We start from the raw sequence: 107,658 nt of genomic DNA, 5'->3' as shown, positions 1-107,658 counted from the left end.
CAACCAGGTCCTGGCGCAGATCGAGTTGTGGACCAAGGGCGAGGACTACGGAAACAAGGTCTACATCCTGCCCAAGCACCTGGATGAAAAGGTTGCTCGTCTGCACCTGGATCGGATCGGGGTCAAGCTGTCGTCGCTCTCGGCCGAGCAGGCCGAGTATATCGGCGTAACGCCCGAGGGACCGTTCAAGCCCGAGCATTACCGCTATTGATACTCGTGCGTTAGCGCATCACGATAGGCCCCGGAATTTCCGGGGCCTTTTCATTTGGGGGGATACGCAATGCGTGTGATCGTTTACGGCGTAGGGGCAATTGGCGGGGCCGTTGCAGCCGCGCTTTGCGACAATGGGGTTGGTGTGGTTGGCATTGCCCGCGGCAGGATGCTTGAGGCCATCCGCGAGCGCGGGTTGCACTTGCGCAGCCCTGTCCATGACAAGGTTCACCGGTTCGAATGTGTCGCGAAACCGGCGGAAATCTCTTTCCGTGGCGATGACCTGATCTTGATGTGCATGAAGACGCAAGACACGCTCCCGGCACTGGAGGCGCTGCGGGCCGCGGGTGTGACGACGCAAGCGATCTTTTGCCTGCAAAACGGCGTTGCCAATGAACGCATGGCGCTGCGGCTTTTCCCTAATGTGCATGGCGTGACGGTGATGCTTCCCGGCAGCTATCTTGACCCCGGCGAGGTGGCCGCCTTTTGCGAGCCGAAATTCGGCCTGTTCGATATCGGGCGTTTTCCCAACGGCACCGATGCCCACGACAAGCGCTTGGCGAAGGCTTTCGATGGCAGCATGATCGCGCCTTTCCTGCACGAAGACGTCATGGCCAGCAAATACGGCAAGCTGGTCTTGAACCTTCAGAACGGTCTGACCGCGGCGTTCGGCAAGGATGCCGAGCTTGACGACCTTTACCAGGCCGCCAAGACCGAAGCGGTGGCGGCGCTTGAGGCACATGGGATCACCTGGCAGGACGTAAGCGCAAGCGCCGATCCGCGGCGGGATGATCTAATGCGCATGGGCAAGATCGAGGGGCTGAAAACCGTCGGTGGCTCAACCGCGCAAAGCCTGGCGCGTGGAGGTAGCGTGGAAATCGACTATTTGTCCGGCGAAATATCCCTTTTGGGGCGGCTTGCCGGTATCACGACGCCGGTGAATGACGCGGTCACGGCGCTGGTGGCGGAAATGGCGCGTGAGGGGCGCGCCCCGGGCAGCGCAGATCCGGAGGTGATACGGCGCATGCTGGCGGGTTGAAGCCACACGGCAAATTTTCCCTTTCTGCACGACGCAACAGGCGCTAACTTTGTTTTCAAAGTCATAAAAACCCTTTTTTTCAAAGGCCCCAGGGGCCGCAATGTGGGAGAGTGATATGGGAAAACGTGATGATCTGATCGAAAGGTATGCCGACGATCTGCGCAAGAAATGCGGGATGGAACCTGACATGGATCTGCTGACCAAGGTGACGATCGGATGCGGGCCGGCAATCTACGATGACGATGCCTCGACCGTTGCGGCCACCCAGGAGGGAGAGCTTGAGACTGTCAAAAACAACTTTCTTATCAAGAAGTTGGGTCTTTCGGACAGCCCCGCGCTGATGGAGGCGATCAACAGCGTGATCGACACGTATGGCCGTTCGGAGCGCAACAAGTACCGCGCCGTCGTGTATTACATGCTGACCAAGCATTTCGGCAAGGAATCGGTTTACGGCTAAGCCCGGAAGCGACTGTGGATTTGCGCCCGCCACCGGCGGGCGTTTTCGTTTTTCACTGTATTTTCAATAGTTTTCCTTTGCCCGCGCGTAGAACGATGCGTTAGGAAAAGACATCCGGGCAGGATGGCCGGACCCTTATTCCAAGATCACGTGTGGTGCGTAGGGAGCACGTGGGGTGGCGGAGGGTTCCGGGGGTTGCCCGGGGCCCTCCGTTCTAATTCCGTATATTTATGGCGCGTTTAAATGTGCAAACCTTGTGCGGTTTGTGCCGGAAACCGCGCGGTTTTCACACGAATGGAAGGGCAGTCAACCGGGCGTGCTTTCACGGCGCGCTGCTCAGGTGGCGGGCGCGAAAATCAGGTCGGCGTGATCGGCCAGGTAGATGCGCAGCCAGGGCGTGAACCGCTCAGGGTTCCGGGCGACCTCTTGTGCCAGTACGTCGACGGCAACCCAGCGGGTTTCCATCACCTCGGCCGGGTTGGCGCGGATCGGCAGGCCGGGGGTGGCGCGGGCCAGGAACAGCTCGACCACCTCATGTTCAATCAAACCGTTACCAACATCGGCGCGGTATTCGACTTGCCCGCGATGCTCGCAGGTCAGGCCGGTAATACCCAGTTCTTCTTGCAGGCGGCGGTTGGCGCAAGTGGCGGCATCTTCGTCCCAATCGGGGTGGGTGCAGCAGGTATTCGCCCACAGGCCCGGCGTGTGATACTTGCCCAACGCGCGGCGCTGGATCAGCACGCGGTTCCCATCCATCACGAATACGGACACGGCCTTGTGCCGCAGCCCGCGCTTGTGCGCGTCCAGCTTTTCGACCGGGGTCAAATCTCCGTTCACCCAGGCCGGGATCATGGTCGTCATACGTACTCCGCCCGAACAAGCCTTGTCAGATGGGCTAAGTTCTTAACGCCAATCTTCAGGTGCGCCAAGGGCCGGGCCTTGACCAGTTCCTTGTTCATGTATGCCTCGAAGGTCAAGCGTTGCACGTCGACATCATGACACAGGCTGACAAAGCGTTCGCGCCGCTCGTCGGATTTGTAATAGGCGTCCTGCAGCGCGCCCAACACCTTGAAGACCGATTTATGCTCTTTCATGAACAGTTTGCGGGCCAGTTGCAGATCACGGATCAGGCCCGATTTCAGCTTGGCCTCGGCCGCGGTGGCGGCGACGCGCCCGCCCATCATGGCGTAGTAAATCCCCTCACCCGAGGACGGCGCGACAACGCCGGCCGCATCACCGGCCAGCACCACGTCGCGGCCATTGTCCCAGCGATCAAGCGGTTTGAGCGGGATGGGCGCACCCTCGCGGCGGATGGTGGGGCAGTCGGCCAGGCCGCTGGCTGCGCGCAGGTCGGCGGTGGCCTTTTTCAGGTCAACGTCTTTCACCAATGACCCCATGCCGATGCTGGCGGATTTTCCGTGCGGAAAGACCCAGCCATAGAAATCGGGGCTGATGCGCCCATCATAGATCACGTCGCAGCGGTCGGGGTGATAATCGCCGCGCGGTCCCGGTGCCTCGATGATCTCGTGGTAGGCGATGACGTAAGGGATGCGGTCGCCGCCCGGCACTTCGGTGCGGGCCACGTTCGACCGCGCGCCATCGGCGCCGATGACCATGCGGGTAGTCAGCGTCACCTCGTCACCTGATGCCTTGTCGCGATAGATGACATGGGTGCCGGATGTGTCGCGCTCGATCCGCAGGTAGGTGCCGGTGTGGCGCTCGGCCCCGGCCTCGGCCGCACGGGTGCGCAGGTATTCATCGAAACCGTCGCGATCGACCATGCCGACAAAACCGTTTTCGATGGGAATATCGACCCGTCGCCCGGTGGGCGAGATCATGCGTGCGGTGCGGATTTTCGCCACCAGCTGGTTTTGCGGGATGCGGAAATCACGGATAAGGCGGGGCGGGATGGCGCCGCCGCAGGGTTTTATGCGGCCTGCCCTGTCGATCAGCGCAACTGTGCGGCCTTGCAGGGCCAGATCTTCGGCGGCTGTGGCGCCCGAAGGCCCCCCGCCCACAACGACAACGTCATACATGGTGTCCTTACTCTCCCGGTATCATGTCGGCGATGGGTGCCGGCCTGGGTTGCGTGTTGAGCGACAGCGCCAGAATGGCAGCGATCAGGAAAACCCCGCCCTCGGCGGCGAAGACGGTGCCATAGGCCAACGCGTCAGAGGGCGTGAGGCTGCGCATGATGTCGGCGGCGGCAGTTCCGAGAAACGAGCCGGCGCCAAAGGCAATGGCCTGCGCGGCGCCGAACAGGCCCATGCGGATGCCTTCGCGGTTTTCATCGCCTTCGCGGGCCAGGCCCATCATCGCGCCGATGGCGGCGACAGCAAAGGCACCATTGGCCAGGCCAAGGATGAAGATGTTGGGTGCAACGGGCCAAGTGGCCGCGTGCATCCCGCCCCAGGCCAGCGCCAAAAGCGACGCTCCCGACAAAAGGCACCCGCCCACGATCCAGACCCGGACGGGCACGACGAGCCAGCGCGCCAGCGCCGTGCCGGACAGCAGAACAGCCACCATGCCGACCAGCGCGCCGGCGTGGTGCATCCCGCCCAGCGCGGTGCTTTCGCCCACGGTCATGCCAAACACGTGCCCGGCAAAGGGTTCGAGGATAAGATCCTGAAGATTATAGGCCAGCATCGAGGCGAAGACGAATATGGTGAAGGCCCGCACGCGGGTATCGGCCCACATTTCGGCGGCGGCGGCGCGAAAGGCCAGTTTGCGGGTTTTGCCGGATTTCTGAGGGGCGGGCGTGCGTTCTTGCCGCCATGTGCCGATCAGCGTCAGTGTCAGCGCCACGCCGGCCACACCGGCGGTGACGGCCAGCAGCCGCGCGGGGCTGTAAGGATCAAGCAACTGCCCGGCGGTTATGCCGGTGGCGGCAAGGCCGAAGATCATCATGATCCATACCGCGCTGCCGGCGGCGGCCTGCCGCCCCTGCGCCACGCGGGCGGCCAGCAGCGCCAGCAAGTTGGTGCCCGCCGCCCCGATGCCCAGCCCGATCAGAAGAAAGGCGGGAATGGCCGTTGCGATGCCAAGGGCGGTCGATTGCGCCATGAGACCAACGGCAAAGGCGGCCAGCATCGCGCCGGCGCCCAGCGTGGCGACGCCCCCGATGATCCAGGGTGTGCGCCGCCCGCCTGAGTCGGCCCCGTGGCCGAAATGCGGGCGCAGGAATTGCGTGCCATAGTAGAGCGAGACAAGCAGCCCCGGCAGAATCGCGGGCAATGCCAGCTCTACCACCATCACGCGGTTCATCGTGGCCGTCGTCAGCACCACGATCATGCCCAGCGCCATCTGAACCAGGCCAAGGCGGATGATCGAAACCCAGCTGAGCGTCATTCTACATCGCCCCCAATCCGCGCAGGGCGAAGGCGGCGACCATCATCCCCGTGATATACATCAGGACGCCGGTGCCGTTGTACCAAGGCGCCTTTGCGCGCGGGTCGCGCAGCATGACCGACATTGCCCAGACCTGCCCCAGCCCCAGTGCCAGAACGGCCGCCGCGTGCGCGGGCCTGTCCCATTGGGCCAGAAGCATCACCACGCCGGCCTGCGGCACCAGCATCACGGCGCAGGCAACCTTGGCCGCCAGTTCGGGCCCCAGCGTAACCGGGAGCGAGTTGACGCCCATCTGACGGTCGCCCTCCAACGCCTTGAAGTCATTCAACGTCATGATGCCGTGTGCGCCGATGCCGTACAGCAGCGCGACCCAGATGATCGGCCAATCGGGGCGGCCTGCCGCCAGAACCGCGGCGCCGGTGAACCACGGCAAGGTTTCATAACTCAGCCCTACCAGGCCCGGCCCCAGCCAGCCCGAGCGTTTCAGGCGCACGGGTTCGGCCGAATAGGCCCATGCCGCCAGAACACCGACAACCGTGGCGGCAAAACCCCACGGCCCCAGGGTCGCGCCCACGAGCAACGACAACGCCGACATGGCAAGGGCGATCCACAGGCCCCAACGGCCGGGGATACGCCCCGACGGGATCGGGCGGTCGGGTTCGTTGATGGTGTCCACATGCCGGTCGCACCAGTCATTGGCGGCCTGGCTCATCCCGCAGACAATCGGTCCGGCCAGGATGATGCCCAGCACCACCAGCGCGGGCTTTTCCAAGGGCGACACACCCGACGATACCGTGCCGCACAGATAGGCCCACATCGGCGGAAACCAGGTGATCGGCTTGATCAGCCGCAACATCGCCGCCGGTTCGGGGATCGTGCGAGAGTGTAAATCTGTCGTAACGCTCATGTGTCTAGCTTGCCTGACACTTCGAGTCGTTGCAAGAAAACTCGTCATCCAGCGGCCGGATGGGCCTTACAGGGGTAGTGCGTTAATTTTAAAGGAAAAACAGGCTTCGTCAGCGGCTTAGCTGTCACTGTCCTTGTGCAGCAGGCCGTATTTGCGCAGCTTGACATACAGGCTTTGCCGCGACAGCCCCAGCATCTCGGCGGCGGCCGCGCGGTTGTTGCGCGTCAGGTCAACCGCGGCCTCGATACACAGTTTTTCGATCACTTCCGAGGTTTCGGCCACGATATCCTTGAGCGAGGCAGAGCCCACAAGCTCGATCACGCTGGAATGGGCTGTTTCATCGCCACCGATCACGGGCGGGCCGCCGCGCAATGCCTCGGTCCGGCTGACATCGCGAATGATAAAGGCCATGGCTGGTTTATCGCGGCCATTCAGATGCGCCACCGACATTTCCACCGATATCTTGCCGCCGAAATCGTTGGTCAGACGCGTGGAATAGCTGCGCATGTGCCCCGAACGCATGGCGTTTTCAAGCATAACGCTCAGGTCGATCTGTCCACGGGCCAGGAAATCGGCAAGGCTGCGCCCGCGCAGTTCGCCGACCTGTGCAGAGTTGGTCAGCTCGAGGAACGATTCGTTCGCGTCTTCGATCATGCCCTTGAGATCGGTAAACACGAAGCCGTCGGTGCTGCCGCGATACAAGGCCGAAAGATTCGAAGTCAGGCGGTCATCCAGCGCCAACCCGTCGGTTGCCGCTTCGATTCGGCAAATCAGTATGCGCTCACCGGCGGCGCGAAACATTGCAGGGTGCACATGCAGCTTGTACCGGCTGCGCCGCGCCTGCACCGTCAGGTCTTCGGTCGCATCGGACATGGCCAGCGCAATCAACGCATCGACGAATTCGCCCCGGCGACGGTCCTTGAATTCTTGCGAAAACGGGGCGCCTGTCAGCTCGTCCCGGGTGGCACCCAGCAGCGATGCGGCCGGCGCGTTCAAATCCTTGATACGCCCGTCACTGACAGACACGAACACGACCGCATCGCGCGTATTGGCCAGCAACATGCGATAGCGGGCGTCGTATTCGCGCCGCTCTTCGTAGCCGCGTTCAAGGGCGACCTGTGCCTGCACCAATTGCCGATGCGTTTCTGCGATCACGCGCAGATCGCGGCCAAGAAACAGCAGCGAGCCGTCCTTTTGCAGCGGATGTACCGAGTAGCGCACAGGCAACGAGCCGCCCGCGTCGATATGGTTGACCTCGATCGCACGGGGCGGGTTTTCGCCATCCGCAAGCCGGGTCAGCAGGGTGTCGATTTTGGGTGCGCTGTCGGGGCCCAGCAAATCGCGGAGCGAACGCCCCTCCCAATCGCTGGTCACGCCGGACATAGGCGAGGACGGATCAATCAATACCGATTGGATATGCCCCGTGTCGGACACGATCAGGGCAACGTCGGACTCGGCCGCGAGCACGGAATTCAAAAGGTCGGGTTCGATCATTGGAATCGACCCTCCTTTCCAAACAGGCGTGCTATCCGAGACCATTACTCCGCCACTTTCAGTTCCGCATGCACCGCCGGTCGATAACACAGACCGATTGCCGCCTTTATATCCCTTGTGACCAAGTCGACGCCTGTCACCTCAAGGATATTATCGGCATAGTCCATGACAGGTCCACCAAGAACAATTGGCGGAACCACGCATGCCTCGTTCCTGATCTGTTTAACCAGATGACTCACAGGTTCAAGCACTTCCAGAGTCGAACAGGTAAATACAACGAGGTCAAACCCCCCCTGGTTGAGCGAAGCCACGACAGTTTCGCGTGAATCGTCCATCATCACGCTGACCGAACAGCCCGCGCGCCGCATCTGGTCAGACAGCAGCGCCGAGCCGAGCACATGACCATAGTCACCACAGATGACCAGCAGCACCCCAAGGCGCCTTTCGCGGCTGGAGGGCAGCGCCCATTCCGCGCTTATCCTTTTGACGAGGCTGTAAAGTCTGGCCCCGGACAGGCTGACTTGCCAGAAAGGCACGGCGTCGTCTTGCCAGCCCTGCCCCACAAGCATCGTTGCCTCGGGAATACAATAATCCATCAGGTCGGCACTGCCAAGATTCCGCTCTTTCAGATCGGTCAGAACCTGGTCGGGATCGAAGGGATTCGGACTGGCCGACCATGACGCGAGGTCATGCGCGGCGTCTGACAACCTGGCGCGCGTTTCGGCCGACGGATAGCTTCGCAATGATGTCAGGACAGATCTGGCCAATGCATCGACGTGGCGGCTGGCGGCCCCTAACGGGCGTTTCCGGGATAAATCAACGACCATTGCGGCGCTCCTCGCTTTTACCGGCATCCGGCTGGAAAGACGCACCGGATGATGATGGTAAGCGTCCATAAATAGTGTCATGCATCGTTGACTGTTTGTCAAAGAATATAGACACCCATCAGGCGCATTTCGTCACTAGCGATTTTGGTATTATATTTTTAGTGTTTTGCGGCAATGCTTTAGCATATTTCATTCCTGACCTTTCGTGCGCGAAAAGGCATCAGATCTCCAATCTACTATGTGTAACTTTTAATTGACACTTTGGCTGCCACGCCGCTACGCTCGGATCATGGCAAGGAGGGAATCGGCCATGTCCACGCATCATGCCAGTGCAACACCATCCACCGGGCTTTACACCCCTGAACAACGCGCGCGGCGCGATGCGACGGTGTGGACGCTGGTGCAAGGTATCCTGGCACCGTTGCAATTCCTGGTGTTCCTCGTCTCGCTGGCGCTGGTGTTGCGCTACCTTTGGACCGGGGATGGATACTGGGCAGCGACCCTGTCGATCATCGTCAAGACAGGCGTACTTTACACGATCATGGTGACCGGCGCGATCTGGGAAAAGATCGTGTTCGGGCAGTACCTGTTCGCGCCTGCCTTTTTCTGGGAAGACGTCGTCAGTTTCGGCGTCATCGCCCTGCACAGTATTTACGTGTGGGCGGTCTGGACCGGCAGTTTCGGCCCGGTCGAACAGATGGTGATCGCGCTGGCAGCCTACCTTGCCTACGTCATCAACGCCGGGCAGTTCCTGTGGAAACTGCGCATGGCCCGGCTGCAGGCAGAAGGGCAGCAGGCATGAAAGATGTCACCGAAACAGGCCGGGGGTGCCGCAACGCGCCCATCCTCAAGGAACGCGGCCAACGCGAGGTTTTCTGCGGGTTGACCTCGATCATCTGGCTGCACCGCAAGATGCAGGATGCGTTTTTCCTGGTCGTGGGTTCGCGCACCTGCGCGCACCTGCTGCAATCGGCCGCGGGCGTGATGATCTTTGCCGAACCCCGATTCGGCACCGCGATCCTGGAAGAAACCGACCTGGCTGGCATGGCCGACGCGCAGGATGAACTTGCGCGCGAGGTGGGCCGCCTGCTGGAGCGCCGCCCCGATATTCGGCAGCTTTTCCTTGTCGGTTCTTGCCCGTCAGAGGTTATCAAACTTGACTTGGAAAAGGCGGCAGAAAAGTTGTCGGCACGGCACGGGCCGCATGTGCGGGTGATCAATTTCTCGGGTTCGGGGATCGAAACCACCTTTACCGAGGGCGAGGACGCCTGCCTTGCGGCGATGGTCCCCACGCTACCCGAAACGGAAGAGCGCCAGTTGATGCTGGTCGGCGCGCTGCCAGACGTGGTGCAGGACCAGGCGCTTGACCTGCTGGGCCGCATGGGCATCGGGCCTATAACCGTGCTGCCATCGGCGCGGGCGGATGATCCGGTGGACGTCGGCCCCAACACGGTTTTCGCGCTGACCCAACCGTTCCTTGGCGAGACACACGCGGCACTGACGCGCCGTGGCGCAAACCACATTCCTGCCCCCTTTCCGTTCGGCGAGCAGGGCACGACCGCCTGGCTGCGCGCCGTGGCCGATGAATTCGGCATCTCGGACGAGACATTCGCCCAGGTCACAGACGCGCCCCGCGCCCGTGCGCGCCGTGCCGTGGCGCAGGCCGCCGAGGTGTTGGAGGACAAGTCGGTGTTTTTCTTCCCCGACAGCCAGCTTGAAATTCCGCTGGCCCGGTTCCTGACCCGTGAATGCGGGATGCAAGCGGTCGAGGTTGGCGCGCCCTTCATTCACAAGGACTTGGTCGGCCCCGATATGGATTTGATGGCCGAGGGCCCGGTTTTTGCCGAAGGCCAGGATGTTGACCTGCAACTGGACCGCGCCCGCGCCGCCCGCCCCGATTTGACGGTTTGCGGCCTTGGCCTGGCCAATCCGCTCGAGGCCGAGGGCCTGACAACAAAGTGGGCGATCGAGCTGGTCTTTACCCCGGTGCATTTCTACGAGCAGGCCGGCGATCTGGCCGGGCTTTTCTCGCGGCCGCTGCGCCGCCGTGCGCTGCTTCGGACGGAGGCCGCGGAATGATGGTGTATCGCCCAGATGGCCAACAAGGTGCGTCCGCAACGGGCTGCGCCAATAGCTTTCCCGCACGGCCTGCCAATTTGCATGAGGTGCCCTCATGAAATTGACAGTATGGACATATGAGGGGCCCCCGCATGTGGGCGCGATGCGCGTCGCCACGGCGATGAAAGACCTGCATTACGTCTTGCACGCGCCGCAGGGCGACACCTATGCCGACCTGCTGTTTACCATGATCGAGCGGCGCAACCATCGCCCGCCCGTCACCTACACCACCTTCCAGGCGCGTGACCTGGGCGCCGATACCGCCAACCTGTTCAAGACCGCGGCGCGCGATGCATATGAAAGGTTCACACCCCAGGCGATCATCGTCGGCGCGTCCTGCACTGCCGAGCTGATTCAGGACGATCCGGGCGGCATGGCCGAAACGATGGGCTTGCCGGTGCCTGTCATTCCACTGGAATTGCCCAGCTACCAGCGCAAGGAAAATTTCGGCGCAGATGAAACATTCTACCAGATCGTCAAATCGCTCGCGACGCCTTTGCAAAAGACCGCGCATGTCACCGCCAACCTGATCGGGCCGACGGCGCTTGGGTTTCGCCATCGCGACGATATCACCGAGTTGACTTCGCTGCTGGCAGATATGGGCATCGGCGTGAATGTCGTGGCCCCCTATGGCGCCACGCCGGCCGATATTGCCCGGATGGGTGCCGCGCATTTCAACGTGCTGATGTATCCCGAAACCGCCGAGACCGCCGCCCGCTGGATGGAGCGCGAGCTGGATCTGCCCTATACGAAAACCGTGCCCATCGGCGTGGGCGCGATACGCGATTTCGTGGCCGAGGTGGCCGCGTTCACCGGCCGTTCCGCCACGCTGGACGACAGCCGCCTGCGCCTGCCGTGGTATTCCGCGTCGGTCGATTCCACCTACCTGACGGGAAAGCGGGTGTTCCTGTTCGGCGATGGCACCCACGTGGCCGCCGCCGCCCGCCTCGCCCGTGACGAGATGGGGTTCGAGGTGGTGGGCATGGGCTGCTACAACCGCGAACAGGCGCGCAACATCCGAAAGCTGGCAAAAGATTACGGCGTCGAGGCGCTGATTACCGACGATTACCTTGAAGTCGAACAGGCGATCGAGGCTCTGGCACCCGAGATGATCCTGGGCACCCAGATGGAGCGGCATATCGGCAAGCGCCTGGGCATTCCCTGCGCCGTGATCAGCGCGCCCGTGCATGTGCAGGATTTCCCGGCGCGCTATTCGCCCCAGATGGGGATAGAGGGCGCGAACGTGATCTTCGATACCTGGGTGCACCCGCTGGTCATGGGGCTGGAAGAGCACCTGCTGCACATGTTTCGCGACGATTTCGAGTTTCACGACGACGCCGGCGCCAGCCATCACGGCCACAAGGCCAAGCTGCGCGAGATGAACGCAACGCCCACCCCAGAGCCCGAGGCGGCCGACCAGCCCCGGATGGAAACCGGCGTCGCGGTCGTATGGCTGCCCACAGCCGAAAAAGAGCTGAAGAAAATTCCGTTCTTCGTGCGCGGCAAGGCACGGCGCAACACCGAAAACTTCGCCGCCGAACGTGGCGTATCCGAGATCAGCGTTGAAACACTCTACGAGGCCAAGGCCCATTATGCGCGGTGATGATGTGACAGCGGGCATCAGGCCCTACAACATCGTGATTATCACGCTGGACGCCCACGCGGCCGGGCCGGTGGCGCGTGCCGGGGTGAACCTGGTGCAGGATTTCCCGGGCCTGAGCGTCAGCGTGCACGCCGCCGCGGAATGGGCCGAAACTCCCGACGCCCTGGCCGAGACCAAGGCCCGCATCGCCGAGGCCGACATGATCGTGGCGAACCTGCTGTTCCTTGAAGAGCATATTCGCCCCATTATCGACGATCTGCACGCGGTTCGAGACCGGCTGGACGGGATGATCGGCGTAATCGCCGATGCCGAAATCATCAAGCTGACCAAGCTGGGGCGGCTGGACATGTCGCAACCCGCCAGCGGTATGATGAAGCTGATGAAAAAGCTGCGCGGCGGGTCGAAACCCAACAGCGACAGCGGCGAAAAGCGCATGAAACAGCTGCGCCGCCTGCCCCGTATCCTGCGGATGATCCCCGGCAAGGCGCAGGATCTGCGCAGTTGGTTCCTGGTCATGCAATACTGGCTCGGCGGGTCCGACGACAATATCGAGCAGATGGTGCGCTATCTGTTGGGCAAATATGCTGCCACGCGCCCCGAATGGCTAGGTGCGCAGGCCGCCGAGCCGCAGGAATACCCCGAGGTGGCGCTTTACCACCCCGATCTGGCTGACCGCATCACCACCGAGCCCGCCGACATCAAGGGCCCGGACAAGCCCGTGGGCACCGTGGGCCTGCTTATGATGCGGTCCTACATCTTGTCGTCGGATACGGCGCATTACGACGCGGTCATCCGCGCGTTGGAAGCGCGCGGCCTGCGCGTGCTGCCGGCCTTTTCAGGCGGGTTGGACGGCCGCCCGGCAATTGCCGAATTCTTTGCCAACCAAGAAGGTGGCGCACATATCGACGTGCTGCTGTCGCTCACCGGGTTCAGCCTGGTCGGCGGGCCTGCCTATAACGACAGCGTCGGCGCGGTCGAGGTGCTGAAGGCACTGGATATTCCCTACGTCACCGCGCATCCACTGGAGTTTCAGACGCTGGGCCAATGGTCGACCAGCGAACAGGGCCTGGGGCCGATCGAAACCACCATGCTGATCGCCTTGCCCGAGCTGGATGGCGCGACCAACCCCACGGTTTTCGGTGGACGCCACGGGGCCGAAGGCTGCACCGGATGCCAATATGCCTGCCCCTGCGCCGGCACCGACCGGGCAATGGCCCCCTGCCGTGAGCGCATCGACAGCCTGGCCGAAAAGGTGGTGCGACTGGCACAACTGCGCCGCCGCAAGCTGGCCGAGAAAAAGGTGGCCATCGTTTTGTTCGGCTTTCCACCCAACGCAGGCGCGGTGGGCACGGCGGCCTATCTCAACGTGTTCGAAAGCCTGCACAACACCATGCTGCGCATGGCCGAGCATGGCTATGACATCGAAGTGCCCGAAACGGTCGAGGCGCTGCGCGCCGCAGTGCTTGAGGGCAACGCCCGCCAATACGGGCAAGAGGCCAACGTGGCCGCCCATGTCAGCGCCGATCACATCGTCGCCAACACCCCGCCGTTGAAGGCGGTCGAGGCCGTCTGGGGCCCGGCGCCGGGCAAGGTGCAATCAGACGGGCGCGGCGTGTTCGTGCTGGGCCAGCATTTCGGCAACGTGTTCGTGGGCGTGCAGCCAACCTTTGGCTACGAAGGCGACCCGATGCGCCTGTTGTTCGAGCGCGGGTTCGCGCCCACCCATGCTTTCGTGCAGTTCTACCTTTGGCTCAAGAACACGTTCCAGGCCGACGCGGTGCTGCATTTCGGTATGCATGGCGCGCTGGAGTTCATGCCGGGCAAGCAATCTGGCATGGGTGCGCGCGACTGGCCCGACCGGCTGATCGGCGAAATGCCGAACGTGTATCTTTATGCCTCGAACAACCCGTCCGAAGCCGCGCTTGCCAAGCGGCGCGCGGGCGCCATCACCGTCACGCACATGACGCCGCCGCTGGCGGCCTCGGGCCTGTACAAGGGCCTGTCAGAGTTGAAAGACAGCCTAACGCGCTGGCGTGGCATGGACCAGAGCGACGCGCGCGACGACCTGGAAGCACTGATCGCCGAACAGGCCGAGGCGGTCGACATGGGCGGCATCGACCCCGCCCAGATGTGGCTGAAGCTGCTGGAAACCGAGGATGCGCTGATCCCCGACGGGCTGCACATCCTGGGCAAGACGCTGACGGAAACCGAGCGCGCGGCCTATGCCGACGTGATGGAAGATGCCGATGCCGAAACCCGCGCGCGGGTGCTTTCGATCCTGGAGGAAGACCACGAAATCCCCGCGCTTTTGCGGGCGCTGGACGCGCGGTTCATTCCGCCCGTGCATGGTGGCGACCTGATCCGCAGCGCCGACGTGCTGCCCACGGGGCGCAACATCCATGCCTTTGACCCGTTCCGCATGCCCAGCGCATATGCCTGCCGCGAAGGCGCGAAACAGGCGCAACTTCTGCTGGATGCGCACCCGGAAATGCCGCGCTCGGTCGCGCTGGTTCTGTGGGGGTCGGACAATATCAAGTCCGATGGCGGGCCGATCGGGCAGGCGCTGGCGCTGCTGGGTGCCCGGCCGCGCTTCGATGCCTTTGGCCGCCTGTCGGGCGCAGACCTGATCCCGCTGTCCGAACTGGGCCGCCCGCGCATTGACGTGGTGATTACTCTGTCGGGCATCTTTCGCGATCTGCTGCCGCTGCAAACGCGCCTGTTGGCCGATGCCGCCTTGCAGGCCGCGCAGGCCGATGAGCCGCCAGAGATGAATTTTATCCGCGCGCATACGCTGGATTACATGGAAAAGATGGGCACCGACCTGGAAACCGCCGCGCTGCGCGTGTTTTCCAACGCCGAGGGCGCATATGGATCGAACGTGAACGCGCTGGTCGACAGCAGCGCCTTTGGCGACGAAGACGAACTGGCCGACGCCTACGAAGCACGCAAGAGCTTTGCCTATGGTGTGAATGGCAAGGCGAGCGCCAACCCGGTTCTGCTGCAACAGGCGCTGAAAGATGTCGACGTGGCCTATCAGAACCTTGAATCGGTCGAGCTGGGCGTCACGACGGTCGATCATTATTTCGACACGTTGGGCGGCATCTCCCGCGCTGTCAAACGCGCCAAGGGCACCGAGGCTGCCGTCTATATCGGCGACCAGACGCGTGGCGCGGCCAAGGTCCGCACACTGGCCGACCAGGTGGCGCTGGAAACCCGGTCGCGCAGCCTGAACCCTAAGTGGTTCGAAGGAATGCTGAAGCACGGCGCCGAAGGCGTGCGCCAGATCGAGGCGCAGGTAACCAACACGATGGGTTGGTCGGCCACAACCGGAAAGGTGGAGCCTTGGGTTTACCAGCGGCTTAGCGAAACCTTCGTGCTGGACCCCGAGATGCGCGCGCGGCTGGCCGAGCTGAACTCTGTCGCATCCAGTCGCATGGCCAACCGCCTGCTTGAAGCAAGCGACCGCAGCTACTGGCAGCCCGATGCCGAAACCCTGGCCGCGCTGCAGGACGCGGCCGATGCCCTGGAAGACAGGGTGGAAGGGGTGGCAGCGGAATGAGGACGTGTTTTGCAAACGCTTTCGCCTGCGGCACGCGGGGAAATGGGAGCCAGCCCCGTTGGGCCCTCGGCCTCAGCCCCCGGAATTTACCTGGCAAGATGAAGATGCGGGCGCAACCCGTGTCACAAAGGAGGCCCTTATGAGCCCATTGGACGCAAAAAACCCGCCCGCAGCCCGCGCCAACATGCGCGAAGCCGCGGGGTTGGAAGCGCGGCGGGTGGAAAGCCCCCCGGTACTGAAAGGCCAGGATGGCGAAGGCTCGGTCCAGGTGCATCAGGACGAAACCATGAAGATCGAGGGCGCCAAGGTTTTCTCGGTCTATGGCAAGGGTGGAATTGGCAAATCGACCACCAGTTCGAACCTGTCGGCCGCGTTTTCGCAATTGGGCAAGCGCGTTCTGCAGATCGGTTGCGACCCTAAGCACGACAGCACCTTTACCCTGACAGGCCAGTTGCAACCCACGGTGATCGACATCCTGAAAGAGGTCGATTTCCACGCCGAGGAGCTGCGCCCCGAGGATTTCGTGACCGAAGGCTGGAACGGCGTGAAATGCGTCGAGGCTGGTGGACCGCCCGCCGGGACGGGGTGTGGCGGTTACGTGGTCGGGCAGACGGTGAAGCTGCTGAAGCAGCACCACCTTTTAGAAGATACCGACGTGGTGATATTCGACGTGCTGGGCGACGTGGTGTGCGGCGGCTTTGCCGCGCCGCTGCAACACGCCGATCGCGCGGTAATCGTGACGGCCAATGATTTCGACTCGATTTACGCCATGAACCGCATCATCGCGGCGGTGCAGGCCAAGTCGGCCAATTACAAGGTACGGCTGGCCGGTTGCGTGGCCAATCGCTCCAAGGACACCGACGAGGTGGACCGGTTCTGCCGCGAGGTGGGCTTTAACCGTATCGCGCATATGCCCGACTACGACGCCATCCGCCGCAGCCGCCTTAAGAAGAAAACGCTGTTCGAGATGCCCGACGAAGAGGACATCGTGTTGGCGCGGGCCGAATACATCCGGCTGGCCGAGCAGCTTTATTCCGGAACCGACCCGTTGAGCCCGGCACCGATGGAAGACCGTGAAATCTTTGAGCTTCTGGGGTTCGATTGATGTCTGACGCCACCAACACCCCCAGCTATAACGCCACGCGCGCGCGGGTCGAAACCTATTTCGACAAGACCGCAACCAAGGTTTGGGACCGCCTGACCAGCGATGCCCCCGTCAGCCGTATCCGTGAAACGGTGCGCCGAGGCCGTGACAACATGCGCGCCCGGATGCTGGCCTGCCTACCTGATGACCTGTCGGGGGCCCGCGTGCTGGATGCGGGCTGTGGCACCGGGATGATGACGCAAGACCTGGCCGCGCGCGGAGCTGAGGTGGTGGCGGTGGATATCTCGCCGCAGCTTGTGGGAATTGCCCAGGCGCGCATGCCCGAGGCGATGCGCCCGCGCGTCACGTTCCGCGCCGGTGACATGCTGGATGCCGCACATGGCCGGTTCGACGCGGTGATGGCGATGGACAGCCTGATCTATTACCGCGCCGATGACATTCGCGCTGCCCTGGCGACGCTTGGCAAGCGCACCGGCGGGCCCGTGGTGTTCACGGTCGCGCCGCGCACGCCCCTGCTGATGGGCATGTGGTATGCGGGCAAGGTTTTCCCCCGGTCTGATCGTTCCCCGGTGATGATCCCGCATGCACCCAAGCGGTTGGCGCATGTCACCCGCGACATCGGGCGGCTGCGCGACGCGGGGCGTGTCTCGGTCGGGTTTTACATTTCCCAGGCGCTGGAGTTCACCGCATGAGCAAGGGCGCGCAGGTTCTGAAACAGTTCAGCATGAACATGCTGCCGTTTTCGGATGCTGCCAGCGACGCGCTGCCCCTGCGCCAGTTGCTGCGCCTGTCGCTGTTCCAGGTGTCGGTCGGCATGGCCGGCGTGATGCTTTTGGGCACGCTGAACCGGGTGATGATCGTCGAGCTGTCGGTGCCCGCGATGATCGTTGCGATCATGATCGCCCTGCCGGTTCTGTCGGCGCCGTTCCGGGCGCTTTTGGGCTTCAAATCCGATCACCACCGCAGCGCGATCGGGTGGAAGCGTATTCCCTATCTCTGGTTCGGATCCTTGTGGCAATTCGGCGGCTTGGCGGTGATGCCCTCGGCCCTGTTGGTGCTGGGGGGCAATACCGTGCATCATGTGCCCTTCGCCGGTGAAGTTCTTGCCGGATTGGCGTTTCTGATGACCGGGCTGGGCATGCACATGACCCAGACGGCCGGGCTGGCGCTGGCCGCCGACCGCGCAACGGATGAAACCCGCCCGCGCGTGGTGGCTTTGCTTTACGTGAGTTACCTGCTGGGGATGGCCCTGTCGGCCATCGTGATCGGCTGGCTGTTGCGCGATTTCAACGAGATCCTTCTGATCAAGGTGGTGCAGGGCGCGGCCGTTGTAACCATCACGCTGAACGTGATCGCGCTGTGGAAACAGGAACGCGTGCGCCCCATGAGCCGCGAAGCGCGCGAGGCGCCCACCCCGTCCTTCCGCGATGCCTGGGCCGATCTGGCGCGTGGCGGGCAGGCGGGCCGCCTGCTGGCGGTTGTGTTCATCGGCACGATGGCCTTCAACATGCAAGACGTGCTGCTTGAGCCCTATGGCGGCGAAATCCTCGGGCTTTCGGTCAGCGCCACCACGTTCTTGACAGCCGCCTGGGCCGCCGGGGCGCTGCTGGCCTTTGGCCTGGCGGGGCGCGGGCTGGCGCGGGGGCGCGATGCCTATCGCATGGCAGGCAGCGGGCTGCTGGTGGGGCTTATCGCCTTTTCGGCGGTGATCTTCGCCGCGCCGCTGGATTCGGGTACATTGTTTTTCGCGGGGGCCGCGTTGATCGGGTTCGGCGGCGGGTTGTTCAGTGTTGCAACGCTGACCGCCGCCATGACCATGCCGGCACAGGGCCTGGCCGGTCGTGGCCTGGCGTTGGGCGCCTGGGGCGCGGCGCAGGCCACAGCCGCAGGCCTTTCGATCGCCATCGGCGGCACGCTGCGCGACGCGGTCAACGCCCAGGCCATGTCGGGCGATTGGGGCACGCCGCTGATGTCACCGGCCACCGGGTATTCCTTTGTCTATCACACCGAGATCGCCCTGATTTTCGTCACCCTCATCGCGCTGGGGCCGCTCGTGCGGTTCCGGGGCCGCACGATTCACCAAAGCGGAAAGGCCGGGCGTATCGGGCTTGCCGACTTTCCCACCTGAACCGACCGAAAGGACAGGAAAATGTCTAACGCATTCTTTGCAAATTTCGACCTGGCCAGCCTGACATTGTGGCTGTTCTGGATCTTTTTCGCCGGGCTTATCTACTACCTCCAGACCGAGAATATGCGCGAGGGGTTTCCCCTTGTCGATGAAGACGGCAACGAGGCGGCCAACCAGGGCCTGTTTCCGGTGCCCAAGGACAAGACATTCGTTCTGCCCAACAACCAGGGTGAGCTGACCGTGCCCTCGGGCCAGCCGGGCGACCGCACCGATGTGCATGACAAGCTGGCGCGCACCGCTGGGGCCAACGGCTTTCCTTTCGTGCCCACGGGCAACCCGTTGGCCGACGGCATTGGCCCGGCATCCTGGGTGAGCCGCAAAGACGTGCCCGAACTGGACGCGCACGGCAAGCCAAAGATCATCCCGATGGCGTCGTCTGATCATTTTCATGTTTCCGCCGGGCGCGACCCGCGCGGGCTGCCGGTGCAAGCCGGCGATGGCAAGCTGGTAGGCCGGATCACCGACATGTGGATCGACGAACCCGAACAACTGGTGCGTTACCTGGAAATCGAGCTGGACGAAGGCGGCAAGCGCCTGGTGCCGATGACGCTGGCCAAGATCAAGTCGAACCGCGTCAGGATACACGCGATCTATGCCGAGCATTTCGCGGGCGTGCCGGAAACCGCGTCCACCACGCAGGTGACCAAGCTCGAGGAAGACAAGATCAGCGCCTATTACGCCGGCGGCAAGCTCTACGCCGACGATGCGCGGCTTGAACCGCAACTTTAAGCCATACGAACGACACGCTCGCCGGAGGACACAGCCATGAGCCACGATGATTTTGCAATCGAACCCGTCAAGGGCCTGCCGGAACGCCCGCCCGAGGGCGAACAGGTTCTTTGGCAGGGCCGCCCCGACTGGTGGGCGCTGTCGAAAGACGCGTTGAACGTCTGGTGGATCATGGGTTATTTTGGTGTTCTGGCGGCATGGCGTTTCGTGTCGCTGATCGACCAGCGCCCGTTGATGGAGACCGTCGCGCTCAGTGTGCCGTTCCTCATCGCGGGGCTGATCGTCTGTTCCCTGCTGGTGATCGTGGGTTACGTGCAGGCACGCACCACCGTCTACACGGTCACCAACCGGCGCGTGGCAATGCGGATCGGCGCGGCGCTGACCGTGACGCTGAACCTGCCGTATAATCAGCTCATCAATGCTTCGGTCCAGATGCGGCGGCGGGGCGTGGGCACCATCGCCTTCGAGGTGCCGGAGGATGTCAAGCTGGGCTATCTGACCTGCTGGCCCCATGTGCGGCCCTGGCGTGTTCCCGCGCAACCTGCGCTGCGCTGTATCCCCGATGCCGAACGTATTGCCGCGATGATTTCGGATGCCGCCGAGGCGCGCATCGCCACCCCGCAAGTGACACGCAAGACCACGGCCGGGGCCACAGCCCCCGTTGCGGCCGAATAAGGGGCTAACCGATGCAATACCAATCTGCCCATTCCAGCCATCGCCCGAGCGAGCCCGAGAAGATCCCCCCGGTTCTGCTGCGCGGCGTGGCCTTTCTGATCGTGGCATCAATGACCATCGTCACGTCGGCAACCATCAGCGGCCGGCCCGCCACCTCGACCCCGCCGGTCAGCAAAACGGTGGCCGAAACGGCGTTCGTTCTCGATGCCGAGATGTCAGGGGCGGTGCGCATCACCACCCCCGACGGCACCTTGATCGCCGACCTGGCGCCCGAGGCGGGCGGCTTTATCTCGGGCGTGGCGCGGGTGATCGAGTTCAATCGCCGCAAGGCCGGTTTGCCACTGAACGCGCCCGTGCGACTGACGCGCGGCGAAAACGGCCGGATGGCCATTCATGACCCCCTGACGGGGTGGAGCGCCGACCTGATGGGGTTCGGTGCCGACAACGCCAGGGCCTTCGCCAGGCTGCTGGACTGATCCAAGGGAGGACACACAAAATGGGTCTGCTGACAAAAGAAATCGAACGCGTGCCCTGCACCGTCGAGATAAGCCACAAGTTCGAAAGCCTGCACGCGCATGTGCGGTTCAATGACGGCTCGGTCGTCTACCCCGGTGACGAGGTTCGCGTGCAGGGCCCCGAGATCATGGCCCCTTTCGGTGAGATCGTGACCGAGGATCGCGAGGCCATCATTCTGCGCGCCAGCAAGCTGGAGCAGCTCTGGACCCGCCTGACCGGCGATTTCGAGGTCATGGAACTGTGCGAGTTCTCATTCTCCGAGGAGGTGACGCTATGAATGCGCCCGTGAAACATTCCGCCGACGCCGCAACCGTCGAAGAGGGCCTGGCCATCCAGGAAGAGCAGGCAAGGTTCGACGACGATTTCGCAACCGAAACGGCGATGTCCAACACGCTGCTGACGCCACGGTTTTACACCACGGATTTCGACGAGCTGGACGCGATCGACGTATCACCGGTGCGCGAAGACTGGGACAAGCTGATCGCGCAGATGGTAAGCGACCCCAACAAGGGGCATTTCAAGAAAAACGAGGATTGGGACCACGTTGACTGGGACGGGATGGACCCGGCGTTGAAAAAGGAATTCATCGACTTCCTCATCAGCTCCTGCACGGCCGAGTTCTCTGGCTGCGTTCTGTACAAGGAAATGAAACGGCGCGGCAACAACGACGACATCGTGCAACTGTTCCAGCTCATGGCGCGCGACGAGGCGCGTCACGCGGGGTTCATCAACGATGCGCTGCGCGAGGCCGGGCTGCGGGTGAACCTGGGGTTCCTGACCCAATCCAAGAAATACACCTATTTCCGGCCAAAGTTCATCTACTACGCCACCTACCTGTCGGAAAAGATCGGCTATGCCCGCTATATCACGATCTTTCGGCATCTCGAGGCCAACCCCGAGCACCGGTTTCACCCGATTTTCAAGTGGTTCGAGGAATGGTGCAACGACGAGTTCAGCCACGGCGAGGCCTTTGCCCTTCTGATGAAGACCGACCCCAGGCTGACAAGCGGCAAGAACGTTTTCTGGATCAAGTTCTTCCTGACCGCAGTTTACGCCACGATGTACGTGCGCGACCATCAGCGCCCCGCCTTTCACAAGGCGCTGGGGGTGGACCCGGACTGGTACGCGCACGAGGTGTTCACAAAGACCTCCGAACTGACCAAACAGATATTTCCGATCACGCTGAATATCGATCATCCGCGCTGGCAAAGAACGCTGGAAGCGCTGCACCGGGCCAATGTCCAGATTGCACGGGCCAAGACGCGCGGCGGCCTGGGCGGCAAGTTGAGCCAGATGGCAGGCTCGGCCAGGGCGGCATGGTGTTTCGCATCGCTTTACACGATACCGGCGAAAAAGCATCGCGTTCCCGCGAGCACACGGTTGGAGCCGGTCTATTGAGTGGGTTCGGCGCCTGCGGCGCCGACCGGGGGGGGGGGCGCGCCCCCCCAGACCCCCGGGGGTATTTTCAGCAAGAGGAAAATAGCGGCATGAGCCTGGCCGATCCCTGGATAGCAGCCCTGACGGCCTTGTTCCTGTGGTGGTTTTCCACGGGCGCGATCCTGCTGGTGGTGCGACTGGCCGACCGGGTTGGCGGACGAGCCGGGCTGGGGGTGACACTGGGCGGGTTGCCCGTTCTGGGGCTGGGCCTTTGGGGATACGCGGCGACGCTGCAAGGCACGGGGCCTGCATCGGCCTATCACGGGTTCCTGGCGGCGCTGGCGATCTGGGGCTGGATCGAGCTGGCCTTCCTGACCGGCATAGTGACGGGGCCGAACCTGCGCCCCTGCCCCAAGGATCTGCCCGAGTGGGAGCGATTCATCAGGGCCTGGGGCACCGTGGCCTATCACGAGATGGCGCTGCTGGCCGCCTTGTTGCTGTTGTGGTGGCAGGGCGACGGGGCGGCCAACATCTTTGGCTTCTGGACCTTTGTGATACTTTATTTCGCGCGGATCTCGGCCAAGTTGAACCTGTATTTCGGGGTGCCGCGCATCAATACCGAGTTCATACCCGGCGCCTTGCAGCACTTGCCAAGCCATTTCCGCGTGCGGCGGGCGAACTGGCTGTTTCCGGTGTCGATCACGGGGCTGTCTTTCGCGGTCGCGTGCTGGCTGGAGCGGCTATGGGCGGTAACCGCGCCGGGCGAAATGGTTGGTTTTGCCTTGCTGGGCGCGATCAGCGCGCTGGCATTGCTGGAACATTGGCTGATGGTGGTGCCGCTGCCCGATGCCAAGCTGTGGCGCTGGATGTTGCCCGCGTCCAAGGAAACAAAAGGAAACGTGGAGGGACATCATGGATTTTGACGCCATGTTCGCAGCGCAGTTGGAAGCGCTGAAAGAAGAAGGCAATTACCGCATCTTTGCCGAACTTGAACGCGAGTGCGGTGAGTTCCCGCGCGCGCGCAGCCATGATGACGGTGCCCCGGACAAGGTGACGGTATGGTGCTCGAACGATTACCTTGGGATGGGCCAGAACGCGGTTGTGCGCCAGGCGATGAAGGATGCGGTGGATGCATGCGGCACCGGCGCGGGCGGCACGCGCAACATTTCAGGCACGGCGCGCCACCACGTGGCGCTTGAGGGCGAATTGGCCGAGCTGCACGGGAAAGAGGCGGCCCTGCTGTTCACCAGCGGTTACGTGTCGAACTGGGCCGCGTTGAGCACCCTGGGAAGCCGCCTGCCTGACGCGGTGATCCTGTCGGACGCGTTGAACCATGCCAGCATGATCGAAGGGATGCGCCATGCGCGCTGTCAAAAGGTGATCTGGAAACATAACGACCCAGAAGACCTGGATCGCAAACTCGCCGCCCTGCCCGCCAACGCACCCAAGATCGTGGCCTTTGAATCGGTCTATTCGATGGATGGCGACATTTGCCCGATGGAGGAGATCATCGAGGTGGCCGAGAAACACGGCGCGATGACATATCTTGACGAGGTGCACGCCGTGGGCCTTTACGGCCCGCGCGGTGGCGGCATTTCCGAGAAACGCGGGCTGGCGCATCGTATCGACCTGATAGAAGGCACGCTGGGCAAGGCATTTGGCTGCGTGGGCGGATATATCTCGGGCTCGGCGGCGTTGTGCGATTTCATTCGCTCATTTGCCAGCGGGTTCATTTTTACCACGGCCCTGCCGCCCGCCGTGGCCGCGGCGGCGCAAGCGTCGATCGCGCATCTCAAGGTTTCGGACACCGAACGCCGGCAGCAGCGGCGGCAGGTGGCGCGGCTCCGGGCCGAGTTGGACAAGCGAGGCATTCCGCACCTGGACAACGCCAGCCACATCATCCCGGTGATGATCAAGGACCCGGTGAAATGCCGGCAGCTGGCCGATATCCTCATGCGCGACTACGGAATCTATGTTCAGCCGATCAATTACCCCACCGTGCCTAAGGGCACCGAGCGGCTGCGCTTTACCCCCGGGCCCTTGCATACCGACGCCGATATCAATCACCTTGTCGAAGCGTTAAGCGTGTTGTGGAAACAATGCGCCATCGCGCACGCGGTGGCCTGACCGGTTGACAGCGCGCCCGGCGCGCTAGGTCTACCACTAAGAAGATAAATCAGCGGAGAGAGACCCATGAAAACCGTTCTGAGCACCTTGACCTTCGTGGCGCTGTCGTCGGCCGCATATGCGGGCGGCCATGCTTCGGGCGATGCCGAGGCGGGCGAGAAAGAGTTCCGCAAATGCAAGGCATGCCACATGATCCAGGACGCCGAGGGCGAAAACATCGTGCGCGGTGGCCGGACCGGACCGAACCTTTGGGGTGTCGTCGGGCGCACAGCCGGCACTTATGACGATTTCCGGTATTCCAGCTCCATGGCAGACGCGGGCGAAGCGGGGCTGGTCTGGGATGAAGAAACCTTCGTGGCCTATGTGCAGGATCCGACAGGGTATCTGCGCGAGTACCTTGATGACAACGGAGCCCGCGGCAAGATGAGCTATCGGCTGCGCGACGCAGGCGATGCGGCCGATATCTGGGCCTACCTCGCCAGCGTATCGCCCGAACCCGAGATGGACGACGCTGAACAAACCAACTGACCTTATCGTCGTTGCGATGTGGAAAGGCGCACCCGTCCGGGTGCGCCTTTTTCAATCTGGGTGGTCCGTGACTTGCAAAGTGGTTGCCAAGGACGAGACAGTTCCGGGCCATTATTCATGCCCATCGGTGCAGCTGTTTTCCTGTCGGTTCCAAGCCGCCGCGCTAGATCACGCTGGTCAAGTTCACAACGCTGGCTGTGGCCGGGCGCAGGATGGCACGCGCCGTGGCCGCGATGCTATCGGCAGTCAGGCCCGCATCGGCATACATGGCGCCGGGGCTTGCCTGGTGAATGACATGGTCGGGCAGCGTCAGCGTGCGCACCGACAAGCCGCCACGATCCAGCAAGCCGCTGGCCGACAGATCATGCAGCACCATCGCGCCAAAGCCACCCTGAACACCTTGTTCCACGGTAATCAGGGCACGGTGGTCGCGGGCCAGCCGACCCAACAGCTCACGATCAAGCGGCTTGGCAAACCGCGCATCGGCCAGCGTCACGCTAATGCCATCGCCCTCCAACGCGGCGGCCGCGCGGCGGCACTCGCCCAGATGGCCACCAAGCGACAGGATGGCCAGGTCAGTGCCCTCGGCCAACACCCGGCCCTTGCCGATTTCCAGCACCTCGCCCCGCTCGGGCAGCGCGACACCTTCGCCAGCGCCGCGGGGATAGCGAAAGGCGATCGGCCCCACGTCGAATTCGGCAGCGGTCGCGACCATATGCATCAACTCGGCTTCGTCACCCGCCGCCATCACGGTAAAGCCCGGCAGGTTGCACAGGAACGCCAGGTCGTAGGCGCCGGCATGGGTGGCGCCGTCGGCCCCGACCAGCCCCGCCCGGTCGATGGCGAAGCGCACAGGCAGCCCCTGAAGGGCAACGTCGTGCACGACCTGATCATAACCGCGTTGCAAGAACGTGGAATAGATCGCCGCAAAGGGGCGCAACCCGCTGGCCGCCATGCCAGCGGCAAATGTCACCGCGTGCTGTTCCGCAATGCCCACGTCATGCACGCGGGCGGGGAACCGGCCGGCCATCTTGTCGAGGCCGGTCCCCCCGGGCATGGCCGCCGTGACCGCCACGATACGCGGGTCACGCGCGGCAGCCTCGGTCAACGCCTGGCCGAATACCGCCGTATAGCTGGGCGCGCCCGGCGCCGATTTGGCCTGCGTGCCGGTGATGGGGTCGAACTTGGATACGCCGTGATACTTGCACGCGGCGCTTTCGGCAGGGGCATAGCCCTTGCCCTTGACCGTGCAGACATGAATGAGGGTAGGGCGCGTGGCGCGCGCGCGCGCCGCGCGCAGTACCGGCAACAGCTGGCCCAGATCATGGCCATCTATCGGCCCGATATAGTCGAAGCCCAGTTCCTCGAACAAGGTGCCCTGCCCTGCCATGCCGCCGGTCACAAGCTGCCGGGCGCGTCGGGCACCTTCGCGCATCGGTTGGGGCAGCGCGGCCTCGACCCCCTCGGCCAGGCTGCGCATCCTTGCCAGCGGCTCGTTCGCGTAAAGACCGCTCAGATATGACGACATCGCACCAACCGGGGGCGCGATGCTCATCTCGTTGTCATTGAGAATGACGAACATCCGCCGCCCCGCGGCACCCGCGTTGTTCAAGGCCTCGTAGGCCATGCCGGCCGAGATTGCCCCGTCACCTATCACGGCGATGGCGTCACCCGTCGGCTGACCCATATCGCGACCCAGGGTAAACCCCAGGGCGGCAGAGATCGAGGTGCTGGAATGGGCCGCGCCGAACGGGTCATACTCGCTTTCGTCACGCTTGGTGAAACCCGACAGCCCGTCTTTCTGACGCAGGGTGCGGATACGGTCGCGCCGGCCGGTCAGGATCTTGTGGGGATAGCACTGGTGGCCCACATCCCAGATCAGCTTGTCCATAGGGGTGTTGAAAATCGCGTGGATCGCCACGGTCAACTCGACCACACCCAGGCTTGACCCCAGATGCCCGCCCGTTTCGCTGACGGCCGAGATCAGCTCGGCCCGCAGTTCGTCCGACAGTCGTTTCAACTGGGCATCGCCGAGCGCGCGCAGGTCAGCCGGGCCAGCGACCTTGTCGAGGGTGGGTGTATCGGGACGGGTCATCACGTGACTCCTTATCTTGGAAAACCAAGGCACCGCATCCGAGTGTGTCCCGGATGCGGCGCCAGGCTCCTGTCGCCAACAGGAAGGGACCCGGGGTTTCCCCCGATGTCCGGCCCCCGGGACACAATCGGGAACCGAACGAGGCGAGGACAGCGTGCTGCCCTATTGCGTGGCCGGGGCGTAATCCGGCGCGCCGGTCGTGGCCAGTTCTGGCCAGTCGGCAATGACGTTCAGGCCCTGGAGCGGTTGCTGGTAACCCTTGTGGCAGGTCTTGCAGGCGGCCTTGGGCGCGTCGGCAAAGACCGGGCCCAGGCGGTGCTCGGGGTAGACGTCTTTCAACGGCACGAGGTAGTCGTTGTTCATCTCTTGCACCATCGCGATGCCAAGGCTGGCGGTCGACCATTGCGGCGTCACTTGCGCGGGGTCATAAAAGGCCCGGCTGTTGTGACAGAACACGCAATTCACACCCAGCGAGTTGCTGAAGTAATTCATCAGCGAATAGGTTCGCTCGGTGTTCTGCCAGGTCGGCACATCCGGGTCGGTCACGTCTTCGGAAACGCGACTTTCCAGGTTGTGCACACCGATACGCTCGTACTCCAGCAGGTAGGATTCCAGCGCATCCGATGGCAGCGAGGTCGATTGCGATTGCACCGTCACCCTGTTTTGAACCGCTGACCAACCGGCCGTGGCGCTTGTGAGCGGGCCAAGACGGAACCAGATGTCACTGGGCACGTTTTCGCCGCGATGGCAGGTGTAACAGGTCACGCCCACCTCTTTGTTAGCGTTGACGTGACCATCCCAGTTCTCGTTGATATTCTGGGTCATCTCGATCATGCGGCGCGACACGACCTTGGTATAAAGGTCGTCGCTGCCATATTCCTCGAGCTCGACGTCACCGTGACAATAGGCACAGCCCTCGTCCGGCGCGACCCATTCGGTCATGGCCAGCATCAGGCGGTTGAAATTATCCTCGGTCAAGTCACCCAGCACCTGGACATTTTCGTAAATGTCACGGGCCAGCGGCTCATCGCCCTGGGGAAGGAACGGCTGGTTTTCGAACACCGCCTCGATCGCCGGGTCGGGGGTCGCAAGGTCGGCCTCGAACTCGGGAACCGACATGCCGGTGCCGCGCGGGCCGGTTTGCAGGCTGTCGGTGGCAAAGGGTTGCCCCCAACTGACCAGCAGCGCCGCGACCACGACCGCCCCGCCCACGCCCCCGACAAGAATGCCGGGGCCGTAGATGTTGGTGGGGTGCTCGGAATTCCACTTGGAAAACCACTTGGGAAACATGACTCAGCCCTCCTGTCCGATGAAGGATTCGTAGGAGCGGAAATCCTCGTAGCCATACGAACCGTCATACATGGGGGCGAAATGGTGCTCTTGCGCCCAGATGAACCAATTATCCACCACGGTTCCGGTCAACAGGATGCCGATACCGCCCGTGATGGGGGTGAGAACCGCAAACCACCACGCCCAGCGATGGATTCCTTCCATCGTGGCATTGAAGCCCATGGTCCAGCGCCAGAACAAGGCGGCGCGTTCGGTAGCCGTGCCCCGGTCGTAGATCTGTTCCAGTTCACGGTCGCCACCGAAGCGGGTAACGGCCAGGATGGTGGCGCCATGCATGGCGAAAAGCAGCACAGAACCGTAAAGGAACACGATCGAAAGACAGTGGAACGGGTTGTAATAGAGGTTGCCGTACCGGATCGAGAACGCAGTCGTCCAATCGAGGTGCGGGAAGATGCCATAGGGCACGGCCTCGGACCATGATCCCATAAGGATCGGGCGGAACAGGCCCAGTACAAGGAACAGCCAGATCGCCGACCCGAACGCCCAGAATACGTGCTTGCCCATCTTCTGCTCGGCCGCCAGTTGCCACGACCGCAACCACCACAGCATCACCGAGACCAGCAGGAAGAAGCTGGAGATGATATACCAACCGCCATCGTTCAGCGGTGGAATACGCAGCCCGTATTCGGGGCTGGGCGGCTCAAGCGCCAGCCAGAATAGCTGCCGGATGAATTCGGGGATCGAGTAATCGACCTGCGCCAGCATGTTCATGCCGACGATGACAAACCAGACCAACCCCGACGCAATCGACGCAACGCCGACCATGCCGATATTGATCGGTCCCAGCTGCGCGTTGCCGAACCACCCCAGAAGGGAGGAAAAGAACGGCGTGCCGGCGCGGTCTTCCATCAGGGTGCCGAGGTCGTCGGTGCCCCATTCGGGCTGTCCGCGCACCTGCACCTGCGTGAATATGTTTTGATATTCGGCCATTGTTACATTCCCACCTGAGAGGGCCAGATCGGCAGCTCAAGCCACCAGTTCCACCATTCGGGCCAGCCAGCCGTCCAGACGGGGCCGGAAATGATGATGCAAACCGCGCTGAAGAACACGGCGTTGATCGCCAGCAGGAACCCAAGGCGGTGAATGCCCAGCGTGCCGACCGAGTAGCCGATGAAGTCGCGGAAAAACGTGTCCTCGTGGTCGGGCGTCTTGGCGATTTCGCCCTTCTCGGGGTTCGCCGCCGACAGGATCAGGCCGCCATGCAGCGCCAGCGCCAGCGTGGTGGTGAAAAACAGCGTCACCGCCAGCATGTGTGCCGGGTTGTAGTGAAAGTGCAGATAGGCGTAGCCGGTGTTGCTGACCCAATCCAGGTGGCTGAAGATGCCATAAGGAAACCCGTGCCCCCACGCTCCCATCAAAAGCGGGCGAAAGATGACCAGCGTCACGTAAGCCAGGATCGCAAAGCTGAAGGCGAAGGGCACGTGATACCCTATCCCGAGCTTTCGGCAGATCTCGACCTCGCGCAGGGCCCAACTGATGAAGGATGCGGTGGCGCAGATCGTGATGAACTGCCACAGCCCGCCCTCGTTCAGCGGTGCGATGCCCAGCCCGTAAGACAGGTCAGGCGGCGCGATATTGATAAGCCAGGGGTTCCACGTGCCCTGCTGGGCAGCCCCCCAGAAAATGAGGATTGTGCCAAGAATGGCGAAAAAGGCGGTCGTGACCCCGAAGAAGCCCACGTAAAAGGGCCCCACCCAGAAGTCGAACAGATCGCCGCCGATCAGCGTCCCTCCGCGGACGCGATACTTTTTTTCGAAGCTGAGCAGCGCCATCTTCCTAAGTCTCCGCGTTTGGCGGCGCGGCCTGTCCAGACCTTAGCCGTCGTTATTGCCTTGGTTCGCTGCGGGCGGACGCGCCGCCCGCAGCGGTCATGGATGGGCATTCATGCCCCGCGATCACTCGCTTGCTGCGGCGCGCGATGCGGCGGCGTTTTCGAACCAGTTGATGCCGTTTGACAGCACCACCAGGTGAATCATCACCGCCAGCAGGAACAGGAAAACGCCCTGCGCGACGAACACCCGACGGGGGTCGAAAACCAGCCAGATCTTGTAGAACTTTGCCATTTCTCTGCTCCCCTCAGAACCACGGTGCCCAGATGTAGGTTGCCAGGTGGGCAACCACTGCAACCGCCGTGAACAGCCAGAGGCCGCTCATATAGACGGAATGCAGCTCTTGGGCTTGCTCGTCGGTAAGACCTGTGAAGGACAGGTCGGTATTATCAGCCATGAACTTTCCTCCGGAACGTTATGCTGACGCCGTGAACCCCTCACGGCAGGGTCCATCCAGGTGCCTTTCGACACCCTTCAGGCCTGTCCATCCCTAAGGAATGGTCAGTCTCGGGTTCGGCCTTGTCAGACCGAGAATACGATGGGCGTGATGCGATCGGCCTCGGCCCAGGCGCGGGCCAGCGGGCCCCGCGTGATCAAGGTTCTTTCGCGCGCCACGGCCCGCACCCACGATATCGTCGCGAACGGAATCGCCACGACAAAGAACAGGGCAAAAAACACCCGGAATTCCGCGCTGCGGCGCGAGATGCACCGGCTGGGCCGGGTCGGCAGTTTCGAGGTCACATCGGTCATGTGGCGTCCTCCCTTTGGTTATTTCGTTTCAGCCGTGGCGCGTTGTGGCGCCAAAGCCTTGATTGTTTCGATCACCACGCGCTCGTCGCCCTGCTGCAACGCGCGCTCTTCGGCGGCATCGCGCAGTTGCTTGGCGGCGGAAATGCGGGTCAGAACCGGGTGGCTGGCCACGATGCGGTCCAGCTCGGCCTGCGCGTCGGCATCCCAGGGGAAATCGCGGCGCAGCTTGGTGGGCGTGGCAGGCGCCTCGTCCATCTGGCTGCCCAGCGGCAGGATGTGGAACAGCGCATCGAACAGGCCATTGCACACTTCTTGCAATACGTAGGTGGCCCCGGCGTAACCCATGAATGGTGTGCCGGTATGCCGCCGGATCGCCGCGCCGGGAAAGCTGGCCGGAATGAACGCGGGTTGCGGCCCGTGCCCGGCCTTCATCTCGGCGAGGTACATTTTCTCGTTGATCGACCCCATCACGATAAGCGGGCGCTTTTGGTGCATCAGCGCGCGCACTTCCTCGTTATTGGTCTTGGCCCCGGCTGTCCGCGCCACGGCAAAGGCACAGGGCAAGCCCAGATCGCTTTCCATGTAATGCCGGATACCGCGGGCGTATGTTTCATTCGCCACGATGGCAAAGCTGGCGGTTGCAAAGAAATCCTGCGTCACGCTGCGCCACAGATCCCACACGGGTTTGATGGTCGAATGTTTTTCGCGGGCGATGAACGGTTCCGGGTCAAGCCCCAGCAAGTCTCCCAGCTTGCGCAGAAAGCGCGTTGTGCTGTCTATGCCGATGGGTGCCTGTAGATAGGGTTTGCCCAGAACCTCGGCCAAACCACGACCAAACTCACGATACATGCAGATATTCACATCGGCATTCACGAGGTTACGCATTTCGGCCAAGTGGCTGCCCAGCGGCATTACCATGTTGACCTCTGCGCCGATCCCCTCAACCAGGCGGCGGATCTCGGCCAGGTCGGAGGGCATGTTGAACGTTCCGTACATCGGCCCGAGGATATTGACGCGGGGGGCGGCGCCCTCTTCACGCTTCTTCTCGGGCGGCATGCGACCCTTGGTCATGCCGAATTCGGTAAAGATCCAGGTCATCGCGCGGTCCGCGCTTTGCCACTGATCCTCGTCGATGGTGCGTGGCAGAAACCGTTGGATATTCGTGCCCTGCGGCGTGACACCACCACCAATCATTTCCGCGATCGAGCCCGTGACAACCACCGCGGGCAAGGCCGGGTCCAGCACCTTCCATGCGCGTTCCATTGCCTCTTCTGTGCCTTTGCCCATTTCCTCTTCGGCGAGGCCGGTCACGACGATGGGCAATTCATGCGGCGGCAGCGCATCGGTGTAATGCAGCACCGATGTCACCGGCAGGTTTTCACAGCCTACGGGTCCGTCGATGACCACCTGCAATCCCTTGACGGCGGTAAAGGCGTAAACGGCGCCCCAGTAACCACCCGCGCGATCATGATCCTGAACAAGCATCAGATCATCTCCTGCGCTTTGGCGGCACGGGCCAGCTTGTCGAGCTTCTTTTGATGCTGGGCGCGGAAATCGGGGCGCAGGTTGGGCGACCCTTCCCAGATACCGGCGGTATCGCCGCTGCCCACCCCGTCAAAGAACTCGGCCATGTGGTCCATGCGGTCCTTGTTGGCCATCGCGGCGTTGATCACCTCGGCCAGGCTGCCGGCACCCGCAGGCCCCATCAGGGGACGGGCCGAGATAAGGTTGGTGAAATACAGCGCCGGGATTGTCAGTTCCTTCGCCTTTTGCACCACGGGCGTTGTGCCGATGGCGAGGTTCGGCTTGATCGCCTCCATCGCGGCGCAATCATCTTCGAGCGAGGCGCGGAATTTCACCTTCACCCCCCGATCGGCCAGCCAGGCGGCATCGTCTTGGTTCCAAGGCGTTTTCGGGCAGGCGGTGCCGACGTAAGGAACATCAGCGCCGCTTTCGATCAGCAACCGGGCCACCAGCAATTCGCTGCCCTCGTATCCTGACAGGGTGATGGTGCCGTTGATCGGGGCCTTGTCCAGCGCCTCGCGGGTCGCGGGAACAAACGCGTTCTGCGCGGCGGCAACCTGCGCGACAGAGAGGCCAAAGGCATCACCAATGGCCGCCAGCCAATCATGAGTGCCCGAAACCCCGACCGGGGCCGAGCCGACAACCGGGCGGCCCGCAGCCTGGAATTCACGCACCGAGGCGGTGTAAAACGGATGGATCGCCGCCACTACCCCGCCATCCAACGCGGCATAGAGCTCGCGCCATTCGCGGCAGGGTACGACCGGCCCGGTCGCCAGCCCCATGGGTGCCAGCATCGCGCCGATCATCATGGGGTCGGCCGGGAACATCTCGCCCAGCAGGGTGACGGTGGGCCGGTCTTCGGTCCCGCCATCGGGGCGCGGCACGGGGCCGGCCTCGGCCTCTTCCCGGGCGTATTTCAGCATCGCACCGGCCAGCACATCCTTGGCCTCGGCATGGGTCGGTACGCCAAAGCCCGGCACGTCGATGCCGACGATGCGCACACCGTTGATCTCATTCGGCAGCAGGCGCAGCGGCACGCCACTGGCGGTGGGCACGCACAAGTTGGTGACAACCACCGCGTCATAGCGCTCGGGGTCGGCCAGCTCGTGCACGCTGTCGCGGATATCCTCGAACAGCTTGCCGGTGACCAGCGTTTCGGAGTTGAACGGCACGTATCCCACGGAACGCCGCGCACCGTAGAAGTGGCTGACAAAGGTCAGGCCGTAGACGCAGCAGGCCGATCCCGACAGGACGGTAGCAACCCGTTTCATCCGAAGGCCAACCCGCAACGACCCAAAGGCCGGGCACATGGATTGCGGCTTGTCATGGGGGCCGGTGGGATAATCGGCGGCGAACTTGTCGAGCAACTCCGACTGTCCGGCATCGCGCGCGGCCTGTTGCATGGTCGTGCCCGCATGACAGCCCAGCCCCGGGTCGCCTTCCAGCAGCGGTGCGCTGTCGTCGGGCGCGGTGCCAAGGGTCACCTCGGTTTCGTGGGCGGTATCATATGTCTCTTCGCGGCTCATCACTTGCCTTTCGGCGCCGGGTGCGGCGCCCGTTCCAGTTGCTTCAGGGCCTTGTCCCAGCGGGCGAGCTCATCCAGGTCAAACATCGTCGTAGACCACTTCCAGGGATTTCATCGGCGCAGCGTTCTTGCCGCGCATGTCCGTGTCGGTCGCCGGTTCCAGCACCACGCCCTCGCCGGTGTCAGACCCGTCGAACAGGTCCAGCAACCCGTCCTGGTCCAGCGGCGTCGGACGCACCGGCGGCGCGACGGCCACGTTCTCGCCAAGCTCGGCGAACAGCGCACCCCAAGGCGAGGCGTCGGTGCCGACGATCTGGTAATTGGCGGATTTCTTGCGCAGGTCATCATCCTGCGGGATGCTGGCGAGGATCGGGATGTCGACCGCCTTGGCAAAGGCCTGCGCCTCGCCCGAATGGTCGTCCTTGTTCACCACCAGACCCGCGACGCCGACATTGCCGCCAAGTTTGCGGAAATACTCGACCGCGCTGCAGACGTTGTTCGCGACGTAAAGCGATTGCAGGTCGTTTGACGCGACCAGGATCACCTTCTGCGCCATATCGCGCGCGATTGGCAGGCCAAAGCCGCCACAGACGACGTCGCCCAGGAAATCGAGCAGGACGTAGTCGAAATCCCAGTCATGGAAGCCCAGCTTTTCCAGCAGTTCGAAACCGTGGATGATACCGCGCCCACCGCAGCCGCGACCGACCTCGGGGCCGCCCAGCTCCATCGCGAAGACGCCGCCGCGCTTGAAACAGACATCGCCAATGGCGACCTCTTCACCGGCCAGCTTTTTCTTGGTGCTGGTTTCGATGATCGTCGGGCAGGCCTTGCCGCCGAACAGCAGGCTGGTCGTGTCTGATTTCGGGTCGCAGCCGATCAGCAGCACGCGCTTGCCCTGTTCGGCCATCATGTGTGACAGGTTCGCCAGCGTGAAGGATTTGCCGATACCGCCCTTGCCGTAAATCGCGATGATCTGGGTCTTGCTGGTGGGTTCGGCAGCAGGGATTTCCATCCCCTCCTCGGCAGCTTCGTCTTTCAGGCGCTGGTCATAGCCTTTCAGGTTTGGCACGTCGCGCGTATCCGCGCGCTTGTCGACGTCGTCCTTCATGCGGCTTGCTCCCAATTGAGTATCATTTTCAGGCAATTCGGGTCTTCGAATGCCGTGGTGTAGGCGGTGGGCGCCTCGCTGGCCGGCGCCTCGTGGGTGATCAGGCCACCCAGCGACAGCGCGCCGCTTTCCACCAGCGCGCGGGTGGCGGCGAGGTCGGCCCTGTCCCACTCGGCGGCAACGCGGAACCGCGCCTCTTTCATGAAAGCGGGCGGAAAGGCGAATTGCAGCGGCTCGGTGTAGAAACCGGCCAGCACGATTTCCCCGCCCTTGGCGATGCGGCCCACGAGATCGTTCAGCAGGCCGCCGTTACCGCTGGCGTCGTAGATTGCGTTGTAATCGCGGCGGCTGTCGGTGTCGGGGTGGATCACCTGGTAACCTTCGGCGCCCGTGGCACGGTCGGGGTTGATCTCCCACACGGTGGGCGCAGGGGCACCGGCGGCGATGGTCAGCCGCGCCAGCAAACGGCCCAGTACGCCGTGACCCACGATCAGGTCGGGCACGGTCTTGTCCATTCCGGCCAGCGCATGGCGCGCGGTGGCGGCCAGGGCCAACAACGCGCCCTGCGCCCCCAGCCCCGAATCTATGCGGGTCACCCGGTCGGCATCGGTGACCAGCATCTTGGCTGCGCCCCCGAACAGGCCGAACGCGCCTTCATAGCAATTGGCACCCGGCACGAAGACCCAGTCACCGGGGCGAAACCCGGTGTCGGCCCCGGCCTCGATCACCTCGCCGGCGGCTTCGTAACCGGGGACAAGCGGGTACCCCATGCCGGGAAAGGGCGGCATCTGGCCCGACCAGAACAGCTTTTCGGTGCCGGTTGAGATTCCCGAATGAGCGATACGAACCACAAGGTCGTTTGGCCCCGGCTGCGTCAATGGCAGCACCTCGACCCTCAGATCCCTTGGTCCGTTCAGGAGGACGACGGATGTTTGCATGGTCTCCTCCAAGCATTGGGTTGCAGCGATTTTCCCGTGGAAGACTCGGCTGCGCCTGTTTCAATATAGTGTCAGTTTAACTTTACACTATCGTCTGTCAATATTTATTGACGTTCCCGCAAGAGAAAGCGTCAATCTTCTTTGACACACGTCACAACAGACGTGACGAAAGGGCGTGACGCGCGGGGAATCTGGATGTCGGAGAATCCCGCTTCGCGGCACAGCTCGGCGATTCGCGCCGCCGAGCGCGTGCGCCCGGTACCCATCGCCAGGGTGTAAAAGGCAAAATAGACGTCGGTGACCGAATCGGGCCGCGCCCCACCCGACATCGGCTCTGACACGATCAGGCGACCACCCGGGGGCAGCGCGGCATGAACCTTGGCCAGAAGGGCGCGCACTGTGGTATCTTCATGATCGTAAAGCACCCTGATCAAGCTGATGGCATCGGCACCTGTCGGCAGCGCGTCATCACGAAATGACGCAGGGCGCAGCATGACGCGCCCCGCCACGCCCAACCGATCCAGACGCGCGCGGGCGCCATCTAGCACGGTTGGCAGATCAACCAGCGTCATCGTCAGGCCGGGATAGGCCCGCCCCACCGCCGATAGAAAGGCACCCGTACCACCCCCCACATCCATCAGATGCGAAACGCCGCGCAAGGGGACCATGGCCAACGTATCCTGCGCGACCAACGCCTGGCTGTCAGCCATAAGGTCGGAATAGGCCTGCGTAACCTCGGGGTCGACCGCGCCGGACGCGCCGAACACGTATGGCCAGAATGCCGCCAGCTCGGTCTCCCGCTGGCCTTGCAAAAGGGTCACCGGGTCGGCCATGTCACGGTAGAACGCGCCATGATGTTCGATCATCTGGCGCAGGCCCGGCACGCCCAGCAGCGCCGCACCTTTGCGTGCCAAGGCAAAGCGGCCGTCACGGCGGCGTTTGAGCAGCCCCATCGCCGCTCCGGCCTGGCACAAGATCTGCATCCTGTCCTCGGACAGGTCCGCGGCATGAGCCAGGGTTGCTACCCGCGCGGGGCCGGCCGTCAGGTGATCGAGCACTTCAAGCTTTACCAGCGCGGTCAACGCTTGCGATTCGACAAAGCCCTGCACGATATGGAAAATTGCCGCTCCATCACGACGGACCAGCCCGCGCGTCAACGGAAAACGCGCTGCCCAGGTTTGAAACCCCGGTCGCGCGATCAACCGCGCGAGCGCCCCGCGCAGCCGTGGGGCAGATCGGGGCGCGGCGCCGTCGGCCATCGGTTATACCTGTTTCACTTTGCGACGGGTGTGATGACGGGGATAAGGCGCTCGGCTTGCATACGCACCATCTGCGCCAATGCCGCCTCGCCCGGGCATGACGGGATCGAGGCGATGGCCCCGGACAGTATGTCGGTCAGGCGCTTGATCGCCCCCTCGACCCCCAATTCGGACACCGCATTTGGGCGCCGGTGCAGATCATCCTGCCCGGCAGGCTTGCCCAGCGTGTCGGAGTCGTACAGCGCGTCGCGCAAATCGTCGGCCACCTGGAACGCTTCACCGATGCGGGCACCCAGTTCCTCCCAGTCGTCGGGCTCTTGCCCAGCGGCAATGGCGCCCATCTGCGTGGCAGCCACGAACAGCGCCCCGGTTTTCGACCGATGATAGGCACGCAGATCGACCTGTGGTTCGCTTTCCCAGCCTTGCCCGGCACAGATGCCATTGGGCATACCCGTTCGCTGCGCCAGCGTAAGCACCAGCCGCGCGCTGCGCCCGGCATCAAGATGGGCCACGCGGGCCAGCACCTCGAACGCCAGAACGATCAGGCTGTCACCGGCCAGCACCGCCAGCGGTTGGCCGTAGGCGCGATGCACAGATGGCTTGCCGCGCCGCGTTTCGGCATCATCGAAACAGGGCAGGTCATCATGGACAAGCGATGCGCAGTGGATCAGTTCCAACGCGGCGGCGGCGGCATCGGTGATCTGCGGTCGGTCATCGCCACAGGCCATCGCAACCGATGTCAGGATGGTCGGCCGAATACGGGCACCACCCGGTGTGGTCGCATATCTGAGCGCCTCGGCCAGTTGCCGCGGCGCGACCCCGCCCTGCCCGGTCGCCACCGCCTGCATCACGGCATTGTCGATGCGTTCGCTCAGTCCCATGGCGTCCCTCGTAATGTCAGGAATTTTTCCTCTATGTGTAAATCAAACTGGACAGTTTTGAATCGCGAGTCAAGAATTGTCTCCATGTTCGATACCGGCACAAACCTGGCTGATCGGCCCCGCACCATCGTGGTGGGCGCGGGAATCGGCGGGCTGGCCTGTGCGCTGCGGCTGGCCCATGCGGGCCATGCGGTGACAGTGCTTGACCGCCACAACCATCCCGGCGGCAAGATGCGACAGGTGGACAGCCCCGCAGGGCCGGTCGATGCCGGGCCAACGGTGCTGACCATGCGCCCGGTGTTCGACAGCCTGTTTGCCGATGTAGGCGCGCGGCTGGAAGATCACGTGACACTGACAAGGCAGAACGTGCTGGCACGCCATTTCTGGCCCGATGGGAGCGACTTGACCCTGTGGAACAACCGTGGCCGGAACCTCGACGCGATAGACGGTTTCGCCGGGCCGCGCGCGGCAGATGAATTTCGCCGGTTCTGCGCCGATATGGAACGGCTTTATGCAGCGTTCGACGCGCCCATGATGCGCGCACCCGACCCTTCGGTGGGACGGCTGACAGGCCGGGTTCTGCTTGACCCGGGCCTGATCTGGGCCATGGCGCCGCTCGCCACCATGCGCACCGACCTACGCAGGCGATTTTCCGACATGCGCCTGGCACAGCTTTTCGCCCGCTATGCCACCTATGTAGGCGGGCATCCGGGGCTGACACCCGCGCTCTTGTCGCTGATCTGGCGCGCCGAGGAGCAGGGCGTTTGGGCCGTTGACGGCGGTATGCAAGCGCTTGCCCGCGCAATTGCCGACCTGGCCGCAACCCGTGGGGCCGTGTTACGCCTTGGCACGGATGTATCGCGGATCGAAACCGGGAATGGCCGCGTCACCGGCGTGACGCTGATCAACGGCGAGCGCTTGGCCGCCGACACGGTGGTATTCAACGGCGACCCGCGGGCGCTGGCGACCTGCGCGCTTGGCACCGGCGTGGCACAGGTGGCCACCCAAACCCTGACCACCCGGCGCAGCCTGTCGGCCCGCGTCTGGGCCTTTGCCGCAACGCCTGAGGGGCCTGACCTGGCCCATCACAACGTCTTTTTCGCCGCCGACCCCGACGAAGAGTTCGCCAGTATCGCGGCAGGACAAATGCCCACCGATCCCACGATCTATGTCTGCGCCCAGGATCGCGGACAGGGTCAACCGCCGCCGCTGGTCGAGCGGTTCGAAATCATACTCAACGCTGCACCCCTGACCGATGCCCAACGCCCCGACAAGGAAGCCCAGACATGCCACCAAAGGACATTCCCCACGCTCGCCCGGTTCGGGCTGACGTTCCGGGCCGAACCGGGGCCCGAGGCGCTGACCACGCCATCGGACTGGAACCGGCTGTTTCCGGCCAGCGCGGGCTCGCTTTACGGGCAATCCCCGCACGGGATGACGGCGTCGCTGAAACGCCCACGGGCACGCACGACGATTGCCGGGCTGTACCTGGTGGGCGGCGGGACGCATCCGGGCGCAGGGGTGCCGATGGCAACGCTCTCAGGCCAGCATGCGGCCGCGGCGATATTGAAGGACCGAACTTTGACCTAGACGTGCCGCCCAACGGCTATGCCTGGTGGTATGTTGATGCGATCAGCGATTGCGGCAGCCGTGCGCTATCGGTTATCGGGTTCATCGGCTCGGTGTTTTCGCCCTGGTACGCCTGGTCAGGCCGACGCGACCCCGAGAACCATTGCTGTATCAACGTGGCCACCTATGGCCCAGGCGGGCGGTTCACCATGACCGACCGGGGGCGTTCGGCGCTGCGCAAGACGGGTGGCGCACTGACAGTGGGGCCCTCTGCGATGCGCTGGCAGGATGGCAAGCTGCTGATCGAGGTAAACGAATGGGGCGCGCTGCCCATGGTCACCCCCGTGCGCGGCACGATCGAGGTCGTGCCCGAAGCGGTGACATCGGTCGAACTGCCGCTGACATCCGATGGCGCCCATGTCTGGCGCCCCTTCGCACCGGTGGCGCGGGTGAGTGTCGCGCTCGAAGCGAAGGGGTGGCAATGGCAGGGCCACGCCTATTTCGATGCCAATTTCGGCACCCGCGCGCTGGAACAGGATTTCGCGTTCTGGACATGGGGCCGCTTTCCTGAGGCCGACGGGGCAACCTGCTTTTACGATGCGACCCGGCTGGATGGCACACGCCTGGCGCAGGCTGTGCATTTCGACCGCGCGGGCAATGCCGGCGCTATCACGCCTCCGCCGCTGCACCCGATGAAACGCAGCATGTGGGCCGTGCGGCGCGAAACGCGGGGCGATGCAGGATGCCAGCCGCGACAGGTGATGAACATGCTGGATGCGCCATTTTATTCCCGCTCGATGGTGCGCACGGTGCTTGGGGGCGTCGAAAGCGTGGGCGTGCACGAAGCGCTGGATCTGCGCCGCTTTCGCTCGCCCCTGCTTAAGCCGATGCTGGCCTTTCGCGTTCCGCGCCGGGCCAGGTGGTCTTTTCCGTCCTAGCGCGCGAATCCCCGATCAGCGTTCCAGTTTCGGCGGGTTCGCGGCGGTCTCGGGGTTGCGGCGCAATACCGAAAGGTTCAGCGCGCCCGCCACCGAGACCCAGCCCAGATAGGGCAGGAACAAAAGCCCTGCGATCCAGTCGGCCTGCCAAAGCGCCAGCATCGTCACCGCAACGCTAAGCCACAAAAGCGACAGAACCAACATACCGCCTCGGATATTCCGCAACCCGAAAAACACCGGCGTCCAAAGCCCGTTCAGCGCAATCTGCAACGACCACAGCACCAGGGCGAGCGTCCCCTGCCCGCTGATCGCGGCGCGCGCGCCAGCGGCGGCCATGCATATGTAAATCGTCGTCCAGGCAACAGGGAACAGCCAGTTGGGCGGGGTCCAGCGGGGCTTGTCCAGCGACCGATACCACGGGCCCGGCGGAAAGATCGCACCGGTCGCACCCGCCGCAAGGCAGGCACCAAGAAAAATAACGAAGTACAGCCAGACCATCTATGTCAGGTAGAACGGGCTGCCGCCGCTTGCAAGGATGCTTTTTGCGCGCGGTCCTGCGCCTCGAGCTGTCCCAGAAGCGTCACCACCCTGTCCGACCAATCGGCCTGACGCGGGGCCGGGCATGCAGCGGCGTCGACCAGGAACGCCACTTCCGGCAACGGACGGGCATAGATGGTCGCCGGGCGCGGCATAACCAGCGTGACACCGGCGCGCACCATGGACAGGCCCAACCAACCGAGTTTGCGGCCCCGCCCGGTCCGCGCGCGGGTCGTGACTGAATCGAACCCGCGCGCGCGTACCCGGCCCCCGATCCCGGCATATATGTGGCGCGCCGCATAGATGCCCGGGCGGCAATCGGCAGGCAGCGCGGCAATCCCCGATTCCGAGCGCGCGTAAAGCGCATCGGCTTGGCGCAGCAGGCGGCGCACCACGGCGCGCAGCGCCTCGGACGGGTGAGGATCGGCCAGGAAGGCATCAGGCGCAAGCCCTGCGTCCTGCAACCAGTCGGTGGGCAGGTAAAGCCGGCCCTCGGCCGCGTCCTCGCCCACGTCGCGCGCGATATTGGTCAATTGCATCGCAACGCCCAGGTCACAGGCGCGGGCCAGCGCATGCTCGCAGCGCACGCGCATCAGCACGCACATCATCGCGCCCACCGCGCTGGCCACGCGCGCGCTATAGGCGTGCAGATCGGACAGCGAGGCATAGCGCCGTTCCATCGCGTCCCAGGCGAGCCCCTCCAACAGGGCCTCGGGCAAGGCGCGCGGCATGTCGTACTCTTCGATCAGCGCGGTAAAGGCGCGATCAGGCGCGGCATTACGGGGCCGCCCGGCATAGGCCAGGTCCAACCGTTCGCGCAGCGCCAGGACCGAGGCCGCCTTGTCTGCTTTCAGGTCCACCTCGTCATCGGCAAGGCGGCAAAAGGCATAAAGCGCCAGCGCCGGGTCGCGCACGCGGGCTGGCAACAACCGGCTTGCGGCGTGAAACGAAAGCGATCCGTGGCGGATCGCCTCGCGGCAATGCTCAAGGTCGCCACCGTCCATCATGCGCGCACCGGGTCGGGCACGAGTTGCGCCAACACCTCAGCCGACGAGATCACGCCCGGCAGCCCCGCGCCCGGATGCGTGCCCGCGCCCACAAGGTAGAGGCCCTTGGCCTCTTCGCTGACGTTGTGGGGCCGGAAATACGCGCTTTGCAGAATCCGCGGCTCGATCGAAAAGCCCGCGCCGTGGGGCGACAGGTATCGGTCGCGGAAGGTATCGGGTGTGAACACTTCCGAGGCTGACAGGTGATCGCCCAGCCCCGGCAACAGCTGCTCCTCCAACACCGCCTGCACCTTTTGGCGATAGGGCTCTGCCATCGTGGCCCAATCGACCGGGTTGTCATGGCCCAGGTGCGGCACCGGCGACAGAACGTAGAACGTGTCGTCGCCCTCGGGCGCGACGGTTGAATCGACAACGCTGGGGCGATGCACGTAAAGGCTCATGTCATCGGCAAGCTTCCCCTTGATAAAGATATCCTCGACCAGGCCGCGATAGCGAGCGCTGTTGAGGATCGTGTGATGGCCCACATCGCCCCATTTTCCGCGCGTGCCACGCGTGCCGAAATACCAGACGAACAGCCCCATCGACCACCGGGCGCGGTTCAGCTTGCGCTGCGACCAGCGGCGCTTGCGGTGGTTGCGCAGCAGGGTGTCATAGGTGTGGCCGGCATCGGCGTTCGACACCACCACATCGGCCCGCAGGATTTCACCCCCCGACAGGCGCACGCCGCGCGCGGCACCGTCTTTCAGCAATATCTCGTCGACATCGGTGTGTAGACGCACATGCCCGCCCTGATCCTCGATCACGCGGGCCATGGCATCGGCAATCGCCTGTACACCGCCCATGGCGTAGTGCACGCCGAACTGCTTTTCCAGGTGGCTGACAAGGATGTACATCGAGGTCACGTTGAACGGATCACCCCCGATGAACAGCGGATGAAACGAAAACGCCATGCGCAGGCGCTCATCCTTGAACCGTTTTGCCGCATGGGCATAAACGCTGCGGTCAGCGCGCAACATGGCAAAGCGAGGCAGCACCTTGATCAGGTCGCCAAACCTGTGCATCGACCGGCGGCCCAGGTTCTCGAACCCGAACCAGTATCGCGCTTCGCTGTCTTTCAGGAACTTGTCATAACCCGCCACGTCCCCGGGCGACAGGCGGGCCACCTCGGCGCGCATCTTGTCGGTGTCGGGGCACGCCGTGAAGGTCGAGCCATCGGGCCAACGGATTTCGTAGAAAGGGTCAACCGGGCGCAGGTCGACATCGGCATCGAAATCGCGCCCGCAGTCCGCCCAAAGCTCTCGCAACACCTGCGGCACCGTCACGATGGTAGGGCCCAGGTCAAAACGGTGCCCGTTCTGCATCATCGACGAACCGCGCCCACCGGTGCGATCCAGCCGGTCGAGCACCGTCACGCGATACCCCTTCGCACCAAGCCGCATGGCTGCCGAAAGCCCACCCAGCCCGGCACCGATCACCACGGCATGTGGCGCTCTTTCCTTGCCGGCCTGCACCGGAAGCGAGGTATCAATGCGTGTCATGGCGGCCTCTCAGGTCATTATGTCTAGTTTAGTTTACATTCTTTCTGTCGTGCCTTCCATATCAAATCATTATGTGTCACCTTGAATTGACACTTTTCTGGGGATTGCCCATGCAAACAGTCACCCTCAGCCTTTTCCGCTTTGATAGCGTGGCGGCACGGCTTTGGGCCTTTGGCATGATGGCGGCGGGGCGATTCGCCCTGCCCCGCGTTCCGGGCCTGAAATTCTGGAAACTGTGCGGTACTGGCACGGGCGAAGGGTTCACCCCCCGGCCCAACACGCATGTCTATGCCATCCTTTGCGTCTGGCCGGACGCCGAAACCGCGCGCAACCAGTTGGAGCGCGCCCGCATCTTTCGCCGCTACCGTGCCCATGCATCCGAGGCCTGGACAGTGTTCCTCGCCCCGACATCGGTGCGCGGGCAATGGGCGGGCGTCACGCCGTTCCAGGCGCAAACACCACCCGAAACCGGCCTTCTGGCCGCCATGACCCGCGCCACTGTGCGGCCCCGCCGGGCGTTTCGCTTCTGGTCGCGGGTGCCCGACATTTCCAGCGTTATCGGCGCCGACCCGAACGTGATCTTCAAGATCGGGATCGGCGAGGTGCCGCTACTGCACCAGGTGACATTCTCGATCTGGCCAGATGCCGACAGCATGGCCGCCTTTGCCCGCGACCGTAACGGCCCCCACGCCAAGGCCATTCGCGCGGTTCGCGATGAAAACTGGTTCCGCGAGGAACTTTACGCCCGCTTTCGCGTGACCGGCGAACGCGGGACATGGGGCGGGGTCAGCCCCCTCGCCCATAACCAAGGACACGCATGACACACCCTTTTCCATTCTCTGCCATTGTCGGCCAGGATGACATGAAACTGGCCATGATCCTTACCGCGATCGACCCAAAACTGGGCGGTGTGCTGGTGTTCGGCGACCGGGGCACCGGCAAATCCACCGCCGTGCGGGCGCTGGCCGCCCTGCTGCCGCCGATCCAAGCGGTGCACGGCTGCCCCGTCAACGCTGCCAACCCTGCTGATGTGCCCGATTGGGCCGGGTTAGAGACACATGAAATGGCCGAGCGCCCCACCCCCGTCGTCGACCTTCCTCTTGGCGTAACCGAGGATCGCGTGACCGGCGCGCTAGATATAGAACGCGCCCTGACGCAGGGGGAAAAAGCGTTTCAGCCCGGCCTTCTGGCGCAAGCCAATCGCGGATATCTTTACATAGACGAGGTCAACCTGCTGGAAGATCACATTGTTGACCTGCTGCTGGACGTGGCCCAATCGGGCGAGAATGTCGTTGAGCGCGAGGGGCTATCCATACGCCACCCCGCGCGGTTCGTGCTGGTCGGTTCAGGCAACCCCGAAGAGGGAGAACTGCGCCCGCAACTGCTTGACCGCTTCGGCCTGTCGGTCGAAGTGCGCAGCCCCAACAACATCGACGACCGGATCGAGGTGATAAAACGCCGCGACGCCTATGAAACCGACGCCGCGAAGTTCCTCCGAAAATGGGGCAAAGAGGATACCAGGCTGCGCGACCGTATCCTGACAGCACGGGGGTTTTTGGGCGACATAGAGACTAGGAATCCCGCGCTGCGCGACTGCGCCGAGCTGTGCATGGCGCTTGGCGCAGATGGGCTACGCGGTGAACTTACTTTGCTGCGCGCCGGCCGCGCGCTGGCGGCATTCGACGGCGCAAAGAGCCTGGGCCGGGCACAGCTGCGCCGGGTAGCGCCTCTGGCCCTATCACACCGCCTGCGCCGCGATCCTCTGGACGAGGCCGGCAGCGCAACCCGCGTCGCCCGCACGGTGACCGAGGTTCTGGGATGACAGCCCCCCGCTGGGACGCCGCGCAGCTTGCGCTGGCATTGCTGTCAATCGACCCCGTCGGGCTGGGCGGTATCGTGGTGCGCGCTCGCGTCGGCCCAGTTCGAGATGCTTTTTTGGCTGAGTTAGGCTCGATTCATCTGCCTTGTCGCCGCATCCACCCCGATATTTCTGACGAGGCATTGTTTGGCGGGCTTGACCTGTCAGCCACGCTAACAGCGCAAAAGGTCGTCTTTTCACGCGGGTTGATGTACGAACCTGCGGCAATCGTGCTGACAATGGCAGAGCGCACCGCACCCACCCTGGCCGCTAAACTGGCCCAGGCCATTGACGATATCCCGCATTTCACCCTTGTCGCGCTGGACGAGGGCACCGACGCTGACGAGCGGTGCCCGCCCGCCTTGTCCGAGCGCACGGCATTTCGCGCTGACCTGGACGGCATCGGCCGGATGCAGACCCCACCGTCCGATCTGCCCGACCCGGCCGTCGCCCGTGCTCTCTATCCCCGCGTCCCAGCGACAAGCCAGGCGATCGAGGCTTTGACAGCCCTTGCCGCCCGCTATGGCGTCGACAGCCTTCGGGCGCCGCTCTTCGCCCTGCGCGCCGCACGCGCTCATGCAGCGCTTTTCGGGCGTGTTAGTCTCGTATCCGATGACATCGCTGCCGCTGCCGGGCTGGTTTATGGGCACCGCGCGACACAGATGCCCACCGACGAGGACGAGCCACAAGACGACCCACCCCCACCCCCCGATCAGGATGAGGCCGACAGCCCCCAGGGGCAGGACGACGATATACTGGATATCCCGCCCGAAATGCTGATCGAGGCGGTGCGCGCGATGCTGCCCGAGGGCATGTTGGAAACCCTTGTTCCCGCGGGAACGGCCCGCGGCGCCCGCGGGTCGGGCGCGGGCGCCCGGCGCAAGGGCAATCGGCGCGGGCGGCCCCTGCCCTCGCGCCCGGGGCGCCTGGATGGTCGCGCCAGGATAGACCTGGTTGCAACCTTGCGCGCGGCAGCGCCATGGCAACCTCTGCGGCGCAAGCTGTCGGCGCGCAAACATAGGTTACTGATCCACCCGAGCGACATCCACGTGAAGCGCTACGAAGACCGCTCTGACCGGTTGCTGATTTTTACCGTCGATGCCTCGGGATCGGCCGCGCTGGCACGGTTGGCCGAGGCCAAGGGCGCGGTCGAATTGCTGTTGGCGCAGGCCTATGCGCGGCGCGACCACGTGGCGTTGATCGCCTTTCGCGGCGACGGGGCCCAGCTTTTGCTGCCGCCCACAAGATCACTTGTGCAAACGAAACGCCGCCTTGCCGCCCTGCCCGGCGGCGGCGGCACGCCCTTGGCCGCAGGCTTGCAGGCCGCGGGCGAGCTGGCCGACCACGCGCGCGGGCATGGGTTATCGCCAGCCATCGCCGTGTTGACCGATGGGCGCGCCAATATCGCGCTGGATGGCCGGGCCGACCGGGTGCGGGCGGCCGAGGATGCGGTGCGGTTGGGGCGGTGGCTGCGTGGTAGCGGGGTGCCGGGGGTTGTGCTGGATATGGGCAACCGGCCGGCACGGCAACTGGCCGAGTTGGCGGCGCAGATGGGCGCGCGCTACCTGCCCATGCCGCGCGCCGATGCCGGGCGGCTGAGCGCCGCGGTGGGCGCGGCATTGGACGGGTAGAGATGGACTGGCCCCGCGACCTGGCCGGATGGCCGAACAGAGACTATTCCAGCCGAATAGCGGCGCGTCCGCACCGCTGGCACGTGCAGCGGATGGGCCGGGGGCCGGTGGTTTTGTTGATCCACGGGGCTGGTGGGGCGACGCATAGCTGGCGAGATGTGATGCCGGTGCTGGCTCCGCACGCGCATGTTGTCGCGCTGGACCTGCCCGGGCAGGGCTTTACCCAGGCGGGGACAAGGGCCCGCTCGGGGTTGGAGCCTACGGCGGCGGACATTGCTGCGCTATGCGCCGACCAGGGATGGGATCCCATTGGTATCGTTGGACATTCTGCCGGGGTGGCGGTTGCGCTGCGGCTGTCGCAAATGCTGCACGCGACCCCCGCCGTGGTGGGGATCAACCCCGCGCTGGACAAGTTCGAAGGCGTTGCCGGATGGCTGTTTCCAGTGCTGGCCAAGGCGCTGGCGCTGAACCCGTTGACGCCATTCCTGTTTACGATTGGGGGCGCATCGGGGCGGCGGGCGCGGCAGCTTATCGAGGGAACGGGCTCACACCTGGCTGACGAGGGGTACAGGCTCTATTCCCGCCTTATGAGCAACAGATCACATATTTCCGGCACCTTGCAGATGATGGCAAGCTGGGAACTGGACGGGCTGATCGCCGAGTTGCCAAAGGTTAACGCCCATACGCTGTTCCTGGCCGCGACGGGCGACCGCGCGGTGCCCGTTTCCGTGGCCGAGCGCGCCGCCGCGCGGATGCCGGATGCGAAGGTAGAAATATTGAATGATCTTGGTCACTTGGCCCATGAGGAGGCACCGGAGATGGTGGCCCGGCGCATTTTGGCTTTCCTGGGGTTGGACAAGACAGCGCGGGCCAGGCAGGTGCCATGACCCGTGCCGGAATTATATTTACAGGTCGCATAAATATGCGTGTTCTGCGCGGTTTCGGCGGGATTTCGCGCGGTCTTTCGTAAATGTTTCCCTGCGGCGGCGCGCGGTGGCCCCCCCCCGTGCCGTCACGGTTTCGATGGTCGGGCGGGGCCGATCGTGACGCGATGGAGCGGCCAGCTCAACGCCCCTTGATCTGGATCGAGAAGCTGCGCCGGGCGCCCTGTGGCGGCCGGGGAAACGGGCCCGCGCCCCGCACCAGGTGAACAGCCGCCCGGTCGAGCGCGGAAGACCCGGAACTGCGCGCCAGCGAAACGGCGGTAAGCCCGCCATTCACCCCGATGGTAAAGGCTACGACGGCAGCCCCACGGGCGTCGACACTTGGCTTGCCGGCACGGGACAGTTTGCGCATGACCAAACCGGGATAGTTGCTGGCCGCGGCGTTGCCCGCGGCCTGCTGTTGCCCGCCAGTGCCGTTTTGACGCCTCGTCGCCTTTTCCGTGCCTGTCGCCGCACCCGCGCGTGCGTTTTGATCTGCGTTGCCCGGTCGGGCGGCGGGTTTGGTCACCTGTTCCGGTTTTCGGGCCGGTTTCGCGGCGGGGGCGGGCCTTTGGGCCTTTTCCACCGCGGCGCTGCGCAGCCTGGGCCGGATGGACCGGGCAACCGCCGCGGAATCGGGCTCCGCCCCCTTGATCGGTTGTTTAGCCTGGCTTGCGGCATAGGCTTGGGGTTGGTGGGCCGGAACAGCCTGCCGGGCAGATGGCGCGACCGCCGCCAGCATTTGCGGCGCGTCGGGCGCGGCGCGCTCGGCCTTGGCGGGCGGGCGAGCTGAAACGGTATCGGCCTGTTCGGCACTTGGGGTGGCGGCGGCTTTCTCGGGCGGTGTCCTGGTGGCTTGTTCCGCCGCGATCCTGTCTGGCGCCTCGGCCCGGGTTGCCTTTGCCTTGTCGGGGCGCGCCGGTGACAGTCGCCCGGCCGCCATGTCGGCGAAAGCGTTGCCCAGGCGCATCTCGGCCCCGCCATCCCCGCCCTCGGCCTGCATCGACTCCTGCGGGACCAGTGCCAGGGCAAGGGCGCCGTGGGCGATGATCGCCACGGATAGGGCCGCGATCTTGGCCATGCCGGCGTTGCGCATCATTGCAGCCCCCGTTCGGTGACCAGAACCACCGATCCGGCCCCGGCCTCGCGCAAGGCGCGTGCCACGCCAACCAGCTTTTGTGCCGGTAGCGCGCGGTCAGGCACGATGCGCACACGCGCGCGGGCCTCTTCGGGCAGGTCGGCCAGAAACGCCGCGGCGCTGACGATTTCGGTGCCACGGCGTGTCATGCGCCCATCGGCATGGAGCACCAGCGCATCTGCCGGGGCGGCGCGGTCGATCTTGGCTGTGCTGACCAGCCGCAGATCCTTGTCGAGCGGCGCAGCCAGTGTGCCCGCCACGAGAAAGAAGATGAGCATCAGGAAAACGATGTTGATAAGGGCGATTGTCGGCTCGCGTTCGGGCCGGGCGCGGCGTGGTGTCATGTGGCCTCCAACACGGTTACGCGGATCGCGGGGAGCGCACGCAGCGCCACCAGCAGATCGGTAAGGCGCTGCGCCGTTACGTCTGGACGGGCCGCCACGAGGACGGGCAACGGGGTATCGCCGTCACGATGGCCATCAAGCGCCTTCGGCAGGCCCTCGATCGCGGCGGTGGCCCCGTTCAACCGCAGCGATGTGGGCGCCAGTGTCAGGAAAACCGGGCGCGCGGCAGACGCCGGGCCACCCGCGCCGGCCGCCGCCAGCTCAACCTCGGCAAAGCGCGTGAAGCTCGAAGACAACATGAAGAAAAGCAGCAGAAGGAAAATGACATCAATCAGCGATGTCATCGACAACCGCCGCCTGCGCTGCCTGCTACGCATGGCTGGGCGCAACCCCATGTGCCGTGGCCTGCCGCCCCTCGGGGGCAAGGGCCGTGCGCAGCGCCTTTTGCGCCAGCACGCGGTCGGCATCCATGCGGGCCTCGAACCAGCTTAGCATGACGGATGTCGGCATCGCCACGGCAAGCCCCACCGCCGTGGTCAGCAGCGCCACCCAGATACCGCCCGCAAGGACCGAGGGATCAACCTGCGCGCCGGCCTGTTGCAGGGCCTGGAAGGCCGAGATCATGCCCAGCACCGTGCCAAACAGCCCCAGCAGCGGGGCAAGCTGCGCCACCGAGTCAAGGAACCGGAACCCGCTTTCCAGCCGGGCAAAACGCATCTCGGCCTCGGCCTCGAGCCGGGGGGCATCGTTCTGGCCATCGAAGGCCATCGTGATAACGGGCACAAGGTAGCTGCGCGACCGGCCCAGGTGGTCGCCCGCGGCGGCCCGATCACCGGCATCCCATGCGGCAATCGCCGCTTGCAGCGCGTCGTGGCGGCCCACGCCCGCGACACCGAATTGCCACAGCTTGTACAGAACGACCGCCAGAACCAGAACCGAAAGCCCGCATAGCAGCAAGACGACCGGGCCACCCAGGCCGACGATGCGCAACAGGGTATCGTGAAGCGTGGCGATCATCCCAGTACCTCGATATCTGTCCGGCTGCGCAGGTCGAGGCCGGCGGTGCAGGCATCGTTTGGCAGGGCGTCGCCGGAGCAGGTTTCTGCCCCGTTGATCAGCAGGCGGCCAAGCGAGGTACATTCAAGCCCCGGCAGGACGAATTGCCGAACGCGCGGGCGCGCCGATGGCAGGGCGCCGAAATCGAAAAGCGTCAGGCGGTCAACGCGGCCTTCGGTGTCAAACAGGACGGCCTCGTACACGGCCTGTTCAATGTCGGCGTCATGGCCGTTCTGGACGAGGAAGCTGATCCGGCAGGCGTCTTTGACAGCCTCAAGCGCGTTGAGTTCGATCGACACATGCGCGCCCTGTTCATCTTGCGCCAGCACGGGGCCGCAGGTCATGAGGGCCGCCAGGCAAGTGGCCACAACTTTTCGATGGTATGCGCGCATGTCGTCCGCCCTTGATTTCCCGAATGGTCATCTGGCTGGGGAGCGCGCCCTTGCTCGATGCCGTTTAGCTAGCAGGCGGGCGGGGAAGATTCAATATCTGATTATTTTGATAGGTTAAATTTGCCGGGTAGGGAAACGGCCCGGCGGCCGCGCAACGGTGCCGTGGGGCGTGGCCGTTGCGCGGCAATGTTCAAGCGGGTTGCAGGGCGTCGATGCGCTGGATTGCGCGGAACCCTTCGAAACGGGTAGCGCCCTCGTGAAGTTTGCGGGCCTTCCGGGCGCGGACATGGGCGGTGCGGAACGACTCGCCCTGGGTCCAGGCGCGGAAATGATCCTCGGTTTCCCACATGGTGTGAGAGGCGTAGAGTATGTGCCCGTCTTCCTCGGGGCCCTTGAGCATTTGGAACGACACGAAGCCGTCGGTCTCTTGCAACTGGCTTTCGCGGGACAGCCACAGGTCTTCGAACGCGGCGGCGTTTTCAAGCGTTACGGTGAATCGGTTCATGGCAAGGTACATTTGAGACTCCTTATCTCCTTGTCAGGGGTTGGCAGGGTTCGCCGCGCCGGGTGGCGCATTTGCGGGGTTTTCAGACAGTGGCCGCGTGCGGCAGGACAAAGGGCGTGCCGGGAGGCGGCGGGGCCGATACACGCAGGTTGCAGCCGTAGGCGCGTGACAGGGTTTCATCGGTCAGCACCTCGGCCGGTGTGCCGAAGGCAAGGCGCTGCCCATCGGCCAGCACCGCAACGCTGTCGGCATAAAGCGCGGTCAGGTTCAGGTCATGCATGACGGCGATCACCCCGCCACCGGCCCGTGCGAAACCGCGCGCGATTTCCATGACCTGCAACTGGTGGGCTATATCGAGGCTCGAGACCGGCTCATCCAGCAAGAGCCAGCGCGGCTGCCCGTTCTCGACCGGCGCCCAGACCTGCGCCAGCACGCGCGCCAGCATGACCCGCTGTGCCTCGCCCCCCGACAATTCCTGGAACGTCCGGTTCGCATAATGCGCCAGGCCAACCCGCGTCAGCGCCTGCATCGGCACCTCGGGCCGGTCGCCGGCGGTGCCCGATTGCAAGCCAAGGCGGACGACCTCGATCGCGGTGAAGGGAAAGGCCAATCGCGACGCCTGCGGTAGCACGGCGCGCTGGGCGGCCAGGTCCCAGGGTTTCAGCATGGCGACATCCTGCCCGTTCAGGCTGACCCGGCCCTGAAAGGGCAGCGCCGCCGTGATCGCCCCCAGCAGCGTGGACTTTCCCGACCCGTTCGGGCCGACGATGGCCGTGACCTCGCCCGGACGTGCAGTCAGGCTGACGCCGCGCAACGCCACGCGCTGGCCATAGGAAACGTGAATGTCTTGGGCAACCAGGCTCATAACTCGACCAACCCCCGACGCTTGAGCAGGATCCAAAGGAAAACGGGTGCCCCCAGAACCGCCGTGACGATGCCGATGGGCAGTTCCGCCGGGGCGATGACCACGCGGGCGATCACGTCGGCGAGGATCAGCAGGATCGCGCCCAGCAGTGCGGAATTGAGCAGGAGCGTTCGGTGATCCGGGCCGGAGGCCAGCCGCAGCAAGTGCGGCACCACGATGCCGATGAACCCGATCCCGCCCGAAACCGCCACCGCCGCACCTGTCGCACCCGCGACGGCAAGAATGGCGATGGATTTCATGCGCTGCACGTCGATGCCGATATGGGCGGCTGTCGCCTCGCCAAGGGCCAGCCCGTTCAGACCCCGGCCCAGCATCATCGCCGCGCCAATGGACAAAACGATCAGCGGCCCGGCCGACAGCACCTTGGCCCAGCTTGCACCGGCCAGGGAGCCGAGGCCCCAGAACGTAAGATCGCGCAACTGCCGGTCATCGGCGATATAGACAAGGATGCCCGACAAGGCCCCCGCAAGCGCCCCGAGGGCGATGCCCGCCAATAGCATCGTGGCAACCGATGTTCGCCCGTGGCGCGTGGACACGCGATAAAGCAGGATGGTCGAGCCCCAACCGCCCAGGAACGCGGCGAAGGGTGTCAACTGGTTGCCTGTCTGGTCGATCACCCAGGCAGGCAACAGCGCGCCCAGCACGATGGCGAGTATCGCGCCCAGCCCGGCGCCCGCCCCGACGCCCACGATGCCCGGATCGGCCAGCGGGTTGCGAAACAGCCCCTGCATTGCCGCGCCCGAAACGGCCAGCGCGGCCCCGACCAACACCCCCATCGCCAGCCGCGGAAGCCGGATATCGAGCAGGACCACGCGCTCTACCTGGCTGAGTGCCTCGCCCTGCACCAGCTTGGCCAGCATTGCCGTCAGGGTCACATCCGTGGCCCCGATTTCAAGGCTTGCGATACAGGCCAGCACCAGTGCGCCCGCCAGAACCCCGTGCAGGGTGCGCGCGCGCGACAGCCGGTCGCGCGGGGCGGTTTCAATTTCTTCGGTCACGGCTGACACGGTTCAGGCTCCCTGACCATAAAGCGCGTCGTTGAGGGTGCGAATGGCCTGCGCGGTGCGCGGGCCAAAACCCAACATCAACAACCCGTCCATGCGAACGACCGCGCGTGTCTGCGCAGCGGGCGTCAACCTGATGGCGGGCATTGCGAACAGTTCGTCATCCGCCACCCCGTGATCGCCGCCCCGGTCCATCATCAGGATCACGTCTGGCGCGGCCAGCCCGACGGCTTCGTCGGTGATTTGCTTGTATCCCTCGTATTCGGTGACGGCGTTGACGCCGCCAGCCATGCGGATCAGCGAATCGGCCGCGGTGCCGGTGCCAGAGGCATTGATCTTGCCGCCCTGCGTGGACAGCACGAAAAGCACCCGCTTTTTCCGGCTTGTCGGGCGCGCGGCATCGGCCAGAGCGTCAGCCAGCGCGGTTTCAACCTGGGCCGACAGGCGTGCCGCCCGGTCGGGCACGTCAAGCGCATCGCCGATGATTTCGATCTTGCGCAGGATTCCACGGGCGGTGAGAGCGTCGGGCACTTCGACAAAACCCACCTTGGCCTCGCGGATCACGTTCAGCGCCTCTCGCGGGCCGGCCCCTTCCTCGGCAATGATCAGCGACGGGCCGGCGGACAGCACGCCCTCGGGCGACAGCGACCGCATGTAACCCACGTCGGGCAGATCGGTAACATCGGGCGGGTAGGTCGATGTCGCATCGCGTGCCTTCAGCCGGTGCTGCTGGCCAAGCGCCACAACGATTTCCGTTACCGAGCCGCCGATTGACAGCACGTCGGGCTCGGGGTTTTGCGCGTGGGCATACCGCTCCGAGCCAAGCAACAGCAGGATCAGCGCGCCACAGGTCGCGAGACCCGTGATCAGTGTATCGGACGGTCTTGAATGACGAAACATCAGGCCGGCACCTCTTGAAGCGTGGGAAGGGTTTCGACGATCTTGCCCCATGCCGGGCGGGACTCCCGCCCCTCCTTGCCGACGCCAAAGACCTGGAAGATCAACCCGCCCTCGGCGTCGAATGCCTCGACAGAAACGGCGGGGCCGCGCTGGGTGGGCTTTTCCACCGCCCAGATCTCGGCCACCTTGTCGCGCCGCAGGTGCAGGTTAAAGCCCGGGTCCATCACATTTTGCCACGGCCCCATGGGCCGCAATTCGTGAATCGGGCCGGTGTGGATCTGGATGCAGCCGCGGTTGCCGACAAAGATCATCACCTCTATCCCGGCATCGCGCACCGCGTGCAGCATGTCATCGGCTGCGTTCGGATCAAGCCGACGCACCCATGGCGCCCCGGCGATCCGGTAGGCCCCAAGACGATTCATCTTGAGCTTGGCGCACAGGCGCAGGAACTGGTGCGTATCGGTCAGCTTGGCCCATTCTTCGCGCAGGGTATCAACCTTGTCGGGGCGCGATTTCGGGGCTTCGACGGGCTTGCGGCTTTCGACGGGTTGCGTGTCGGATTGATCATCGACGGCAAGATCGGCCACGATGGCGGCCCATGCGTCATGGTTGGACTTTTCGCGCAGGTGGATCTTGTGCACCGCATCGCCCGCCGCATCGAAAACCTGCAACGAGCGGCGCGGGCCATGCGCGTCATTCGTTTCAACCGCGAAGGCATGAACCCAGTGCGACGGGAATATGCGCAGGTCGATATTCTCGGCCAGGGTCATCGCGGCATGGTCGCCGGGATGGTACTCGGCGTATTCGCCCACTTTTTCATGCACGCAGGCATCGACGCGGGTCAGAGCCATGACCTCGCCCAGCGCCTCGGCGGCGGGAATGAGCTGGTCGGGATGCGCGGCGATTCGCGTGGTGCCCCGGCCGATTCGGGCGGCCACCAGTTGCGCCTCGGATATGCCAAGGCTGTCAGCGGCATCGCGGGCGCGCAGTTTCGGGTTTTGCGCCTGAAAGGCACGAATATCGGTAGGGGTGACAGCGGATTGCTGCGTCATGGGCGACCTCGGAGGTTGATTTGCGATCCGATGGCTGCGCCCGATTGGAACCGGTGCGTGGCTTCTTCAAAATACTTGACTAATTTACTCTGGTGCGTTTGAAGCTGCAACCCGTAGTGACAAGATTGTCGCGAAATCACCAAAACCGCCGCGCCAGCCTTCGCAAGCAACGGCCATGAACATCTGAAGGATGGCGCATATGCTTACCCACCTGTTGCGCGGCTCGACCGCGCTAGTCTGCCTGTCGCTGGCCCTGCCGGCCGCCGCGCAGGACGCCGACCCCGGTTTCCTGGGCACCCTCATACTCACCGGCGGCAAGCGCGATCTCAGCTTTGGCACCGCCTTGCCCCGCACTGTCGTGGATGAAGAAGAAATTCAGGACCGGCAGGCCAGCACGGTTGCGCAGCTGATCGACTCGGTGCCCGGTGTCACGCTGGTCAACGGCACGACGCCGCAAGGCTCGGGCATCAACATTCGCGGCTTTGGCGCGAACACGACCAACGGCTCGGACCAGAAGATTGCCGTGCAGATCGACGGCGCCAGCGTCGGCTCGGAAGAGTTGTACCGGATCGGCACGCAGCTTTTCACCGATCCGCTGCTTTACCGCGAGGTCGAAGTGCTGCGCGGGACAATCGGCAGCTTTGCCTACGGATCGGGAATCGTTGGCGGCGTGGTCAAGCTGGAAACCAAGGATGCCTCTGATTTCACGGGCGGCGTGCCGGGTTTTGGCGGCTCTCAGACGCTTGAATACAGCTCGAACGGCGATGGCTGGGTCAGTTCCACGAACCTGGGCTGGATGCCGTCAGCGGGCGCCGAATTCCTGCTCAACTATTCGCTGCGCGACCAAGGCAACCTGACCGCGGGGGATGGCACGACCATCGGCAACAGCAAGTTCCGCACGCCGTCCTACCTTGCCAAGGGCACGTTCACCTTTGGCCAGGATGACGCGCAGTCGCTGACCCTTAGCCACTCCAGAACCGTGGCTGACGACAAGGACGTGCCCTATGACCAGTTCGGCACGGATGGCGGGATGTTCGGCAATGTCGACCGGCTGACCGATACGGACCAGACCGTGCTTGAATACCGTTTCAATCCCGCCAGCGACCTGTTCGACCTGCGCGCCAACCTGTCTTACGCCGATCAGCAAATCGAATACGACTACATTCCCGGCTCATCGCCGCTGGAAGGCACGCCCACCTTTCCCTTCCTTGTCGATACGGTGAATGCCGATCAACGCTACGAGACAACCAAGCTGACCATGACCAACCGCGCGCTGTTCGAAACCGGCGCGGTTTCCCACGACATGCTGGCCGGCGTCGAGGCGCAAAGGCGCGTTCGCGCCGACAACACCGCGGCGGGGGCGCCGGGCGGCACGAATGACCGCTTTGCGCTATTCATGGTCGACGAAATGACGATGGGGCGATTCACCGTCACGCCTGCGTTGCGGTATGAAACATCCAGGATCGAGAGCGCGACCAACCTTGCCGGCCTGCCGAACATTTACGACAAGGATGCCCTGATGGGCGGCCTTGCGCTGGCCCATGACCTGGGCAACGGCCTGTCGGTCTTTGGCAGCGCGGCCTATACCGAGGGGCTGCCGATCATTGATGACCTGGGCACCAGCGCCAGCGCGCAACGGCGCATCGGCATTTCGGAGAAATCGCACACGTTCGAACTGGGCGCGGAATATACGGGCACCGATGTGTTTGCCCGCGGCGATACCTTTACCATTCGCGGCAACCTTTACCAGACCGAGCTGTGGGACATCACCAGCTACACGGTTTCAGGGTCGACAACGACCGAGCTGGACCACGTCGATTCCCATGGATTCGAGCTTGAAGCCTCGTACGGGATGGCAAACGGGTTTTATGTCGATTTTGCCGGGCACCTGGGCAATGGAACCGAGTTCAACCCCGATGGCACCAACGCGACGTGGCGCAACAGCCCGGCGGACCGGGCGCAGCTGGCATTGGGCAAGAAGTGGGATGACCGGCTGGACCTGAGCTGGGAAATCGTTCACGCCGCGGATCGCCGTGAAGCGCTTGGTGCCGGTTTGCCCGACAGCACGGTGCACAACCTGCGCGCCACATGGCGCCCCGACGAGGGTTGGCTGGATGGAACCGAGGTTCGTTTCGGACTCGAGAACATTCTTGACGAGGATTATGTCGGCCACCTGTCATCGCCCAGCCGAAAAGCGCCGGGCAGAACGGTAAAGGTGTCCTTGTCGAAATCGTTCTGAAGATGAGGGCCGGGGCGTCGCGCAGCCAGCGGCATGTCCTTGACATGGCGATGCGCGGCGCCCCTGTCACCTTTTGCGCGGGGTTTGACCTTAGGGGTCAACCCCGGCCATTGCGCAGACGATCTGCCACTCACGCTCGGTTACAGGCTGCACCGACAGGCGCGGGCTTTTGACCAGCATCATGTCGGAAAGCCGCGCATCCGCCTTGATCTGTTCAAGCGTGACGGGTTGGGCGACCGGGCGAACCGCCTTGATATCCACGCATTCCCAGCGCGGATCATCGGTGGTGCTGTCGGGGTGGGCCTCGGCGATGACCTCGACAATGCCGACGACCGCCTTTTCCTTTTGGCTGTGGTAGAAAAAGCCACGATCCCCCACTGCCATCTCGCGCATGAAATTGCGGGCCTGGTAATTGCGTACGCCATCCCATTCTTCGCCCACGTCACCCTTGGCCAGTTGGTCGGACCAGCCCCATGTTTCGGGTTCGGATTTGAAAAGCCAGTAGCGCATCAGCCGATCACCTGTTTCCACTCCAGCAATTCGACCGACTCGAACAGGCCGGCCTTGGCGTAGGGGTCGTTCCGTGCAAATTCCTGTGCCTCGGCCATGCTGTCGACCTCCATTATCAGAAGTGAGCCACACATGTTGCCCCCCTCGTCAAGCAAGGGACCGCCGAATTTCAGGGTGATCGGGACGCTGTCGGCATAGGCAAGATGCGCCTCGCGGTTGGCAAGGCGGGTTTCCAGCGCGCCGGGTTTGTCGCGTGCGATAAGGGCAATAAGCATCTATTCTTCCTTCAAGGGACGGTTGAGCAAGGTTTGCATGGCCTGCGCCACGCTGCTGTGGCCCGAGGCGATGGCGTGCACATGGGCCGAAATCGGCATGTCGAGAGACAGGCGGCTGGCCAGTTCCGTCACGGCCTCGGCGGTTTTGACACCTTCGACGGTTGTCGCGGTGTCGAAGGGCGTACCGCTGCCCAGCGCCAGACCCAGCCGATAGTTGCGGGATTTGTCGGAGGTGCAGGTCAACACGAGGTCGCCAAAGCCCGACAACCCCATCAGCGTGTCGCGCCGTGCGCCCATCTGGTCGGCAAGGCGGGTGATCTCGGCCATGCCACGGGTCATCAGGGCGGCGCGGGCGCTGTCGCCCATGCCAAGGCCGATGCAGGCGCCGGCCGCGATGGCGATAACGTTTTTCAACGCGCCGCCCAGCTCGGCGCCGGTTGTGTCGGTGGTGCGGTAAAGCCGCAGCGCGGGCGTGGTAAGCGCCTGTTGCAGGGCCTTGCCTTGGTCTGCATCGGCGCAGGCCAGCGTCAGCGCGGTGGGCAGGCCCCGCGCGATATCGGCGGCAAAGCTGGGGCCGGTAAGTATGGCGTTGGTCGTATCGGCGACAACCTCGGACAGGATCGCCGTCGGCCCACGGCCCGATGACAGTTCAACCCCCTTGCAACAGGCAACAAGCGGATGGCCCCGCAGCACGGCGGCATGGGTTTCGGCCATGCCGCGCAGGTGCTGCATGGGCACGGCCAGCAGGATCGGCGCTTGCGGCGGAACAGGGCCGAAACCGGTGATGATCTGCACGTTGTCGGGCAAGGCGACCCCGGGCAGACGCCGGGTGTTTTCACGGCTTGCCTGCATATCGGCGGCATGTTCGGAGTCGCGCGCCCATAGCATGACGGGCCCCCTGGCCGCCAGCGCCACGGCCAGCGCCGTGCCAAAGGCCCCTGCCCCAGCAACACAGATCATGCCTTGGCCCCCTTCTTTCCGCTGCCCAGCAATGGCGGGCTGCCGCGATCAAGCGGCCAACGCGGGCGGGCCGCCAGCGTCATGTCATCAACATGGCCGGAACGGAACCGTTCCAGCCCGGCATAGGCGATCATCGCCGCGTTATCGGTGCACAGCGCCAGCGGCGGCGCGGTAAAGCCGATGCCCTGTTCGGCACAAACCGTTTCCAGCGCGCCACGGATGGCCAAGTTGGCCGCCACGCCACCCGCGACGGCCAGCATGGGCTGAGCGGGCGCCTCGGCCCGGTAGAGCGCCAGCGCGCGGCGGGTTTTCTCGGCCAGCACGTCGCGCATGGCGGCCTGGAACCCGGCGCAAAGATCGGCACGGTCGGCCCGCGTCAGCCCGCCTTGTTCAGCGATGAGTCCATCGCGGGCGCGCAAAAGCGCGGTCTTGAGGCCGGAAAAGGACATATCGCAGCCCGGCCTGTCCAGCAGCGGGCGCGGAAAGCGAAAGCGGGCGGGATCGCCCTGTTTGGCCTGCAACTCGACACTGGGGCCACCGGGTTGCGGCAAGCCCAACAGGCGGGCGGTCTTGTCGAACGCCTCGCCGGGGGCGTCGTCGATGGTGCCGCCCAGCCGCGTGAAATCATCGGCGCCGCGCACGATCAGGAACTGGCAATGACCGCCCGAGACCAGCAACATCAGGTATGGGTAGGCCGCGCCATCGGTCAGCCGTGGAGTCAGCGCGTGGCCCGCCAGGTGGTTCACCCCCACCAGCGGCAGCCCCGCGCCCAGCGCGATACCCTTGGCGCACATCACGCCCGAGATCACCCCGCCGATCAGGCCCGGCCCCGCGGTGACGGCCACGGCATCGATTTCGCGCAACGACAGGCCGGCCTGGTCCAGTGCCTTTATCACGCAGCCATCCAGCCGTTCGGCATGGGCCCGGGCAGCGATTTCAGGCACCACACCGCCGAACGCGGCGTGCAGGTCATTCTGGCCCATCACCACCGATGACAGTATCTCGGGCCGTGCATCGCCCGTCTGCCGCAGCACGGCGGCGGCGGTATCGTCACAGCTGCTTTCCAGCCCGAGTATGGTGAGGGTGCGCATGGGCGTCCCGTTGCGGTTTCGACCACTGGCAGTTAACACCAAGGCATGTCTGGAACAATCCCGGGGGGCTCTATGCCCACGATACTGCTGACCCGACCGGCCGAGGGGTCGGCCCGTTTCGCCGAAGAGCTGCGCGCGCGGCTGGGCGAGGTGCCCATCGTGCAATCCCCGGTGTTGAGGATCATCGGCACCGGGGCGCAGCCCGATCTGTCGGATGACCCGGTTGTTCTGTTCACCTCGCGCAACGGCGTGACCCATTGCGGCGTGACCCCCAAGCGGGGGCAACGCGCGCTGTGCGTGGGCGACGCCACGGCGCAGATGGCACGGGCTGCCGGGTTTGACGCCGTTTCGGCCAGCGGCGATGTCGAAGACCTGCTCCGCCTGGTCACGCACGAGGCCCCGAAAAGGCCGTTGCTGCATCTGCGCGGCGAGCACAGCGCGGGCGACCTGGCAGCACGGCTGCGCAAGGCCGGGCTGCGCGTGCGCGAAACGGTGGTGTACGATCAGGTTCCGGTGGCTTTGACAGACGCAGCGCGGGCGACGCTGAACGATGATGCGCCCGTGGTCGTTCCGCTTTTTTCACCACGCAGCGCACAGGCGTTTGCCAACCAGGGTCCATGGCACGCGCCCCTGTTCATCGCGGCGATCAGCGCGGCGGCAGCACAGGCCGCACCCCGACCCAGTTTCCGGCTCGACGTGGCGGCAGAGCCAACCTTGCCCGCGATGCTTGCCGCGACATGTGGACTGTTTAACGCAGCGCAATTGCTTGAGAGGGAGTCGCCCGCACAGTAAGGTCGGGTTGGACACAAGTAGATATTGCAGAGAATCGAAAGGTGACCAGCCTGTGGCACGCAAGAAAGAATCTGACAAGTCTCAGGTCGATGACACGAAAGAGGTTGTCGATGCAGGCGTCGTCGAAGACAGCGGCAACGATACGCCCGGCACGGATGACAGTGCCGAACATGACGACACCGTACAGGCCGAAAGCGAACGCGCCGCGGGCAACACCACGGAAGATGGCGACGCACCAGGGCAACTGAGCGAACCGGACAAGAACGAAAATGGCGGACCGTGGGAAAGCGGGGCCGACGCGGCACTGGCGCCCGAGGCGGATGATACCGTTGCCCCCGATGACGACACGGCCGAGAAACCATCGGACGAGGAAGCCCCGGAAAGCGAAAGCGACCCGGCGCAACCCAACCGGGATGAAGATACCGAAGAACCCGCCGCCGACCAGGCGCCACCTGCCGCCACGGCGCCTGAACAGGTCGTGGTGCGCAAGGGCGGGTTCTTGCCTATGCTTCTGGGCGGCGTCGCGGCGGCGGCCATCGGCTTTGGTGCCGCGCGTTACGTCTTGCCCGAGGGCTGGCCCTGGCCCGGTATGCAGGATGATACGCTGGCGCAGGACGTGGCCACGCAATCGGGCCGCATCGACGAGTTGGAAACAGCGGTCGAGGGGATCGACCTGTCGGGGCTTGAAGGGCAGATCGGCGGCAATGCCGAACAGATCGCCACGGTGTCCGAGCGGCTTGACGACATCACCACCACGCTGGCCGACGTGCAATCGCGGCTGGATGCGCTGGAAAGCCGCCCCGCAGCCGAACCCGGCAGCGACAATGCATCCCAGTTTTCAAGCGAATTGCGCGCGCTGCAACAAAGCGTCGAGTCGCAGCGCGCCGAGATCGACAGCCTGCTGAACGAGGCGCAGGCCCGCGAAGAGTCGGCCCGTGCCACGGCGCAACAGGCGCTGGCCCGCGCCGCGCTGAGCCGTATCCAGACCGCACTGGACACGGGCAGCGATTACTCCGGCGCCATCGCCGACCTGCAAGAGGCCGGTATTGATGTGCCCGAAGGGTTGGCGGGCACGGCAGATGGCGTGGCCACCATGAACGAATTGTCCGCCAGCTTTCCCCCGCTCGCCCGCGACGCGCTTTCGCTATCGCGCGAGGCAAGCGGCGAGGCCGAGGGGCTGACCGGGTTCCTGAAAACGCAGCTTGGTGTCCGTTCGCTTGCGCCGAAGGAAGGTGACGACCCCGACGCGGTGCTGTCGCGCGCCGAGGCGGCCCTGCGCGAGGGGCGGCTGGACGATGCATTGACCGAGATCGCGGCTTTGCCCGAGCAGGGCCGCGCTGCCCTGTCGGATTGGGTGGCGCGCGCCGAAACACGCCAGGAGGCCGTAACAGCGGCCGAAAACCTGGCGCAATCGCTTACCGCGAACTGAGGGGGCCGTCATGCTTTGGTCAATTATCAAGATCGTCGTTTTCTTCACCCTCGTCGCGGCCCTGGCCTGGGGCGCATGGTACGTGCTGGACATGGATGGCGGTGTGACCATCCAGGCAGCCGGCGTGGAAGTCACGCTGACGCCGATCCTGTCGGTTCTGGGGCTGGTGGTCCTGGTCGTGGCGGTGTGGCTGTTTCTCAGGCTGTTCGGCCTGCTGATCGCGGTGCTGAAATTCATCAACGGTGACGACACTGCCATCAGCCGGTATTTCGACCGCTCGCGCGAGCGCAAGGGCTTCCAGGCCCTGAGCGAGGGCATGATGGCGCTGGCTAGTGGTGAGGGTCGCGTGGCAATGGCCAAGGCCGCCCGCGCCGAACGCTATCTGAACAAGCCCGAGCTGACCAACCTGCTGATCGCGCAGGCCGCCGAGATGACGGGCGACCGCCGCCGCGCCGAAGAGGTTTACAAGCGGCTGCTGGAAAAGGATGAAACCCGGTTCGTTGGCGTGCGCGGTATCATGAAACAAAAGCTGGCCGATGGTGACCGCGACACGGCGCGGCAACTGGCCACCAAGGCGCTTGAGCTGAAGCCCAGGCACGAGGAAACCCAGGACGCGCTGTTGCAGTTGCAGGCGCAGGCCGAGGATTGGGCCGGTGCGCGCGATACGCTGCGCACCAAGCTGCGCACGGGCACCATTCCGAAGGACGTGCACAAGCGACGCGACGCGGTGCTGGCGCTGTCGGGGGCCAAGGATGTGCTGGCCGAGGGCAACGACATTGCCGCACGCGAGGCCGCCATCGAGGCCAACCGCCTGTCGCCCGACCTGGTGCCGGCGGCCGTTCTGGCGGCGCGGGCTTATGTCGAGCAAGGCAAGAAGAAATACGCCGTGCGCGTGATCAAGAAGGCCTGGGCGGCGCAGCCGCATCCAGACCTGGCCGGTGCCTTTGCCGCGATCGAGCCAGATGAGACCCCGCAGGCGCGGATCAAGCGGTTCAAGCAACTGACAAAGCTGGCCCCGGACCACCGTGAAACCAAGCTGCTGGAGGCCGAATTGCTGATCGCGGCCGAGGATTTCCCCGCCGCGCGACGCGCATTGGGCGACATGGCCGAGAACGCGCCGGACGCGCGCGCGCTGACCATAATGGCGGCCATCGAACGGGGCGAAGGTGCGTCGGACGCGGTGGTCAAGGGGTGGCTGGCGCGTGCCTTGTCGGCCCCGCGCGGCCCGCAATGGGTATGCGACAACTGCCAGCATATCCATACCGATTGGGTTCCGGTTTGCGAAAACTGCCAGTCCTTCGACACGCTGAGCTGGCGCGCACCGCCCGCGTCGCAGACCTCAACGCCCAGCGGTATCGAGATGCTGCCACTGATCGTGGGCGGGATCGAGGACAAGACCACGCCAACGGCTGAAGACACCGAAAAAGAAACCGCGACCGAAATCATGGATGCCGAAGTGGTCGATACCGAGGCAGACGACGCCGAGACCTCGAAAGAAGACGAGACCGGCAGGGACAAGGTTGCGCCCTGACGGACAGGGGCGCCGCCGGGCCTGAGCAGCGGTTCAGGTTCGGGCCGGTATCCGGGTGATCCTTGCGCCCAGCGCATTCAGCCGCTCGTCGATACGCTCGTACCCGCGCTCGATCTGCTGCGCGTTGTTGATGACCGATGTGCCTTCGGCCCCCATGGCCGCGATAAGCATGGCCATACCCGCCCGGATATCCGGGCTTTCGAGGCGCGCGGCGCGCAGTTTCGTCGGGCCCGAGATTACCGCGCGGTGCGGATCGCACAGCACGATACGGGCGCCCATGCCGATCAGCTTGTCGACAAAGAACATCCGGGATTCGTACATTTTCTCGAACATCAGAACCATGCCGTCACATTGCGTAGCCGTGACGATCGCGATCGACATCGCGTCGGCGGGAAAGGCAGGCCAAGGCTGATCTTCGATCTTTGGAACATGGCCGCCGAAATCGGGCACAACGGTCTTTTCCTGCCCCTTGGGAATGATCAGGTCGTCGCCCTCGACGAGGCATTTGACGCCCAGCTTGTCGAATCCCATCAGAGTGGACCGCAGGTGTTCGACACCGGCATTTGTTATGCGCAGCTCTGAATCCGTTACAGCGGCAAGACCGACCAGCGAAGCGACCTCGATGAAATCGGTGCCGATCCGATGCTGCGCCGCGGTCAACGGGCGGCCACCATGGACAGTCATGCAGTTGGTGCCGATACCTTCGATATCGGCGCCCAGCGCGATCAGGAAGTGGGCAAGGTCCTGAACATGCGGTTCGGACGCGCAGTTCCTGAGAATGGTGGTGCCTTGGGCGGCCACCGCCGCGCTCAACGCGTTTTCGGTGGCCGTGACAGAAGGCTCGTCCATGAACACGTCGGCACCGACAAGCCGGCTTGCACGGAAGGAATACGACCCGTCGAGCGAGATTTCCGCGCCCAATTGCTGCAAGGCGAGAAAATGCGTATCGAGCCGCCGTCGGCCGATCACATCACCGCCCGGCGGTGGCAGGGTGACTTCGCCGCACCGGGCAAGCATGGGGCCGGCCAAAAGAATGGATGCGCGAATACGGCCACACAGGTCAGGGTCAAGATCCGCTGGCCGCACGTTGCGCGCCTGAATCCGCAATTCGTTCGGGCCGGTCCACTCGGTTTCGGCACCGACCGAGGCCACCAGTTCGACAAGCGCTTCGACATCGCGGATGCGCGGAACGTTGGTCAGCGTAACAGGATGTTCGGTGAGCAGGGCCGCCGCGATGATCGGAAGGGCGGCATTCTTGTTGCCCGAAGGTTCGATGCTTCCGGACAGGCGGTTGCCGCCTTCAACGATATACTCGATGCGTTCACTTGCCCGTGGTGCTGCCAAGGCCCTGCCCTTTCCTGAAACCTGGCCGCGACATTAGTGGTGTTTTCTACCGATGCAAGGCAACAACCCGAAAGGACCAGCCGCCGTCACATAACCAGCGCGGCTTACCTGGGTGAGCGTTTGGCCAGGATACGTTGAAGCGTGCGGCGATGCATGTTCAGCCGGCGCGCGGTTTCCGAAACGTTTCGGTCGCACAGCTCGTAAACCCTCTGGATATGTTCCCAGCGCACGCGGTCGGCGCTCATCGGGTTTTCGGGCGGCGGGGGCAACTGGTCACCATTTGCCAATAGGGCGTTGGTAATGTCGGTAGCGTCAGCCGGTTTGGACAGGTAATCGGTGGCGCCGATTTTCACGGCGGCCACCGCCGTGGCAATGGCGCCATAGCCCGTCAGCACGACGATCCGGGCGTCGGGGCGTTTTTCGCGCAGAACCTCGACCACGTCGAGCCCGTTGCCATCTTCCAACCGCAGGTCACAAACCGCGTAAGCGGGTGGGCGAGCCGTGGCGATAGCCTTGCCCGCTGCGACCGAGTCGGCGGTTTCCACCTCGAAGCCGCGCCGCTCCATTGCCTTGGCCAACCTTTTCAGGAACGGCTCATCGTCATCGACAAGCAGAAGGCTGCGATCATCACCAAGATCCTGACGTTGCTCGACCATGCGGCGCTCCTCTTGTTGCGCAGCCAAAGACTTAGGCTGTTCTATAGTGCCGGCAATACTGCGTCAAACCTTGGTAACGGGGATGTGGCGCCGCTTAATGCGCCTCGACAAAGCATTGCAGACGATCGGCAAGCTGTTCGGGGCTCAAGTCACGCTTGAAGAACTCGACAAACCCTTCGTCGGGGAAGGCCAGGTAAGAGAATGTCGAGTGGTCGATCAGGTAATATTCTTCGTCGCCTTCTTCAGGCTCCTGTTTCTTGTAGTAGGTACGATAGGCTTGGCTGGCGGCCTTGACCTGTTCGGGCGTGCCGGTCAGGCCCAGCATCCGGGGGTGCAGGTTGTCGGTGAAATCGGCCAGCAGTTCGGGGCTGTCACGCTCGGGATCAACCGAGATGAAAACGGGTTTAACCATGATATCGCGCTGTTCCAGGATCTCGATCGCCTCGGCGTTGCGCGCATTGTCGAGCGGGCAGACATCGGGGCAAAAGGCATAGCCGAAATACAACAGCGTCGGCTGGTCGATCACGTCCTTGTCGGTGACGGTCTGGCCGGTTTCGTCGATCAGGGTGAACGGACCGCCGATCTGAGATGTGCCGCCCGCAACGGCCGCAGTGCGGCATTGGGCGTATTTGTCACCGCCATCCGGCGCACCAGATGTCAGGAGCCACAACCCGCCAAGAAAGACAGCAGCAACGACAACCGCAGCGATTGCATATAAACGTGTCATGGGGTGTATCCTTTCAAGACGGTGCCCGGAGAGCAAAAATATATTCGCCGCGCATATTCAACAGCGTATCAGGGGACGCAATTGGACGAAAACGCGCAGATAGTCGAGAGCGACCTGACGATCCTGAAAGGACGTAACCGGGGCAACTGGATCCGGCTACGCACGATCATCCTGTTGCGCTGGGGTGCGATCACCGGGCAGCTTTCGGCGCTGATGGTCGCCAACCAGGTCTACGCTCTGGACCTGGAATATGCCTTGTGTTTGCTGGTTGTCGGCGTTTCCGTGATCGGCAACCTGGTTGCCACGTTCATCTTCCCCGAGAACAAGCGCCTTTCGGAAACCGAGAACCTGCTGATGGTCCTGTTCGACCTGTTGCAGCTATCGTTGCTATTGTACCTGACGGGCGGACTGCACAACCCGTTCTCGGTGTTGATCCTTGGGCCGGTCGTGATTTCAGCCAATGTGCTGAAAATGCGGTCGACGATGTTCGTCGGGCTGACAGCGATTTCCGCGGTATCGGTTCTGGCCACGGCCTATGTGCCCTTGCGCACGGCTGACGGTGCCTTGCTGCGCATCCCCGACCTGTTCATCTTCGGCAACTGGGTCTCGATCGTGATCGCCGTGGTGTTCCTGAGCATCTATTCGCGCCGCGTGACGGTAGAGATGCACACGATGTCAGACGCGCTGCAAGCCACGCAGATGGCCCTTTCGCGGGAGCAGCGCCTGACCGACCTGGGGGGCGTGGTTGCCGCAGCGGCGCACGAGCTGGGAACGCCGCTGGCGACGATCAAGCTGGCCAGCGCCGAGCTGGCCGAGGTGTTGGAAGACGACCCGGAACTGGCCGAGGACGCGCGGCTGATCCGCGATCAGGCCGACCGTTGCCGGGATATCCTGCGGTCGATGGGGCAGGCAGGCAAGGACGACCTTCACCTGCGCCAGGCCCCTTTGAGCGCCGTCATAGAAGAGGCCGCAGGCCCGCACATTGACCGCGGCAAGGAGTTGCTCTTCGATTTTCATCCGGCGGCAGGCGCCGACCCGGCGCACCCTGCCATCTTGCGACGGCCCGAAATCATCCACGGCTTGCGCAACCTGGTTCAGAACGCTGTCGATTTCGCACACGGGCGCGTCTGGATCGAGGGCGAGTGGACCGATGGCAACATCGTCGTGCGTATCATGGATGACGGGCGCGGATTTCCGCAACAATTGCTGGGCCGTATCGGCGACCCATTCATGCGGCGGCGGCGCAGCACGAATGACACGTCCGCGCGCCCGGAATACGAAGGGATGGGCCTGGGCCTGTTCATTGCCAAGACGCTGCTGGAACGTACCGGCGCCGAATTGAGTTTTGCCAACGGGCACGACCCGTTCCTGGCGCCATCCGAGCACCCGGAACGCTGCGGAGCGATCATCGAGGTCAGTTGGCCACGCGACCGGATTGACGTGCGCGCAGCCGATCTGCCGGTGACGGCGCGCAACGAGCTGCTGCAAATCTGAAAGCCACGTTAACACTTTGCTAACCATTTTCTGAGCAGCCTTTGAATCAAGGGCTTTGAGGCGTGCGCATGTTCAGTTCGGGCATTGATCTTTTGTTGCTGGCCGCGGCCGCCTTGGGCGGTGCGGGCGGGGTGGCCCTGTTGTGGTGGTTGACGCGCGCCAGCATGACAACTGCGGCGGGCAACGCGGCACCGCAAGCCACCGCCGTTCCGGCGGCCTTTCTTTTCTCGGGGCGCGACATGGTGGACATGGCCAATACATCGGCCTTTTTCGAAGATCGGCTTTCCAAGACCGATCTCGATGACTGGGCCGCCCTGGTGCAACAATTGTCGCTGCGATTTTCCGATGTGCCTGACGATCCCAATGACCTGGCAGAGGGCGAAACCGTGTTCCGGCCCGGTGATACCGCCGACCCCGGAAAACTGGTGATCCGTCACAACCAGGATTGCACCCGGCTTTTGATGATGGGAAACCCGCTTGACGGGATGAGCGGCAGCACCTTGCACAAGCTGCAGGGCGCTTTGGCCGAGCTGGGGCATATGCGCCTCGGGTTGGCCCACACGCCCAACCCGATTTTCGCGCAAGACAAGGACAGCCGCATGCTGTGGGCGAACCCCGCCTACCTGGCCCTGGCCAAGAGCCTTGGCTTTGACAGCACGGGCGAAGGTGCCCGGCCGCCACAATTGTTCGACGATCTTACCCCGTGCGACCAGGGCTTTGCCAACCGGCGCGTCAGCGTGGCCGAACCTGGGGGCGACGTGCAACATTGGTACGATCTTTCCACCGTCGACGCCGGGTCGCGAAAGATCACTTACTGCATGAATGTGGATGCCATCGTCAAAGCCGAGATCGCACAAAGAAATTTCGTTCAGACGCTTACGAAAACCTTCGCGCATCTTTCGATCGGGCTGGCCATCTTCAACCGCGACAGGCAGTTGGCGCTTTTCAACCCCGCGCTTGTGGACCTGACCGAACTGCCGGTTGATTTCCTGAGCGGCCGCCCCACGATCTTGTGTTTCTTTGACATGCTACGCGACAAGCAGATGATGCCCGAACCAAAGAATTATGCCAATTGGCGCGAAAGGATCGGTACGCTGGTTGCGGCGGCAAGCGACGGTCATTTCCACGAAACCTGGTCATTGCCGTCAGGCCAGACCTATCGTGTGACGGGCCGGCCCCACCCCGATGGCGCGGTCGCCTTTCTGTTCGAGGATATCAGCCACGAGGTGTCGCTCACGCGCAGCTTTCGGTCGGAACTGGCGCTGGGCAACGCGGTACTGGACCAGATGGATGCGGCGATGGCCGTGTTCACCGCCGACGGTGTGCTGGCCTTCAGCAATTCCGAGTTCCGCGCGGTCTGGGGCGTCGACCCTGACAGCGCCTTTGCCGATACCTCGATCGGGGATGCGCTGACCGTATGGCGCGGAAAATCAGACCCGGCCACGCATTGGCGCGGTGTCGAAGAGGCGCTGACCACCGGAACCGCGTTGGATGGCATAACCGTGCGCCTGAATGACGGTTCGCGCCGCATTTGCCGGGTGCGCCCGTTGATAAATGGCGCACGCATGGTGGCCTTTGCGCGCGACAGCCGCGTTGCCGTGGTCGAAACGGGTTGAGCCCGCCAAAGCCACTTGCGGGCGCGCGCAGGGTCGTTAGGTTCGGCCCATGTCCTTGCCCCGCGTTCACCACCTGACCCTGCCAGACCCCAAGCAGACCGCCGGTTTCGCCGTCAGGCTCGGCGCTTGCCTGCAACCGGGCGACGTGCTGCTGCTGGAAGGGCCGATAGGCGCCGGCAAAACCCATTTTGCGCGCGCGCTGATCCAATCGCTTTTGGCACAGCCCGAAGATGTGCCATCGCCCACCTTCACGCTGGTGCAAATCTATGACGGGCCCGATTGCGAAATATGGCATAGCGACCTTTACCGCCTGGGCCACCCCGACGAGGTGGCCGAACTGGGCCTGATCGATGCCTTTGACACTGCGATTTGTCTTGTTGAATGGCCCGACCGGCTGGGTGTTTTGGCGCCGGAACAGGCCCTTCACCTGTCTTTCGAACCCGGCGCAACCGATGATGCGCGGCGGCTGACCCTGCGCTGGACCGACCCGCGCTGGACCGACCTGATAACGGAGCTCGCCCCATGACCGACCGCGCAAGCCAGGCGCGCGCATTTCTGGATCACACACCCTGGCGCGGGTCACGGCAGGAACTACTGGCGGGCGACGCGTCGAACCGGCGATACGAGCGGGTGTTTCACCCCGACACCGGGGCCAGCGCCGTTCTCATGGATGCCGACCCGGGGAAAGGCGAGAACGTACGCCCTTTCGCTGCCATCGCGCGGCACCTGTCGGCACAGGGATTGAGCGCCCCCGATATACTGGCGGAAGACCCCGATCACGGTTTTCTATTGATCGAAGACCTGGGCGATGCGCTGTTTGCCCGTGTCACCCTGGCCGAACCGGCGCTGGAACCCACGCTTTACCAGGCCGCGACCGACGTGCTGTCGCACCTGCATCGCGCGGCGCTGCCACCCGGCCTTGCCACTTACGATTCCGCCCTGATGACGCGGTTGGCCGCACTGGCCTTTGATTGGTACCTGCGCGGCGCGGCAGAGGCCGACGAAACCGCGAAACAGGCGTTTTGCGCCGTGTTCGAGCCTGTTTTAACCCAAGTGGTCCCCGAAGTTGACGTGCTTATCCAGCGCGATTACCATGCCGAGAACCTGCTGTGGCTGCCCGAGCGCAGCGGCGTTGCACGCGTTGGCCTGCTGGATTTCCAAGATGCGATGCGCGGGCATCGGGCCTATGATCTGGTATCGCTGTTGCAAGACGCCCGCCGCGATGTTCCGCACGACATCGAAATGCGGATGATTACCCATTACGTGGCCGAGAACGACCTTGACCCGACAGCATTCGACGCGGCTTATGCCGTTCTGGGCGCCCAGCGAAACCTGCGCATCCTTGGTGTTTTCGCGCGGTTGTCGCTGCGCGATGGCAAGGCGCATTATGTCAACCTGATCCCCCGCGTGTGGGAGCACCTTCTGCACGACCTTGAACATCCGGCGCTGGCGCCCGTTGCCCCATTGGTTCTGGACATTCTGCCGGAGCCCGACGCCCCGATCCTGGAAAGGCTCAAATCGCTATGCGGAACACGCCCGACGCCGTGATGCTGTTTGCCGCCGGGTTCGGCACGCGGATGGGCGCGCTGACCCGGACCCGGCCAAAACCCCTGATCGAGGTGGCGGGCCGGCCACTGCTGGATCATGCGCTGGACCTGGTAGAACAGGCGGGTCTGTCACGCCCCGTTGTGAACACCCATTACCTGGCCGATCAGATCGCGGCCCACCTGGCCGGGCGGGGCGTGGCCATTTCGCATGAAGCACCCGACATCCTTGAAACCGGCGGCGGGTTGCGTCATGCGCTGCCAAAATTGGGCGCGGGGCCTGTTTTCACGCTGAACACCGATGCAATCTGGCGCGGCCCGAACCCGCTGAAACTTTTGGAAGAGGCATGGGATGCCCGGGCAATGGACGCGTTATTGGTCACTATTCCCGCGGAAAATGCCGTTGGGCACCCAGGCGGGGGCGACTTCATTTTAGACGGTGCCGGGCGTTTGAGCCGCGGACCGGGGCAAATCTACGCCGGGGCGCAAATCATCAAGACCGAGGCCCTGGCCGATATTCCCGATCGGGCCTTTTCGCTTAACCTTTTGTGGGACAGGATGCTGCAAGATGGGCGCATGTACGGGCTGAGCTATCCCGGCCAATGGTGCGACGTAGGCCACCCCGAGGGCATCGCCCAGGCCGAGGAGATGATTGGACAGCCAGATGTTTGAGCCGTCGGATACCCCCCGTGTCTTTGGCGTTCCGCCCGGTGTCGATTTCCCGGCTGCACTGGTGCGGCGGTTGCGCCAAGATTTCGCCGATCAACCGCCCGAGGCGCTGGCGCGCGTGCGCCTTGTGGTGAACACCGCCCGGATGGCGCGGCGCATCACCCGGCTGTTCGCCGAGGGTCCGGCCTGCCTGCTACCCCGGATCGAGCTTGTGACCGACCTGCCCGAGGCCCGGTTGCTGGCAGACATACCCCCCGCCGTGCCGCCGCTGCGGCGACGGTTGGAGATAACGCAGTTGGTGGCCGGGCTTATGGCACGCGCCCCCGACCTGGCCCCGCGCGCCTCTCTTTATGACCTGTCGGATTCACTGGCCGCGCTGATGGATGAAATGCATGGCGAGGGCGTGCCGCCGCAAACGCTGTACGAGCTTGATGTCAGCGATCATTCCGAGCATTGGGCGCGCTCGCTGAAATTCCTTCAGATCGTCGAGCATTATTTCGACCAGGCTGGCGAGGCGCCTGACACGGAAACGCGGCAACGCATGGTCATTGACGCGCTGGCGCGGCAATGGGCGGAGGCGCCGCTGGGCGATCCGGTCATCCTTGCGGGCTCAACCGGGTCGCGCGGCACAACAATGCGTCTGATGCAGGCGGTCGCGAGGCTGCCGCAAGGCGCGATCGTTCTGCCGGGTTTCGATTTCGACATGCCACTGGCGGCGTGGAAAGACCTGAACGATGCGCTGACCGCCGAGGATCATCCGCAATACAGGTTTCACGCCCTGATGCGCAATCTGGGCATAACACGTGCCGATGTCATGGCGTGGTCGGACACGCCACCGCCCAGCGCGTCGCGCAATCGGCTGATCTCGCTTGCGTTGCGGCCCGCCCCGGTGACCGATTGCTGGCTGGCCGAAGGGCCGCAACTGGGCGACCTGGCCCCGGCATTCGACGATGTCACGCTACTGGTTGCGCCATCGCAACGCGACGAGGCATTGGCCATTGCGCTGCGCCTGCGCCAGGCGGCCGAAGAGGGGCAGACCGCCGCGCTGATCACGCCGGACCGCATGCTGACACGCCAGGTGACCGCGGCGCTGGATCGGTGGGGCATATTGCCCGACGACAGCGCCGGACTGCCATTGCAACTAAGCGCGCCGGGCCGGTTCTTGCGGCATGTGGCGGCCCTGTTTCACCGAAAATCCGATGCAGCGGCGATCATTACCCTGCTGAAACATCCGCTGACGCATACCGGCAGCACGCGGGGCGATCATCTGCGCTGGACCCGTGAGCTGGAGCTTTACCTGCGGCGCAAGGGCCAGCCCTATCCGGGGCCCGCCACGCTTGCGGCATGGGCCGAATCCCGTGGCGATGCGGGGGCTGCCGCCTGGGCAGGCTGGGTCGCGAATTGCCTGACCGGGCAAAACGTGTCGGGCGAACACCCGCTAGCCGATCACCTGGCGCGCCATATTGATCTGGCCTCGCGTTTGGCTGCAGGCCCCGATGGCGAGGCCAGCGGAGGGCTTTGGGCGGAAAAACCCGGGCGCGAGGCACTGAAGGCCGTGACCGAATTGCAGGCCGAGGCCGGTGCGGGCGGCCCGATGACGGCTGCCGATTACGCGGCCCTGTTCAACGCGATCATGCAGCGGGGCGAGGTGCGCGATCGCGACGCACCGCACCCACGGATCCTGATTTGGGGCACGCTGGAGGCGCGGGTGCAAGGGGCCGACCTGCTGATCCTGGGCGGCCTGAACGAAGGCAGTTGGCCCGAGATGCCCGCACCCGACCCGTGGCTGAACCGGAAAATGCGCCACGATGCAGGCCTGTTGCTGCCCGAGCGGCGGATTGGCCTGTCGGCGCATGACTTTCAGCAAGCCGTCGCAGCGCCCGAGATATGGCTGACCCGCGCCGAACGGTCGGACGATGCGCAAACCGTGCCGTCACGATGGCTGAACCGGCTGTTGAACCTGTCCGAGGGGCTGCCCGCGCAAAACGGCCCTGCGGCATTGCGGGTCGCCAAGGAACGCGGCCAGACATGGCTTGACCGGATCGCGGCGCTGGAAGCGGTCGAACAGGTTGACCCGATGCCGCGCCCATCGCCTCGGCCACCGGTGGCAGCGCGGCCCCGCAAGCTGTCGGTCACGGAAATCAAGCGGCTGGTGCGCGACCCCTATGCCATTTACGCCCGGCATGTTCTGGGTCTGCGCCCACTCGATCCGCTGATGCGCGCCCCCGACGCGCTGCTGCGCGGGATCGTAACTCACGAGGTTCTGGAGCAGTTCGTAAAAGGCGTCGTACAGGATAACACGCCCCTGTCGACCGAAGCCATGTTGGACAAGGCAGGCACCATTCTGGCCGAACATGTCCCTTGGTCAGACATGCGGGCACTTTGGCTGGCCCGGCTGCAACGGGTGGCCGGGTGGTTTGTCGCAACGGAAGAAGCGCGGCTGGCCACCGCCCGGCCCGTGGGGTTCGAGATAAAGGCAAGCCACACGATCACCACGCCCGCCTTCACCTTGACGGCCAAGGCCGACAGGATCGACCGCGACGACAGCAGCGCCTTGCATATCTACGATTACAAGACCGGCGCCGTGCCCAGCGCCAAGGAACAGACTGCCTTCGACAAGCAATTGCTGCTTGAGGCGGCGATGGCCGCCGAAGGCGCGTTCGAGGGGTTGCCCCCCGCCGAGGTCGCACGCGCCATGTTCATCGGCCTTGGCAGCGACGCCAAGGAAGTTGCCGCCCCGCTGGATAAGAACCCGCCAGATCAGGTCTGGGCCGAGTTCGTAAAGCTGGTTTCTGCCTACCTGGAGCCTGACCAGGGCTTTTCCGCTCGCCGGGCGATGTTCAAGGAGACCGATCATTCCGACTATGATCAATTGGCGCGTTTCGGCGAGTGGGATACCACGCACGACCCCAGGCCGGAGGATCTGTCATGAGCCTTGACGACGCCACGCGGGCACAGATCTATGCCGCGCAACCGCGCAACTCGACCTGGCTGGCAGCCAATGCAGGGTCAGGCAAGACAAGGGTCTTGACCGACCGCGTGGCGCGGCTGCTACTGGAAGGGGCCGAACCGCAGCGCATCTTGTGCCTGACCTATACCAAGGCCGCCGCCAGCGAGATGCAGAACCGCCTGTTCAGGCGGCTGGGCGAATGGGCGATGCTGCCCAATGACGCGCTGCGCGATGCCCTGCGGGAACTGGGCCATGAAGGCCCCTTTGGCGACGATGTTCTGGCAACCGCGCGCACGCTGTTTGCCCGCGCGATCGAAACGCCGGGCGGGCTGAAGATTCAGACGATTCACTCGTTTTGCGCGGCGATCCTGCGGCGTTTCCCGCTTGAGGCCGAGGTCAGCCCCGGTTTCACCGAGATGGAGGACCGCGCCGCAGCCCTGATGCGCGCCGAGATCGTGCAGGAAATGGCCGATGGCGCCGAGGCGGGTGTGGTCCAGTCGCTGGCATTGCACCTGTCAGACCAGGATTTCGAGAAGGTAACCGGCGAGATTGTCGGCAAGCGGGGCGTTTTCGCCGAGAAGCCAAGTTGGAACGACATCGCGAGATTGCTGGGCCTGCCGGATGGCGCAAGCCGGGCCGATGCGCTGCGCATTGCCTTTACCGGCGAAGAACGTGACACGTCCGATGCCATTTCCGGGGTGCTGGCCGATCAATCGGTCACCTACCAGAAATTTGCCGCCGAAATCGCCGCGCTGGACCTTGAAAACCCCTCGTTCGAGGTGCTGGAAACCCTTTTTCGGTATTTCCTGTATCAAGGCGGCGACAATATCGGCAAATCGAAATCGGTGAACTTTCCGCAATCGAACCACACCAAGGTGGTCGAGGCGATGGCGCCCATCGTTGACGATGTGCACGCCTGGATGGACCGCGTCGCCGACGCGTATGATTTTCTTCTGGCATGCGACCTGGCCGACAAGACCGCCGCGCTTCATGATTTCGCCGATGCGTTTCTGCCCCGCTATGCGGCCCGCAAGCAGGCGCTGGGGTGGCTGGATTTCGACGACCTGATCCTCAAGGCGCGCGACCTGTTGACGGATGAACGCGTGGCCGCCTGGGTGTTGTATCGGCTGGATGGCGGGATTGATCATATCCTGGTGGACGAGGCGCAAGATACCAGCCCGGCGCAATGGCGCGTGATCGAGTTGCTGGCGCAGGAATTCACCGCGGGGCAGGGCGCGCGCGAAGACGTGGCGCGCACGATCTTCGTGGTGGGCGACAAGAAACAGTCGATATATTCTTTCCAGGGTGCAGACCCGCGAGAATTCGACAGGATGCAGGCGGAATTTGCCCAGCGGCTGGAAAGCACCGGCAGACCGCTGGTTCATTCCGAGCTGAGCTTTTCCTTCCGCTCGGCCGAACCGATCCTGCGGCTGGTTGATGAAACCTTTTCCGGAAAAGACAATTCGGGCTTTCCGCAAGGCAACCGCCATCGCGCCTTCAAGAACGAGATGCCTGGGCGGGTTGACCTTTGGCCGGTGATCGAGCCGGCCAAACAGGCCAGTGACGGCGCGTGGCACGACCCGGTCGACCGCATATCCGAGGACCATCACACCAAGCAGATGGCCCGCCGCGTGGCCGAGAATATCCGCGACATGCTGGAACAGGCCACCATCCCCGAAGAGATCGGCAACACCGGGCACTACAGGATGCGCCATGTGCGTGCGGGTGACATCCTGATCCTGGTGCAGCGCCGGTCGGATCTGTTTGCCGAGATCATCCGCGCATGCAAGGATCTGCGCCTGCCCATCGCGGGCGCAGACCGCCTCAAGGTCGGGGCCGAGCTGGCGGTGCGTGACCTTGCCGCGCTGATGTCGTTCCTTGACCTGGCCGAGGATGATCTTTCACTGGCGGTCGCGCTGAAATCGCCCCTGTTCGGATGGTCCGAGCAGGATCTTTTCACCCTCGCCCACGGGCGCGGCAAGGCATACCTGTGGCAGCGTCTGCGTGGCCAGGCCGAGCGCTACCCTGAAACCTTCGCCATGCTGAACGACCTGCGAAACCAGACCGATTTCCTGCGCCCCTATGACCTGATCGAACGTATCCTGACGCGCCATGACGGGCGGCGGCGCCTGCTGGCGCGCCTGGGGCCCGAGGCCGAAGACGGGATCAACGCATTCCTCGCACAGGCACTGGCCTATGAGCGGAGCGAGGTGCCCTCGCTTTCAGGGTTCCTGCAATGGATGGAAACCGACGATCTGGAAATAAAACGCCAGATGGATGCCGCTGGCGACCGGATTCGCGTGATGACGGTGCATGGCGCCAAGGGGCTTGAGGCGCCGATCGTGATCCTGCCCGACGCGGCCAAGCGCGATGTGCAGATCAAGGATGTGTTCATGACGCATCGGGGCCGTGCGGTATGGCGGGTCAGCAAACCTCTGATGCCGGCCAGCGGCAAGGACGTTCGGGATACCCTGCAAGACGCCCAAAAGGCCGAAAGGGACCGCCTGCTTTACGTCGCCATGACACGGGCCGAGAAATGGCTGATCGTCGGCGCTGCGGGTGATTTGGGCAAGGATGGAGACAGTTGGTACGACATGATCGCAGCGGGTCTGGCCCATTGCGGCCAGGTCGATCACCAGTTCCCGTTCGGCCCGGGCAAGCGGCTGGAAGCAGGCGACTGGAGCGCACCGGCCGAGGAAGATGACGCGCCCCACGCCCCCGGACCACCGGACCTGCCACCGCATTTCCACGACCTTGCGTCGCAACCGGCACATTCGGTGCAACTGCTCAGCCCGTCGGATTTGGGCGGCGCCAAGGCCCTGCCGGGCGATGCCGGCCAGGACGAAGAAGCCGCGAAACGGCACGGGCGGCAGGTACACCTGTTGCTGGAACATCTGCCCGGCCATCCACCCGACACGTGGGAACACCTGGCCCGGCGGATCTTGTCCTTGGGCGCCGACCGCGCGAAAGACACGCAATTCCGCACGGTTCTTGACGAGGTGGTGCAGATCCTTGGCAACCCGGCACTGTCCGATCTGTTCGGGCCGGGCAGCATGGCCGAAGTGCCCTTGGTGGCGACGCTGGATGACCGGCATCGCCTGAACGGCGTGGTCGACCGGCTGATCTTGACCGAAACCGGCGTGCATATAGTCGACTTCAAATCGAACGCCACCATTCCCGACACGGCAGACCAGACACCCGAGGGGCTGTTGCGGCAACTTGGGGCCTATGCGGCGGCCTTGCGCGATATCTTTCCGGGCAAGGAGGTAAGTTGCGCGATCCTTTGGACACGCCACGCGCGGCTGATGCCCGTGCCCGCTGCGCTTGCCGATGCGGCGTTGGCGCGGTTTCTGGCCGCGCAAGATGAGAACGGCGCCGCTTGATATTGGCCCCGCCCGAATTTGCCGTTATCAGGGCAGCGATACAAATCGAGGTGTGAAAGATGCGGGTTTTGGTGACAGGCGGCGCGGGCTATATCGGGTCGCACACGATTGTCGAACTTCTTGCGCAGGGCCATGACGTGTGCGTGGTCGACAATTTCGACAACTCGTCGCCGGTAGTTCTGGATCGCATACGCGAATTGACCAATCGCGAGCTGACATTCCACGAGGCCGATATTCGCGACACCCCGAAAATGACGCAGATCCTGCAAGAATTCGGGGCCGAGGCTGTCATTCATTTTGCCGGGCTGAAAGCCGTCGGTGAATCCGAAGCCGAGCCGCTGCGTTACTTCGACGTGAACAACGGGGGCACCGTGTCGTTGCTGACGGCGATGGATGCGGCGGGCTGCCGGCGGATCGTCTTTTCTTCTTCGGCCACCGTTTATGGCGAACCCCAATACCTGCCCTTTGACGAAAAGCACCCCTGCCAGCCCACCAATGTCTATGGGCGCACGAAGTATTTTGCCGAAGAGATCCTGCGCAACTGGCAGGCGGCCACGCCCGAGGCATCGGTTGTTTTGCTGCGGTATTTCAACCCGGTGGGCGCACATGCGTCGGGCCGCATCGGCGAAGACCCCCGCGACATCCCCAACAACCTGATGCCCTTCGTGGCGCAGGTGGCCGTCGGTCGTCGCGCCTCGCTGTCGGTGTTCGGCAACGATTACGATACCCATGACGGCACGGGCGTACGAGATTATATCCACGTGGTCGACCTTGCCCACGCCCATATCGCCGCGCTTGATTACGCCGCCGGGCACCAATGCACCGAGGCGTTCAACATCGGCACGGGGCAGGGGTATTCCGTGCTGGACATGGTCGCCGCCTTTTCGCGCGCCTGCGGAAGCGACATTCCCTACAAGATCGAACCGCGACGCCCCGGCGATATAGCCACGTCGCTGGCCGACCCGTCCCGCGCCAATGCCGAACTGGGGTGGCGCGCCGCGCATGACCTGGACGCGATGTGCGCCAGCACGTGGAACTGGCAATCGACCAACCCGCAGGGTTACGGCGAGGGCTGACGCCTTTCACGGCCTTGCCGGCCCGGCGCCCAGCGGCGGAACACCGTCGCGACCATCAGGCGAAAATCGACACAAACATTGCGGCGCCTGGCATAAACCAGGTCAAGCGCCGCCTTGCGCGGAACGCAGCGGCGGACATAAACCGCCTCGGTTTCCTCGGGCGTCTTGCACGTGTTCAGCAGCTCTTCCTCGGTGTGGTGATAGACCAATGTGGCCAGGCCCGTGATGCCCGGGCGCGATTTCAGCACTTGCCTGTAAAGATCGGGGCGCAGCTCGACATAGCGGCGCAGGGGCGGCCGGGGGCCGACAAAGCTGAGATCGCCGCGAAGCACGTTCCAAAGTTGCGGCAGCTCGTCGGTACGGGTACGGCGCAGGAAATGGCCAATCGGCGTGATCCGGTCGGCCTTGTCGCCACCCGATACGCCGAAATCGTTTTCGACCACCCGCATGGTGCGGAATTTCCACAGCTTGAAAGCCCGGTCAGGGGTTTTCATCCGTTCAGACACATAGAAAATTGGGCGGCCCTCGGTCAGCAGGATGACGACGATCAACCCGATGATCAGCGGTGACAGGATCGTGCCAAGAAACACGACCGCGCCCAGGTCGAATATTCGTTTCATGGGTGTCACGGGTTTTCCCCTGCAAGAAAGGCACCATCGGCCAAAAGGCGGGTGATGTCGGCCGCAAGTGGCGGGGTCAGGCGGCTGAGGCAGGCCAGGTCCAACGTTATGGTGCTGCCGGTGCGGCCCGTGTCGTTCCAAAGCAGCGCGCGTCCCGCCGCGCGCACCAGGTCGGCCATATCGATAACGCCCCGATCAGCCAGGTTCACCACGCGCGGCAACGAGGACAATGGACAGGACAGCAATGCATCGACCGCTTGCGCCAGCATGGCATGAGACAGGTAACTACGGCGCGGCCCCCCGCCATCGGCAAAGCGGTCCATCGTCACCGGGCCGCCGCGCGCGATGGCGGCAAAGGCGCTGTCGGCCCCGGCAACATTGCCGATCCGCATGGCACAAAAGGCCGGGCCTTCGGGATGTTCGCCGGCCCAATCTTGCAGCGCCTGCTCCATTGCCAGCTTGGCATGTCCATAATCGGATTGCGGGTTTGCCGCCTCTTCGGCCTGCGGGGCCGGCGCGGGCGCATAAACGGCGGCCGAAGAACAGTGAAGCACCCTTTCGGCCCCCAGTTGCAGGGCCAGGTCTTGCGCGGCCAACGCCAAGACGGTGTTGTCGGCCAAAGCGCCCTTGCCCGGCACCACGCCCCATAACGCCACGATTGCACGCGCGCGGCGTGGCCCCGGCCAGGGCTGACCGGGCGACCATTGCACATTTGCCGCCTGACCGCGCGCCTGCCAAACAGCCCGCGAATGATCTTGCCACTGATGACGAAGGCCGCGGCCCAAGCGCCCGCTGGCCCCCAGAACGATCACCGGATCAGGCTGCGCTAATCGAGTCACACATTTCTCCGGATTTGCATCATTTGTTCAATTTGTTGCTGTTTATCACCGCCGGCAAACGGTAGAAAGCCATCAAGGCACAATAAGACCGAGGTGCGACGTGGGACGACTGTCGAAATTTCTTACACTGGTACTGACTGTTTCCGTCATATCTGGTTGCACCCTGCCACGTGGGGCTGCCCTGACCAGCGAAGTGTTGAAAGAAAAAGACAAGGAAGTCGCCACCTTCGATGTCGTCCCGGTAACGCGCGCGAACGTCAACCTTTTGGCGAAGTGGCCCGTGACCGGCTGGTCGGGCAGTTATACATGGCTGAACGGCACACGCGGCCCGCAGGACAACACGATCCAGCATGGCGACACGCTGAACATCGTGATCTGGGACAGCAACGAAAACTCGCTTCTCGCGCCCGACGGCGCCAAGACAGTCAGGCTTGACGAGGTCGTCGTGTCATCGCGCGGCATGGTTTTCGTACCCTATATCGGCGACCTGAACGTAACCAACCTGACCGTGTCACAGGCCCGGGAAAAGATTCAGACCGCGTTGGAGCCCAGCGTTCCGTCGGTTCAGGTCCAGATCAACCAGACAGCGGGCAAGGCAAACTCGGTCGACCTGGTGGCAGGGGTGGCGAACCCCGGCACATACCCGTTGCCCGACCGCAACAGCACGATCCAGTCGATGCTGGCGCAAGGTGGCGGCATTTCCACCCAGCTACAAAATCCGCTGGTTCAATTGCAACGGGCCGGGCGCAATTACCAGATCCGTGCAGACCAGCTTTTCGCCACGCCTTCCGCCAATGTGGTGATGCGCGGCGGTGATCAGATCGTCGTGCAAGAGGATGATCGGTATTTCACCGCGCTGGGAGCCACGGGCACCGAACAGCTGGTGCAGTTCGAAAGGGAAAGCATCACCGTGATCGAGGCATTGTCGATCATTGGCGGCATCAACGACAATCGCGCGAACCCGCGTGGCGTGCTGATCCTGCGTGAATACCCCGAAAAGGCATTGCGCAGCGATGAAAGTGGCCCGACGTTGCCCCAAACCGTGTTTACCTTTGACCTCACAACCGCCGACGGGCTGTTTGCTGCCCGCAATTTCAACGTGAACCCCAAGGATACGCTGTTGGCGACCGAATCTTCGGTCACCGCCGCACGGACGGTTCTGGGGCTGATCGGATCGGTGTTCGGGGTGGTCAACACGGCCTCCAACGCAGGCGACTGACCGCAGAACCGGGCATTGCGGGCGTGCTTGGGCGGCGCGCAACGGGTAGGCGGCGCGGCGATTTCCGCGGTCCTTTCACCCCGCAAGGGCGAGCGACAATACCGGGTGCGGTTGCAAGATGTCACACCATCGTGCGCGGCGCGCCTGCTTGACGCGTCATGCGGGCACGCTTACCTTCGCTGGTAACAGACACATTCCAATATTGGAGATCGAGACATGACAACCGTAGCCGTCACCGACGCCACATTCGACGCCGAAGTAAAAAATTCAGACATCCCCGTCGTGGTGGATTTCTGGGCTGAATGGTGCGGCCCCTGCAAGCAGATCGGCCCGGCGCTTGAAGAGCTGTCGACCGAACTGGAAGGCAAGGTCAAGATCGCCAAGGTCGACGTTGACAGCAACCCCAACACCGCTGCCGCCATGGGTGTGCGCGGTATTCCCGCGCTGTTCATTTTCAAGAACGGCGAGATCGTTTCGAACCGTGCTGGCGCCGCGCCCAAGGCCGCGCTGCAAAGCTGGATCGAGGGCGAGCTGTAAATCACAGCTTTCAGTCATGCCTGAAAGGGGCGTCCCGCTGGCCGGCGGGGCGCCTTTCTCATATGGGCCAGCCCGCGCGTCGCATGGCGGTGGCAATCTGCGCTTCGGCCTCGGGACGGCCAGCATTGATCGACATTTCCTGCCAGAACCACCACAGGTACCCGGTGTAATCGGGTTTCGATTTATCCAGCGCGTCAAAAGCCCCGTCGATTCCCAGCGCGGGCACGTTCGCGGCGATGTGGTGAAAATCGACCTGCGCGAACAAGACCGCCGGTTTCTCAAAGAAATACCCATTGAACGCCGCGCTGCTGTTTTGCGTGGCGACATAGGAACAGGCAGGCAGGAACCGCTCCATCTGCCCGATTTCCACCGTCAGGCGCGTATGTCGCGCGGAAAGCCGGTCAAGCGTATCCAGTTCGGTTGGCGTGTATTTCTCTTTCGGGTGCAAGGTGGCAACCACCGGGCGCCTGTCCCGGGCCAGCACGCATTCCAGCATCTCCACCGGCGCCATCGATTGGAACGAGCGGTGGTCCATAAGTCGCCCCTGAAGCGGGACATAAACGAACCCGTCATCCCGCGCGGCAAGGTCGGGGAACAGGCGCCTTCGCCACCGGGCCACGAAGGTGTCGGCCTGGTTTCGCGGTACCTGCGCCGGGTCAAAGGGCGTGCGCGCGACATGCCAGTGCCAGCGCTCTGCCGCCGGCTCGATCCCCCAGAACGGGTAATGATAGGCGCGGCGAAAGGTCAGGCCCCGATCATTTGTCGGTGGCTCCATGTGGAACATGGCATAACCCCGACGCAGGGCTGATTTCGCGCGGTTTCGGGCCGAATTCGCGTGGTATTCCACGTCGAACCCCGCATCCTGCGCCACTTGGGCGATTTTCCCGATGAAATTGTGCTGTCCGGCCTCGGCGCTTTGCCGCAGCCCGGCGTCAAGATAGAACCGAAGGATACGCGGCTGCTCCATGGGGCCAAACTGCCGTCAGCTTGGCCCATGCGCAAGCACGAAGGGCCGCGTGCCGTGCGGGTTCGGCGGGATGACCACGCGGCGCGCGCCGCTTGCGGCCACCGTTGCAGCCGGGCCTGCCCTTGTTCGTCATCCCTTTGACCGCCATATAGGCCCGCAAAGGCAAAGGAGGCCCGCACATGGCAGACAGCGATTTCCCCGGCTGGCACGGCACCACGATCATCGGCGTCAGAAAGGGCGGCAAGGTCGTCGTGGCCGGTGACGGACAGGTCAGCCTGGGCCAGACCGTGATCAAGGGAACGGCCCGCAAGGTGCGGCGCCTGTCGCCCGGAGGGTTCGACGTGGTGGCCGGTTTCGCCGGGTCCACCGCAGATGCCTTTGCCCTGCTGGAGCGCCTTGAAACCAAGCTGGAAGCCACGCCCGGCCAATTGCAGCGCGCCTGCGTGGAACTGGCCAAGGACTGGCGTACCGACAAGTACCTGCAAAAACTTGAGGCCATGCTGATCGTCACCGATGGCGCCGACCTTTACGTGATCACCGGCGCCGGTGACGTGCTGGAGCCCGAATACGATATCGCGGCCATCGGATCAGGCGGCAACTTTGCATTGGCCGCCGCGCGCGGGCTGATGGAGGTCGATGGTCTGGATGCCGAGGCCATTGCCCGGCAAGCCATGGCCATCGCATCCGATATCTGCGTCTACACCAACGGCAACCTGACCGTGGAGAGTATTTCCAAATGACCGACCTGACCCCCCGCGAGATCGTATCCGAGCTTGACCGTTTCATCATCGGGCAAAAGGATGCCAAGCGTGCCGTGGCCGTTGCCCTGCGCAACCGCTGGCGGCGCAAGCAGTTGTCGGATGACCTGCGCGACGAGGTCTACCCGAAAAACATCCTGATGATCGGCCCGACCGGCGTCGGCAAGACCGAGATTTCCCGCCGCCTGGCCAAGCTGGCACGCGCGCCCTTTATCAAGGTCGAAGCAACGAAATTTACCGAGGTCGGCTATGTCGGTCGCGACGTAGAGCAGATCGTGCGTGACCTTGTCGACGCGTCGATTGCCATGACGCGCGAGCACATGCGCGACGAGGTGAAATCACGCGCGCACAAGGCGGCCGAGGATCGCGTGATTACCGCCATCGCCGGCGAGGACGCGCGCGAAGGCACGCGCGAGATGTTTCGCAAAAAACTGCTTTCCGGCGAGCTGGACGACACCGTGATAGAACTGGACGTGGCCGACACATCCAACCCGATGGGGATGATGGATATCCCCGGTCAGCCCGGCCAGACGGGCATGATGAACCTGGGCGATCTGTTCGGAAAGGCGTTTGGCCAGCGCACGGTGCGCCGCAAGTTGTCCGTGGCCGAAAGCCACGATCTGCTGATCGCGGAAGAGGCCGACAAGCTGCTGGATGAAGAGGTGGTGAAATCCACCGCGCTGGAGGCTGTCGAACAGAACGGCATCGTGTTTCTTGACGAGATCGACAAGGTTTGCGCCCGGCAGGATGCACGGGGTGGCGATGTAAGCCGCGAAGGCGTGCAGCGTGACCTGCTGCCGCTGATCGAGGGCACGACCGTTTCCACCAAGCATGGGCCGGTGAAAACCGACCATATCCTGTTCATCGCGTCGGGGGCGTTCCATATCGCCAAGCCGTCAGACCTGTTGCCGGAACTGCAGGGCCGTTTGCCCATCAGGGTAGAGCTGCGCGCACTGACGCAGGATGATTTCGTGCGCATCCTGACGGAAACCGACAACGCGCTGACCCGGCAATACACCGCGCTCATGGCAACCGAAGAGGTGACGGTAGAGTTTACCGAGGACGGGATTAACGCGCTGGCCCGCATTGCGGCGGATGTAAACCAATCGGTCGAGAATATCGGCGCAAGGCGGCTTTACACGGTGATGGAACGCGTCTTCGAAGAGCTGTCTTACACCGCGCCCGACAAGACGGGCGATAGCATGACAGTCGATGCGGATTTCGTCGAAAAGAACCTGGGCGAACTGACCCGCGATACCGACCTTAGCCGTTACGTCCTGTAACGCCTAGGGAAGGGTGCGTTCCAGGAACCGCAGCCAGTTTTCATGGCATAGCTTGGTGATCAGCGCTTCGCCGTAGCCGGCGTCGCGCATTCGCTGCACCAGGTTGGGAAGATCGGCGGCGCTTTCCAGCCCCTCGGGCATGGGCGCGCCGTCGAAATCCGAACCGAGCCCTACGTGGTCTTCGCCCGCCATCTCGATCATGCGATCGAGATGCGCGACCGCATGATCCAGCGCACCCGCGGCATCGCGCCGGCCATCGGGCCGCAGGAACACGGTGCCGAAATTCAGCCCGGCCATGCCGCCGGTTTCACCAATGGCGCGCAGTTGATCGTCGGTCAGGTTCCGGGCCGAGGGTGACACGCCATGCGCGTTGGAATGGGTGGCAACCAGCGCCCCGCCCTCGTCACCCACGTCGTAAAACCCCTTCATGGTCATATGGCTGCAATCCACCACCATGCCGCGCGACACGCATGCACGCACCAGCGCGCGGCCAGCCGGGGTAAGGCCGGGACCGGTATCGCCATCGGATGGAAAACGGAACGGCACACCATGCGCAAAATCGGTAGGCCGCGACCAGACCGGCCCGATGGAGCGCAGGCCAAGATCGAACAGGTCATCCAACCCCTCGAGATCGGGCCCGATACATTCCGCCCCTTCAAGATGCAGCACCATTGCCATCGGGTGACCCGCATCCCAGGCGCGGCGCAGCTCGGCCCCGGTCTTGCACAGCCAGACCTGGCCTGCCGCGTCCAGCTCTTGCGCAACCCGAGCCTGCCCGGCGATGATGGGCCAGGCCGCATCTCGTGCCATCTGCGCGGGCAGGGGTGTGTCATAGGGCGGATTGTCGAAAATCGCGAAATCCAGCCCCCCGTCGGTATCAAGCGCGAACATGGCGAAAAATCCACCGCCAAACCCGCCTGCCTGCGCCCGCGGCAGCGTGATATGGCCGGGGCTTTCGGCAGCAAAAGCCACCGTCGCGGGGGATTCGTCACGCCACAGGCGCAAAAGTGCGTCGTTGTGGCCGTCGAAAACGCGGATCGGTGCGGTCATGATACCCTCTTTCCATTTGTTTACGCGCGATACTGGCGCAACTTACCTAGGTTGGCCATGGTGTCTGGTGTTTGTTGCACGCTGCAATTACCCTGCCCGCAATCGGATCGAGGAAACACCCTAATGTATCGCGGCTTTGTCTTTGTTGCCGTTCTTTTCGTTGCCGCTTGCGTGGATCGTGGAGCGACAATGATCGTTCCGCATGCGCTGGAGATCGGCAAGGTACGCGACGTGCACATCGCCACGACGCGCGCGGTCGCGGAAAACGGGTGGTTCGGACGCGAACGCTCGAAACAGTTGTCTTTCACCACCCTGTCGGTTTCGGTGCCTCCGAACCGTGATCCGGGAAAATTGCAACCCGGTTTCAATAATCCCAACCCCTTGCGGGAATTTACCATAGCCGCCCGAAACGATGCCCGAACCGAAGCGGTGTTCATCGACCGTATCCAAGACGAACTGCGCAAAAGGCCCCCGAACGAGCGTGAGATAACGCTTTTCGTGCATGGCTATAACAACAGTTTCCTCGAAGGCGCCTATCGGATGGCGCAGCTTTACCACGACCTCGACCTACCGGGGGTGCCCGTGCATTATTCATGGCCCAGCGCGGCGAATCCCCTTGGCTACACCTATGATCGCGACAGCGTACTTTTTTCGCGGGACGGGCTGGAGGACGTGTTGCGCCAACTTCACCGGGCCGGATCACGCAGGATCATCCTGGTAGGTCATTCGCTGGGAACCATGCTTGTCATGGAAACGCTGCGCCAGATCGAGATTTCCGATCCGGGCTGGGCTGACAACGCGTTGGGCGGCGTGGTGCTGATATCTCCTGATCTTGATGTCGAACTGTTCGAAATGCAGGCAAGCCGTATCGCGACGCTTCCCGAACCCTTTGCGATTTTCGTAAACGCGCGCGACCGGGCCTTGGCGCTGTCGGCACGTCTGAACGGGCGCACCGAACGGTTGGGAAACTTGACTAACCCCGAGGCCCTGGCCGAACTTCCGGTAACGCTGGTCGATGTGACAGCCTTTGGCGAGGGCGGTTTGCAACATTTCACCTTGGGGAGCTCGCCCCTGTTGCTGCAAATCCTCGGACAAAGCGCCGAGCTTGACGCCACGTTCCAAGGCGACCGCGCGGGCAGGACGGGCCTGCTGCCTGGCACCGCGCTGACGGTAAAGAACGCGACGCAGTTGATCTTGTCTCCGCAGATCTTGTTGCGGAACTGATGCGGGCAGAGGCAATCCGCGCATTCTTTGCCCTGAACGCACCTTGGTTGTCGGCCGGGGTGCTTTTGATGTTCTTGTCGAGTTTCGGGCAAACCTTTTTCATCTCGCTTTTCGCGGGCGAGATACGCGCCGAATTCGGGTTGAGCCACGGGGAGTGGGGCGGGATCTATACGCTGGGCACCGCCGCTTCAGCGGCAATCATGGTGTGGGCCGGCGGATTGACCGACCGGTTTCGCGTGCGCACGCTGGCGCCCGTTGTTCTGCTTATGCTGACAGGGGCGTGTATTTGGATGGCCACCGCCCAAGCTGCGTGGATGCTGCCGGGCGTGATCATGACATTGCGGTTTTGCGGGCAGGGCATGACCAGCCATGTGGCCGTTGTGGCGATGGCCCGCTGGTTCGTGAAGATGCGGGGGCGGGCGCTGTCGATCGCATTGCTGGGCTTTGCGTTGGGCGAGGCGCTGCTGCCAATCGTCTTCGTGTCGCTTATGGAGCCGGTCGGCTGGCGAAACCTTTGGCTGGTGGCCGCCGGCATGGCCCTGGCGGGGATTCCCATTCTGTTGATGCTGCTGCGGCAGGAACGCACCCCGCAAAGCTGGGCAAAAGACAGCCAGGCACCCGGCATGGGCGGCCGGCACTGGACACGCGGTGAGGCATTCCGCCACCAGCTGTTCTGGTTCATGGTGCCCGCCTTGCTTGGGCCGTCGGCCTTCAACACGGCGTTCTTTTTCCAGCAGGTTCATTACGCCGAGATCAAGGGCTGGACGCACCTTGAGCTGGTTGCCCTGTTTCCCGCTTTCACGGCGATGAGCATTGGCGCCATGGTGCTGTCGGGCTGGGCGCTGGACAAGCTGGGCACTGCGCGGTTGATGCCGTTCTACCAGTTGCCGATGGTGGCCGGTTTCATCGCATTTGCATGGGCCGTCACCCCTGCGGGCGCGCTGTTGGGCATGTTTTTCCTGGCCGTCACCTCGGGGGCGAACTCAACTCTGATCAACGCATTCTGGGCCGAATTCTACGGAACGGCCCATATCGGCGCGATCAAGGCGATGGCCGCGGCCGTCATGGTTCTGGGTTCGGCTATCGGGCCGGGGATCACCGGGGTTCTGATCGACCTTGGCGTGGGAATCGAGGCGCAATACCTGTGCGTTGCAGCCTATTTCCTATTCGCCTCGGGGATGATGACGGTGGGCGTGCTGCGCGCGCGTACCAGCCTAGCGGTGGCGGCGTAGGTAAACGTAATAGGCGCCATCGCCCCCATGGCTGGCATGGGCGGGAACGACCTGCAACACGGCCTGCGCCAGCGGGGGCGTGCTCAACCATTGCGGCACCTGGTGTTTCAAAACACCGCGTCGAACAGGTATCGGGCCGTCACCGTCACGATCCCGGCCCTTTCCGGTGATCACCAGTGCAAGCCGGCGGCCCTTTGAATGTTGTGTCAGGATAAAGCGCATCAGGGCCGAATGAGCGCGGTCAAGGGTCATGCCGTGCAAGTCGATGCGGGCCTCGGGCGTCAGTTTGCCCTTTTTCATGCGGGTAAATGTCTTGCGATCCATCGCAACCGGCGCACGATCCATCGCATCGCGCAGGCTGGGCGCCAGATCGTGCGAGCGGCCCATGGGCTGTGCGCTTTGGCCGAGGGTGAAATCGGACATGCGGGTTTTCGGCTGTTTGGCTGGCTTTGGCTTGGGGTGCGGCGTTTCATGCGCAGTGCGTTCTGGATGCAGGCGCTGCGCCGTGTCGGCAACCTTTCGCCACAGTTCAACCTCTTCTGGGCGCAGGCGGCGACGCGTCATTGTTCTCCCTCGGGTAGCAGGGCATAGGCACGCTGGATTGGCAGCAGAACCAGCATCCGCCCCGGATCGCGCAGCCGGCCTGCCGATCGCCCGGCCTGATCGCCGGTGCCAAAAAATATGTCCGCCCGCTGCGCACCCTTGATGGCCGATCCGGTATCCTGCGCGATCATCAGGCGGCGAATTGGAGTCTCGCCTTCTTTCTCGATCCAGACAGGGGCGCCCAGCGGCACAAAGCGCGGGTCCACGGCCACCGAGCGCAACGGCGTGATCGATCGGTTCATGGCCCCAAGCGGGCCACGGTGGGCGGGCACCTCGCTGACCTCGCGGAAAAAGACGTATGACGGGTTGTGCCACAGCAGCTCTTTTCCCTGGGCAGGGTTGCGCCGCACCCAGTTCTTGATCACCTGTGCAGAAACCTGGTGGGGTTCGTAGATACCACGCCGCACCATCTCGACACCGATCGAGCGATAGTCATGCCCGTTCGAGCCGCCATAACCCACACGGATCATGCGGCCATTTGGCAGACGCACGCGCCCGGACCCCTGGATTTGCAGGAAGAAAAGCTCAACCGGGTCATCGACCCAGGCAATTTCCAAGCCACGCCCTGACAGGGCGCCGTTTTCTTCGATCTGGCGCCGGGTCAGAAAGCTTCCGGTGCGACGGACCTCGGGCGGAACGGAATAAAGCGGGTAGCGATAGCGCCCATCTCGCTGCAGGCTGCCATCCAGCTCAGGCTCGAAATACCCAGTGAACAAAGGGTCTTGGCCATCTTCGATCAGAACCGGGCGAAAGAAAAGCTCGAAAAAGGCTCGGGGATTTTCGATGTTTCCCGAAACCGCACAGAGAGATTCCCAATCGGGCTCTTTCCTGTCCAGGCAGGTGTTGCGAAAGCTATCGAGCGCCGCAGCGTGGTCGTCATCCTCCCAGCCGTTCAGGTCGCTGAAATCAAGAACGCTGTAGGTGGTTTCGGCACTGGCAGGCGTCATGAACGCAAACCCCGCCAACAAGACCCCCCACAGCGCCGACCGCATCACTCACCTGTAGCGACCAGTTGCCAATTCGGGTTGTCGCTTCCCATCTGGCGCGCAAATGTCCATGTATCGCGCTGGCGCTTGATCTCGTTGGGTTTCCCTTCAACGATTTCGCCATTGCTGTCGCGCACAACCGATGTCAGCTCACCGACGAAACGCACGCTGACCTCGGCCTCTTGGGTGGTGTCATCGAACGTCGCACTATCAAGTGCCAGCTCGCGCAGGCCAATGAAATCTGCTTCGATCGTAAGGCCTTGTTGCTCACGTGCTTCGACCACTTCGGAAAAAGCCTCATAGATATCATCAGAGAGGAATGGCTTGATCTCGTCCATCTGGCCGCGCTCGAACCCCATGAGGATCATTTCATAAGCGCCGCGCGCACCCTGAAGGAACTCGGCCACCGAAAATGACGGCTCAATCCGTTTCATCTTGGCAAGCGCCTGGGCGGTTTCGCTGCCTTCCTCGGCATGGTCGGTGATGTCGTGATCGGGCCCGCCCTCGATCACGGCAAAATCGGAGCGGCGCTTTTCACTGTCGGGGCTGCGAGAATTTTCCACGCGCGGGCGTTCATACCCCGCGCGCGTGCCCAGAACGCTTTTCAGGCGCAAGATCAGGAACACGGCAATTCCGGCAAGAACCAGAAGTTGGAGAATGGGGTTGTTCATCATATCCTCTTGGGCGGGGCATGGTAACGAGCGTGTTAGCCTCTTATGTAGGTGACGTAAGGGGCCAAGTCCACCACGCGGCCCGCCAAAAAGCAGGAGTCTCTCATGTGGTTGCTTGTGGCATTCATCGCCGTGCCAATCATAGAAATCGCCTTGTTCATCCAGGTGGGTGGTGTCATCGGCACATGGCCAACCTTGGGTATCGTCGTTCTTACCGCGATCGTGGGCAGTTTCATGATGCGCAGGCAAGGCGCGGGCGCGATGCAGGAATTGCAGACCGCCTTCAACGAGTTGCGCGATCCTGCGGAACCACTGGCTCACGGCGCTATGATCCTGGTGGCGGGTGTTCTTTTGCTGACGCCAGGCTTTTTCACCGATGCCCTGGGGCTGTCCTTTCTGATCCCCCAGGTGCGAAAGGCGGTTTTCACATTCGTCCGCAAGCGCATTCAAGTACATTCGGTGCATTTCGGCCCACATGGGCCCGGGCCGGGACGTGGCCCCCGCGATACGATGCGCCCGCACCCGGCGCGCGATGACGTGATCGATGGGGACTATCACGAGGTTGACGACCCCTCCGACCAGCCCGAACCGCCCAAGCGCCCGACACATCGGCCATCGGGCTGGACCAAGCATTGAGGCCCCCGTGCCATCCTGCTAAAGACCCCGCAAAACATAGTCCCCAGGAGAATGGAAATGGCCGAAAACGAAGTGCCTCAGGGCCAACAACAGCAACCACAGGTCAAAATGAACATCCTGACGCAGTTCACGCGTGACCTGTCGTTCGAAAACATCCTGTCGCAAAAGGGCGTACAGGGCGAGGTGCAACCCGACGTCTCGGTTCAGGTGAACCTGGATGCGAAGAAGCGCAGCACCGAAAATCAGTTCGAGGTGGTGTTGAAGCTTCAGGTGGAATCCAAGACAAAGGACAGCGATTCAAAACTGTTCCTGCTTGAATTGGAGTATGCCGGTATCTTCCATATCGAAGGCGTACCGGAAGAGCAGATGCACCCGTTCCTGCTGATCGAGTGCCCGCGCATGTTGTTCCCCTTCGTGCGCCGCATCGTATCCGATGTGACCCGCGACGGCGGGTTCCCGCCGCTGAACCTGGAAAACATAGACTTCGTCCAGCTTTACCGGAACGAAATAACGCGTCGCCAACAGGCACAACAACAGACAAACGGCCAAAGCGCCGACGCGTAACGCCTAACCCAGTTTTGACCACAAAGCGCCGTCGCCCATCGCCTGAACAAAGGCGTCATGGGCGGCGGCCTCTTCTTTTGTAAGGCGTGATGGCAGCGGGGCAGGGCGTGGCTTGGGTTTCCAGGCCGAATTCTCGGCACCGCTTCCACCGGATTGAACGACGCCCAGTGCAAAATCGGGCTGTCGCCCGCCGATCAGCTCAAGATACACCTCGGCCAGGATTTCCGAGTCAAGCAACGCGCCGTGCAGCGTGCGCGACGCGTTGTCGATGCCAAACCGCCGACACAACGCATCGAGCGATGCCGGGGAGCCCGGAAATTTCTGCCGCGCCATGCCCAGCGTATCAATCGCCCTTTCCCAGTGGAGTTCGGGCAAGCCCATCCAGCGCAATTCGGCATTGAGGAACTTCATGTCGAAGGCGGCGTTGTGAATGACAAGCCTGGAGTCGGCGACAAATTCAAAGAACGCGTGACCGATTTCCTTGAATACCGGCTTGTCGCGTAGAATAACCTCGCCATCCTTGGGCGGACGGGGATTGACCAGCAGGTCGGGGCCAATGCCGTGAATTTCGAACGCACCGTCGGGCATGTCACGTTCGGGGTTGATATATTGGTGATATGTCCGGCCCGTGGGCATGTGATTATACAGCTCGATCGCGCCGATTTCGACGATCCTGTCACCCTGGTCAGGCTCAAACCCCGTGGTTTCCGTATCCAGAACGATCTCACGCATCTTGCATCCGCTTCCTTATATCCGCGACGACATCCTGCACCTGTTTGCGCGCGTGATCCATCGTGTCGGTCACGACAACGTAATCGCCCCGCGCGCGTTTTTCGGCATCGGGCATCTGTTTTGCGCGTATCGCGTTGAACTGGGTCTCGGTCATCGTACCGCGGGCCAACACACGGTCGCGTTGCGTGTCGGCATCGACACTGACAACAGCCACGGCATCCATGCGCCTGTCTCCGCCGGTTTCGAAAAGCAGGGGGATATCGAAAACCAGTATATCCGCCTGCGCGTTCGACATGAATTCTTCACGATCCTGGCCAACGAGCGGGTGAACGATGGCTTCGATACGCTTTAATGCGGTTGGATCGGCCCCGATGATATCTTTCAGCGCCGCGCGCGACACTTCTCCGTCATGGACGGCTTCGGGAAAGGCTGCCTGCATTGGTGCCACGGCTGCACCGCCACGTGAATAAAGGCGATGAACGGCTGCATCGGCATCCCAAACTGCACAGCCTGCATCGGAAAAAAGGCGGGCGGTGGTTGACTTGCCCATACCGATCGAACCGGTCAATCCCAGGCGAAAAGTCATCGCAGAACCGCCGCCCTGGCGGCCGCATCGACCGTGGGTCGCACCCCGAACCAACGCTCGAACGCCGGAACGGCCTGGTGGAGCAACATGCCAAGCCCATCAACGGTAACACAGCCCATTTCCTCGGCCGTTTTCAATAACCGCGTTTGTAGCGGCGCATAAACCAGATCGGTTACCACGGCACCTTTCTGCAAACCATCCAGCGGCACACGCATTTCGGGTTTACCAACCATCCCGAGCGACGTGGTGTTCACGACCGTTGCAGCATCTTCCAGCATATTGCCCGCCTGGACCCAATCAACCACTTTCAACCGTTTGCCGAAATCCTGTTGCAGGCCCTCGGCCCGGATGCGGGTTCGGTTCGAGATCAGAATTTCCGGGACACCCACATCCAGAAGCGACGCGATAACGGCCCGCGCGGCGCCACCTGCGCCCAGAACAGCCGCTGGCCCTGCCTTCGGATCCCAGTCAGGGGCACCCTGGCGCAGGTTTTCGATGAACCCGTAACCATCGGTGTTATCGGCGTGAACCTTGCCATCCTTGCGAAAGATCAACGTGTTCGTCGCCCCGATCAGGATAGCCCTGTCCGTAATCAGATCGGCGATTTCCATCACCTTTTCCTTGTGCGGCACGGTGATGTTGACGCCGACAAACCCCGCCTTGGGCAGCGTGGTTATCACCTGCTTCAGATCCTCCGGTGCAACATCCATCGGAATGTAATAGCCGGGCAGGCCATGAGACTTAAGCCAGTGGCGATGCAGCTGCGGTGACTTGGAATGGGCAATCGGTGACCCGATTACCCCCGCCAGCGGAATACGCTGTTCCGTCATTTTTGTAGATCCCCCCGCAAGGTCAGATAGTTCAGGATTTCCAGAAGAGGCATCCCCAAAACGGTAAAATAGTCGCCTTCTACGCGCGAGAACAAGCGCACGCCTTCCTCTTCCAGTTTATAGGCGCCAACGCTTTCGGAAATGTCAGGCCAGTTTCGGTCAAGATAAGCGTCCAGGTAGTCGTCACTGAAGTCGCGCATCATCAAGCGAACGGTTCCAACGAAGCGCCAGATCGGTTGGCCGTCTTCGCAAATCACCCCTGCAGAAAGCAGTTGATGCCGCTTTCCGCGCAAAGCCTGTAGCTGGTCACGGGCAGCGTCGCGGCTGCGGGGTTTGCTTAGTAACTGATGTTCAAAGCTTAGTACCTGGTCGCAGCCAAGAACCAATGCACCAGGGTTTCGGTGGCTGACCTTGCGCGCCTTCAACTCGGCCAGGGCATCGGCGATGTCACGGGCGCTGGCATTTTCGGCCAACAGCGCGTCGCGCACCATGTCTTCGTCAACGCGGGCCGTTTGAACGTCAAATTCAACGCCTGCGCGCTCCAGCAACTTGCGGCGGATGGTCGAGCCTGAGGCAAGTATCATGTTTTGACCCATGTGGATAATCCGGTGGGAAACGTCAGGAGTTTCTTAAGGAAGATTCCGGGGTAAATCCACCGTAGCGGTTCACCAGTGGAAAACCCCTAATCTTGGCGTCGGTTCAAGTGATCTTGCCCACCTGTTGAACGGATAAGTCGCTACTTGTGGAATTATCGTCTATCAACAGGTCGGCTTTGAACCTTCCTAAAGTTTGTCCTATGGGTGATTATTTCTAAGATACTGTTATTAAATGTTTTTAATTATTATCCACAATCTGTCTTAGCGGTTTCAGGTTTTCTATCCCCATGTGGAAAAGACACAGAAAAGTCTGTAATCCACAGGCCATGATGCCCCCAACTAAATCATCATCTTTCTTTATATATACTTTAATATTAAGAGGGGCCGTGTTCGATGCGAGGCCCCATGTCAGACCTGCTTGCCATCCTTTATCCTTGGAACAAGGCCATTCACATTATGGCCGTCATCACCTGGATGGCGGGTATCTTCTACCTGCCACGGTTGTTCGTTTACCATGCGGAGCAGGCTGTGGTTGGCGACGCGAAAGACGAAGTCTTTCGCATCATGGAATACAAGCTGCTTCGGTATATCATGAACCCGTCGATGATCGTCGTTTGGGTGTTCGGGCTGGCGCTGGTTTTCACACCGGGAATTGTTGATTGGAGCATGGTCTGGCCCTGGGCCAAGACTGTCTCGATCCTGGGAATGACCTGGTTTCACATGTGGCTGGCCGGTAGGCGCAAGGATTTTGCAAAAGGTCAGAACCAGTTGGACGGTCGTCGCTATCGCATGATGAATGAGTTGCCCACGATCTTGATGATCGTGATTGTACTGTCCGTTGTCATCAAGTTCTGAGTTTGACTCGGGCTTCGGACAGGCGTAAGTAACCGTCTAAGCCGTCCGTCCGGACGGACGCTTTCCATTCAAGAAGTCGACACCGTGCGGGTCAGTCCGCGCCGCAGTCGTGCAAGGTATTCCCCATGTCCGAAAACCGTCTGAACCTTTCCGATCTCAAGGCGAAAAGCCCCAAAGACCTGCTATCGATGGCTGAAGAGCTGGAGATTGAAAACGCCTCGACCATGCGAAAAGGCGAGATGATGTTCCAGATTCTCCGCGAGATGGCGGATGAAGGCTGGGAAGTCGGCGGTGATGGCGTTCTCGAAGTTTTGCAGGATGGGTTCGGTTTCCTGCGCTCGCCCGAGGCGAACTATCTGCCGGGCCCCGATGATATTTATGTCTCGCCCGAGATGATCCGCCAATACGCTTTGCGCACGGGCGACTCGATCGAAGGTGTTATCAAGGCGCCCGAGGAAAACGAGCGGTATTTTGCACTGACCAGTGTGAAAACGATCAATTTCGAAGACCCCGAGAAAGCGCGCCACAAGATCGCCTTTGACAACCTGACACCGCTTTACCCGGATGAGCGGCTGACGATGGAGATCGAAGACCCGACGATAAAAGACCGGTCGGCCCGGATTATCGACCTGGTTTCGCCGATCGGCAAGGGGCAGCGGTCGTTGATCGTGGCACCGCCGAGAACGGGTAAAACCGTGTTGCTGCAGAATATCGCCAATTCGATCGAAACCAACCACCCCGAGTGTTACCTGATCGTTCTACTGATCGATGAACGCCCAGAAGAGGTGACGGATATGCAGCGCAGCGTGAAGGGTGAGGTCGTTTCCTCAACCTTTGACGAACCTGCCACGCGTCACGTTGCCGTTTCGGAAATGGTAATCGAGAAAGCCAAGCGGCTGGTCGAACATAAACGAGATGTTGTTATTCTTCTCGATTCAATCACAAGACTTGGTAGGGCATTCAATACGGTTGTACCTTCCTCGGGTAAGGTTCTGACAGGCGGTGTTGATGCGAATGCGCTGCAACGCCCCAAGAGGTTCTTTGGTGCGGCGCGTAATATTGAAGAAGGCGGCAGCCTTACAATAATCGCCACCGCGCTGATAGATACCGGCAGCCGCATGGACGAAGTGATTTTTGAAGAGTTCAAGGGCACCGGCAACAGCGAGATCGTTCTGGATCGCAAGGTGGCAGATAAACGTGTCTTCCCCGCGATTGATATTCTCAAATCCGGCACCCGGAAAGAAGAACTGCTGGTCGACAAGACGGATCTGGCGAAAACCTATGTTCTGCGCCGTATTCTGAATCCAATGGGAACCACGGATGCCATTGAATTCCTGATTTCCAAGCTCAAGCAGACCAAGACAAATTCCGATTTCTTCGACTCGATGAACACCTGACGCGCCCATTGGCGCCGAGGTTTGAATGATGGACACGATATTTGCCCTTGCCACCGCACCTGGCAAGGCCGGGGTTGCGGTGGTCCGCGTTTCCGGCCCGTCGGCCTTCGTGGCGTGTGTGCATATAGCCGGCAGTGTTCCGAAGCCTCGTCATGCAAGCCTGCGGCGACTTTCTGATCTTGATGGTGACACGCTGGACGAGGCGCTTGTGCTAGTGTTTCAGGCCGGCCACAGTTTTACCGGTGAAGATGTCGTTGAGTTTCAATGCCATGGCTCTGTTGCGATTACCTCGGCCATTCTGCGCGCGCTTGGAGAGTTGCCTGGGCTTCGCATGGCCGAACCGGGTGAGTTTACGCGCCGTGCCCTTGAAAACGGGCGCCTTGATTTGACCCAGGTTGAGGGGCTGGCCGACCTGATCGAGTCGGAAACCGAGATGCAGCGAAAGCAAGCGCAGCGCTTGTTGGAGGGTGCTATCGGTGAAAAAGCGGAAACATGGCGTCGTGATCTTATTCGCGCGGCAGCATTGCTGGAGGCGGTGATAGATTTCGCCGATGAAGACGTGCCTGAGGATGTGTCAGACGAGGTTTTGGCGCTGACAGAAAAATCACGTCTCGGCATTTCGCAGGAGTTGCGTGGTATTGACGCGGCCGAACGGGTACGCACGGGTTTCGAAGTGGCCATCGTTGGTGCCCCGAACGTCGGTAAATCGACGTTGCTGAATGCGTTGGCAGGCCGCGACGCTGCGATTACGTCGGAATATGCTGGAACAACCCGCGATGTTATAGAAGTGCGGATGGATCTTGGCGGGTTGCCGGTTACGGTTTTGGATACTGCCGGGTTGCGCGAAACCGAAGACCACGTTGAAGGCATTGGTATTGCACGGGCGCGCGAACGAGCGCAGGCGGCGGATTTGCGAATTTTCCTGACCGATGGAGAGGCGCCCGATCTTGCACCAGCGCCAGGTGACATTGTCATTCAAGCCAAGGCCGATCTACGGGGTTCGGGCGTGTCGGGTAAAACGGGGCAAGGTGTTGAACAGCTGGTGTCCGAGATAACCGACAGGTTGCAGGATCAGGCGGCCCATGCAGGACTTGCGTCGCGAGAACGGCATAGGCTTGCGCTTGCTCAAGCGATTTCCGGGCTTCAGGCTGCAGAAACTCATGTCAGAATCGGTGCGGAACAGTATGATCTCGGTGCTGAAGAACTCCGAAACGTCGTTCGCGCGCTTGAATCCCTGGTCGGGCGCATAGATGTGGAGAACTTGCTGGATGAAATCTTTGCCAGCTTTTGCCTTGGGAAGTGAGGAGTGTTTCACGTGAAACATTTTGACTTCGATGTTGTCGTTGTCGGTGGTGGCCATGCAGGGGTCGATGCCGCCCACGCGTCCGCGCGAATGGGTGCGCGCACGGCTTTGGTAACGCTCAAACGTGAATCGATTGGGGTAATGTCATGCAACCCGGCCATCGGCGGGCTTGGCAAAGGCCACCTCGTGCGCGAGATTGATGCCCTTGATGGGGTTATGGGCCGTGTCGCCGATAAGGCCGGTATTCAATTTCGTCTTTTGAACCGAAGGAAAGGGCCCGCGGTTCAGGGGCCTCGGGCGCAGTCTGACCGCAAGATCTACCGCGCGGAAATGCTTGCAGAAATGGAATCTCAGCCCAATCTCAGCATCATTGAAGGTGAGGTTACGGACTTCATCATGGATGGTGCTCGTGTCGATGGCGTTCTTCTAGCCGATGAAAGCGCCATACGCGCGAAGTCTACGGTATTGACCACGGGTACGTTCTTGCGTGGCGTTATTCATATTGGCGATCTGTCATATTCAGGCGGCCGGATGGGTGATAAGCCGTCTGTTCGCCTGGCAGAGCGGATCGACAGCTTTGGCCTTCCGCTTGGACGGTTGAAAACCGGCACGCCACCCCGCCTGGATGGGCGAACCATTGATTGGGACAAGCTGGAAAAGCAGCCCGGCGACGATGACCCGGTGATGTTTTCTTTCATGTCGAAGGCGCCGTTCGTTCGCCAAGTTTCCTGCGGTATCACCCACACGAACGAGAAAACGCACGATATAATTCGAAAGAACCTTGAGCGGTCCGCAATGTATGGCGGTCATATCGAGGGCGTTGGCCCCAGGTACTGCCCCTCGATCGAGGACAAGGTGGTGCGTTTTGCCGATAAGACATCGCATCAAATCTTTCTGGAGCCCGAAAGCCTGGATGATCACACGGTATATCCCAATGGCATTTCTACCTCACTGCCTGAAGATGTTCAGAGTGATTACGTCCGTTCCATCTATGCGCTTGAGAACGCTGTAATTCTGCAACCCGGCTATGCGATCGAGTATGATTACGTGGATCCGCGCGCGCTTGATCTGCGTCTTTCGCTTCGCGATGTGGGGGGGTTGTTTCTTGCCGGGCAGATAAACGGCACGACCGGGTATGAAGAGGCGGCGGCGCAAGGGGTGGTTGCCGGCTTGAACGCTGCCGCCGAGGCAATGGACCGTGATCCGATCACGTTTAGCCGCGCTGAAAGCTATATCGGCGTCATGGTTGATGACCTGACCACGCGGGGCGTGACCGAGCCTTACCGGATGTTTACATCGCGCGCTGAGTTCCGCCTTTCGCTGCGGGCGGATAATGCAGACCAGCGCTTGACTCCAAAGGGTTTGGCCATCGGCTGTGTGGGTGAGGGCAGGCGCCGCCTGTTCGAAGGCAAGATTGAGCGGCTTTCGTCGGCAAGAACGCGGCTGGAAGCTCAGTCATTTACGCCCCGGCAAATCGCCGAGCTTGGTTTGAAGGTTAACCAGGATGGCGCGCGCCGCAACGGGTTCGAGATTCTGGCCTTTCCGGAAATGTCGTTCGAACAGGCGACTAGACTGGACGGAACGCTTTCGGATATTGATGAAGAAACGCGTCGTCAGTTGGAGCGGGATGCTCTGTACGCGAATTACATTGAGCGTCAAAACCGAGACGTTGCCGCGATGAAGCGGGACGAACAGCAAGTTATCCCGCAATCATTCTCATTCGATGCGATCGAGGGGCTTTCAAACGAGCTTAAAGGCAAGCTTAATGCAGCTCGGCCCGGAAATTTGGCCCAGGCCGCCAGGATTGACGGTATGACGCCGGCGGCGTTGACGTTGATCTTGGCTCGATTGCGCCGCGAAAGCCGTGAGAAGACGGCGTGACGGGGCTGGTTTTTGGCAAGGATGTTTCACGTGAAACAATGGATCGCCTCCAGACGTACGTGGCATTGCTGGAAAAATGGAATCCCCGCATCAACCTCGTAGCTAAATCCACGCTCGACGCCGTTTGGACCCGTCATGTTCAGGATTCGCTCCAACTTCTGTCACTTGCGCCGCCGAAATGGCAAAGCTGGGCAGATCTTGGGAGCGGTGGCGGTTTTCCGGGTCTGGTAATTGCCATAGTCGCGAAAGAGCTTTATCCGGAATCCAAGGTGACGCTGGTGGAAAGCGATCAGCGAAAATCTGTTTTCTTGCGCACGGTCCTTCGGGAAACCGAGGTCCAGGCGGATGTAATTGCAAAACGGATAGAAGCCTTGCCACCTCTTGAGGCAGATGTGGTTTCAGCCCGGGCATTGGCAGATTTAAAAACGCTTTTGGGATTCGTGGCCCAACATGGTTCGCCCGCCGCCATAGCCTTGTTTCCAAAAGGTGCAACATGGGAAAAAGAAGTCGCCGATGCCCGTGTTCAGTGGGAATTCGCGTGCGAACCGTTTAAAAGTGATACCGAAGAAAAATCCGTCATCTTGAAGATCGAAGGAGTTGCTCGTGTCTGATCCAACTCGCCCGCCGGGGCCGCGTATCATCGCCGTTGCAAACCAGAAGGGCGGGGTGGGCAAAACTACCACGGCGATAAACCTGTCCGCTGCGCTGGTGGCAGAGGGCCAGCGGGTGCTGATCATTGATCTCGATCCCCAGGGCAACGCGTCCACCGGCCTGGGTGTAGAGGCGGAAGAGCGGGAATACACCACGTATGAGCTTCTTTTGGAAGATATAGCGCTTTCTTCAGTAATACAGGGTACGGAAACCGAGGGGCTGTTCATCGTGCCGGCCACCGTCGACTTGAGCTCGGCAGATATCGAACTGATGTCGAACGAAAAGCGCAGCTTTCTGTTGCACGATGCCCTGCGGCAATACGCGATGGACGAGTTCAAGTTTGACTATGTCCTGATAGATTGCCCTCCATCACTGAACCTTCTGACAGTCAACGCGATGGTTGCCGCACATTCCGTGCTGGTTCCGCTACAATCCGAGTTCTTCGCGCTTGAAGGCTTGTCACAGCTCATGCTGACAATCCGCGAGGTGCGGCAAACCGCAAACGCGAGCCTGCGGATCGAAGGTATTGTGTTGACCATGTATGACCAACGCAACAGATTGAGTCAGCAGGTCGAGCAGGATGCCCGGGATAACCTGGGCGAACTGGTGTTCCAAACCGTGATTCCAAGGAATGTTCGCGTGTCAGAGGCGCCTTCCTATGCGCTGCCGGTGCTTGACTATGACCCCAATTCGAAAGGCGCTCAGGCTTATTTGGCCTTGGCGCGCGAAATGCTACAGAACCACGCAAAAATGGCCGCCTGACAAAACGGGAGCAGACGATGGAAAAGAAAACGAAATCACGCGGGCTTGGCCGTGGCCTGTCTGCCCTGATGGCCGATGTCACCCCGGAAGATGATACCGGAACGGCAGGGTCGCGCCGTGCCGACATGGTGGTGCCGATCGAGCGGGTTCACCCAAACCCTGATCAGCCCCGTCGCAGCTTTACGCCCGAGCAACTGGAAGAGCTGGCAGGCTCGATCAAGAAAAAGGGCGTAATCCAGCCATTGATCGTGCGCCCACGTCCAGGTGATGAGGGAGCTTTCGAAATCGTGGCCGGCGAGCGGCGCTGGCGTGCCGCGCAAATGGCACAACTGCACGAAATACCTGTAATCGTTCGCGAATACGACGACACCGAGGTTCTGGAAGTTGCGATTATTGAAAATATTCAGCGTGCCGACCTGAACCCGGTAGAAGAGGCCGCAGGATACAGGCAACTCATGGAGAAATTCGGGCATACGCAGGAAAAGCTTTCCGACGTCCTGGGTAAAAGCCGCAGCTATATCGCCAACCTGGTGCGTCTATTGTCGCTTCCCGACGAAGTTCAAGGGTATCTGCGCGATGGATCTTTGTCCACTGGCCACGCCCGCGCTCTGATAACATCGGATGACGCCGTTGCGCTGGCGCGCGACGTCATCAAGAAAGGGTTGTCGGTTCGGCAGACTGAAAAGCTTGCCAAATCCGGGGTTGGAGGTCATGCAAAGGGTCGCGGCAAAACTCCCTCGGCAAGGACGTCAGAGAAAGATGCCGACACCAAGGCGCTTGAGGGTGATTTGTCCGCAAGCTTGGGTATGAAGGTCGAGATAAACCACGATTCCGGGCAGGAATCGGGGCGTATCACGGTCAGCTATGACACGCTTGAACAGTTGGATGATCTTTGTATGCGGTTGTCGCGCTAGCCGCTGGGGCGGGACCAGATAAAGGTCAGAACGGCGGTAAGAACCAACCCCTGGATCAGCAGCAGCTGCCAACCCAGGTTCATCCATACAGAAAGGCCAAAGACCGCGATGATCGAAAGCGTTGCGGCCCTTTTACCCCGCAAGCTGATGGCGCCACGCTCTTGCCAATCGGTGATCGGGGGGCCAAGTGTCGGGTGCTCAAGCAGCCATCCGTGCAATCGTTCAGACGAGCGTGCGAAAAGTATCGCGGCCAGCAGCAGGAAGGGCACGGTTGGAACAAGCGGCAAAAATATACCGATTAGCCCGCAGGCCACCGATAAAAGCCCCAGGCTGGCCCAGACAAAGCGCATGTTCAGCCCACCAATAACTGCTCTAACACGGCATTCAGCAAAACACGGCCCTGGCCTGTGACCCTCAGGTGGCTTGGGCCGTGGTCAATCATACCGAACTCTTCAAGATAGGCCAATTTCTCGACAGGCAAAGGCCGGCCGGCAAGTTTTTCAAACCGTGTCGGATCAACGCCTTCGACCAGCCGCAGACCCATCAACAGAAATTCCGCAGCCTGCTCTTCGCCGGACAGGGGTGAAATGACCTCGTCGGCGTTGTTTGCTTCGGCATGTTGCATCCATTTGCCCGGCAAGCGCCACTGTTCGGTTGCGTGCCGGGCGCCGTCAAGCGTCAGCCGTCCATGCGCTCCCGGCCCGATGCCGATGTAATCGCCATAGCGCCAATAGACCCTGTTATGGCGGGATTCAGCCCCGGAGCGTGCGTGGTTTGATATTTCGTAGGCGGGCATTCCAGCCGTATCGCAAATTTCTTGCGTGGCCTGGTACATGTCGGCGGCCAAATCTTCGACCGGCAGGCCGCGCAGTTTTCCGGCGTTGTAGCGATCACCGAAGGCGGTGCCTTGTTCGATCGTCAGTTGGTAAAGCGAAAGGTGGTCAACTGCCATCTCAAGCGCTTGCGATAATTCCGTGCGCCAATCATCCAGCGTTTGATCCTGGCGGGCATAGATAAGATCAAAGCTCACTCGGTCGAAATGCGAACGCGCGATATCAAAGGCGCGGCGCGCGTCGGCCACGGTATGAAGCCGGCCAAGACGGCGCAAATCCGTATCGTTGAGCGCCTGAACACCCATCGACACCCGGTTGACCCCAGCCTGCGCATAGCCGGTGAAACGCCCGGCTTCGACCGATCCGGGGTTTGCCTCAAGTGTGATTTCAAGATCGTTGGCAACCGGCCAATGCCGGCGAACCCGATCGATGATACTAGCCACGATTTCCGGTTCCATCAGGCTGGGCGTTCCGCCGCCGAAAAACACGGAGGTCAAGACCCTCCCGGGAACCAGAGTTGCATAACGATCAATCTCGGCCAAATAGGCGTTAAGCCAGCGGGTTTGGTCTATCGCGGCAACAACATGGCTGTTGAAATCACAATAGGGGCATTTCGCCTGGCAAAACGGCCAGTGAATATACAGGCCGAAACCGCCCTGTTGCCAATCTTCAGCCAAAACAACCTGCGACAAATTTCCGAAACGCGTCGGCGCGGTGGCTGATCTTGTTCTTCTCCCAGCGATCCATTTCTCCGAACGTCACGTCATAACCATCGGGTTGAAAGATCGGGTCATAGCCGTGGCCCTGATCGCCGCGCATCGGCCAGACGACACGGCCCGCCATAACACCCGGGAACACCTCGTCGTGCCCATCGGGCCAGGCCAGAACCAGCGTGCAACAAAACCTTGCCGTCCAGGGTTCGGGCGCACCACGCTCCAGCAGCGCGTCATGTGCCCGTGTCATGGCCACCACAAAGTCACGACCAGAGCCCGTTTCAGCCCAATCAGCCGTATATACGCCCGGTTCACCCCCAAGGGCGTCTATTTCAATTCCGCTGTCATCCGAAAGGGCGGGCAGGCCGGTTGCCTTGGCCGCAGCATGTGCCTTGATCCGGGCGTTTTCGACGAAGGTTGTGCCGTCTTCGACAGGTTCGGGCAGGTCCATTTCGCCAGCACCGACAACCGAAACACCAAAGGGCTGCAACAGGGCGGCTATCTCTTCCAGCTTCCCCTTGTTGTGGGTTGCCACAAGCAGTTTGTCGCCCTGGAATTTGCGTGTCATTTCACCGCTGCCATTTGCGCTGACACCAGCTCGGCAACGCCCTTCTCGGCGAGGTCCAGCAGCTGGTTCATCTGGTCACGGCTATAGGTTGCGCCCTCGGCGCTCATTTGTACCTCGATCATGCGCCCGTCGGCCAGCATGATGAAATTTCCGTCAACGCCTGCTTCGGAATCTTCGGGATAATCCAGGTCAAGCACCGGCTGTCCGGCATAAATTCCGCAAGATATTGCTGCGACCGGCGAAATTAACGGATCCGAGATCACATCACCGACTTTCATCAACTTGTCGACCGCCAGCTTCAGCGCAACCCAGCCACCCGTGATCGAGGCACAGCGCGTACCTCCGTCGGCCTGAATTACGTCGCAATCGACGGTGATCTGCCGTTCACCCAAGGCCACGCGATCAACGCCCGCTCGCAGGCTTCTTCCGATAAGCCTTTGAATTTCAACGGTTCTTCCGCCTTGCTTGCCCGCCGTTGCCTCGCGCCGCATCCGCGACGTGGTCGAGCGGGGCAGCATCCCGTATTCGGCAGTGACCCAACCCAGCCCCGAGCCCTTGATAAAGGGCGGCACGCGGTCTTCTATCGTGGCGGTGCACAGGACATGGGTATCGCCCATTCGGATCATGCACGACCCTTCTGCATGTTTCGTGATACCGGTTTCGATTGAAACCGGGCGCATTTCGCTTAAGTCTCGTCCAGACGGGCGCATGGCATCTCCTTGCTTTGCACTCAGGGGGATACAGGCGGGGCGGGGCGATGCGCAACCCCGATTGCGGGGCGGGGCGATGCGCAACCCCGATTGACCTTTGCACTTCATGCCCTTTAATGCCCTCTGTCTTGAGGTTTCGACATGCCGGACGACAACAATTTGCTGGACGAGTTGAACGAACGCTCGCGCGAGGTCTTTCGCCGCGTGGTCGAAAGCTATCTGGAAAGCGGCGATCCCGTGGGTAGCCGCACGCTGACCCGCTCGATGAATGAACGTGTCAGTGCCGCGACGGTTCGCAATGTCATGCAGGATCTTGAGTTTCTGGGCTTGTTGGGCAGCCCCCATGTCAGCGCCGGCCGTGTTCCGACGCAGATGGGGCTAAGGCTTTTCGTCGATGGGCTGCTTGAAGTGCGTGACCTTGACCAGTCGGATCGTCAAAAAATTGATGAAACGGCCAGCAGCAACAGCCAGGATGTCGGCGGCTTGTTGGACCGCGTAAGCACCGCGTTGTCGGGTGTTACACATGGTGCCTCGTTGGTGCTGGCCCCCAAGCAGGAAGCGCCGATCAAACATGTGGAGTTCGTGAACCTTGGCGCCGACCGCGCGCTGGTCGTGCTGGTATTCGCGAACGGCCATGTGGAAAACCGGCTGTTCACGCCGCCGCCGGGGCAAACACCCGCTTCCATGCGCGAGGCCGCGAATTTCCTGAATGCTTTGGCCGAGGGCCGGACATTGAGCGATTTGCGGGGTGACATCACCCGCGAAATTACAACGCGTCGGCAAGAGATCGATGCGCTTGCACATCAGTTGGTCGAAAGCGGATTGGCCCTGTGGGATGATGCGGGCGAGGGCAGCGAACGCCTGATCGTGCGCGGCCGGTCGAATCTTCTTTCCGAAGAGACATCCGAGGCCGATCTGGAGATGATCCGAACATTGTTCGACGACCTTGAGCGCAAGCGCGATATCGCCGAGTTCCTCGAACTGACCGAGCAAGGCGAGGGCGTGCGAATTTTTATCGGCTCCGAGAATAAACTTTTCTCACTTTCGGGTTCATCTTTGGTCGTGTCTCCATATATGAACGCTGATCGAAAGATCGTGGGCGCGGTGGGCGTGATCGGCCCGACGCGGCTTAATTATGGACGGATCGTGCCGATTGTGGATTACACGGCGCAGCTGGTCGGAAAGCTGATTTCCGACCGCAATTAGAGGTGGAAGATGGCAGAGCGCAAGGAAGACGAATTTCTCGACGATATCGAACAGGTTGCAGCCGAGGCAAATGCCGAGGCCGAAGAAGAGATTTCGGACGAGGCGGTAGAGCTTGATACGTTGCGCGCCGAGCGCGACGCGTTCAAGGACAAGTTCATGCGCGCCCTCGCGGACGCCGAGAATTCGCGCAAGCGCGCCGACAAGGATCGCCGCGAGGCCGAACAATATGGCGGCTCGAAACTGGCGCGCGACATGCTTCCGGT

Annotated in this window: 107 protein-coding genes (1 of these 107 only partly in view); 53 read left to right on the top strand and 54 right to left on the bottom strand. The window is 62.7% G+C overall.

Going from position 1 to position 107,658, the window contains the following annotated elements:
* The 3 genes from M8744_RS07930 to M8744_RS07920 all read left to right on the top strand — a co-directional run.
* A partial coding sequence (locus M8744_RS07930; RefSeq protein WP_251412376.1) for an adenosylhomocysteinase occupies positions 1–211 on the top strand: 211 nt, incomplete at its 5' end.
* 69 nt (positions 212–280) lie between these two features.
* Complete coding sequence (locus M8744_RS07925) at positions 281–1,249, top strand: ketopantoate reductase family protein (protein ID WP_251412373.1); 969 nt, start codon at positions 281–283, stop codon at positions 1,247–1,249.
* 115 nt (positions 1,250–1,364) lie between these two features.
* Positions 1,365–1,706, top strand: coding sequence for a DUF2853 family protein (locus M8744_RS07920; protein WP_251412370.1), 342 nt, complete (start codon positions 1,365–1,367; stop codon positions 1,704–1,706).
* Positions 1,707–2,042: 336 nt separating this feature from the next.
* Here M8744_RS07920 and idi read toward each other — a convergent pair whose 3' ends face one another.
* The 6 genes from idi to M8744_RS07890 form a co-directional block, all read right to left on the bottom strand.
* Positions 2,043–2,567 (bottom strand): isopentenyl-diphosphate Delta-isomerase, encoded by a 525-nt coding sequence (idi, locus tag M8744_RS07915; protein ID WP_251412366.1) that lies wholly within the window; start codon positions 2,565–2,567, stop codon positions 2,043–2,045.
* Positions 2,564–3,742 carry a geranylgeranyl diphosphate reductase gene (locus tag M8744_RS07910; protein WP_251412363.1) on the bottom strand — a complete coding sequence of 393 codons (1,179 nt, stop codon included), beginning with the start codon at positions 3,740–3,742 and terminating at the stop codon, positions 2,564–2,566. Before M8744_RS07910 ends, idi begins: the two co-directional genes overlap by 4 nt.
* 7 nt (positions 3,743–3,749) lie before the next feature.
* Positions 3,750–5,054, bottom strand: a complete 1,305-nt coding sequence (locus tag M8744_RS07905) for a BCD family MFS transporter (RefSeq protein ID WP_251412348.1) — start codon at positions 5,052–5,054, stop codon at positions 3,750–3,752.
* 1 nt (position 5,055) lies between these two features.
* Positions 5,056–5,961, bottom strand: a complete 906-nt coding sequence (gene chlG / locus M8744_RS07900; protein WP_251412345.1) for a chlorophyll synthase ChlG — start codon at positions 5,959–5,961, stop codon at positions 5,056–5,058.
* 117 nt (positions 5,962–6,078) lie between these two features.
* Positions 6,079–7,455, bottom strand: coding sequence for a transcriptional regulator PpsR (gene ppsR, locus M8744_RS07895; protein WP_251412342.1), 1,377 nt, complete (start codon positions 7,453–7,455; stop codon positions 6,079–6,081).
* A gap of 44 nt (positions 7,456–7,499) precedes the next feature.
* Positions 7,500–8,363: a cobalamin-dependent protein gene (locus M8744_RS07890; protein WP_251412315.1), complete on the bottom strand. Its 864-nt coding sequence runs from the start codon at positions 8,361–8,363 to the stop codon at positions 7,500–7,502.
* Between the two features lie 229 nt (positions 8,364–8,592).
* On the opposite strand from M8744_RS07890, the gene bchF reads away from it, so the two are divergent.
* The 15 genes from bchF to M8744_RS07815 all read left to right on the top strand — a co-directional run bounded on the left by bchF (position 8,593) and on the right by M8744_RS07815 (position 24,807).
* Positions 8,593–9,084 (top strand): 2-vinyl bacteriochlorophyllide hydratase, encoded by a 492-nt coding sequence (gene bchF / locus M8744_RS07885; protein ID WP_251412312.1) that lies wholly within the window; start codon positions 8,593–8,595, stop codon positions 9,082–9,084.
* The gene (locus tag M8744_RS07880; RefSeq protein WP_251412309.1) at positions 9,081–10,361 is read left to right on the top strand and encodes a ferredoxin:protochlorophyllide reductase (ATP-dependent) subunit N; all 1,281 of its coding nucleotides are present in this window, start codon (positions 9,081–9,083) and stop codon (positions 10,359–10,361) included. Before bchF ends, M8744_RS07880 begins: the two co-directional genes overlap by 4 nt.
* 94 nt (positions 10,362–10,455) lie before the next feature.
* Positions 10,456–12,003, top strand: a complete 1,548-nt coding sequence (bchB, locus tag M8744_RS07875; protein WP_251412295.1) for a ferredoxin:protochlorophyllide reductase (ATP-dependent) subunit B — start codon at positions 10,456–10,458, stop codon at positions 12,001–12,003.
* Positions 11,993–15,562, top strand: a complete 3,570-nt coding sequence (locus tag M8744_RS07870; protein ID WP_251412282.1) for a magnesium chelatase subunit H — start codon at positions 11,993–11,995, stop codon at positions 15,560–15,562. Before bchB ends, M8744_RS07870 begins: the two co-directional genes overlap by 11 nt.
* A 184-nt stretch (positions 15,563–15,746) precedes the next feature.
* The gene (gene bchL, locus M8744_RS07865) at positions 15,747–16,667 is read left to right on the top strand and encodes a ferredoxin:protochlorophyllide reductase (ATP-dependent) iron-sulfur ATP-binding protein (RefSeq protein WP_251412492.1); all 921 of its coding nucleotides are present in this window, start codon (positions 15,747–15,749) and stop codon (positions 16,665–16,667) included.
* Positions 16,667–17,359: a magnesium protoporphyrin IX methyltransferase gene (gene bchM / locus M8744_RS07860; protein WP_251412266.1), complete on the top strand. Its 693-nt coding sequence runs from the start codon at positions 16,667–16,669 to the stop codon at positions 17,357–17,359. Before bchL ends, bchM begins: the two co-directional genes overlap by 1 nt.
* Positions 17,356–18,795, top strand: a complete 1,440-nt coding sequence (locus M8744_RS07855) for a PucC family protein (protein ID WP_251412251.1) — start codon at positions 17,356–17,358, stop codon at positions 18,793–18,795. The genes bchM and M8744_RS07855 overlap by 4 nt, the downstream gene beginning before the upstream one ends.
* 21 nt (positions 18,796–18,816) lie before the next feature.
* Complete coding sequence (puhA, locus tag M8744_RS07850; protein WP_251412248.1) at positions 18,817–19,584, top strand: photosynthetic reaction center subunit H; 768 nt, start codon at positions 18,817–18,819, stop codon at positions 19,582–19,584.
* Positions 19,585–19,620: 36 nt separating this feature from the next.
* Positions 19,621–20,259, top strand: coding sequence for a photosynthetic complex putative assembly protein PuhB (puhB, locus tag M8744_RS07845; RefSeq protein ID WP_251412232.1), 639 nt, complete (start codon positions 19,621–19,623; stop codon positions 20,257–20,259).
* Positions 20,260–20,270: 11 nt separating this feature from the next.
* Positions 20,271–20,735, top strand: a complete 465-nt coding sequence (puhC, locus tag M8744_RS07840) for a photosynthetic complex assembly protein PuhC (protein WP_251412220.1) — start codon at positions 20,271–20,273, stop codon at positions 20,733–20,735.
* Positions 20,736–20,755: 20 nt separating this feature from the next.
* Positions 20,756–21,052 (top strand): hypothetical protein, encoded by a 297-nt coding sequence (locus M8744_RS07835; RefSeq protein ID WP_251412200.1) that lies wholly within the window; start codon positions 20,756–20,758, stop codon positions 21,050–21,052.
* Complete coding sequence (gene acsF / locus M8744_RS07830; protein WP_251412197.1) at positions 21,049–22,173, top strand: magnesium-protoporphyrin IX monomethyl ester (oxidative) cyclase; 1,125 nt, start codon at positions 21,049–21,051, stop codon at positions 22,171–22,173. The genes M8744_RS07835 and acsF overlap by 4 nt, the downstream gene beginning before the upstream one ends.
* Before the next feature lie 89 nt (positions 22,174–22,262).
* The gene (puhE, locus tag M8744_RS07825; protein ID WP_251412169.1) at positions 22,263–23,075 is read left to right on the top strand and encodes a putative photosynthetic complex assembly protein PuhE; all 813 of its coding nucleotides are present in this window, start codon (positions 22,263–22,265) and stop codon (positions 23,073–23,075) included.
* Positions 23,065–24,279: a 5-aminolevulinate synthase gene (gene hemA, locus M8744_RS07820; RefSeq protein ID WP_251412154.1), complete on the top strand. Its 1,215-nt coding sequence runs from the start codon at positions 23,065–23,067 to the stop codon at positions 24,277–24,279. The genes puhE and hemA overlap by 11 nt, the downstream gene beginning before the upstream one ends.
* Positions 24,280–24,345: 66 nt before the next feature.
* Positions 24,346–24,807 carry a c-type cytochrome gene (locus M8744_RS07815; protein ID WP_251412135.1) on the top strand — a complete coding sequence of 154 codons (462 nt, stop codon included), beginning with the start codon at positions 24,346–24,348 and terminating at the stop codon, positions 24,805–24,807.
* 163 nt (positions 24,808–24,970) lie between these two features.
* On the opposite strand, the gene dxs is transcribed toward M8744_RS07815, so the two are convergent.
* From dxs to M8744_RS07750, 13 genes are all read right to left on the bottom strand, one after another.
* Positions 24,971–26,902, bottom strand: a complete 1,932-nt coding sequence (dxs, locus tag M8744_RS07810; protein WP_251412132.1) for a 1-deoxy-D-xylulose-5-phosphate synthase — start codon at positions 26,900–26,902, stop codon at positions 24,971–24,973.
* Between the two features lie 162 nt (positions 26,903–27,064).
* Positions 27,065–28,192: a photosynthetic reaction center cytochrome PufC gene (gene pufC / locus M8744_RS07805; protein ID WP_251412119.1), complete on the bottom strand. Its 1,128-nt coding sequence runs from the start codon at positions 28,190–28,192 to the stop codon at positions 27,065–27,067.
* A gap of 3 nt (positions 28,193–28,195) precedes the next feature.
* Entirely contained in the window at positions 28,196–29,182 is a 987-nt protein-coding gene (gene pufM / locus M8744_RS07800) for a photosynthetic reaction center subunit M (RefSeq protein ID WP_251412116.1), read from the bottom strand.
* A 2-nt stretch (positions 29,183–29,184) separates the two neighbouring features.
* Positions 29,185–30,024, bottom strand: a complete 840-nt coding sequence (gene pufL / locus M8744_RS07795; protein ID WP_251412113.1) for a photosynthetic reaction center subunit L — start codon at positions 30,022–30,024, stop codon at positions 29,185–29,187.
* Positions 30,025–30,147: 123 nt separating this feature from the next.
* A complete protein-coding gene (gene pufA, locus M8744_RS07790) occupies positions 30,148–30,315 on the bottom strand; it encodes a light-harvesting antenna LH1, alpha subunit (protein WP_090030292.1) in 168 nt (55 codons plus the stop codon).
* A 13-nt stretch (positions 30,316–30,328) separates the two neighbouring features.
* The gene (gene pufB / locus M8744_RS07785; protein ID WP_024808877.1) at positions 30,329–30,478 is read right to left on the bottom strand and encodes a light-harvesting antenna LH1, beta subunit; all 150 of its coding nucleotides are present in this window, start codon (positions 30,476–30,478) and stop codon (positions 30,329–30,331) included.
* A 125-nt stretch (positions 30,479–30,603) separates the two neighbouring features.
* Complete coding sequence (gene pufQ / locus M8744_RS07780; RefSeq protein ID WP_251412110.1) at positions 30,604–30,831, bottom strand: cytochrome PufQ; 228 nt, start codon at positions 30,829–30,831, stop codon at positions 30,604–30,606.
* An 18-nt stretch (positions 30,832–30,849) separates the two neighbouring features.
* The gene (gene bchZ, locus M8744_RS07775; RefSeq protein ID WP_251412094.1) at positions 30,850–32,316 is read right to left on the bottom strand and encodes a chlorophyllide a reductase subunit Z; all 1,467 of its coding nucleotides are present in this window, start codon (positions 32,314–32,316) and stop codon (positions 30,850–30,852) included.
* Positions 32,316–33,881: a chlorophyllide a reductase subunit Y gene (gene bchY / locus M8744_RS07770; RefSeq protein ID WP_251412091.1), complete on the bottom strand. Its 1,566-nt coding sequence runs from the start codon at positions 33,879–33,881 to the stop codon at positions 32,316–32,318. The genes bchZ and bchY overlap by 1 nt, the downstream gene beginning before the upstream one ends.
* A gap of 78 nt (positions 33,882–33,959) precedes the next feature.
* On the bottom strand, positions 33,960–34,988 hold the full coding sequence (locus M8744_RS07765) for a chlorophyllide a reductase iron protein subunit X (RefSeq protein ID WP_251412088.1): 1,029 nt from the start codon (positions 34,986–34,988) through the stop codon (positions 33,960–33,962).
* Positions 34,985–35,926 carry a chlorophyll synthesis pathway protein BchC gene (bchC, locus tag M8744_RS07760; protein WP_251412085.1) on the bottom strand — a complete coding sequence of 314 codons (942 nt, stop codon included), beginning with the start codon at positions 35,924–35,926 and terminating at the stop codon, positions 34,985–34,987. Before bchC ends, M8744_RS07765 begins: the two co-directional genes overlap by 4 nt.
* A 131-nt stretch (positions 35,927–36,057) precedes the next feature.
* Positions 36,058–37,185 carry an acetylserotonin O-methyltransferase gene (locus tag M8744_RS07755; RefSeq protein ID WP_251412082.1) on the bottom strand — a complete coding sequence of 376 codons (1,128 nt, stop codon included), beginning with the start codon at positions 37,183–37,185 and terminating at the stop codon, positions 36,058–36,060.
* 14 nt (positions 37,186–37,199) lie between these two features.
* Positions 37,200–38,066, bottom strand: a complete 867-nt coding sequence (locus tag M8744_RS07750) for a polyprenyl synthetase family protein (protein WP_251412079.1) — start codon at positions 38,064–38,066, stop codon at positions 37,200–37,202.
* Between the two features lie 84 nt (positions 38,067–38,150).
* Here M8744_RS07750 and crtD point away from each other — a divergent pair, with 84 nt between their 5' ends.
* Entirely contained in the window at positions 38,151–39,656 is a 1,506-nt protein-coding gene (gene crtD / locus M8744_RS07745; protein WP_251412076.1) for a 1-hydroxycarotenoid 3,4-desaturase CrtD, read from the top strand.
* A gap of 41 nt (positions 39,657–39,697) precedes the next feature.
* Positions 39,698–40,573 (top strand): carotenoid 1,2-hydratase, encoded by an 876-nt coding sequence (crtC, locus tag M8744_RS07740; protein WP_251412487.1) that lies wholly within the window; start codon positions 39,698–39,700, stop codon positions 40,571–40,573.
* A gap of 15 nt (positions 40,574–40,588) precedes the next feature.
* On the opposite strand, the gene tspO is transcribed toward crtC, so the two are convergent.
* The 3 genes from tspO to M8744_RS07725 are packed head-to-tail and all read right to left on the bottom strand — an operon-like array spanning position 40,589 to position 43,655.
* Complete coding sequence (gene tspO / locus M8744_RS07735; protein WP_251412072.1) at positions 40,589–41,071, bottom strand: tryptophan-rich sensory protein TspO; 483 nt, start codon at positions 41,069–41,071, stop codon at positions 40,589–40,591.
* Between the two features lie 5 nt (positions 41,072–41,076).
* The gene (gene crtB, locus M8744_RS07730; RefSeq protein ID WP_251412069.1) at positions 41,077–42,117 is read right to left on the bottom strand and encodes a 15-cis-phytoene synthase; all 1,041 of its coding nucleotides are present in this window, start codon (positions 42,115–42,117) and stop codon (positions 41,077–41,079) included.
* Positions 42,114–43,655 (bottom strand): phytoene desaturase, encoded by a 1,542-nt coding sequence (locus tag M8744_RS07725; RefSeq protein ID WP_251412066.1) that lies wholly within the window; start codon positions 43,653–43,655, stop codon positions 42,114–42,116. The genes crtB and M8744_RS07725 overlap by 4 nt, the downstream gene beginning before the upstream one ends.
* Positions 43,656–43,765: 110 nt before the next feature.
* Between M8744_RS07725 and crtA the strand changes: the two genes are divergently transcribed.
* From crtA to bchO, 4 genes are read left to right on the top strand one after another with little or no spacing between them, the layout of a single operon-like run.
* Complete coding sequence (gene crtA, locus M8744_RS07720; protein ID WP_251412064.1) at positions 43,766–44,476, top strand: spheroidene monooxygenase; 711 nt, start codon at positions 43,766–43,768, stop codon at positions 44,474–44,476.
* Positions 44,473–45,477: a magnesium chelatase ATPase subunit I gene (gene bchI, locus M8744_RS07715; RefSeq protein ID WP_251412061.1), complete on the top strand. Its 1,005-nt coding sequence runs from the start codon at positions 44,473–44,475 to the stop codon at positions 45,475–45,477. Before crtA ends, bchI begins: the two co-directional genes overlap by 4 nt.
* The gene (locus M8744_RS07710) at positions 45,474–47,144 is read left to right on the top strand and encodes a magnesium chelatase subunit D (protein ID WP_251412058.1); all 1,671 of its coding nucleotides are present in this window, start codon (positions 45,474–45,476) and stop codon (positions 47,142–47,144) included. The genes bchI and M8744_RS07710 overlap by 4 nt, the downstream gene beginning before the upstream one ends.
* Positions 47,145–47,146: 2 nt before the next feature.
* Positions 47,147–48,031 (top strand): alpha/beta fold hydrolase BchO, encoded by an 885-nt coding sequence (gene bchO / locus M8744_RS07705; protein WP_251412055.1) that lies wholly within the window; start codon positions 47,147–47,149, stop codon positions 48,029–48,031.
* Between the two features lie 178 nt (positions 48,032–48,209).
* Here the strand turns inward: bchO and M8744_RS07700 are convergent, their stop codons facing one another.
* The 10 genes from M8744_RS07700 to M8744_RS07655 all read right to left on the bottom strand — a co-directional run bounded on the left by M8744_RS07700 (position 48,210) and on the right by M8744_RS07655 (position 55,383).
* Positions 48,210–49,166: a TonB family protein gene (locus tag M8744_RS07700; RefSeq protein WP_251412051.1), complete on the bottom strand. Its 957-nt coding sequence runs from the start codon at positions 49,164–49,166 to the stop codon at positions 48,210–48,212.
* Entirely contained in the window at positions 49,163–49,549 is a 387-nt protein-coding gene (locus tag M8744_RS07695) for an ExbD/TolR family protein (protein ID WP_251412049.1), read from the bottom strand. The genes M8744_RS07700 and M8744_RS07695 overlap by 4 nt, the downstream gene beginning before the upstream one ends.
* Positions 49,546–49,926 carry a biopolymer transporter ExbD gene (locus M8744_RS07690; RefSeq protein ID WP_256474147.1) on the bottom strand — a complete coding sequence of 127 codons (381 nt, stop codon included), beginning with the start codon at positions 49,924–49,926 and terminating at the stop codon, positions 49,546–49,548. Before M8744_RS07690 ends, M8744_RS07695 begins: the two co-directional genes overlap by 4 nt.
* The gene (locus tag M8744_RS07685; protein ID WP_251412043.1) at positions 49,919–50,566 is read right to left on the bottom strand and encodes a MotA/TolQ/ExbB proton channel family protein; all 648 of its coding nucleotides are present in this window, start codon (positions 50,564–50,566) and stop codon (positions 49,919–49,921) included. The genes M8744_RS07690 and M8744_RS07685 overlap by 8 nt, the downstream gene beginning before the upstream one ends.
* Entirely contained in the window at positions 50,563–50,949 is a 387-nt protein-coding gene (locus M8744_RS07680) for a hypothetical protein (protein ID WP_251412041.1), read from the bottom strand. Before M8744_RS07680 ends, M8744_RS07685 begins: the two co-directional genes overlap by 4 nt.
* Positions 50,950–51,187: 238 nt before the next feature.
* Complete coding sequence (hmuQ, locus tag M8744_RS07675) at positions 51,188–51,514, bottom strand: heme-degrading protein HmuQ (RefSeq protein WP_251412038.1); 327 nt, start codon at positions 51,512–51,514, stop codon at positions 51,188–51,190.
* 70 nt (positions 51,515–51,584) lie between these two features.
* Positions 51,585–52,367 (bottom strand): heme ABC transporter ATP-binding protein, encoded by a 783-nt coding sequence (locus tag M8744_RS07670; protein ID WP_251412035.1) that lies wholly within the window; start codon positions 52,365–52,367, stop codon positions 51,585–51,587.
* Positions 52,364–53,434: a FecCD family ABC transporter permease gene (locus tag M8744_RS07665; protein WP_251412031.1), complete on the bottom strand. Its 1,071-nt coding sequence runs from the start codon at positions 53,432–53,434 to the stop codon at positions 52,364–52,366. The genes M8744_RS07670 and M8744_RS07665 overlap by 4 nt, the downstream gene beginning before the upstream one ends.
* Before the next feature lie 3 nt (positions 53,435–53,437).
* Entirely contained in the window at positions 53,438–54,331 is an 894-nt protein-coding gene (locus M8744_RS07660) for a heme/hemin ABC transporter substrate-binding protein (protein ID WP_251412028.1), read from the bottom strand.
* Entirely contained in the window at positions 54,331–55,383 is a 1,053-nt protein-coding gene (locus M8744_RS07655) for a hemin-degrading factor (RefSeq protein WP_251412025.1), read from the bottom strand. Before M8744_RS07655 ends, M8744_RS07660 begins: the two co-directional genes overlap by 1 nt.
* Before the next feature lie 199 nt (positions 55,384–55,582).
* Here M8744_RS07655 and M8744_RS07650 point away from each other — a divergent pair, with 199 nt between their 5' ends.
* Positions 55,583–57,622: a TonB-dependent receptor domain-containing protein gene (locus M8744_RS07650; RefSeq protein WP_251412022.1), complete on the top strand. Its 2,040-nt coding sequence runs from the start codon at positions 55,583–55,585 to the stop codon at positions 57,620–57,622.
* Between the two features lie 90 nt (positions 57,623–57,712).
* Here the strand turns inward: M8744_RS07650 and M8744_RS07645 are convergent, their stop codons facing one another.
* The 4 genes from M8744_RS07645 to tsaD are packed head-to-tail and all read right to left on the bottom strand — an operon-like array spanning position 57,713 to position 60,458.
* Positions 57,713–58,132, bottom strand: coding sequence for an EVE domain-containing protein (locus tag M8744_RS07645; RefSeq protein WP_251412007.1), 420 nt, complete (start codon positions 58,130–58,132; stop codon positions 57,713–57,715).
* Complete coding sequence (locus M8744_RS07640; protein ID WP_251412004.1) at positions 58,132–58,407, bottom strand: YciI family protein; 276 nt, start codon at positions 58,405–58,407, stop codon at positions 58,132–58,134. Before M8744_RS07640 ends, M8744_RS07645 begins: the two co-directional genes overlap by 1 nt.
* Complete coding sequence (locus M8744_RS07635) at positions 58,408–59,367, bottom strand: NAD(P)H-dependent glycerol-3-phosphate dehydrogenase (protein WP_251412001.1); 960 nt, start codon at positions 59,365–59,367, stop codon at positions 58,408–58,410.
* Entirely contained in the window at positions 59,364–60,458 is a 1,095-nt protein-coding gene (gene tsaD, locus M8744_RS07630; protein ID WP_251411998.1) for a tRNA (adenosine(37)-N6)-threonylcarbamoyltransferase complex transferase subunit TsaD, read from the bottom strand. Before tsaD ends, M8744_RS07635 begins: the two co-directional genes overlap by 4 nt.
* A 45-nt stretch (positions 60,459–60,503) precedes the next feature.
* Between tsaD and M8744_RS07625 the strand changes: the two genes are divergently transcribed.
* From M8744_RS07625 to M8744_RS07615, 3 genes are read left to right on the top strand one after another with little or no spacing between them, the layout of a single operon-like run.
* Positions 60,504–61,250 carry a uroporphyrinogen-III synthase gene (locus tag M8744_RS07625; RefSeq protein ID WP_251411995.1) on the top strand — a complete coding sequence of 249 codons (747 nt, stop codon included), beginning with the start codon at positions 60,504–60,506 and terminating at the stop codon, positions 61,248–61,250.
* A gap of 52 nt (positions 61,251–61,302) precedes the next feature.
* Positions 61,303–62,679, top strand: coding sequence for a hypothetical protein (locus M8744_RS07620; RefSeq protein WP_251411992.1), 1,377 nt, complete (start codon positions 61,303–61,305; stop codon positions 62,677–62,679).
* 10 nt (positions 62,680–62,689) lie between these two features.
* A complete protein-coding gene (locus M8744_RS07615) occupies positions 62,690–64,210 on the top strand; it encodes a heme biosynthesis protein HemY (protein WP_251411989.1) in 1,521 nt (506 codons plus the stop codon).
* A gap of 33 nt (positions 64,211–64,243) precedes the next feature.
* Here M8744_RS07615 and murA read toward each other — a convergent pair whose 3' ends face one another.
* The 3 genes from murA to M8744_RS07600 all read right to left on the bottom strand — a co-directional run bounded on the left by murA (position 64,244) and on the right by M8744_RS07600 (position 66,937).
* Positions 64,244–65,554 (bottom strand): UDP-N-acetylglucosamine 1-carboxyvinyltransferase, encoded by a 1,311-nt coding sequence (gene murA, locus M8744_RS07610; protein ID WP_251411986.1) that lies wholly within the window; start codon positions 65,552–65,554, stop codon positions 64,244–64,246.
* 104 nt (positions 65,555–65,658) lie between these two features.
* Complete coding sequence (locus M8744_RS07605; RefSeq protein WP_251411969.1) at positions 65,659–66,210, bottom strand: ActR/PrrA/RegA family redox response regulator transcription factor; 552 nt, start codon at positions 66,208–66,210, stop codon at positions 65,659–65,661.
* Between the two features lie 94 nt (positions 66,211–66,304).
* Positions 66,305–66,937 carry an SCO family protein gene (locus tag M8744_RS07600; protein ID WP_251411953.1) on the bottom strand — a complete coding sequence of 211 codons (633 nt, stop codon included), beginning with the start codon at positions 66,935–66,937 and terminating at the stop codon, positions 66,305–66,307.
* Positions 66,938–67,036: 99 nt separating this feature from the next.
* Here M8744_RS07600 and regB point away from each other — a divergent pair, with 99 nt between their 5' ends.
* The 8 genes from regB to galE all read left to right on the top strand — a co-directional run bounded on the left by regB (position 67,037) and on the right by galE (position 79,669).
* Positions 67,037–68,431 carry a sensor histidine kinase RegB gene (regB, locus tag M8744_RS07595; RefSeq protein ID WP_251412484.1) on the top strand — a complete coding sequence of 465 codons (1,395 nt, stop codon included), beginning with the start codon at positions 67,037–67,039 and terminating at the stop codon, positions 68,429–68,431.
* A gap of 68 nt (positions 68,432–68,499) precedes the next feature.
* Positions 68,500–70,047 (top strand): PAS-domain containing protein, encoded by a 1,548-nt coding sequence (locus M8744_RS07590; protein ID WP_251412473.1) that lies wholly within the window; start codon positions 68,500–68,502, stop codon positions 70,045–70,047.
* A gap of 49 nt (positions 70,048–70,096) precedes the next feature.
* Positions 70,097–70,573, top strand: a complete 477-nt coding sequence (tsaE, locus tag M8744_RS07585) for a tRNA (adenosine(37)-N6)-threonylcarbamoyltransferase complex ATPase subunit type 1 TsaE (RefSeq protein WP_251411949.1) — start codon at positions 70,097–70,099, stop codon at positions 70,571–70,573.
* On the top strand, positions 70,570–71,595 hold the full coding sequence (locus M8744_RS07580; RefSeq protein WP_251411932.1) for an aminoglycoside phosphotransferase family protein: 1,026 nt from the start codon (positions 70,570–70,572) through the stop codon (positions 71,593–71,595). The genes tsaE and M8744_RS07580 overlap by 4 nt, the downstream gene beginning before the upstream one ends.
* Positions 71,571–72,263 (top strand): nucleotidyltransferase family protein, encoded by a 693-nt coding sequence (locus tag M8744_RS07575; RefSeq protein WP_251411929.1) that lies wholly within the window; start codon positions 71,571–71,573, stop codon positions 72,261–72,263. The genes M8744_RS07580 and M8744_RS07575 overlap by 25 nt, the downstream gene beginning before the upstream one ends.
* Positions 72,256–75,192: a double-strand break repair protein AddB gene (addB, locus tag M8744_RS07570; protein ID WP_251411927.1), complete on the top strand. Its 2,937-nt coding sequence runs from the start codon at positions 72,256–72,258 to the stop codon at positions 75,190–75,192. Before M8744_RS07575 ends, addB begins: the two co-directional genes overlap by 8 nt.
* Positions 75,189–78,593, top strand: a complete 3,405-nt coding sequence (addA, locus tag M8744_RS07565) for a double-strand break repair helicase AddA (protein ID WP_251411924.1) — start codon at positions 75,189–75,191, stop codon at positions 78,591–78,593. The genes addB and addA overlap by 4 nt, the downstream gene beginning before the upstream one ends.
* A 59-nt stretch (positions 78,594–78,652) precedes the next feature.
* Positions 78,653–79,669: a UDP-glucose 4-epimerase GalE gene (gene galE / locus M8744_RS07560; protein ID WP_251411921.1), complete on the top strand. Its 1,017-nt coding sequence runs from the start codon at positions 78,653–78,655 to the stop codon at positions 79,667–79,669.
* Here galE and M8744_RS07555 read toward each other — a convergent pair.
* Positions 79,654–80,298: a sugar transferase gene (locus M8744_RS07555; protein ID WP_251411917.1), complete on the bottom strand. Its 645-nt coding sequence runs from the start codon at positions 80,296–80,298 to the stop codon at positions 79,654–79,656. The two genes, galE and M8744_RS07555, sit on opposite strands and share 16 nt — an antisense overlap.
* The gene (locus M8744_RS07550; RefSeq protein WP_251411914.1) at positions 80,295–80,999 is read right to left on the bottom strand and encodes an NAD-dependent epimerase/dehydratase family protein; all 705 of its coding nucleotides are present in this window, start codon (positions 80,997–80,999) and stop codon (positions 80,295–80,297) included. Before M8744_RS07550 ends, M8744_RS07555 begins: the two co-directional genes overlap by 4 nt.
* Positions 81,000–81,321: 322 nt before the next feature.
* Between M8744_RS07550 and M8744_RS07545 the strand changes: the two genes are divergently transcribed.
* Both M8744_RS07545 and trxA read left to right on the top strand, forming a co-directional pair.
* Entirely contained in the window at positions 81,322–82,347 is a 1,026-nt protein-coding gene (locus tag M8744_RS07545; RefSeq protein ID WP_251411911.1) for a polysaccharide biosynthesis/export family protein, read from the top strand.
* Between the two features lie 216 nt (positions 82,348–82,563).
* Positions 82,564–82,884, top strand: a complete 321-nt coding sequence (gene trxA, locus M8744_RS07540; protein ID WP_251411896.1) for a thioredoxin — start codon at positions 82,564–82,566, stop codon at positions 82,882–82,884.
* Positions 82,885–82,942: 58 nt separating this feature from the next.
* On the opposite strand, the gene M8744_RS07535 is transcribed toward trxA, so the two are convergent.
* The gene (locus tag M8744_RS07535) at positions 82,943–83,851 is read right to left on the bottom strand and encodes a hypothetical protein (protein WP_251411877.1); all 909 of its coding nucleotides are present in this window, start codon (positions 83,849–83,851) and stop codon (positions 82,943–82,945) included.
* Between the two features lie 179 nt (positions 83,852–84,030).
* Between M8744_RS07535 and hslV the strand changes: the two genes are divergently transcribed.
* Both hslV and hslU read left to right on the top strand, forming a co-directional pair.
* Entirely contained in the window at positions 84,031–84,591 is a 561-nt protein-coding gene (gene hslV, locus M8744_RS07530; RefSeq protein WP_251411874.1) for an ATP-dependent protease subunit HslV, read from the top strand.
* Positions 84,588–85,892 (top strand): ATP-dependent protease ATPase subunit HslU, encoded by a 1,305-nt coding sequence (gene hslU / locus M8744_RS07525; protein WP_251411871.1) that lies wholly within the window; start codon positions 84,588–84,590, stop codon positions 85,890–85,892. The genes hslV and hslU overlap by 4 nt, the downstream gene beginning before the upstream one ends.
* Positions 85,893–85,895: 3 nt before the next feature.
* On the opposite strand, the gene M8744_RS07520 is transcribed toward hslU, so the two are convergent.
* Complete coding sequence (locus M8744_RS07520) at positions 85,896–86,942, bottom strand: dipeptidase (protein WP_251411867.1); 1,047 nt, start codon at positions 86,940–86,942, stop codon at positions 85,896–85,898.
* A 189-nt stretch (positions 86,943–87,131) separates the two neighbouring features.
* On the opposite strand from M8744_RS07520, the gene M8744_RS07515 reads away from it, so the two are divergent.
* Positions 87,132–88,166 carry an alpha/beta hydrolase gene (locus M8744_RS07515; RefSeq protein ID WP_251411864.1) on the top strand — a complete coding sequence of 345 codons (1,035 nt, stop codon included), beginning with the start codon at positions 87,132–87,134 and terminating at the stop codon, positions 88,164–88,166.
* On the top strand, positions 88,166–89,398 hold the full coding sequence (locus M8744_RS07510) for an MFS transporter (protein WP_251411861.1): 1,233 nt from the start codon (positions 88,166–88,168) through the stop codon (positions 89,396–89,398). The genes M8744_RS07515 and M8744_RS07510 overlap by 1 nt, the downstream gene beginning before the upstream one ends.
* Here the strand turns inward: M8744_RS07510 and M8744_RS07505 are convergent.
* Genes M8744_RS07505 through M8744_RS07495 form a run of 3 tightly spaced genes read right to left on the bottom strand, consistent with a single transcriptional unit; the run spans position 89,381 to position 91,658 of the window.
* Positions 89,381–89,962, bottom strand: a complete 582-nt coding sequence (locus M8744_RS07505) for a Smr/MutS family protein (protein ID WP_251411858.1) — start codon at positions 89,960–89,962, stop codon at positions 89,381–89,383. The genes M8744_RS07510 and M8744_RS07505 overlap by 18 nt on opposite strands.
* Positions 89,959–90,993, bottom strand: coding sequence for a murein transglycosylase A (mltA, locus tag M8744_RS07500; protein WP_434481352.1), 1,035 nt, complete (start codon positions 90,991–90,993; stop codon positions 89,959–89,961). Before mltA ends, M8744_RS07505 begins: the two co-directional genes overlap by 4 nt.
* Complete coding sequence (locus M8744_RS07495) at positions 90,993–91,658, bottom strand: Tim44/TimA family putative adaptor protein (protein ID WP_251412470.1); 666 nt, start codon at positions 91,656–91,658, stop codon at positions 90,993–90,995. Before M8744_RS07495 ends, mltA begins: the two co-directional genes overlap by 1 nt.
* A 105-nt stretch (positions 91,659–91,763) precedes the next feature.
* Between M8744_RS07495 and M8744_RS07490 the strand changes: the two genes are divergently transcribed.
* Complete coding sequence (locus tag M8744_RS07490; protein WP_251411851.1) at positions 91,764–92,294, top strand: FxsA family protein; 531 nt, start codon at positions 91,764–91,766, stop codon at positions 92,292–92,294.
* Positions 92,295–92,351: 57 nt separating this feature from the next.
* Positions 92,352–92,858, top strand: coding sequence for a protein-export chaperone SecB (gene secB, locus M8744_RS07485; RefSeq protein ID WP_251411848.1), 507 nt, complete (start codon positions 92,352–92,354; stop codon positions 92,856–92,858).
* Positions 92,859–92,861: 3 nt separating this feature from the next.
* Here secB and dnaQ read toward each other — a convergent pair whose 3' ends face one another.
* Genes dnaQ through M8744_RS07465 form a run of 4 tightly spaced genes read right to left on the bottom strand, consistent with a single transcriptional unit; the run spans position 92,862 to position 95,602 of the window.
* Positions 92,862–93,590 (bottom strand): DNA polymerase III subunit epsilon, encoded by a 729-nt coding sequence (gene dnaQ / locus M8744_RS07480; protein WP_251411845.1) that lies wholly within the window; start codon positions 93,588–93,590, stop codon positions 92,862–92,864.
* Positions 93,583–94,176 carry a dephospho-CoA kinase gene (gene coaE / locus M8744_RS07475; protein ID WP_251411843.1) on the bottom strand — a complete coding sequence of 198 codons (594 nt, stop codon included), beginning with the start codon at positions 94,174–94,176 and terminating at the stop codon, positions 93,583–93,585. The genes dnaQ and coaE overlap by 8 nt, the downstream gene beginning before the upstream one ends.
* Entirely contained in the window at positions 94,173–95,006 is an 834-nt protein-coding gene (locus M8744_RS07470; protein ID WP_251411807.1) for a shikimate dehydrogenase, read from the bottom strand. The genes coaE and M8744_RS07470 overlap by 4 nt, the downstream gene beginning before the upstream one ends.
* Positions 95,003–95,602 carry a Maf family protein gene (locus M8744_RS07465; RefSeq protein WP_251411804.1) on the bottom strand — a complete coding sequence of 200 codons (600 nt, stop codon included), beginning with the start codon at positions 95,600–95,602 and terminating at the stop codon, positions 95,003–95,005. The genes M8744_RS07470 and M8744_RS07465 overlap by 4 nt, the downstream gene beginning before the upstream one ends.
* Positions 95,603–96,007: 405 nt before the next feature.
* Between M8744_RS07465 and M8744_RS07460 the strand changes: the two genes are divergently transcribed.
* The 7 genes from M8744_RS07460 to M8744_RS07430 all read left to right on the top strand — a co-directional run bounded on the left by M8744_RS07460 (position 96,008) and on the right by M8744_RS07430 (position 103,365).
* On the top strand, positions 96,008–96,457 hold the full coding sequence (locus M8744_RS07460; RefSeq protein ID WP_251411801.1) for a CopD family protein: 450 nt from the start codon (positions 96,008–96,010) through the stop codon (positions 96,455–96,457).
* 125 nt (positions 96,458–96,582) lie between these two features.
* Positions 96,583–97,854 (top strand): transcription termination factor Rho, encoded by a 1,272-nt coding sequence (gene rho, locus M8744_RS07455; protein ID WP_251411798.1) that lies wholly within the window; start codon positions 96,583–96,585, stop codon positions 97,852–97,854.
* A gap of 28 nt (positions 97,855–97,882) precedes the next feature.
* Positions 97,883–99,157, top strand: a complete 1,275-nt coding sequence (gene mnmE / locus M8744_RS07450; RefSeq protein ID WP_251412454.1) for a tRNA uridine-5-carboxymethylaminomethyl(34) synthesis GTPase MnmE — start codon at positions 97,883–97,885, stop codon at positions 99,155–99,157.
* Positions 99,158–99,169: 12 nt separating this feature from the next.
* Complete coding sequence (gene mnmG / locus M8744_RS07445) at positions 99,170–101,038, top strand: tRNA uridine-5-carboxymethylaminomethyl(34) synthesis enzyme MnmG (protein ID WP_251411795.1); 1,869 nt, start codon at positions 99,170–99,172, stop codon at positions 101,036–101,038.
* Positions 101,035–101,649, top strand: a complete 615-nt coding sequence (gene rsmG / locus M8744_RS07440) for a 16S rRNA (guanine(527)-N(7))-methyltransferase RsmG (RefSeq protein WP_251411792.1) — start codon at positions 101,035–101,037, stop codon at positions 101,647–101,649. The genes mnmG and rsmG overlap by 4 nt, the downstream gene beginning before the upstream one ends.
* Complete coding sequence (locus M8744_RS07435; RefSeq protein WP_251412451.1) at positions 101,642–102,451, top strand: ParA family protein; 810 nt, start codon at positions 101,642–101,644, stop codon at positions 102,449–102,451. Before rsmG ends, M8744_RS07435 begins: the two co-directional genes overlap by 8 nt.
* Before the next feature lie 17 nt (positions 102,452–102,468).
* Positions 102,469–103,365 (top strand): ParB/RepB/Spo0J family partition protein, encoded by an 897-nt coding sequence (locus M8744_RS07430; protein WP_251411789.1) that lies wholly within the window; start codon positions 102,469–102,471, stop codon positions 103,363–103,365.
* Here M8744_RS07430 and M8744_RS07425 read toward each other — a convergent pair.
* From M8744_RS07425 to rph, 4 genes are read right to left on the bottom strand one after another with little or no spacing between them, the layout of a single operon-like run.
* Positions 103,362–103,715 carry a YbaN family protein gene (locus M8744_RS07425; RefSeq protein WP_251411786.1) on the bottom strand — a complete coding sequence of 118 codons (354 nt, stop codon included), beginning with the start codon at positions 103,713–103,715 and terminating at the stop codon, positions 103,362–103,364. The genes M8744_RS07430 and M8744_RS07425 overlap by 4 nt on opposite strands.
* A 2-nt stretch (positions 103,716–103,717) precedes the next feature.
* Positions 103,718–104,875, bottom strand: a complete 1,158-nt coding sequence (gene hemW, locus M8744_RS07420) for a radical SAM family heme chaperone HemW (RefSeq protein ID WP_251411783.1) — start codon at positions 104,873–104,875, stop codon at positions 103,718–103,720.
* Positions 104,868–105,479, bottom strand: a complete 612-nt coding sequence (gene rdgB / locus M8744_RS07415) for an RdgB/HAM1 family non-canonical purine NTP pyrophosphatase (RefSeq protein ID WP_251411780.1) — start codon at positions 105,477–105,479, stop codon at positions 104,868–104,870. Before rdgB ends, hemW begins: the two co-directional genes overlap by 8 nt.
* On the bottom strand, positions 105,476–106,189 hold the full coding sequence (rph, locus tag M8744_RS07410) for a ribonuclease PH (RefSeq protein ID WP_251411777.1): 714 nt from the start codon (positions 106,187–106,189) through the stop codon (positions 105,476–105,478). Before rph ends, rdgB begins: the two co-directional genes overlap by 4 nt.
* Positions 106,190–106,330: 141 nt before the next feature.
* On the opposite strand from rph, the gene hrcA reads away from it, so the two are divergent.
* Positions 106,331–107,395 carry a heat-inducible transcriptional repressor HrcA gene (gene hrcA / locus M8744_RS07405; protein WP_251411774.1) on the top strand — a complete coding sequence of 355 codons (1,065 nt, stop codon included), beginning with the start codon at positions 106,331–106,333 and terminating at the stop codon, positions 107,393–107,395.
* Between the two features lie 9 nt (positions 107,396–107,404).
* Positions 107,405–107,658 carry the start of a nucleotide exchange factor GrpE gene (locus M8744_RS07400; RefSeq protein WP_251411772.1) on the top strand. The gene runs 310 nt beyond the window's last position, so 254 of the gene's 564 nt are visible here — the first part of the coding sequence; the start codon lies at positions 107,405–107,407; its stop codon lies beyond the right edge, outside the window.

Source organism: Lutimaribacter degradans (assembly GCF_023703375.1).
Lineage (GTDB): Bacteria > Pseudomonadota > Alphaproteobacteria > Rhodobacterales > Rhodobacteraceae > Lutimaribacter > Lutimaribacter degradans.
Note: the sequence above shows the minus strand (reverse complement) of the source record. Positions and strands in the feature narration are given on the sequence as shown.

Excerpts from the sequence above, each read along its gene's own strand:
- M8744_RS07925 (WP_251412373.1), top strand. The coding sequence starts at position 281 with ATGCGTGTGATCGTTTACGGCGTAGGGGCAATTGGCGGGGCCGTTGCA.
- M8744_RS07920 (WP_251412370.1), top strand. The coding sequence starts at position 1,365 with ATGGGAAAACGTGATGATCTGATCGAAAGGTATGCCGACGATCTGCGC.
- idi (WP_251412366.1), bottom strand. The coding sequence starts at position 2,567 with ATGACGACCATGATCCCGGCCTGGGTGAACGGAGATTTGACCCCGGTC.
- M8744_RS07910 (WP_251412363.1), bottom strand. The coding sequence starts at position 3,742 with ATGTATGACGTTGTCGTTGTGGGCGGGGGGCCTTCGGGCGCCACAGCC.
- M8744_RS07905 (WP_251412348.1), bottom strand. The coding sequence starts at position 5,054 with ATGACGCTCAGCTGGGTTTCGATCATCCGCCTTGGCCTGGTTCAGATG.
- chlG (WP_251412345.1), bottom strand. The coding sequence starts at position 5,961 with ATGAGCGTTACGACAGATTTACACTCTCGCACGATCCCCGAACCGGCG.
- ppsR (WP_251412342.1), bottom strand. The coding sequence starts at position 7,455 with ATGATCGAACCCGACCTTTTGAATTCCGTGCTCGCGGCCGAGTCCGAC.
- M8744_RS07890 (WP_251412315.1), bottom strand. The coding sequence starts at position 8,363 with ATGACACTATTTATGGACGCTTACCATCATCATCCGGTGCGTCTTTCC.
- bchF (WP_251412312.1), top strand. The coding sequence starts at position 8,593 with ATGTCCACGCATCATGCCAGTGCAACACCATCCACCGGGCTTTACACC.
- M8744_RS07880 (WP_251412309.1), top strand. The coding sequence starts at position 9,081 with ATGAAAGATGTCACCGAAACAGGCCGGGGGTGCCGCAACGCGCCCATC.
- bchB (WP_251412295.1), top strand. The coding sequence starts at position 10,456 with ATGAAATTGACAGTATGGACATATGAGGGGCCCCCGCATGTGGGCGCG.
- M8744_RS07870 (WP_251412282.1), top strand. The coding sequence starts at position 11,993 with ATGCGCGGTGATGATGTGACAGCGGGCATCAGGCCCTACAACATCGTG.
- bchL (WP_251412492.1), top strand. The coding sequence starts at position 15,747 with ATGCGCGAAGCCGCGGGGTTGGAAGCGCGGCGGGTGGAAAGCCCCCCG.
- bchM (WP_251412266.1), top strand. The coding sequence starts at position 16,667 with ATGTCTGACGCCACCAACACCCCCAGCTATAACGCCACGCGCGCGCGG.
- M8744_RS07855 (WP_251412251.1), top strand. The coding sequence starts at position 17,356 with ATGAGCAAGGGCGCGCAGGTTCTGAAACAGTTCAGCATGAACATGCTG.
- puhA (WP_251412248.1), top strand. The coding sequence starts at position 18,817 with ATGTCTAACGCATTCTTTGCAAATTTCGACCTGGCCAGCCTGACATTG.
- puhB (WP_251412232.1), top strand. The coding sequence starts at position 19,621 with ATGAGCCACGATGATTTTGCAATCGAACCCGTCAAGGGCCTGCCGGAA.
- puhC (WP_251412220.1), top strand. The coding sequence starts at position 20,271 with ATGCAATACCAATCTGCCCATTCCAGCCATCGCCCGAGCGAGCCCGAG.
- M8744_RS07835 (WP_251412200.1), top strand. The coding sequence starts at position 20,756 with ATGGGTCTGCTGACAAAAGAAATCGAACGCGTGCCCTGCACCGTCGAG.
- acsF (WP_251412197.1), top strand. The coding sequence starts at position 21,049 with ATGAATGCGCCCGTGAAACATTCCGCCGACGCCGCAACCGTCGAAGAG.
- puhE (WP_251412169.1), top strand. The coding sequence starts at position 22,263 with ATGAGCCTGGCCGATCCCTGGATAGCAGCCCTGACGGCCTTGTTCCTG.
- hemA (WP_251412154.1), top strand. The coding sequence starts at position 23,065 with ATGGATTTTGACGCCATGTTCGCAGCGCAGTTGGAAGCGCTGAAAGAA.
- M8744_RS07815 (WP_251412135.1), top strand. The coding sequence starts at position 24,346 with ATGAAAACCGTTCTGAGCACCTTGACCTTCGTGGCGCTGTCGTCGGCC.
- dxs (WP_251412132.1), bottom strand. The coding sequence starts at position 26,902 with ATGACCCGTCCCGATACACCCACCCTCGACAAGGTCGCTGGCCCGGCT.
- pufC (WP_251412119.1), bottom strand. The coding sequence starts at position 28,192 with ATGTTTCCCAAGTGGTTTTCCAAGTGGAATTCCGAGCACCCCACCAAC.
- pufM (WP_251412116.1), bottom strand. The coding sequence starts at position 29,182 with ATGGCCGAATATCAAAACATATTCACGCAGGTGCAGGTGCGCGGACAG.
- pufL (WP_251412113.1), bottom strand. The coding sequence starts at position 30,024 with ATGGCGCTGCTCAGCTTCGAAAAAAAGTATCGCGTCCGCGGAGGGACG.
- pufA (WP_090030292.1), bottom strand. The coding sequence starts at position 30,315 with ATGGCAAAGTTCTACAAGATCTGGCTGGTTTTCGACCCCCGTCGGGTG.
- pufB (WP_024808877.1), bottom strand. The coding sequence starts at position 30,478 with ATGGCTGATAATACCGACCTGTCCTTCACAGGTCTTACCGACGAGCAA.
- pufQ (WP_251412110.1), bottom strand. The coding sequence starts at position 30,831 with ATGACCGATGTGACCTCGAAACTGCCGACCCGGCCCAGCCGGTGCATC.
- bchZ (WP_251412094.1), bottom strand. The coding sequence starts at position 32,316 with ATGCTTGTTCAGGATCATGATCGCGCGGGTGGTTACTGGGGCGCCGTT.
- bchY (WP_251412091.1), bottom strand. The coding sequence starts at position 33,881 with ATGAGCCGCGAAGAGACATATGATACCGCCCACGAAACCGAGGTGACC.
- M8744_RS07765 (WP_251412088.1), bottom strand. The coding sequence starts at position 34,988 with ATGAAGGACGACGTCGACAAGCGCGCGGATACGCGCGACGTGCCAAAC.
- bchC (WP_251412085.1), bottom strand. The coding sequence starts at position 35,926 with ATGCAAACATCCGTCGTCCTCCTGAACGGACCAAGGGATCTGAGGGTC.
- M8744_RS07755 (WP_251412082.1), bottom strand. The coding sequence starts at position 37,185 with ATGGCCGACGGCGCCGCGCCCCGATCTGCCCCACGGCTGCGCGGGGCG.
- M8744_RS07750 (WP_251412079.1), bottom strand. The coding sequence starts at position 38,066 with ATGGGACTGAGCGAACGCATCGACAATGCCGTGATGCAGGCGGTGGCG.
- crtD (WP_251412076.1), top strand. The coding sequence starts at position 38,151 with ATGTTCGATACCGGCACAAACCTGGCTGATCGGCCCCGCACCATCGTG.
- tspO (WP_251412072.1), bottom strand. The coding sequence starts at position 41,071 with ATGGTCTGGCTGTACTTCGTTATTTTTCTTGGTGCCTGCCTTGCGGCG.
- crtB (WP_251412069.1), bottom strand. The coding sequence starts at position 42,117 with ATGATGGACGGTGGCGACCTTGAGCATTGCCGCGAGGCGATCCGCCAC.
- M8744_RS07725 (WP_251412066.1), bottom strand. The coding sequence starts at position 43,655 with ATGACACGCATTGATACCTCGCTTCCGGTGCAGGCCGGCAAGGAAAGA.
- crtA (WP_251412064.1), top strand. The coding sequence starts at position 43,766 with ATGCAAACAGTCACCCTCAGCCTTTTCCGCTTTGATAGCGTGGCGGCA.
- bchI (WP_251412061.1), top strand. The coding sequence starts at position 44,473 with ATGACACACCCTTTTCCATTCTCTGCCATTGTCGGCCAGGATGACATG.
- M8744_RS07710 (WP_251412058.1), top strand. The coding sequence starts at position 45,474 with ATGACAGCCCCCCGCTGGGACGCCGCGCAGCTTGCGCTGGCATTGCTG.
- bchO (WP_251412055.1), top strand. The coding sequence starts at position 47,147 with ATGGACTGGCCCCGCGACCTGGCCGGATGGCCGAACAGAGACTATTCC.
- M8744_RS07700 (WP_251412051.1), bottom strand. The coding sequence starts at position 49,166 with ATGATGCGCAACGCCGGCATGGCCAAGATCGCGGCCCTATCCGTGGCG.
- M8744_RS07695 (WP_251412049.1), bottom strand. The coding sequence starts at position 49,549 with ATGACACCACGCCGCGCCCGGCCCGAACGCGAGCCGACAATCGCCCTT.
- M8744_RS07690 (WP_256474147.1), bottom strand. The coding sequence starts at position 49,926 with ATGCGTAGCAGGCAGCGCAGGCGGCGGTTGTCGATGACATCGCTGATT.
- M8744_RS07685 (WP_251412043.1), bottom strand. The coding sequence starts at position 50,566 with ATGATCGCCACGCTTCACGATACCCTGTTGCGCATCGTCGGCCTGGGT.
- M8744_RS07680 (WP_251412041.1), bottom strand. The coding sequence starts at position 50,949 with ATGACCTGCGGCCCCGTGCTGGCGCAAGATGAACAGGGCGCGCATGTG.
- hmuQ (WP_251412038.1), bottom strand. The coding sequence starts at position 51,514 with ATGTACCTTGCCATGAACCGATTCACCGTAACGCTTGAAAACGCCGCC.
- M8744_RS07670 (WP_251412035.1), bottom strand. The coding sequence starts at position 52,367 with ATGAGCCTGGTTGCCCAAGACATTCACGTTTCCTATGGCCAGCGCGTG.
- M8744_RS07660 (WP_251412028.1), bottom strand. The coding sequence starts at position 54,331 with ATGTTTCGTCATTCAAGACCGTCCGATACACTGATCACGGGTCTCGCG.
- M8744_RS07655 (WP_251412025.1), bottom strand. The coding sequence starts at position 55,383 with ATGACGCAGCAATCCGCTGTCACCCCTACCGATATTCGTGCCTTTCAG.
- M8744_RS07650 (WP_251412022.1), top strand. The coding sequence starts at position 55,583 with ATGCTTACCCACCTGTTGCGCGGCTCGACCGCGCTAGTCTGCCTGTCG.
- M8744_RS07645 (WP_251412007.1), bottom strand. The coding sequence starts at position 58,132 with ATGCGCTACTGGCTTTTCAAATCCGAACCCGAAACATGGGGCTGGTCC.
- M8744_RS07640 (WP_251412004.1), bottom strand. The coding sequence starts at position 58,407 with ATGCTTATTGCCCTTATCGCACGCGACAAACCCGGCGCGCTGGAAACC.
- M8744_RS07635 (WP_251412001.1), bottom strand. The coding sequence starts at position 59,367 with ATGATCTGTGTTGCTGGGGCAGGGGCCTTTGGCACGGCGCTGGCCGTG.
- tsaD (WP_251411998.1), bottom strand. The coding sequence starts at position 60,458 with ATGCGCACCCTCACCATACTCGGGCTGGAAAGCAGCTGTGACGATACC.
- M8744_RS07625 (WP_251411995.1), top strand. The coding sequence starts at position 60,504 with ATGTCTGGAACAATCCCGGGGGGCTCTATGCCCACGATACTGCTGACC.
- M8744_RS07615 (WP_251411989.1), top strand. The coding sequence starts at position 62,690 with ATGCTTTGGTCAATTATCAAGATCGTCGTTTTCTTCACCCTCGTCGCG.
- M8744_RS07605 (WP_251411969.1), bottom strand. The coding sequence starts at position 66,210 with ATGGTCGAGCAACGTCAGGATCTTGGTGATGATCGCAGCCTTCTGCTT.
- M8744_RS07600 (WP_251411953.1), bottom strand. The coding sequence starts at position 66,937 with ATGACACGTTTATATGCAATCGCTGCGGTTGTCGTTGCTGCTGTCTTT.
- M8744_RS07590 (WP_251412473.1), top strand. The coding sequence starts at position 68,500 with ATGTTCAGTTCGGGCATTGATCTTTTGTTGCTGGCCGCGGCCGCCTTG.
- tsaE (WP_251411949.1), top strand. The coding sequence starts at position 70,097 with ATGTCCTTGCCCCGCGTTCACCACCTGACCCTGCCAGACCCCAAGCAG.
- M8744_RS07580 (WP_251411932.1), top strand. The coding sequence starts at position 70,570 with ATGACCGACCGCGCAAGCCAGGCGCGCGCATTTCTGGATCACACACCC.
- M8744_RS07575 (WP_251411929.1), top strand. The coding sequence starts at position 71,571 with ATGCGGAACACGCCCGACGCCGTGATGCTGTTTGCCGCCGGGTTCGGC.
- addB (WP_251411927.1), top strand. The coding sequence starts at position 72,256 with ATGTTTGAGCCGTCGGATACCCCCCGTGTCTTTGGCGTTCCGCCCGGT.
- addA (WP_251411924.1), top strand. The coding sequence starts at position 75,189 with ATGAGCCTTGACGACGCCACGCGGGCACAGATCTATGCCGCGCAACCG.
- galE (WP_251411921.1), top strand. The coding sequence starts at position 78,653 with ATGCGGGTTTTGGTGACAGGCGGCGCGGGCTATATCGGGTCGCACACG.
- trxA (WP_251411896.1), top strand. The coding sequence starts at position 82,564 with ATGACAACCGTAGCCGTCACCGACGCCACATTCGACGCCGAAGTAAAA.
- M8744_RS07535 (WP_251411877.1), bottom strand. The coding sequence starts at position 83,851 with ATGGAGCAGCCGCGTATCCTTCGGTTCTATCTTGACGCCGGGCTGCGG.
- hslV (WP_251411874.1), top strand. The coding sequence starts at position 84,031 with ATGGCAGACAGCGATTTCCCCGGCTGGCACGGCACCACGATCATCGGC.
- hslU (WP_251411871.1), top strand. The coding sequence starts at position 84,588 with ATGACCGACCTGACCCCCCGCGAGATCGTATCCGAGCTTGACCGTTTC.
- M8744_RS07520 (WP_251411867.1), bottom strand. The coding sequence starts at position 86,942 with ATGACCGCACCGATCCGCGTTTTCGACGGCCACAACGACGCACTTTTG.
- M8744_RS07515 (WP_251411864.1), top strand. The coding sequence starts at position 87,132 with ATGATCGTTCCGCATGCGCTGGAGATCGGCAAGGTACGCGACGTGCAC.
- M8744_RS07510 (WP_251411861.1), top strand. The coding sequence starts at position 88,166 with ATGCGGGCAGAGGCAATCCGCGCATTCTTTGCCCTGAACGCACCTTGG.
- M8744_RS07505 (WP_251411858.1), bottom strand. The coding sequence starts at position 89,962 with ATGACGCGTCGCCGCCTGCGCCCAGAAGAGGTTGAACTGTGGCGAAAG.
- mltA (WP_434481352.1), bottom strand. The coding sequence starts at position 90,993 with ATGCGGTCGGCGCTGTGGGGGGTCTTGTTGGCGGGGTTTGCGTTCATG.
- M8744_RS07495 (WP_251412470.1), bottom strand. The coding sequence starts at position 91,658 with ATGAACAACCCCATTCTCCAACTTCTGGTTCTTGCCGGAATTGCCGTG.
- M8744_RS07490 (WP_251411851.1), top strand. The coding sequence starts at position 91,764 with ATGTGGTTGCTTGTGGCATTCATCGCCGTGCCAATCATAGAAATCGCC.
- secB (WP_251411848.1), top strand. The coding sequence starts at position 92,352 with ATGGCCGAAAACGAAGTGCCTCAGGGCCAACAACAGCAACCACAGGTC.
- dnaQ (WP_251411845.1), bottom strand. The coding sequence starts at position 93,590 with ATGCGTGAGATCGTTCTGGATACGGAAACCACGGGGTTTGAGCCTGAC.
- coaE (WP_251411843.1), bottom strand. The coding sequence starts at position 94,176 with ATGACTTTTCGCCTGGGATTGACCGGTTCGATCGGTATGGGCAAGTCA.
- M8744_RS07470 (WP_251411807.1), bottom strand. The coding sequence starts at position 95,006 with ATGACGGAACAGCGTATTCCGCTGGCGGGGGTAATCGGGTCACCGATT.
- M8744_RS07465 (WP_251411804.1), bottom strand. The coding sequence starts at position 95,602 with ATGGGTCAAAACATGATACTTGCCTCAGGCTCGACCATCCGCCGCAAG.
- M8744_RS07460 (WP_251411801.1), top strand. The coding sequence starts at position 96,008 with ATGTCAGACCTGCTTGCCATCCTTTATCCTTGGAACAAGGCCATTCAC.
- rho (WP_251411798.1), top strand. The coding sequence starts at position 96,583 with ATGTCCGAAAACCGTCTGAACCTTTCCGATCTCAAGGCGAAAAGCCCC.
- mnmE (WP_251412454.1), top strand. The coding sequence starts at position 97,883 with ATGGACACGATATTTGCCCTTGCCACCGCACCTGGCAAGGCCGGGGTT.
- M8744_RS07430 (WP_251411789.1), top strand. The coding sequence starts at position 102,469 with ATGGAAAAGAAAACGAAATCACGCGGGCTTGGCCGTGGCCTGTCTGCC.
- M8744_RS07425 (WP_251411786.1), bottom strand. The coding sequence starts at position 103,715 with ATGCGCTTTGTCTGGGCCAGCCTGGGGCTTTTATCGGTGGCCTGCGGG.
- rdgB (WP_251411780.1), bottom strand. The coding sequence starts at position 105,479 with ATGACACGCAAATTCCAGGGCGACAAACTGCTTGTGGCAACCCACAAC.
- rph (WP_251411777.1), bottom strand. The coding sequence starts at position 106,189 with ATGCGCCCGTCTGGACGAGACTTAAGCGAAATGCGCCCGGTTTCAATC.
- hrcA (WP_251411774.1), top strand. The coding sequence starts at position 106,331 with ATGCCGGACGACAACAATTTGCTGGACGAGTTGAACGAACGCTCGCGC.